Raw genomic sequence first — 91742 nt, forward strand, 5'->3', positions numbered from 1 at the left:
ATGCTGATGCCGATGCCGATGCCGATGCCGATGCTGACGCCGATGCTGATGCAGATGCTGACGCCGATGCGGATGCCGATGCCGACGCCGACGCTGATGCCGATGCTGACGCCGACGCCGATGCCGATGCGGATGCTGACGCCGATGCCGACGCTGATGCTGATGCTGACGCCGATGCGGATGCCGGCATGGGAAGTGCAGGAAATGGTACAGATACGGATCAGAACGGCGACCCAGGAATGGTGCCGATCAACACTTCTGGTGGATCAGGTTCAAATCCACCACAATTACCTTTGCACTATGGTGGGACAAGTCATACAAAACCATTGAATTACCATGACGGCTCAACACTAAAAATGTATCCTAAAACCTCTGATACGGTAAGTTCATCTGTTTCTTGGTTAGGTGGATTAGTATCATTGATTTCGGGAATGGGTATTTGGAAAATGCAAAGAAATAAAAAGAATAACTAATAATTAACGGAGAGGTTATAACTATAGAAATAGATTTAAAAATCATAATGGATGTAGTTATAACCTCTTTATTCTTGATAGGGGTGAGTCTATGCCAGTTCAAACAGATAAAAATGATTTAGCAACCATCCAAGAAGTACTTGAAAAAGTAGTCATTCATACGGAGAAAAAATTATTAATCGTATCCGTAGGAGATTTTAGTAAGCGTGGTAAGACTTATGAATTTTACGGAAACAATCTAAAAACAATTTGGAATAATTTTCTAACAGCTTATCGAACCTATCATTTTGAGACAGAAACGTATCTGAGGTTGGATGTAGTGACGAAAGAAGAGCAAGTTGATTTTCAACAAGTCAAAGAACGGTTAAACAAAATAAAAAGGAATAATTACATCGATTTTAATTTGCGAATAGATGGAATCAGAAAAAGAAGTTTTTTAAAAGAAGAATTAGTAGCAAATGCAATCATTAAACCAAGTAAAGCACATATAGTTGGAAAAAATCATCCTGAGTTACACATTGATTCCCAAAATTACCGTGGCTATGTTAAGCGTAAATATGGACGTGAAGAAAGTGATTTAAGCTACTTAGAGCGTTCAAAGTGTTATTTTTTTGAAACAGCCTCCTTCTATTTTGAAAATGGTGAAGTATTCCCTTTGAAAGATTATGGCAATGGCAATCAAGTCAGAGAAGTGACTACAGAAAATCTTGATGATATTACGGAACTAGTGATTGAACAAGGAACGAATTATTTAACCAAACAGTTGACTCCTACTGGTAAATTCATTTATGGCTATTATCCTTGCTATGATCAGTTACTAAAAGGGTATAATTCGGTTCGCCATTTTTCATCTTTGTACGCATTAGCTGAATCGGCAGAATATTTATCCGACCAGGAATTGATGCAACGAGTCAAAGAAGGATTACTATGGGGATTGGAAAATCTTACTTCTGAAGTCAATGGTCAGCTGTTGATTAAAGATTACTTGAATAAAGAAGTAGAGTATAAGTTAGGAGCCCAGGCGACAGCAATCTTGGCTTTAGCAAAATATTCAGAAGTGACTAAAGAGACCATCTTTCATAGTTCCCTTAGTCGTTTAATCACGACTGTTTCAGAAAAATTTATCACTCCAGATGATCAGACGATCCATGTGTTGAATGCCGAATTAATGACAAAAGAGCATTTTAGAATTATTTATTATGATGGTGAAATTCTGTTTTCCCTCTTAAGAGCACATGCGATTTTAAAACAAATTGAGATTTTTGAGATTTGTGAAGGATTGATGGAACAATTTGTCGCAAATAATTATCAAAAATACCATGATCACTGGTTAAGTTATGCAACGAATGAGATGCTTAAATATCAAGAAAAAGATACTTACTATGAATTTGGTATTAAGAATGCAATGGTCAACATCAACTTTATCGATCAACGAGATACAGCTTATCCAACCATGCTTGAGTTACTAGTAGCAGCCTCAAAAATGATCAGCAAATTAGAAAGAAGTCCTTTAAAAGATAAGCTTTTTCCGATAGAGAAAGAATTTTTTGAAACGAAAGCACGAATCAATACGGTAATGAAAAAAAGAGTGTTACATGAAATCACAACAGGAGTCATGTTTCCAGAGTTTGCACAGTTTTTCAAACAACCGCAAGTGATCAAATATGGTTTTTTTGCGCGTCATGATCGTTTCCGTATGAGAATAGATGATGCAGAGCATTTTCTATCTGGTTTGATCAATTACTTATGCCTTTAAAAAGAGAAGAGGAGTGAAGATAATGGTTGGTTATATTCGATTTGCTGCTTTAGCATTGATTGGTCTTTCCTATTTAGGGTTTCGGCTGAAAAAGAAAAAAGACCATCAATCAGAAACTTTAGAAAATGATTGGAGTCAGTATCAAAAAAATGAAGAGGGGTTGTATCCTTGGGAAGAAGACCAAGATGACTCGCCACAGAGAATTGAAAAAACAGCAACAAGGTATGTGAATCAAGCAAGACCAAGACGAGGAAAATGGTAGAGAGAATCTAGAACAAAGTAGGTGTAAAAGAATGTGGAAGATCCAAGAATTATTGGCTGATATCGATGGTGCGTATTTACAAAAGTACGACCATCTTGATCAAATAATTGACAACTTTGAGTACTTTTCTGGACATTTAAACAAAAGAACCAATTATAATACCACAGCATTTGTTTGTTTGACACCAGAAAGAAGAAGTTACATCAATCGAAAGACAGTGGCTTGGCGAGATGGGAACGAGCAAATCAAAGGAAGGGAAAATGAGTTTGGTTTAATCATTACTGAAATCCCCATTGATGACCCAGCTGTTAGAACGCCTCAATTTATTGTTAAAAATAGTTGGGAATTTTTACTACAAATTTCAGAGAAAATCCGAAGCAATTATGTACAACCAATTGTAGCGATCACTGGTTCGGCAGGAAAAACATCCACACGAATGATGATCTCACATTTATTCCAAAATGAAAAAGTGTTAGAAAATCGTGGGAACCACAATGTTCGTTTTGCGATTCCTCTATATCTAAGCAAGCTAGTAAGTGAGCCAGATATGTTGAACTTAGAAGTCTCTGTCAATGCGTTGAACTCTTATGACACTGGATCAATGTCTAATTTAGTGCAACCAGAGATTGCGATTGTAACCTCAATTGGAGAAGCACACCTTAGTTCATTAAAAGATACTATCGGAGTGGCACGACATAAGGCAAAAATTTTTGAAGGACTGAAGCAAGATGGCACTGCAATCATCAATACAGATATTGGTGAGGAAGAACTAGCGATTCTAATGACAGCAGCCAAAAAAAGAACAGCAGAGATTCTCACGTACTCTTTGTATGATCAAACAAAGGATGTCTTCTTAATTGAAACGAGACAAGAAAGAGAGTATTGTGAAATTTTATTTTCTTTTTTAGGACAAGAATTTTCGATGAACTTGTCAGTTGCTTCTGCAGGTATGATTTCTAATGCTTTTGCTGCTTTATTGACAGTCTGGAAAATAAAAGGCGACATTCGATCGTATCTGCCAGCATTTACTACATTTAAGCCATTGTCTAAGATTCTCGATAAAACGAATTATGCTTCCTTGAATGGAACGAATTTCACATTTATTGACGACACCCATAATGCTTCTTTGCCTGCGATGAAAAATGCTATCGATTATTTTGATGAAGTTCGAACCTTTTATCAAGGAAAAAGTATTTTGGTACTTGGACAGATTGCTGACTTAGGAAGTACTGCACAAGTAATCCATGAATCACTGAAAGATTCGATGGAACATTGTGGAGCAGATCATATCTTAGGTTATGGTGAGCATTTTAAAAAGATTTTTGAGGAAGAACAAATACAAGATCAACGATTCAAATGGTTCGCTACTTTACAAGAGTTAAGTGATTATCTAGAGGAATTACTAATCGAAGACAGTCTAATTTTAGCGAAGGGGTCTGTAACAGGGAGTGATTTTCATGATATAGATCGTTACATCCGTAAAATCGCTAATAAAAAACAGTTAAAAGCTGTATAAAATAGGTGGTATCAATTTGTAAAAAAGAGACAATGTCTGCTGAATGGCATCGTTTCTTTTTTTGCAAATAAAACGACAGATCCAAGATGACCATTGTAATTAAGAAAGAGAACGAGTAAGAGGCATTTCAGTGCTTAAAAATAAAAGCGTTTTGAAATACTTAGATTCAAGCTTTTCTCTGTAATGATGCTATGGTATGATAATTAAGAATTCAAAAAATTACATATTAATTAGTTTTTTATTCACGACTATTTTTTTAAAGTTTTATTATGATTAAATAGGTAGTTTGCTGATTTATTAGTTGTATGAGAAAATATTTTAAGAAAATGTGAGATAGAGGTGCATTATGAAGCGGTGGCAAAAAGTCGTAATAGCTTTACTGGGAATTCTCGTTGTTTTTATTGGCGGAGTCTCAGCTTATGGAATTAAACTCATGGGTGAAGCAAACCAAACAGTCAATCAAATATCCAAGGGATCGAATCGTCAGTCAACAAAGCGTAAAGATAAAGTGAGTATTGACGACAAAGAACCTTTTTCTGTCCTTTTGTTAGGACTGGATACTGGCGGATTAGGTAGAACCGAACAAGGAAGATCGGATACAATGATGGTGGTAACGGTGAATCCCCAACAAAAAAAATCAACGATCGTCAGCTTAGACCGTGATATCTATACCAATATCGTTGGTCATGGTACTGTTGATAAGTTGAATCACGCCTATGCTTTTGGAGGCGTTGAAATGGCCATGGACTCAATCGAACAGTTACTCGATATCCCCATTGACCATTATGTAACCATTAATTTAGATGGAATGGAAGATTTGATCAATGCTGTCGGAGGTGTGGAAGTCAATAATAAAATTGATTTTACATTAGATGGTGTTCATGTTCCTGTAGGTAAACAAGTATTAGATGGTAAGAAAGGCCTTGCTTATTCACGGATGCGTCACGAAGATCCTAAGGGGGATATCGGACGTCAAGCACGACAGCGTGAAGTCGTTACCAAAATTGTTAATAAAGTATTGAGTTTAGATGGTGTCAGCAATTATCGGAAAATTTTAAAAGCGGTCGAAAAAAATGTCACAACTGACCTAGATTGGGATGATATGCTAGATGTAGCAACTAATTACACACCAGCATTTGAAACGATCAAACAAGATCAATTGCAAGGTAAAGATGCAACCATTGATAGTATTTACTATCAAATTTTAGGTGAAAATGATTTATTAAGTATCCAAAACGAATTGAAAAAACAATTAAACATCAAACCAAGTAAGACATTACCTAATTTAAAAAATGACAATGCTTCTATCATGTTCTACAATGACTCGCAATCCGCTGAAGATTCGAACGAGACTGCGACAAGTGAGAATAATTCAACTTATTCAGGAAATTCGCAAACAACAAATCAGTACAACGAGTATAATCAAGAATACAATCAAAGCGCCGATCAAAATTATGATCAGTACGGCAATCAGAACTACAATCAGAATTACAACCAAAACAATGAACAAACTTACCAACAAGAAAATAATGAACAAGGATATAATTATGGAAATGGGTATTAAGTAAAAAAAGCATTCGCAACAGTCATAACCGACTGTGCGGATGCTTTTTTTTACTAGTTTAAAAATAAAATAGAATAGTTGAGAAGCGTAGCAAATAATACCCAGAGATAATATGGTACCAGTAACCACATCACTAAGCGATAGTGGTTCCATAGTTGATAAAGCAGTATGGAGAGAAGGATCACTAATAAAGTAATATCTAGTGCAGCAATTAAGGTGTTTTGCAAGTTGAAAAACAAAGCAGACCAGATAAAATTACATACAAATTGAATAACAAATAATGTAATTAATTTTTGTTTGACCCTTTTGTTTTTCATTACCAATAGTAAATATAACGAAATTCCCATTAAAATATATAGCACTGTCCACATAGGACCAAAGATCCAACTAGGTGGTGCAAAAGGAGGTAGCTCAAGTGAATAATAATAACTACCTGGATTACCACTTAGTATCCCCGATAAGAAACCTAAAATCACTATGCCAACAGTACAAACCCAAAAACGATAATCTTTCAGTATAGCCATATTGTTTTAACTCCTTTCTATAATTCTAGTTTACCATGAACGTTTTAAACATACTTGAATTTGATTTGTAATGTTATATTGTGATTTTAGTTATTTTAAATCACTTGGTTTATTGAGCTTTCAACCCGTATTTCTTATTCATAAAAAGAAAAATACTGGTGTTGTGATGTTGCAACTCCAAACATTATTAGAAAAAGCGATCAATTAGATTAAATAACATTAATGATTGAATCGTATTGTTATTTTTAGTGTTATTTATCTGATAATATAATAAATGTAATCGATTACAAAAACAGACGATAATAACACTGACCATGAGAGGAGAAGAAGATATGGGAAATAAAAGAATCAAAAAAATGTTAGCGGGAGCAGCTCTTTGTAGTTTGATGATTGCGCCATTATTATTAAATATGGAAGAGGCATTTGCGACAGAACAAAGCACGAACAAGCAAGCTGGTTTTGGTGTTGGTCAAGGAATCAAGTGGGCAGATCAAGTAGTAGCACCTTTTGTCGACATGACAGCCTATGTTTCAGGTAACAATCTATCAAATAACGGAGCACTTAATTTAGCTGCAGTGGCAAAAAGCACTGGACAAAAATTCTTCAATTTAGGATTCATGCAATCAAGAGGTATTAAAAATGGTAAAATCGACTGGGCTTGGGGTGGATTTGGAGGCTTAAGCGAAAGTGATAGCGATCAATGGCAATATGAAGGAATCAAAAAATCCATTCGTGAATTAAGAGAAGTTGGTGGCGATGTTGCTGTATCATTTGGTGGTCTAAATTCTGGCGCATTTTGGGAAACAACACAAGATTCAACCATTTTAGCAAATGCTTATAAAGAAATTATTGATGGTTATGGATTAACTCGTGTTGATTTCGACGTAGAAGCTGGGGCAATGAATTATGCGCATAATTTAGCTAATGCTAAAGCGATTAAAAAAGTCCAAGATGAAACAGGTGTTAGTGTGACCCTAACATTACCAGTGATGGACTTTGGATTGGTATCTACAGGTTTATCTGTCTTGCAAGCCTATCTTGAGGCAGGTGTTGATCTAACTACCGTTAATATCATGACGATGTGTTACGGTAGCGTTGTTCCCGATTATGCGCAAGGTTCACTAGATGCAGTGGACAATACGAAAAAACAATTACAAGATTACTACAAACGTTATGCGAACAAAACGTTAACTGATGCTCAAGCTTATGCTAAATTAGGAACAACCCCTTCCGTTGGATTTGAAGGAGACACACATCCATACTTTACAACTGATATGTTCAATAAAATCGTCCAACATGCAAAATCAAGAAAACTCGGGATGGTTTCTTATTGGTCAATGAACCGTGATGCCATGGTCGATGGTGGTCAAGGTCAAGTCAAAAATCAATATGAGTTCTTAACTGTTGCCCAACAATTCACTGATGGAACGACTGGTGGAGAAAATGACCCAGTAGAAACGCTAACTAAACCATCCATTCCGGTAAATTTAACTAGTAGTAATGTTACGCAAAATTCAGTGACTTTAAACTGGACTAATAATGCTTCAAAAGAAAAAGTCACTCATTATGAAGTTTATCGAAACAATATTCGCATCGCTACAAGTGCAACGAATACATTTAAAGATCAAAATTTACAAGCAAATACAACCTACAGCTATAAAGTTAAAGCAGTTAACGCTGCAGGAACCTCTGACTTTAGCCAAGCAATCTCAGTGAAAACCACAAGTGAAAGTACGCAAGGTGATACTTGGGTTATCGGAAAATCATATAAAATAGGCGATATCGTTACCTATAAGGGACATCGTTATCGTTGTATTCAACCACATCCAGCTACTGAGGGATGGGAACCAGATATTACAGAAGCTTTATGGGTAAGAATCTATTAAAAGTTATAAAAGCATAATGTTTGATTCTTTCATTAAAAGCGCTTACAATGAACCTATCAATGAATGGGAGGTTCATCATGAAAAAGGTTAATATCTTAATGTTTGTTGGCGTTGTTATGTTAGGTTTGTTTGGATTTGGTGCATCTGGCTATGCTCATGGCTATATTACCTCACCTGGAAGTCGTGCTTATTTCGGAACTGCAGCAGCTGGTAAATTGAACCAAAATGTTGGACGAGCAGAGTGGGAGCCACAAAGTATTGAAGCACCAAAAAATACCTTTATCGATGGGAAAATAGCAAGTGCTGGGGTTACTGGATTTGAGCCACTAGATGAGCAAACAGCAACTAGATGGCATAAAAATATCATCAATACTGGCAACTTGAATATTACTTGGTTTTTAACTGCGCAGCATAGTACAAGTACTTGGGATTACTATATCACTAAAACTGGTTGGAATCCTAATGCACCATTGAAAATCAGTGATTTTGAATTGATATCAAAAATTGATGACAAAGGTGCAAGACCGCCACAAACTGTCAAACAAACAATCAATATTTCAAAAGATCGTAAAGGCTATCACGTGATCTTGGCTGTATGGAATATTAGTGATACAACCAATGCCTTTTATCAAGTAATTGATGCGAATATTCAATAATAAAGCATAAGAATCTTTTGGGTTCAATTTCAGCGAATCTGTGCTAGAAATACCAATTATTCAAAGACAAGTGTAGGAGACTGAGGCAAAACTTGCTTCAGTCTCTTTATTTCTAAAAATGTGTAAATGGTGTTCAACCATCAGCTCCTCGAAATAAGCCTGAATTTTTCAAAACATGAGAAGCTGTTTCAAAAAATTCTTTCTTATTGTCATCAGAGCTACCCGATGTTTTCACGACCTCTGATTCACGGTGTTCAATCATCAGCTCCTCGAAATAAGCCTGAATTTTTCAAAACAAGAGAAGCTGTTTCAAAAAATTCTTTCTTATTGTTATCAGAGCTACCCGATGTTTTCACGACCTCTGATTCACGGTGTTCAAGAAGCAACTCCTCAGCAATAAGCGATGATTTTCTAAAATATGAGGAGCTATTTTAAAAAATCCTCTCTTATTCGCTCGGAGCTGATCGCTTCTTTCACGACCTCTGATTCACGGCGTTCAAAGAGCTGACCTTCGGCGATAAGTCAAAAAATCTCAAAACATGAGAAGCTGTTTCGAGATTTTCATCTTTAAATTTGAGAAGCAGTTTTCGGAAATTCGTTCTAAATTCTTGATGCTAAACATTGTTGTTTCAACCTTCTTTTGTTCATGAGTGAATGATTTTGGTTAAGGAAAGGTTTAATGTATGATAGAGCTACAACAATGCTTCATTAAATGGAGTATTGGTAGTTTTTAGTAGGGGGAAAAGTATGATGAGATTTTTTAAGAAGAATACGCAAGATACAAGCGATGAAACTAATCATGTTGCACCACTTGCTAAAGAAACACTTGACCAGCAAGAGTTCGACTCTTTCTTTGCTGAAGTGTTAAAAAAAATGCCACAAAAATCAGCTAGAGTGATCCTTAATGCTTATGATCAATCGAAAATCGTAGCAGAAAAAATCCTTGCAAAAAATCAAGCAAAATTTGATCATGTATTTAAAGATTTCTTAAAAGGAGTCGATGAAACGACACGCAAAAAAAGTCATAGGATCATTCACGCGGCTTCGTTAACAGCTGCAATCATCGGTTGCTCTCCGATCCCTTTTTCAGATGCGTTTTTATTAGTTCCAGTTCAATTGACTATGATGGCTCGGCTACATAAACTTTTTGGACAACCTTGGTCAGAAAGTTTAGGGAAAAGTGTTTCTAAAGAACTTGTAGTAGTCAGTTTAGGAAGAAGTACTGTCGGAAATATTGTCAAATTTGTACCAGCGGTTGGAACTGTTACAGGGGCAGCGATCAATGCCACTGTTGCAAGTGCCATCACCGAATCACTAGGGTGGACCACCGTAAAGATGCTGAATGATGGGGAAGATATATTTGAACAAGTCATGTCATTCAAAGGACAATCCCAGACATTGTTTCGTGCATTAAAAAGTATCAAAAAGTAAATATTTAGTGGATAAATTGAATTAGTAAGAGTTAAAAAAGTGGACAATCATGAACTATTGCATAACAAAAACATCCAAAACACAGCTCTGTGTTTTGGATGTTTTTTATTTACTTAGGTTGGGTTAAGTCAGACGAGCAGAAAAAGTACCGAAAAAAGTTCAGCTAGTTTTTGCTGGTAACACTTGATCTTCTAGTCAATTTTACAACGACTTCACATCGAGCCGTTTGGGGAAACATATCCACTGACTGCAAATATTCCACTTTGAATTTCTTACTTAATTGTCCCAGATCTCGTGCTAAGGTTGAGACGTTGCAGGAAATATACACTAATTTCGTTGGCGGATAGTTGAGGATCGATTGAATCAACTGGGGATCAAGCCCTGTACGAGGGGGATCGACAATGATCCCATCTGGTTCAAATCCTTCTTCAAGCCATTTTGGTAATAATTCTTCAGCAGTTCCAACTTCATAATGGGTATTAGTATACCCTAAACGTTGAGCGTTTTTACGTGCATCATCAATAGCCTGAGGAATCACATCCATTCCACGGATTTCTTTCGCTTGTTTTGCTACACTTAAACCAATCGTTCCCACACCACAGTAAGCATCTACGATCGTTTCATTTGGTTGGATCGCGAGTGCTTTGATTCCTTCATTATAAAGGACTTCTGTTTGTTGCGGATTCAACTGGAAAAAAGCTCGTGGTGAGAGATCAAAAGTAACTTCATTGAGATGTTCTTCAATAGCATCTTTTCCCCAAAGGTGGATTGTTTCATCGCCCATTACGAGAGAAGTTTTAGCAGGTTGAACATTTTGCATGATTGAAACAACCTCTGGCAATTGTTGGTTAATGTCACGGATGATTGCATTTTTTTGTGGAAATTTTTGACTGCGAGTAATAAAGACAACTTGTAATTCACCCGTTTTTATTCCAACACGTACCATGATCGTCCGAAAAATGCCGCTGTTGCTCCGTTCATCATAGATAGGAAGGTCATACTTATTCAATAACTCGACGACCGTATTCATCACTTTCTGTGTCTGTGGTTCTTGAACTAAGCAATCGATTAATGGCACAAGTTCATGGGAATTTGCTTGATATAGCCCAGCTTCGATTTGTTGTGTTTTCTTATTTTTTCTTAATTGGAATTGTGCTTTGTTTCGGTAATGCCATGGTTCTTCCATGCCAATCGTTGGACGTAATTCGTAAGAACGAAAGCCAGCCGGTTTGAATTTTTCTAGCGCTTGCATAAGCAAATCTTTTTTGAAATCAAGTTGCGCCTGATATGCTAAATGTTGAAGCTGACAGCCACCACATTCATAATACACTGGACAAGGCGCCACCACTCGATCCTTGCTTTGCTTTTTGACTTTGATTAACTGAGCTTCCGCATAGCGAGGTGTTGCTTTCGTGATCTTGACAAGAACTTCTTCTTTGGGCAGTGCATAAGGGACAAAGATGATCAAACGTTTGAAATAACCGATCCCTTCACCGTTGATACCCAGTCGTTTGATTTTTAAAGGGATGGTTTGGCCGTTTTTGACAATGGTTTCTGTCATAAGTATCTTCCTTTTTTCTAATAGTGTGGTTTTATTCTAACATATTATTAATAGCGATGGGGATTTTCTATGTTATGATAAGAATATACGTTCGAGGAGGTAACTCAATGATAACAGTTACTAGGATCAGTAAAGGCAAAGGTCCATTTTATCAAGTCGAATTATCTGAAGGGGATTCTTTGAAGGTTTCAGAAGATATCTTGGTGCGTTACCGCTTGTTAAAGGGACAAGAATTAACAGAAGAAACAATTGAGGAAATCAAGAAAAGTAGTGGGTTTGACTTTGGTCTCCAACAAGCGCTCAATTATCTAAGTTATCAATTGCGTTCGGAAAAAGAAATTAGAACTTATTTGAAAGAAAAAGAGATTGAACTAGCTGACCGTAATAAGATCGTGGATCGTTTAAAGGAATTAGATTTGATCAATGACCTCGTCTATGGTGAAAGCTACGTGCGGACAAATGTACGACTAAGTGACAAAGGACCAAAAAAAATAGCTCAGCAATTACAACAAAAAGGTTTGAAACCGGAAATCATCGAGCAGGCGCTGTTGCAATATCCAGAAGAAGAACAAATAGCGATAGCATCGCAAACGGCAGAAAAATTATTCAATAAAAATCATGGGAAAAGTCATAAAGAACTTTTTAGAAAAATTCAACAAAACTTGATGACCAAGGGATTCACCCAAGAGGCGATCCAACAAGTCATCGCCCATTTACCACAAGAAACGGATGAAGACGCTGAATATGAAGCATTAGTTTCACAAGGGGACAAGTTATGGCGTAAAAATGAGAGATTTGAACCGAAAAAACGTAATTTAAAAATCAAACAAAGCTTATATCAAAAAGGATTTGATTTAGAAATGATCCAACGATTTATCGTAGAAAAGGAAGAAGCAAGTGAATAAAGAATGGCAAAAATGGACGGAAGAGGAAATCGCACAGTTTCAAACGCAATTTGTTGGCTGGTACGAAAAAGAAAAACGCAATCTACCTTGGCGCTATGATCGTGATCCTTATCGTATCTGGATTTCTGAAATCATGCTTCAACAAACCCGTGTAGATACGGTAATTGCTTATTTTTATCGCTTTATGGAATGGTTTCCGACGATTGAAGCGTTAGCTGCGGCACCAGAAGAAAAACTTTTAAAGGCTTGGGAAGGATTGGGGTATTATTCTCGCGTTCGAAATATCCAAGCTGCTGCCCAACAGATTATGACAGAATTTGATGGACGTATGCCGCAAACACCAGAAGAAATCAGTTCATTGAAAGGGATTGGTCCTTATACTACAGGCGCTATTTCAAGTATTGCTTTTGGTTTGCCAGAACCAGCAATCGACGGGAATGTCATGAGAGTCGTGAGTCGCTTATTTTGTATTGAAGCTGACATCGCCAAAGCTTCTAGTCGGAAAATTTTTGATGAGGCGATGCGTAAGATCATTGATGAAAAGCATCCTGGTGAGTTTAACCAAGCAATGATGGATCTAGGATCGGCCATTTGTACACCTACTTCACCTAATTGTGAATCATGTCCGATCCAATCATTTTGCTTAGCTTACAAAAAAAATGAGCAAACCTCGTTTCCAGTAAAAACAAAGAAAGCCAAACCAAAAGATGTCTATTATGTGTGTGCAGCGATTCAAAATGAGGCGGGAGCCTATTATTTTGAGGAACGACATACGCAAAGGTTATTAGCAAACATGTGGACGTTCCCGATGGTCGAAGTCACAAAAGAGAAATACGAATGGTTGCAAGCTGAATGGGCTCAATCTCATGAACCAAGCTTATTCGATCAAGACAAAGTTGCAGAAGAAGAAACGGATCTACCCTTTCATTTTAAAGAACAATTGATTTGGCAAAAGCGGCATTTGGGAGAGATAACGCATATCTTTAGCCATTTGAAATGGCACGTATTACTATTTTACGGTCGAATACCTTCTCAATCAAATGACAAATTTCCTAAAACTGAAATAACACAATGGTTATTACCAGAAGACTTCGATAACGTGGCTTTTCCAAAAGTACAGGTAAAATTAAATGAACAATTAGAGAAAAATCGAAACAATAGTAATCCTTTCTAGGCAAAGCTCTTTTTTATTGATATAATAATTACGATGTCGGTGTAATGAACACCCAAACACAAAGCATGAGATGCTGCGTAAGGAAGGGTTGCTATGGGAGTCCCAAAAGAAGGTGAGTTTGTAACGATCCAAAGTTACAAACATGACGGCAAATTGCATCGAACGTGGCGTGATACCATGGTATTAAAAACAAGTGAGCATTCGATGATCGGTGTCAATGATCATACTCTAGTTACAGAGTCTGATGGACGTCGTTGGGTGACTCGAGAACCAGCAATTGTGTATTTTCACAAAAAATACTGGTTCAATGTAATAGCAATGATTCGAGAAAAGGGGGTTTCCTATTATTGTAATCTAGCTTCACCTTTTTTGCTGGACGATGAGGCATTGAAGTATATTGATTATGATTTAGATATCAAAGTTTTTCCTGATGGAGAGAAACGATTACTAGATGTCGATGAATATGAGATGCATAGCCAAATGATGAATTATCCGAATGATATCGACTTCATCCTAAAAGAAAACGTGAAGATCTTGGTTGACTGGATCAATAATGGTGAGGGCCCTTTCTCCGAAGGCTATATTGATATTTGGTATAACCGTTACAAGCAATTGTCGCGCAAGTAAACAAAAAAAAGCAGTAAGCGCAAAAGTTTTGCGCTTACTGCTTTTTTGCTATGGGTTCTTCAACATAGACACTGATGATGGAAGAAAAAGGACAAGGGATGATCCTTGCTTTGATAGCCTGTCAATAATTAAAAGACTTTTTTCATTGCGATATGAGCAATACCAGCATCTTCAAATGGTTCTCCATAAGCAGTGAATCCTAATTTTTTATAGAAATTCTCAGCTGTTGCTTGGGCGCCTAGCAAAATCGTATTATATCCTTGACTTTTGGCGAAAGCTTCAGCTTCAGCTACTAAAATTTGACCTAATCCTTGATGACGATAATCTGCAAGAATCGCCATTCGTTGTAACTTCATTTTTCCATTTTCTAATGGTAATAGCCGAACGGTCCCACAAGGTAGATTTTGGTCTGAATAAAGAACAAAGTGGATGCAATGTGCTTCATTTTGATCAATTTCTCTAGTTATAGGAACGCCTTGTTCTTTGACAAAAACTTGGTTTCTAATACGAACGGCATCAAGGTAAATATCACTTAATGTATCTTTTGTTTGAACGACTTTCATCCGAAACCCACCTTTCATTCGTTTAGTATACTGTAAAGAAAATAAAATGAAAAGTGGATAAAAAAACAAATAGCAGTAAGAATAAAAGAAATTTTCACACAAATAATATATACTAGTAAAAAAGACGAAAGGAGGAAGTATATTGTTTGAAAAATTGAAACAATCAAAATTGATGTTTTGGTCTTGCGAATTACTCATTATCGCCACGTTGATCTTGGTTTCTTCAAAAATCAATTTTATCTTTCAACCAATTGGAACGTTTTTCTCAACATTATTCGCACCAGTCTTGATTGCTGGATTTTTGTATTATTTGTTGAATCCTATTGTCAAACTATTGATGAAGATCAAAATCAAACGCATTTGGGCGGTAGCAATCGTATTACTTTTGCTTGTCGCAGCGATCATCTGGATTTTGCTCAGCGTGATTCCTAGCTTGATCCAACAAATTTCATCCATCGCATCGAATATTCCTGACTTTATTAGTCGTGTAGAGACTTGGTTAAATAATATGGCCCAACTACCGATCTTCAAAGAGGTAGATATCAATCATTATTTGAATCAATTAGATATTTCTTATGCTAAGATTATCCAACAGTTCCTCAGCGGGATTTCAAACAGCTTAGGATCGCTTGTCGGTACGATCGCTTCTGCTACAATCGTGATCATCACAGCTCCATTTATTTTGTTTTATATGTTGAAAGATGGAGAAAAAATGGTTCCGACAGTCAAGAAATTCTTTCCTGAAAAGAGAAGAGATCAAATTGTTGAATTACTTGGTCAATTGAACAAAACATTAGCTAACTACATTAGTGGTCAAGCGATTGAATGTCTTTTTGTCGGAACATTTACTTTTTTGGGGTATCTGATTCTAGGGGTCAATTATGCTTTTTTATTTGGCGTCATCGCTGGTTTGACTAATTTGATTCCTTATCTAGGTCCTTACCTAGGCTTAGCTCCAGCATTTTTAGTGACAGTATTCAATGATCCTGTTAAAGCACTGCTTTGTTGTGTCGTTGTCTTGATCGTTCAACAATTGGATGGAAATGTGATTTATCCAAATGTCATCGGAAAATCATTAAAAATCCATCCGCTAACGATCATCATTGTGTTATTAGTAGCAGGAAACATTGCTGGTTTGATCGGGATTTTCTTAGGTGTACCGTTTTATGCCATTTGTAAGACGATTATTTCTTATGTCATCAAAATTGTTAAAGAAGACCAGCAAAATGAAAAAAAGAAAAAAATTGCAACGACATTGGAATAACGTATCAGCAATTCCGACTAATTGCTTCATAGTTGTTTTTATTGCAAAGAAAAATTCTTTGTGATAACATTTTAGCGTGGCTATCTTTATAGTCACGCTTTTTTTCTATCGTAAACAAAAAAATTAAAAAATATAAGGAGAGAATGCGATTATGAATGCTGACCCTGAGAGTCAGTCGCTGTTAGCGCAAATTTTATTACTGATCATTTTAACTTTGATCAATGCTTTTTTAGCTGCTTCCGAGATTGCTGTTGTTTCGATCAACAAAAATCGAGTCGAGCAAAAAGCGGAAGAAGGAGATGTTAAATCTCAAAAGCTTTTAAAAATATTGCAGAACCCAAATAACTTTCTGTCAACGATCCAGGTAGGAATCACGTTAGTCAATATCCTATCCGGTGCTTCGTTAGCCAATACATTATCAGAAAAATTAGCACCATTATTAGGTGGTAGTGTAGCAGCAAGAAATATTGCCAATATTATTGTTTTAGCTATTTTGACCTACGTATCGATTGTTTTTGGTGAATTGTATCCTAAACGAATCGCCTTGAACAAATCAGAAGAAGTAGCCAACTTTACTTCAGGAATCATCCGTCTGATCGGTGTGGTTGCCAAACCTTTCGTCTGGTTATTATCTGCATCGACTAGTTTACTAGCTCGTGTCACACCAATGACTTTTGATGATGAAGATTCAAAAATGACGAGAGATGAAATGCGGTATATGTTGGAAACTGAAGGTGTACTTGATAATGAAGAGTTAGAAATGCTGCAAGGTGTTTTTTCTTTAGATACCAAAGTAGCTAGGGAAGTAATGGTTCCTCGAACAGATGCTTTTATGATCGATATCAATGACTCCGTTGAAGAGAATGTCAATGAAGTTTTATCAGAAAATTATTCAAGGATTCCGGTCTATAATGAAGACAAAGACAAAGTTGTTGGGATTCTTCATACGAAAAACTTATTGAAAGCTGCTCATAAATTTGGCTTTGAAAATTTAAATATTCAAAAAATCATGCAAGAACCTTTATTTGTACCAGAGACAATATTCATTGATGATCTCTTGTACGAAATGAAAAAAACTCAAAACCAGATGGCTATTTTACTGGATGAATATGGTGGAGTCGTTGGTTTAGCGACTTTAGAAGATTTACTAGAAGAAATCGTCGGTGAAATTGATGATGAATCAGATGAAGTCGAAAAATTATATGAAAAGGTTGCTGAACATGAATACGTGATCCAAGGACGAATGTTGATCGATGAGTTCAACGAAGTATTTGACAGTAACTTACACATGAGCGATGTTGACACGATGGCAGGCTATTTAATCACTGCTTTGGGCATGATCCCTGATGAGGGAGAAAAATTATCGTTTGATGTAGATAACATTACTTTGACTTCTGAAGAAATGGAAGGTTCTAGAATTTTAAAAATTCGCGTGGTGTTCCATGATCCTAAAGAAGAAATTGTGGAACCAGATGAGGACCGTCGTTTATTTTATAAAGATTTTGATGAAAATGAGCCGAGAAGATAAGATATGTTTCATCCTTGCACAGAAGAGATTTTGTGCAAGGATGTTTTTTTCTTTTTTTCAAAGTTGATACGTAAATCAGTGTGGTTTCCTAAGTTGAGGGGTAGTCAGAAGCAAGAGAGGCAGAACTTTACCCTTTTGTAAAGATTACTAAAACGATCCTATGCTCCCAGTTAACTTATACATAATATAACCAGTATATTTAAATGTTTTGTTGGTTGACAATAAATTTTTGCTAGAGTATTATGAAAACGCAAACACAAGTTTCATGTGACTAGGTTATACTAGGCATGGAAAACACGTACGGAGTCTTCCGTCGTTTTTTCATGCCTATTTTTTTATATGTTTAAGTGAATCAGTGAGGAGGTGGGGAAAATGTAAAGTAGTGTTTTTAGTAGAAAGACAGATTTTAAATATTTTACGAATAAGCAGATATGAGCGATTCTTCCAATGATTTATCTCAATTGAAACTAAAAAACTAAGAACAAATATTAGGTAGTTCTCTCAAGTAAAAGTAGTATGTACAAAAGTTGCAAAGAATGGATAAAAAATTGATGATTATTCATTTTGCCTCACGACTTAAAATTTTTTATCGACTATTCTATTTAACTAAAGGAGGAATTTTTTAATGAAGAAGGCAATCATTTTTGCTTTAACAGGATTGGCGCTTGTTGTTACATCTTTTTACAGTCCAATCGTTTGTGCTGAAGATACTGAAGATTTTTTGTTTCAAAAGAATGTTACCTACTCAGGAGTAGAAGGTGGGAAACAAGGCGATAATTGGAAATATCCGCAATTTGTAGGTGAAAAAGCGGTTGATGGAGATGTATCGACGAGATGGTCAGCGGATAAAACAGATAATCAGTGGCTGACTGTTGATATTGGAGAAGAAAAAACAATTGGTCAGGTGGTTTTACACTTTCATGCGGAGAGTCCAGAATATGAGGTATTAGTTTCTAACGACAATCAAAATTATCAATCCATCTATAAGGAGGAGCATGGAAGTGGCGGGAAAGAAGAAAAAAAATATATTGAAGTAGCGAATGTAACAGCTCGATATATTAAATACCAACAACTAAAAATGTGGAAGCACACGAATGGTCAATATTATGGTTCGAGCATTATTTCAATGGAAGCTTATCGTCAAGCACGTTTACCTGATGGGATAAAGTTTTCGATTGATTCAGCCGAAATCAGCGAGAAAAGATCCAAACAATTAACTTACATATTAACACCAACAGGCGTCCAAGTTCCTGAAAAACAAATTGAGTGGAGCAGTAGTGATCCTAGTATTGTCAATGTAGACAGTCAAGGAAGAATGAAAGCACTCAAAACCGGAGAAGCAAAGGTGACTGTGAGAATCAAAAATACGGATTTAAGTGATACGATTCCAGTTACGGTTATTCAAGAAAAAGCAGAGTATCGTGAAATGCGTGAGAAATGGAAAGCACGCTTGCTAGGATCTAAAGAAAATCATGAAGAATTTGATCAGGATTCGGACGTAAAAAAATATCGAGCGAGAATAGCCAAAGATAGTTTAGAATTATGGCAAACACTTAATAAGTCAGAAAATAGAACTTATTTGTGGGAGAAAAAAAGTTCAGACACATTATCAGCAGACTATACCACTCAATTTACCAACATCAAAAAATTGACATTAGGTTATTATGATCCTTCGAGTTCATTACATAAGAATCAAGAGGTTTTCACGCAAATTTTGAAAGCAATTGATTTTATGATTGAAACCAAAAACTACAATGGAACTTACTGGAGTGGGAATTGGTGGGATTGGCAAATTGGATCAGCACAGCCATTAACAGACACACTGATTTTATTACATGATGATTTAATCGAAAAAGATGATGCAATCTTAACTAAATTTGTTGAACCTTTAAACCACTATGCGCAAGATCCTAAAGTTCAATGGCCTAGCTATACGGCTACAGGAGCGAACTTAACAGATATATCTATTACCGTCTTAGGAACAGCCATTTTATTAGAAAATGATTCCCGAGTAGAGGCAGTTCAAAGCGCTGTTCCATCCGTTTTAAAAATGGTGACAGGAGGAGATGGCTTATATTCAGACGGCTCATTAATCCAACATAGTCATTTCCCATATAACGGAAGTTATGGAAATGAATTGCTGAAAGGCTTTGGACGGGTTCAAACGATTTTGCAAGGGACACATTGGGAAATCAAAGATGACAATATAAATAACTTGTTTCAAGTAACCGATAAAGGTTATTTACAATTGATGGTAAATGGAAAAATGCCCTCAATGGTATCAGGACGAAGTATTTCTAGAGCTCCTGGGACGAATCCCTTTACCTCTGAATTTGAATCTGGAAAGGAAACAATCGCCAATCTTACATTAGTAGCGAAATTTTCGCCAGAAATTTTACGCAAGAAAATTGATTCGTCTATTAAAGCATGGCTTGAGCATAGTAGTTATTTTTATGATTTTTTTGAAAACCCAAGAGACTTTGAAGCGTTGATTGATCTTAAGAAAATCATGAATGAGCCTTCGATAACTAGTAAAGAAGAGCAAAATCTCGTGAATATTTATGGTTCAATGGATCGAGTGTTTCAAAAAAACGAGAGTTATAGTCTCGGAATAAGTATGTACTCTAGTCGTATTGGAAATTATGAATATGGAAATACTGAAAATAAAAAAGGATGGCATACGGCTGATGGGATGGTTTATCTTTATAACGGTGACCTCGCTCAATTTGATGAAGGTTATTGGGTCACTATTGATTCTTATCGCTTACCAGGTACCACTATAGATACAAAAGTGTTAGCAGAAGGTGCTTCTACTGGTAAAAAGAGTCCTCAGTCTTGGGTGGGAGGATCGAATAATGGCAAAGTAGCTGCAGTCGGAATGTTTTTAGATAAGAAAAATGAAAATATGGATTTGGTAGCAAAGAAATCATGGTTTTTGTTAGAAGATAAATTGATTAATTTAGGCAGTGGAATCAGCGGAACAACGAATGCGACAATTGAGACGATCCTTGATAATCGAATGATGGATTCAAGTAACATGCAAATTATCCAAAAGAAAACAGCTGATTCTACTTGGATCAATCTTACTTCGACAAATCCACTCAATAATTTAGGTTACATTTTTCCAAATACCATGTCGAACGTTGACGTTCAAAAAGAAATTCGATCTGGCAAATATTTGGATATCAACGAATATTTTGTCAATGATCAATCATATACAAAAGAATTTGTAAAAATCATCAAAAATCATGGAAGTAACGCTCAAAATGATACTTATGAGTATTTGACTGTTGCTGGAAAGACAGCAGAAGAAATGGCAGAAATGGCGCAACATAAAAGCTATAATGTATTAGCAAACACACCAGAAATCCAAGCGATTGAGACAAAAGACTATCTCATGTTGAACGCTTGGAGTGGAAATCAACAGGCAGCTTTTGTTCACGTATCTGAACCTGCATCCATTATTGCAGAAAAATTGAGTAATGATACTTATCGACTGTCAATTGCGAATCCTGTTCAAAATAATAAGGTGATTGAATTTTCGATTGAGAAAGAGATCATTGAGGTTATCGAAAAAGAGTCCGAAATTACCATGGATTCAGGAGCATTTCTATTTGATAGCAAAGGGTTAAAAGGAAGTTCGAGATCAATTACTATCAAAGTTCCTTCAGAAGTAGATAAAACGGCATTAGAAAAAATAGTCGAAGAAAACCAAAACCGAAACGAAAGCGACTATACAAAAGAAAGTTGGAAAGTCTTCACTAAGGCAATGGAATTAGCCCAAGCGGTGTTAACAGATCCAAAAGCAACGCAAGCCGAAATAGACGATGCAGTTCAAGCAATAAGAAAAGCCATCGAGCAACTGCAAGAAGTAACTAAAGTAGACAAAACAGCATTAGAAAAATTGGTCGAAGAAAACCAAAACCGAAACGAAAGCGACTATACAAAAGAAAGTTGGAAAGTCTTCACTAAGGCAATGGAATTAGCCCAAGCGGTGTTAACAGATCCAAAAGCAACGAAAAGCGAAGTAGACGAAGCAATCCAAGCAGTGAGTAAAGCCGTCGAGCAACTGCAAGAAGTAACTAAAGTAGACAAAACAGCATTAAAAAAATTGGTCGAAGAAAACCAAAACCGAGTTGCAAGTGGTTATACAGCGGAAAGTTGGCAAGTGTTCCGCAAAGCGCTGGAAGCAGCGCAAGCAGTGTTAGCTGATTCAAATACTACGCAAGCCGAAGTAGACGAAGCAATCCAAGCAGTGAGTAAAGCCATCGAGCAACTGCAAGAAGTAACTAAAGTAGACAAAACAGCATTAAAAAAATTGGTCGAAGAAAATCAAAGCCGAGTTGCAAGTGGTTATACGGCAGAAAGTTGGCAAGTGTTCCGCAAAGCGTTGGAAGCAGCGCAAGCAGTGTTAGCTGATTCAAATACTACGCAAGCTGAAGTAGACGAATCAATCCAAGCAGTGAATAAAGCCATCGAACAACTGCAAGAAGTAACTAAAGTAGACAAAACAGCATTAAAAAAATTGGTCGAAGAAAACCAAAGCCGAGTTGCAAGTAGTTATACAGCGGAAAGTTGGCAAGTGTTCCGTAAAGCTCTGGAAGCAGCACAAGCAGTGTTAACTGATCCAAATACTACGCAAGCCGAAGTCGAACTAGTGATGAACGATTTGGTGCAGGCCATCGAACAATTAGAGAATAAAGAAACTGCATCATCCTCTGAGGAAGATAAAAACATCAATAATAAAGCAGAGCAAGGTAAAAATACACAAGAGGGCAACAATGAAATAGGTAAATCTTCTATTAGTGAAGAGACTGGTAAGGAAGGTTTATTACCAAAAACAGGTGAAAAAAATAACCAAGTTATTCAAAAATTAGGATATACAATTTTATTAGTGGTATTCGTTAGCTTGTTCCTATTTAAAGGTCGAAAGGAATCTAAGAGGAGTCAAAATAAATTAGGCAAGTAATCTGATGAAAAACACAAGGTAAAATAAATAATCGTTTGTCTGTAGATGATTGAAATAGACAGTTGAACTTGGAACAAAAGCCTGTTCCAAGTTCAACTTTTTTCGTTTAATCTGTTTTCAGTTGTTATAGTAGCAGGAAAAGCTTTATTTTCTCTTATTGAAAAAGTCGTTTATATGATATTCAACAGAGAAAGAGAGAAGACTCATAACAAGTGTTTATTTTTTGATAGTTTCCATGATATACTTGGTAAGTTGAGATAGCTAGTTCGATCATTCCCTCGAACAGGATGACGAATAAGATGATAATGATGTAACAGAAATGGAGTAAAACATGAATAACCCTAACTTAAAACAACAAGTAGATAACCGACGCACGTTTGCGATTATTTCCCATCCGGATGCTGGTAAAACAACGATTACTGAACAATTACTTTTATTTGGTGGCGCAATACGTCAGGCAGGAACTGTCAAAGGGAAAAAGACTGGTAACTTTGCAAAATCTGACTGGATGGAAATTGAGAAGCAACGTGGAATCTCAGTTACCAGTTCTGTGATGCAGTTTGATTATCATGGTAAAAGAGTCAATATCTTAGATACCCCAGGGCATGAAGATTTTTCTGAAGATACGTATCGGACATTGATGGCTGTCGATAGTGCGGTTATGGTCATCGATAGTGCCAAAGGGATTGAAGCTCAAACAAAAAAATTATTCCAAGTCGTTAAAAAAAGAGGAATCCCTATTTTTACCTTTATCAATAAATTAGATCGAGATGGTCGCGAACCATTAGAACTTTTAGAAGAATTGGAAGAGTTGCTCGATATCGAGTCTTATCCAATGAATTGGCCGATTGGTATGGGGAAAGGCTTAGAAGGACTCTATGATATCCACCATAATCGTATTGAGTTTTATCGTCCAGAAAACTATAATGATGAGCGCCTTGTTGCCTTGGATGAAGAAGGATTGCTGCCAGAAGGCCATCCTTTGACGGAAAATTCATTGTATGAACAAGTTCTTGAAGAAGTAGAATTGTTGAAAGAAGCAGGAGATTCTTTTAATGAAGAAAAAATTGCTCGGGGAGATCAGACACCGGTCTTCTTTGGTTCAGCGTTAACAAATTTTGGTGTGCAAACATTTTTAGAAACCTTCGTGGAATTAGCCCCTTCACCTTACGGACATCAAACACAATCAGGACAAGAAGTTAGTCCTTATGAAGAAGAATTTTCAGGTTTTGTCTTTAAGATCCAAGCCAATATGAATCCAGCTCACCGAGATCGGATTGCTTTTGTGCGAATCTGTTCTGGAACTTTTGAACGTGGGATGGATGTTCAATTAGAACGAACAGGTAAAAAATTGAAGTTAAGTAATGTGACGCAGTTTATGGCTGACTCAAGAGAGAATGTCGAGAATGCTGTAGCAGGGGATATTATCGGGGTCTATGATACAGGAAATTATCAAATTGGCGATACTCTTTATGAAGGAAAATTGAAGGTGGCGTATGAAGAGTTACCATCCTTTACTCCGGAATTATTTATGAAAGTCACTGCTAAAAATGTGATGAAACAAAAATCATTCCATAAAGGTATCTATCAGTTAGTCCAAGAAGGTGCGATCCAACTCTATAAAACTTATTTGACGGAAGAATACATCATTGGCGCAGTTGGACAACTTCAATTTGAAGTATTCCAATACCGGATGCTAAATGAATACAATGCAGAAGTGATCATGTCACCTATGGGTCATAAGATTGCCCGTTGGATCGAACCAGAAGATTTAGATGAGAAGATGAGTTCTAGTCGTAATATCTTGGCACGTGACCGTTTTGATCAGCCATTATTCTTGTTCGAAAACCAATTTGCTGAACGTTGGTTTGCTGACAAGTACCCAAATGTCAAATTAAAAAGTTTAATGTAAAGCGCTCATCACATGGTGGTGCTTTGGGAGTACTATGAAAATAGCCGGGAGAGAATAACTAAATAATCCGGAGGAATTTAATGATGATTAAAGTAATGTCGATCTTTGGAACACGTCCAGAAGCAATAAAAATGGCACCTTTGATCAAAGCGCTGGAAAAAGATGAGCGCTTTGAATCAATCGTGACGGTTACAGGCCAGCACCGTGAAATGTTAGACCAAGTGTTAGAAGTGTTTGAAATTACTCCTGATCACGATCTAGATGTGATGAGTGTCAATCAAACACTCACCGCTATTACAACGAAAGTTCTTTTATCATTAGAACCAATCTTACAAGCAGAACAGCCTGATATCGTCTTAGTTCATGGAGATACGACCACAACATTTGCTGCAGCGACCGCAGCATTTTATCAACAAATTAAAGTCGGACATGTCGAAGCAGGATTACGAACTTGGAACAAATGGTCACCGTTTCCTGAAGAAATCAATCGGCAAGCCACAGATGTTTTAGCGGATCTCTACTTTGCGCCAACCAATGAAAGTGCTGATAATCTTAGAAGAGAGCACCACGATGAAGCAAACATCTTCGTTACTGGCAATACGGCGATCGATGCGATGAGGTACACGATCGTGGCGGATCAAAAAAGCGATCATCTTTCGAGCAGCTCCACTAAACAATTATTAGTAACAATGCATCGACGTGAGAACCTAGGCGAGCCAATGGCGAACGTTTTTCAAGCATTAGGAAGGATTGCTGAAGAATTTTCTGATGTATCCATTATTTTTCCGATGCATAAAAATCCTAAAGTACGAGAATTAGCTGATACTATTTTAGGACAATATGAGAATGTTCAGCTGATCGAACCATTAGATGTCATTGATTTTCACAATTGTGCAGCCAAAAGTTATCTTATATTAACTGATTCAGGCGGAGTTCAAGAAGAGGCACCTTCTTTAGGTGTTCCGGTTCTTGTCTTACGTGATACCACTGAACGACCGGAAGGTGTAAAAGCCGGAACTTTAAAACTCGTTGGTACAGACGAAAAGACAGTTTATGACGAGACAAAACAATTGTTAACTGATGCAAAGGCTTATGAAAAGATGGCACAAGCAAAAAATCCTTATGGAGATGGTTACGCAAGTCAACGAATCTTAGAGGCAATCGCAGCCTCATTTCATTGATTACAGGTTACCAAAAAAGCAAAAAAAACTTTCCAACAATTTTGGTGGAAAGTTTTTTTTATTTTAAAGAAAAAATTGGTAAATTCTTTGAAATAAAATGAATTAAAATAAAGATGTGTACATATAAAAAGAAAAAAGGGGGAGTTGGATGGAAACACTGGAGCAACGAAAACAACGTAAAGCAAGAAAAAAGTTAGAAATGCAGCGTTTATGCAGGCTGTTAGATGTTGAAGGTTGGGAGCATAATGAATCGATCGTTAACGAAGTAAGAGCAATCGTTCGGCTAGGAAAAACACCAAAAAAAGAAACCAATCAATCTTAGAAGATCCAGCTCTATAAATGAGCTGGATCAAGGATAAAATCAAACATTATCCTTCAATCCTTCTAATAAAGGTTTCTTTTTTTTGTTTATTTGTAATCATCACATTGCAACCTCAGTGTGGGGATGATGTTTCGGAATCGAGATTTCAACTAAGTCATCTAATTCAATTACTTGGATTTCGTTTTCTTGATATAGGGCGTCATGGATTTTATTGAGGAAGTACGTTTTGACTTCTTCAATTTCTTTGGGTTGTATTTTTCGTTTTTCATTAATCAGTAAAATCTCGTTATGTTCCGGTGCTTCAGTGTAAACAATCATTGTATTGCCTGCAGTGTAAACCTTCACCATATGAGCATCTGTATTTTCCAATTGGTTTAAAACCAAACGTGAATGACTATTCGTTACATTGACAAATTTCATGGCGCTCACCTCTTTTATGTAGATTTTAGATACAACTTAATTTCATTATAATTTTTTTCTAATGAAAAGAACAGTATTTTGCTTTTTGTCAAAAAACAATCAAAAATCCGCTTTGAGCAATGAAGCACCCGTGAGAAAAGCTGTCGCTTTTTCATGGGTGCTTCATTTTTTATCAGTCGCAAAGCGAAGTTTTTGTCAGATGTTTAGTTTGTTGGCTCGTTTGTCGTTTCTTTGACTAAACGTTCTGGTTTAGAAGTGATCACAATTTTTTCTTCTTTATCCAATTTTGCTTTTAGTTCATGGATTGAAGGATGGTCTAAATAAAATTCAGCAATTCCATCTTCGATTTGTTCTTGGATCGTTCGACGAAGAGGGCGTGCGCCCATTGTTGGGTCATAGCCTAAGTCAACAAGTTTTTCTTTGACATTTGTCGGCACTTCGATATGCAGTTGTTGTGCTGCTAACATTTCATTGACTTCATCTAGCATCAAGGTAACGATGGTCATTAAGTTTTCTTTTGATAGCGCACTAAATTCGATGATTCCATCGAAACGGTTCAAGAATTCAGGTGTGAAGTAATTGTTTAGTTGGTTTAAAACAGAACGAGTAACCCCTTCACGAGCTGCTCCAAAACCGACATTTGCTTCGACTTTACCTGTACCAGCATTACTTGTCATAATGATGATCGTATCTTTAAAGCTTACTGTCCGACCTTGTGCGTCAGTCAAACGGCCATCATCCAAAATTTGGAGGAACATGTGTAACACATCAGGATGTGCTTTTTCCACTTCATCCAATAAAATCAAGCTATAAGGATTACGACGTACTTTTTCAGTAAGTTGACCTGCCTCTTCATAGCCCACATAGCCAGGAGGAGAACCAATCAATTTAGATACACTGTGTTTTTCCATGTATTCAGACATATCAAAACGAATCATTGAATCTTCGGAACCGAATAATTCAAATGCCAGTTGCTTGGCTAATTCAGTTTTGCCGACACCAGTTGGACCTACGAATAAAAATGATCCGATAGGGCGGTTTTTTTTGCTCAAGCCAACCCGATTACGACGAATAGCTTTTGCCACACGATCTACAGCATCGTCTTGTCCAATCACATGTGCTTTTAGATCAGTCGCAAGATTCTTCAATTGTGTTTGCTCTTTTTCTTTTAGATCGCCAACGGGGATGCCCGTACGTTCTTCCACAATTTTTTCCATATCTTTTTCTGTGATAACAGGCGTTTCTTCATCTGTTAATTGACGTTCTTTCATCTTTTCTAATTTACTGATTTGGTCACGATAATAAGCGGCTTTCTCAAAGTCTTCTTCTTTAGAAGCTTGGATTTTTTGTTCCTGTGCTTCTTCAAGTTTTTTATCGATGGTTTTAGGATCAACGATTTGAATCGTTAAGTTTTTCTTTGAGCCAGTTTCATCAAGCAAGTCAATCGCTTTATCTGGTAAGAAACGATCTTGAACATAACGATTTGAGAGAATAGCTGCAGCTTCGATTGCTTCATCGGTATATTTGACGTGATGGTAGTCTTCGTAGCGTTTTTGCAATCCTTTTAAGATACTGATTGTTTCCTCAACAGAAGGTTCAACGACCCGAACCGGTTGCATCCGTCTTTCTAAAGCTGCATCTTTCTCGATGATGCGGTATTCATTTAATGTAGTGGCACCAACCATTTGTAGTTCGCCACGAGCTAGAGCTGGTTTTAAAATATTTCCCGCATCCATGTTCCCATCACCGGCAGAACCAGCACCGACAATTTCATGGACTTCATCAATGAATAATATGACATTTTCAGCCTGCTTAATTTCTTCGATCAATTTTTGCATCCGTTCTTCAAATTGTCCACGGATACCAGTTCCTTGAACCAAAGAAACCACATCTAAACGAATCACTTCTTTATCCATTAATTTTTGCGGCACATCGCCATCTACGATTTTTTGTGCAAGTCCTTCAACTACGGCAGTTTTACCAACACCAGGCTCACCAATTAATACCGGATTGTTTTTTGTTCGACGGTTTAAAATCTCGATTACACGTTTGATTTCATCATCACGACCGATCACAGGATCAATGTCACCTTGACGAGCTTGTTCGGTGATGTTGATTCCGTATTCTCCTAAAAGACCTTCGGAATTTCCTTGTTGCGGTGGTTGACCGCCGTTAAAGTTGTTGTTACTACCGAATTGGGTTGGAGGAGTTTGTTCATAGTTTCCTTGCTGTTGCATTTGGCGGGACATGGAGCGGAATAAGTCGTCCAAGCTGCCAAAACCAAAAGGATCATTTTGAGCCATACTAGTCAGACCTCCATTTTGTTGATTTTTAATTTTTTGATAGCAACTTTGGCAGTAATCAAGTTGCGTTCTCTGTCCGTTTACTGTTGCATATAAGTGGATCGTTGCTTCATTTTTCCCACAATTTTGACAAAGCATAAATGATTCACGTCCTTTCACATGATTCACATGTTTCCATTCTATTTTACAACGCGTGACTACGAAGGTAAAAGAATAACCCTCATTTACTCAAAAGTTGAAAAGGTAAAAAAATGTTATTGACCATTATTGACCTTTGGCTATAATTATACTAAATTTTAGGACGCGTGCAAGTATTTAGTTTTTCAAAATAAACGAAGAAATGAATAAGTCGTTCTTCGATAAAAATGATAAATAGAAGGAGATATTTCACTTGGCAGAGTCTATTTTTTGTTTGCTTGTTTACTGAGGGATCAGTAAAGAGAATCAAAGCTACTAAAAAAAGAAGTGAGGTAGAATGAATACGGTTGTTATCCTATGTATTCATATTTTTAAAAGTAGTGCTAATTATTTTCCACACTTTTAGTTGAATTTAAATGAAAACTGTTGTATCTATCGGGAAAAAATGGTAATCTTTACAAATGAAAGGGTACTACTTATTAGTGTTCTTAGTAAACTGCTAAAAAAGAAAACCCTCACATAAAAACAACACTCACTTAAAGGAGACCGATTAATATGGAAAAGAAAGAATTTCACGTAGTAGCAGAAACTGGAATCCACGCACGTCCAGCTACATTATTAGTACAAACAGCAAGCAAATTTAACTCTGATGTAAACTTAGAGTATAAAGGTAAATCAGTAAACTTGAAATCTATCATGGGCGTTATGTCTTTAGGTGTAGGTCAAGGTTCTGACGTTACAATCACAGCTGAAGGTGCTGACGAAGCAGACGCAATGGCAGCTATCGTTGATACAATGAAGAAAGAAGGATTATCTGAATAATGGTTGAAATGCTAAAAGGGATTGCCGCTAGTGACGGCGTTGCCGTTGCAAAAGCTTACCTGCTAGTTCAACCGGATTTAACATTCAGTAAGACAACAGTAGAAGATACAGCAGCTGAAGCATCTCGTTTAGATGATGCTTTAGCAAAATCTACTGAAGAATTGCAACAAATTCGTGAAAAAGCAGCGCAAAGCTTAGGTGAAGCAGAAGCGCAAGTATTTGACGCACACTTGATGGTTCTGTCTGATCCAGAAATGGTTGGTCAAATTAAACAAAACATTAATGATAACAGCGTAAACGCTGAATCAGCATTAAAAGAAGTAACTGATATGTATATCAGTATGTTCGAAGCTATGGAAGACAACGCTTATATGCAAGAACGTGCGGCTGATATCCGCGACGTTGCGAAACGTATTTTAGCGCATTTACTAGGTGTGACATTACCAAATCCATCAATGATTAACGAAGAAGTAGTTGTTGTTGCTCATGATTTGACACCAAGTGATACTGCTCAATTAGATCGCAATTTTGTTAAAGCGTTTGTAACTGACATCGGCGGACGTACTTCACACTCAGCGATCATGGCACGTTCTTTAGAAATCCCAGCGATCGTAGGTACAAAAGAAATCACTGCTAAAGTCAAAGAAGGCGACATGTTAGCTGTTAACGGGATTGAAGGCGATGTAATCGTTGATCCTACAGCTGAACAAAAAGCTGAATTTGAAAAAATCGGTGCTGAATACGCTGCTCAAAAAGCAGAATGGGAAAAATTAAAAAATGCTGAAACTGTTACTGCTGATGGCAAACATTTTGAATTAGCAGCAAATATTGGTACACCAAAAGATTTAGTTGGTGTTCATAATAACGGCGGGGAAGCGGTTGGTCTTTACCGTACAGAATTCTTGTACATGGATTCTCCTGATTTCCCAACTGAAGATGACCAATATGAAGCATATAAAGCAGTTCTTGAAGGTATGGAAGGTAAACCAGTTGTCGTGCGTACGATGGATATCGGTGGCGATAAAGAATTACCTTACTTACAATTGCCTCATGAAATGAACCCATTCTTAGGCTATCGTGCATTACGAATCAGCTTGTCAGAACAAGGTGACGAAATGTTCCGTACGCAAATGCGCGCATTATTACGTGCATCTGTTCATGGAAACTTACGTATCATGTTCCCAATGGTAGCGACTCTTAAAGAATTCCGTGCTGCAAAAGCAATCTTTGAAGACGAAAAACAAAAATTATTGAATGAAGGCGTGGAAGTATCTGATACGATCCAAGTCGGCATCATGATCGAAATTCCAGCAGCAGCTGTCTTAGCTGACAAGTTTGCTAAGGAAGTTGACTTCTTCTCAGTAGGAACGAATGACTTGATCCAATACACTATGGCAGCTGACCGTATGAACGAACGTGTTTCATACTTGTATCAACCTTACAACCCATCAATCCTACGTTTGATTAAAAACGTGATCGATGCAGCGCATGCTGAAGGTAAATGGGCTGGTATGTGTGGCGAAATGGCTGGGGATCAAACCGCAGTTCCGCTACTTGTAGGTATGGGATTAGATGAATTCTCAATGAGTGCAACATCAATCTTGAAAACACGTAGTTTAATGAAACGTTTAGATACAACGAAGATGGCTGAACTTGCTGATCGTGCTTTGAAAGAATGCGACACGATGGAAGAAGTCGTTGAACTTGTAAATGAATACGTAAAATAATAATACGAGTAAAAGCTGGTACAGCGATAGTAGCTGTATCAGCTTTTTACAATGGGATTTTTACATATAGGTAAAAATAAGGAATGAAAAATAGAGTTATTTTAAAATAGGGCTTAAGTTTGAGTGACAGGTTCAGCGCTATGTTATACTATATAAATGAAGGAGGACGTAAGGTGAAGGTATTATTATATTTTGAAAGTGAAAAAATACTTGCGAAATCTGGTATTGGACGAGCGCTTGACCACCAAAAACGTGCTCTAAAAGAAATGGGGATTCCCTACACGCTAGATAGTAAAGATGACTATGATATCTTACACATCAATACATATGGTATCAATAGTCACAATATGGTCAATAAAGCAAGAAAAGACGGCAAGAAGATCGTCTATCATGCTCACTCAACAGAGGAAGATTTTCGTAACTCATTTATTGGCTCTAATCAATTATCGCCATTAGTAAAAAAATATTTAGTGGGATTATATCAAAAGGCGGATTATCTCATCACACCTACGCCATATTCTAAACGATTACTGGAAAGTTACGGCATAGATTTACCGATCCAATCGATATCAAATGGGATTGATCTAAAAAAATATCAACCAGATCCAATCAAAGAACAAAAATTTCGCGACTATTTCAAATTATCACCAGATCAGAAAGTGATTATCTGTGTTGGCCTTTTTTTTGCTCGTAAAGGGATCATTGATTTTGTAGAAATTGCAAAAAAACTCCCAGAATATACATTTATTTGGTTTGGACATGTACCTATGTATTCGATCCCAAAAAATATCCGACAGATTGTGAAAGAAGAACACCCAGATAATGTGATCTTTCCAGGATATATTCGGGGAGAAATTATTGAGGGTGCATACTCAGGCGCTGACCTTTTTTTCTTCCCATCTTATGAAGAAACAGAAGGAATTGTAGTATTAGAGGCACTAGCAAGTAAGCAAAATGTTCTTGTACGAGACATTCCAGTCTATGATGGCTGGTTAGAAGATAAAAAAAATTGTTACATGGGTCGCTCTAATGAAGAATTTACCTTATTGATCAAAAAGATCGTGGAAGAAGAAGTTCCTAGTCTAGTGGCAGCTGGATATCAGACTGCCCAAGCACGAAGTATTGAGAAAATTGGTGAGCAACTGAAACGGGTGTATATACAAGTGTTAGAAGAAGCAGATTCTTCCATAAATGAAAGACAAAATAATAAAGGGTAGTTTGGAGGCAAAAAATCATGAAAATTGGCTTTTTTACCGATACCTATTTTCCGCAGGTAAGCGGAGTTGCTACATCGATCAAAACCTTAAAAAATGAACTAGAAAAACATGGACATGAAGTCTATATTTTTACGACAACCGATCCAAATGCTGATAAAATAGAAAAAGATGTCATTCGTATGCCGAGTGTTCCATTCGTTTCCTTTAAAGATCGACGAATAGTGGTACGAGGTATGTGGTACGCTTATTTAGTAGCGAAGGAACTTGAATTAGAACTGATTCATACTCATACAGAATTTGGTGCAGGGATTTTAGGTAAAATGGTTGCTAAAAAGCTGAAAATACCATTGATCCATACGTATCATACGATGTATGAAGATTATCTACACTATATTGCTAAAGGCAAAGTGATACGTCAATCTCATGTCAGATATCTCTCCCGCTTATTTGTTAACCATACAACAGGGGTTGTCTGTCCCAGTGAACGAGTAATTGATACATTAAGAAGTTATGGTGTTGTCGCACCACTTCGAGTGATTCCTACAGGGATCGATATTGAGAAATTTAAAAGGGAAGGAATCACGCAAAAAGCTATCAAAGAAATCAGAGGATCGCTGAATATCAAAGATGATGAGTTAATGATCTTATCTTTAAGTCGTATCTCTTATGAAAAAAATATTCAAGCATTGGTCCAGGGGTTTCCCCAAGTTCTAAAAGCGTATCCCAATGCACGAATGGTGATCGTTGGCAAAGGGCCTTACCTTGAAGAGTTGCAAGAGCTAATCAACGAACTAGCATTGGATGAATTTGTCCAATTTACTGGAGAAGTCGATAACGAAGATGTGGTATTGTATTATAAAGCAGCTGATTACTTTGTTAGTGCCTCAACTTCAGAAACACAAGGTTTAACTTATACGGAAGCAATGGCTTCAGGGACACCTTGTGTAATTGAGGGAAATGCTTATCTTAATCGTTTGTTTGATCATCCCTCCCTTGGGAAAACATTTGAAACCGATGAGGATTTCGCACCAGCACTTATTGATTATATAAAAAGTGAAGTCCCTCGTGACCAAAAAGTATTGGAATCAAAATTATATGATATTTCCTCTACGCACTTTGGCGAAGCGATGATTGAATTTTATGAAGATATGATTATCTATCATGAAAAAGAAATGCAACGAAAAGAAGAAGAGGCATCCATCGAAAGAATAAAAATCAAATTAAACTCATTTAAACGATAAATTTAGGTATTTATCCTAAAAAAATCTTTGTTTCTGGCGTATACTTAGCATAGAGACAAAGATTTTTTGATTTTTAGGAGGTCACGAATATGAAATTAGGTTTTATCGGGACAGGAGTCATGGGACGCGCAATCACTGAGCATCTTATGAACGCAGGACATGAAGTAACTGTTTATAATCGAACAAAAGCAAAAACGGATGAGCTAGTCAAAAAGGGAGCCATTTGGGCTGAAACACCTAAAGATGTCACTAAAAATAGTGAGATCATCTTTTCGATGGTTGGTTATCCCAAAGATGTAGAAGAAATTTACTATGGCGAAAATGGGATCTTTGCAACGGATGTCCAAGATCGAATTTTGGTTGATCTAACAACTAGTACCCCAACGCTTGCAGAAAAAATTGCAAAAACAGCCACAGAAAAAGGCGCAGCTGCTTTAGATGCACCAGTTTCAGGTGGAGATCTGGGTGCGAAGAATGCCACTTTGACAATCATGGTTGGTGGTGAAAAAAGTGTCTATGAAAAAGCTTTACCTTTGTTTCAAGTGATGGGATCTACTTTTACTTTACATGGGACAGCAGGAAAAGGCCAACATGCGAAAATGGCAAATCAAATCATGATTGCAGGGACTATGACAGGCATGACCGAGTTACTTGCTTATGCTTCAAAAGCAGGACTTGACTTTGAAAAAGTCATTGAAACAGTCTCAGGAGGCAGTGCTGCAAACTGGTCATTAAGTAATTATGCTCCTCGTATTTTAAAAGAGGATTATACGCCAGGATTTTTTGTTAAACATTTTATTAAAGATTTGAAAATTGCGTTAGATGAAGCAGATAAAATGGCATTGAAGTTACCAGCGACAACGCAAGCTTTAAAATTATATGAACAATTAGCAGATCAGGGATTTGAAAATGACGGTACTCAAGCATTGATTAAGCTTTGGTGGCCTGAAGGAAAGAACCCAGAAAAAAAATCTTAAAAAACTCGCTTTTTTTGGAGAAAATCAATGCAAGTCGTCTGTGCTTTTGTTACAATATAACAGAAATAAGAAAAGGAGGACCTCCGATGGCACATTCACAATTAGTTGCAATCATTAAACGACTGGAGGCAATGGTCGAATCAGCAGATAATGAACTGCAAGTCCGTCGTTTTGAAAAAGAGGGCGTTGAAAAATGTACAGTTACTTATGACAAAGCAACTGAAACATTTGAATTAACTGAAACAGATTCACATCAACAATATGAATTTGACAATATCGATATCGTTGCAATGGAAATTTATGACTTGATCCAATAAAAGATCATGAAAGAAGCGTTCAGCTCTGAGCAACCAAGAGAGGATTTTTTAGAAAATCTTCTCTTGGTGCTTTAGAGCTGCTTTTTTTATGGCTTAATGGATCAGGCTTCGTTCGTAAGAAGTCTTCTTGAAGTGACCAGGATGGGCGTGTTCTATCCACAAGCGTTCGTATCAGCAAGAGACTGCTCCGATGAACAGAAGAAAAAGTGTGACGCCTATTTTTCCTTAGATTTTTTTCGGCTAGTGAGAAGATTAGGGGAATAATTGGTTAAATGGATAAAACAACGAAAAGAAACCGTGAACTGTAGACCAATGTTTGGTAGTTCAAGGTTTCTTTTTATTTTACAATTCATTTTGGGCGAGAATTTTCTTATGGTAACTCATTAGTATAAGGACGGGGTCAATTTCTTCTTTTTGCAACTGTCGCTTCAAGGACAAACCATCTTTTGCATTTTCATAATAAAAATAAGGAGATTCATCATTAGACGTAATGGCCGTTTCAGCCAGTTGACCGTAACAAATCAAATAATGTTTTTGTTTCGTTTCGTCCGCTGCCAGAGGTAAATGGAAAGTGATTTTAGGCGTCCTTAGAAATAGTTTCTGCGCCTGTATTCTTTTAATGAAAGCTGTGGATAACTCAATATCTTGTTGGATTTGGGCAGCTTTTTCAAAATTCAATTGTTCGATAAAATGATTTTGCCTTTTCTTCAAGTAAGTGATTAGTTTTTTATTGCGCCCTTGCAGCAGGTTTTGAATCTCTTTTTTCTTTTGTTCAAATGACAACTGATTCATTTCCGGTAATTGTGTATTTAAAGCTAAAAGGCTGATTTCAGATAGCCACGGCATCTGATAGGTTTCTTCAATGATGCGTAAAATAGCCGGCATTTTTTTGTAAAGTCGAAAGGGACCGTAAGTACGGGCAAGTGGCATATCCGAAAGGGAAAAACCATTATTTGTAATATGTAAATAATTATAGTTACTAAAATAGTTCATTTGACGGTTGTAAAAAGGGCGGTAGTACTGGATTAATTGACATTCTAACAATAGTGCATCTAATTCAGTATCCACGACGACAAAATCAAAGTCAGCGATATGATGAATCAATCGGCGAACTTTTTTTGAATGTTGTTTACTATGACGAAAATAACTACTTACTCGATTTTTTAATTGTTTCGCTTTTCCAACGTAAATCACAGTTCCGGTATGATCTTTCATCAAGTATACCCCAGGAAGCAAGGGGAGTTTTTTTACTTTTTCTTTCAACGTTCTTTCTCCTTTTTTATCAAAAAATACTATATCAAATTTACGGCAAAGGAACAACCTTTTCGTTTGCTGAGTCTTAAGTAGAAATAGTTTGATAATCAAAATATTTATTTGAGAAATATTTTTAATGTTTAAATGGGTGATTGTTGATTTAATAGGATTTTAAAATGAATTTTTTCTTAGAAAAAGTTCATAATCGAAAAAAATGAGCTTTTTAGGTTGCATTTTGAAAAAAGTTAAGATATAGTTTGAACATCAAATGATTTGATAATCAAACTAATTAGTGGATGGTGGAACATGGAACCAGATTTGAAAACAGTAAATGATTATCTTGTTAGTGTCTTCAATGATATTTTGACAATCGAAGAATCTGAATTAAAAAAATCTCAGTTCAAAGATTTGTCAATTACAGAGATGCATACGATCGAGGCAATCGGTATGTACAAGAAAAAAACGACTTCAGAAGTAGCCAAAGAACTGTCGATTACTGTTGGGACCTTGACCACTGCTATCAATAAGTTAGTAAAGAAAGACTATGTTGAACGCATTCGAAGTGAAGATGATCGACGAGTGGTGAAATTAGGACTGACAAAAAAAGGCAAACTTTTATATCGTGTCCATCAGCACTTTCATCGTGAAATGGTCAAAAATATCTTGGATGGCATGGCTACCGACGAACAGCAAGCTTTACTGGCTGCATTGAAAAACTTGCATGATTTTTTGCGAGATTACAAGTGAGGATTTTTAATGGAACAATTTGGAACGATCACAGCAACAGCTAGTGTCCTTCCCGAAAAAATCATTACCAATGATGATCTTTCCAAAATGATGGACACTTCAGATGAATGGATTTCATCGCGAACAGGTATCAAACAAAGGCGTTGCGTCACAGATCAAGAAACTTCTGATCTTTGCTATTTAGTAGCAGAAAAGCTCATCAAAAAAAAGAACATCGATCCGACAGAACTTGACTTCATTCTTGTAGCAACCATGTCTCCTGATTTTACGACACCCTCTGTGGCTGTCCAGGTTCAAGGTAAACTTGGTGCAACAAATGCAATTGCATTTGATCTTAGTGCAGCATGTTCAGGCTTTGTTTATGCTTTAAGCATGGCAGAGAAAATGATTCGGTGCGGTTCAAATAAAGGATTAGTGATTGGTGGCGAGACATTATCCAAATTAATCGATTGGTCTGATCGTTCAACGGCTGTCCTGTTTGGTGATGGTGCTGGTGGTGTGTTACTTGAAGCTGGTACAGAGCAGAAAATAATTGCAGAACATCTGGAAGCAGATGGCACTCGAGGATCGTCACTCACAGCTGGCTATCATTCGAACGGATCACCGGTGTATGTAAAGGATGCAAGAGGCTCTTTTTATTTATCAATGATAGGAAGAGATATCTTTGATTTTGCTGTAAGAGACGTTGCAAAAAACATTAAAGACATCACTCAAAATGTGTCAGTTGATTATCTGCTTTTACATCAAGCAAATCTTAGAATCATTGAGAAAATTGCACGCAAGGTAAAAATACCGCAAGAAAAATTCTTAACCAATATGGATAAATACGGAAATACCTCTGCTGCAAGTATTCCAATCCTATTAGATGAAGCGGTAGCTAGTGGGCAAATCACTTTAGGAAAAAAACAAAAAGTAGTATTTACAGGTTACGGTGGAGGTTTAACATGGGGAAGTATCCTCATGGAACTGTAAACTGATAAAACATAAAATTGTAAACAATATCGGAGGAATATATATTATGGTATTCGAAAAAATTCAAGAAATTATTGCAGAAGAGTTAGGAAAAGAAACAGAAGAAATCAAATTAACAACAAACATCCAAGAAGACTTAGAAGCTGATAGCTTGGATTTATTCCAAATCATTAATGAAATCGAAGACGAATTTGACGTGAAAATCGAAACAGAAGACGGCATCAAAACAGTTCAAGATTTAGTAACTTATGTTGAAAAACAAACTGCATAATCATTAAGATTAGGTTGGGGGCTGGGACATTTTCCTTAAATAGGAGTGTCTTGGTCCTTTTTAATAAATCAAGACATGAGCATATATCCTAAAAATATTGGAGAAAATACATGAAGACAGCATTTTTATTTAGCGGACAAGGCGCTCAGTATCCAGGCATGGGACAAGATCTCTATCAAGAAACTATCGTCAAAGAAACGTTTGATGAAGCAAGTGATATTCTAGGCTATGATATGGCGGAATTGTGTTTTTCAGAAAATGAACGACTCAATCAAACCGCTTATACGCAACCAGCAATCTTAACGGTCAGCATTGCTTTTTATCGTTTGTTGAAAGAAAGAGGGATTACACCTCAAGCTGCTCTAGGATTAAGTTTAGGCGAATATTCCGCTTTAGTAGCTAGTGGAGCTTTGTCATTTAGTGAAGCAGTCGCTTTAGTGGCAAAACGAGGGGCTTTTATGACTGAAGCTGCACCACTTGGTAGTGGGAAAATGGTAGCTGTTATGAATGCACCTGTAGAAGTTATTGAGGAAAGCTGTTTGGAAGCTCAACGACTAGGAATTGTTTCGCCTGCAAATTATAATACACCCCAACAAATCGTAATTGGCGGTGAAGAACAAGCAGTGGATGAAGCAGTAAGAATCATGCAAGAAAAAGGCATCAAACGAATGATTCCACTTAATGTGAGTGGTCCGTTTCATACAGCAATCTTAGCGCCAGCAGCAAAAAAATTAGCCGTTGAGCTAAAAACGATCACTTTTAATGAGCCAGCAATCCCTGTCATCAGTAATACGACAACTGAAATCATGAACAAAGATCGGATACCGACTCTGCTTGAACAACAAGTGATGAAGCCGGTACATTTTTATGAAAGCATCCATCAATTAAAAGAACTTGGTGTGGAACGCGTGATCGAAGTTGGACCAGGTAAAGTATTAAGTGGCTTTATGAAGAAAATCGATAAAACGATTCCGGTTTTAAGAGTAGAAAATCAACAAACTTTAGAAGAAACAATGACAAGTATCGGAGGCATGTTATGGAGCTAACAGGAAAAAACGTATTTATTACAGGTAGCACAAGAGGAATTGGTGCCGCTGTGGCGCTAGCTTTTGCAAAAGCAGGCGCAAACATCGTTTTAAATGGACGAAAAGCAATTCCAGAAGAAAAAATCAATGAGATCAAAGCTCAAGGTGTGAACTGCATCGGTGTTTCTGGCGATATCTCAGATTATGAAAAAGCTGGTTTGATGGTAGAAGAAGCAGAAAAACAATTAGGATCAATCGATATTCTAATCAATAATGCAGGGATTACGAACGATAAATTATTGATGCGCATGTCAGCAGAAGATTTTAAAGCTTGTTTAGATATCAACCTAACAGGAACATTCAATATGACACAACACGTTTTAAAGAAAATGATGAAAAAACGTGAAGGTGCAATTATCAACTTGTCAAGTGTTTCAGGATTGATTGGTAACGTCGGACAAGCAAATTACGCAGCAAGCAAAGCAGGTGTCGTTGGTTTTACAAAATCTGTTGCTCGTGAGGCAGCTGCACGCGGTGTTACATGTAATGCCATTGCTCCTGGTTTTATCGCTACGGATATGACCGAAGTGTTATCTGATAAAGTCAAAGAGCAAGTAGTAAAACAAATTCCAATGCAACGTTTTGGCAGCGTGGAAGATGTTGCGAATGCTGCGATTTTCTTAGCAGAGAGTCCTTATATCACAGGACAGGTCATCAATGTTGATGGCGGTCTCGTGATGCACGGATAAAAAGGAGGAAAACAATAATGAATCGAGTAGTAATTACAGGCTATGGTGTCACTTCACCAATCGGTAATGATGCTGAAAGCTTTTTAGATAGTTTGCAAAAAGGAACGAATGGGATTGCTCCCATTACTAAATTTGACGCCACAGAAACTGGGATCACACTAGCAGGTGAAGTCAAAGATTTTCCATACGATAAATATTTTGTAAAAAAAGACAGCAAACGGATGGACATGTTCTCGATTTATGGGATCTATGCAGCACTAGAAGCATTAGGGATGAGCGGTCTAGATAAAGAGAAAATCGATCAAGATCGTTTTGGTGTCATTGTTGGTTCCGGTATCGGCGGATTGCCAACGATCGAAAACCAAGTGATCCGATTACACGAAAAAGGCGCGCAACGTGTCTCACCAATGTTTGTTCCAATGGCTATTGCAAATATGGCTGCCGGCAACATTGCACTACGTGTAGGTGCTAAAGGGATTTGTACAGCAATCGTTACTGCTTGTGCGAGCGGAACGAATGCTATTGGTGAAGCTTACCGCAATATCAAACATGGTTATTCAGATGTCATTCTAGCTGGTGGGGCAGAAGCAACAATTTGTGAAATGGGAATTGCTGGCTTTGCTGCACTAACAGCTCTATCGAATGCCGAAGACCCTACTCGTGGTTCGATTCCTTTTGATGAAGAACGTAACGGTTTTGTGATGGGCGAAGGAGCGGGTATCTTAGTGATCGAATCTTTAGAACATGCTCAAGCTCGTGGTGCAAAAATCTATGGAGAAATCGTTGGTTACGGCGCTAATTGTGATGCGTTCCATATGACTGCTCCTACACCAGATGGTTCAGGCGCTGCCAAAGCAATGAAATTAGCCATGGATGAAGCGGGTATTAAGCCAGAAGATGTTGGCTATATCAATGCCCATGGGACAAGTACACCCGCTAATGATCAAGCAGAAGCAAAAGCGATCCAACTGGCATTAGGTGATTCATTCAAAGAAACATATGTCAGCAGTACGAAATCCATGACTGGACACTTATTAGGTGCAGCTGGAGGGATTGAAGCGTTAGCTACTTTAATGGCGCTGGAACATCAATTTATTCCACCAAACATCAATGTCCAAAAACAAGATCCGGAAATTGACTTGAACGTTGTCATCAATGAAAGCAAACCAGCGCAATTGACTTATGCAATGAGCAATTCGTTAGGCTTTGGTGGTCACAATGCGGTCTTGTGTATGAAACGCTGGGAGGAATAATCTTGAATATCAATGAGATCAAGGAATTAGTCAGTCAATTCGATCAATCTACTTTAACTGAATTTGATTTAAGAGAAGGTCAATTTGAATTATATATGAATAAAAATGAATCTAGTCGTGGAATGGGAACAATGGCTCCAATGCCAGTAGCTACAGAAGCGCCTAGAGATACGGTAGTACCTCAAACACCAATCCAACAAACGCCAGTTAGTGAAGCACCTCAAGCATCTGTCGAAGCATCACAAGAAAGTTTCGAAGGTGTCGAGGTAAAATCACCGATTGTTGGAATCGTCTACTTACAACCTGCCCCTAATAAACCACAATTTAAGTCAGTGGGAGATAGTGTCAAAAAAGGTGAAGTGATTTGTATCATTGAAGCAATGAAATTGATGAATGAAATCACAAGCGAAGTCGATGGGAAAATCGTTGAGATTCTTGTTGAAAATGAAGCGGTTGTTGAATACGATCAACCACTATTTAGAATTCAACCAAATTAAGCAAAAGAGGAAAGAGGAGCAATATGAACATTCAAGAAATTAAAGAAATCATACCACATCGTTATCCGCTATTGCTGATTGATCGTGTCGAAGAAATGGTGGAAGGCGAACGAATCATTGCAAAGAAAAATGTGACGATCAACGAACCATTTTTCCAAGGTCACTTTCCAGAAGAACCTGTGATGCCAGGTGTCTTGATCGTTGAAGCGATGGCACAAGCAGGAGCAGTTGCGTTATTATCCTTGGAACAATTTAAAGGAAAGACTGCTTATTTTGGTGGTTTAGACAAAGCAAAATTCCGTCGAAAAGTCACTCCAGGGGATACACTGTATCTTGAAGTAGAAATTACGAAAATCAAATCTTCTGCTGGTATTGGTAAAGGAATTGCAAAAGTGGATGGCAAAAAAGTTGCTGAAGCTGAATTAACTTTTATGATTGGATAGGTGAGTTATGTTTTCAAAAGTTTTGATAGCTAATCGTGGCGAAATCGCCGTACGAATTATTCGCGCTTGTCGTGAGCTTGGTATTCAGACTGTTGCTGTTTACTCACAAGCAGATGCTGACGCATTGCATACTCAATTGGCAGATGAAGCAATTTGTATTGGTCCTGCAAAAGCGACGGACTCCTATTTGAATGTCCAAGCAGTTTTGAGTGCAGCCATCGTGACCAAAGCAGAAGCGATTCACCCAGGTTTTGGGTTCTTATCTGAAAATAGCCGTTTTGCTTCTATGTGTGAAGAATGTAATATTGCTTTTATTGGTCCAAAGAGTCGAACGATCGATGCGATGGGGAATAAAATCAATGCACGTCGCTTGATGCAAGAAGCCAATGTACCTGTTATTCCAGGAAGTGATGGCGTATTATCAACAGTTGAAGAAGCACTAACAGTAGCGGATAAGATTGGTTATCCGGTCATGCTTAAAGCTGCCGCTGGCGGTGGCGGAAAAGGGATTCGTAAAGTTTTATCAAAAGAAGAATTACCGCAACATTTTTCTTCTGCGCAGCAAGAAGCAGCAGCGGCTTTTGGAAATGATGAAATGTATTTAGAAAAAATCATTTATCCAGCAAGACATATTGAAGTACAGATCCTTGGTGATCATTATGGGCATGTCCTTCATTTAGGCGAACGAGATTGTTCTCTTCAACGAAATAATCAAAAAGTATTAGAAGAATCCCCTTCAGTGGTCATCTCTCAGAATAAAAGAGATGAATTAGGAGCTGCGGCAGTTCGTGCAGCCAAAGCGGTTAATTATGAAAATGCTGGAACGATTGAATTTTTAATGGATGAAGCGGGAGAATTTTATTTCATGGAAATGAATACGCGGATCCAAGTCGAACATCCGGTAACTGAGATGGTTACAAACATTGACTTGGTAAAAAAACAAATTGAAATTGCTGCGGGACAACCGTTGGAAATCAAACAAGAAGATGTGCGATTCTCTGGTCACGCTATTGAGTGTCGAATCAATGCAGAAAATCCGGCTTTTCATTTTGCACCATCACCTGGAACAATCAAAAACCTTTTGTTACCAGCAGGAGGCATGGGCGTTCGAGTTGATAGTGCCGTTTATTCTGGCTATACGATTCCACCTTATTATGATTCAATGATCGCTAAGGTGATCGTTCATGCAGACACTCGCTTTGAGGCATTGATGAAAATGCAACGAGCGTTAAGCGAAGTGGTTACCGATGGAGTGATCACGAACGCGGAGTTCCAAATGGATTTAATCAGTCATCCAGCAGTTATCGCAGGGGACTATAGTACCGCCTTTTTACAAGAAGATTTTTTACCGAACTGGACACCTGAAACAGAGATAGGAGAAGAGTAGATGGCTTTATTCAAAAAGAAAAAATACATTCGAATTAATCCTAATCGAGCAGAACAACCAACGAATGCGCCGTCTATTCCAGATAATATGTGGGCTAAATGCCCTAATTGTAAACACATCATTTATACAAAAGATATTGGTGATGAGAAGGTTTGCCCTCATTGTAGTTATAACTTTCGTATTGGTGCTTGGCAACGATTAGCATTGATCATCGATGAAAAAAGTTTAGAAGAATGGGACACGGATTTAGTAACAAAAGATCCCTTGAACTTCCCTGATTATCAAGAAAAGATCCAAACTATGCAAGAAAAAACAGGATTGCATGAAGCGGTATTGACAGGAAAAGCAACGATTCACGGTCTGCCATTTGCGATTGGTGTCATGGATTCTAATTTCATCATGGGCAGTATGGGAACCGTTGTAGGTGAGAAAATCACCCGTTTGTTTGAACGGGCTGAAAAAGCTGGCTTACCCGTTGTCTTGTTCACTGCTTCTGGAGGAGCCAGAATGCAAGAAGGTATTTTTTCTTTGATGCAGATGGCAAAAATCTCAGCAGCTGTCAAACGTCATAGCAATGCCGGTTTGTTTTATCTAACAGTATTGACCGATCCAACTACAGGCGGCGTAACAGCGAGTTTTGCAATGGAAGGCGACGTGATCCTGGCTGAACCCCAAAGCTTGATTGGTTTTGCCGGTAGACGAGTGATCGAACAAACGATCAAACAAGAATTACCGGAAGATTTCCAAAAAGCAGAATTTCTACTTACCCATGGATTTGTTGATCAAATCGTTCCTAGAAAAGAACTAAAAGAAACGATCCATCATTTGTTGGAAATGCATACGCAGAAAGGTTGGATAAATCATGGATAAAACAGCACATGAGATCGTTCAACTGGCGCGTGAAAAGGATCGTTGGACGAGTCTTGATTTTTTTGAAGATATCTTTGAGGGGTTTCAAGAATTTCATGGCGATCGTTTATTTGGAGACGACGAAGCAGTCGTTGGTGGGGTTGCCAAATTAGATGGAAAACCTGTCACAGTTATTGGGATCCAAAAAGGACGAGACCTTCAAGAAAATATTCGCAGAAATTTTGGTTCGCCTCATCCAGAAGGCTATCGTAAAGCACTTCGTCTGATGAAACAGGCAGAAAAATTCCATCGTCCTATTATCACACTGATTAATACTGCTGGTGCCTATTGTGGTGTTGGTGCAGAAGAACGTGGTGAAGGAGAAGCGATTGCCAGAAACCTATTAGAGATGTCTGATCTAGAAGTACCGATCATTGCAATCATCATTGGTGAAGGTGGAAGCGGAGGAGCATTGGCTCTTGGCTTAGCTGATGAAGTTTGGATGCTTGAACAGACGATTTATGCTGTCTTATCTCCTGAAGGTTTTGCGTCGATTTTGTGGAAAGATGGTAGTCGAGCAGCTGAAGCGGCTGAATTAATGAAAGTTGCGGCAGCTGAATTATTAGAATTAGATGTCATCGATCGTGTGATACCGGAAACAGTAAATGGGCAAGCTTTAAGTAAAGAAAAAGTCAGTCGAATGTTACAAAAATCATTGATTGAAAAATTGACCGAACTATGTCAAACTTCCACTGAAGAGTTGCTTGAACGACGTTATCAAAGATTCCGTAAATTTTAAACAGTTATAAAGAATAAGACAAAAAGTTATGCACCAAATTGAATGAATAAAGCAATCGACCTACCCACCGTTTCCTGTTAGATGACAGGATTAGCTTTGGAGGTTGATTGCTTTTTGAATTTTTCGGCTCTTTGTCAATAAGGACTGATGAATGGTGTAAAATCAAATCTGGGTCAGAATGAATCTCATTCTGTCTCAGATTTTTTTGTTATTTCACGTTGATAGTTTTTTATTAGCCTTTCTGCTTTTTAAAAAAACATTGGAATACAAGGATTGGAGATTATCCTCTATCATTCATCAGAGATTTTATAAATGGGAATGCGATAATCGCTCTGTTGAATATAATTATGTGTCTACCATTTGGTGGCATGAATATAAGCTCTATAATTTTTTAAGGAGACTGGGACAGAACTTGTCTCAGTCGCTTCTAGTATCTCTAAAAACGAATAAACATGAGACAAAAGCAGCGTATTCGGAAAATCTGCTGAAATTTACGAAAAATTTGAGAAGCACCAAGTAGGTAACAATCAACAGCAAAAAACTAGTTTTTGTGTTTCTTGTCAATTTTCGGGAATCCCTTCTTATTTCTTGATGCTAACTACTTTTGTCTCCACTTCCTTTTTTGATATATTTAAATCTTTCTCCTGTCTAAAAGGTTGCAGGTTATTCTGCCACTTATGAACCTTTACATAAATCGTAACATGTAGATGAAAAATTTTTTCAGATGATAAGTAGTAGAGAAAGCTTGATTGATTTCCTCAATCAATGAAAAAAATACATACAACAAAACAGTTATGGTAAACGATCAAGATTCAAGAATATTAATTAGTTATATTGAGCGTTTACTCTTGATTAGAACAAGTAAAATAAAAGCTACAGGGGAGATGATCCATACGATTTTGTCAGCTTCGGTAACAAAATGGACATTGGAAAGAGATATCAATTGAAAACAGAGAAAACACCTAAAGCTGATGAAGTGGTATTGACGAGAAAGTAATGATCAAAAATAAGAGAAAAAAAGGAGTAAATATGAGTAAGAAAAAATTAACAGCAAAACGTAAAAAACAGCTATTAACGATGTTTGCGGTGGCTGGTGTGATGGGAAATGCTGGGATCGCACCAACGATGGCATTAGCGGATACTTTGTCACCAACAGCTGAAACTGCTACTGAACAAACACAGGCGAATGAAGCAAAAGAAGTCATCGATCAAACGATACAAAACGTCACAGAGCCGTTAGTAAACCCAACGGATTCAACCACTACAACTAGTGATTCATTAGCACCAACTGATGAAACAACGGATGACACAACGGATGACACTCAAGACCAAGCAACAGCAGCGACTGCCGAAAGTGAAGGGGATGCAACTAATCCAACAGCGGAAGCACCAAAAGTAGCGCAAAAAGCGAATGTGGCAGCAGCTTCTAAGATAACAGGCACGTGGGGTACCAGTCCGTATACTTTTGATGAAAATACAGGGGTATTGACGATCGGAGCAGGTGAGTTAAGTGGCTATAAAGAATCACCATGGAACAGCAAAAAAGTAAATGCTAAAGCAATCAAGAAAATTGTCTTGTCTGGAAAAGTAGTTGCTCCGGAAGATTCTAGACGCCTATTTTCTTATTCGTACCTTACAAATGTAACTGAAATCGAAGGATTGAGTCAACTGGATACCAGTAACGTAACAAATATGGAGTATATGTTTCACGGTATGAGCAGCGTAACAAGTCTAGATTTAAGTGGTTTTGATACCAGTAACGTAACAAATATGGATGCTATGTTTTACAGTATGAGCAACGTAACAAGTCTAGATGTAAGTGGCTTCGATACCAGTAAAGTAACAGAAATGGCGTTTATGTTTGACAGTATGAGTAGATTAACAAGTCTAGATTTAAATAGCTTTGATACCAGTAAAGTAACAGTTATGGACTCTATGTTTTTCGGTATGCAAAGTTTAACCAGTCTAGATATAAGTGGCTTTGATACCAGTAACGTAGCATATATGGGTGATATGTTTCGCCGTATGAGCAGTTTAACTAGTCTAGATTTAAGCAACTTTGACACTAGCAAAGTGACAGATATGGGTGCTATGTTTGCTGATACTCCACTTAAGAAATTAATTCTAGGAGATACCTTTAAATTTGTAGAATCAGGCTCCGAAAATGCAAAACTTACTTCTGCCTGGAAGCGAGCAGATGGTAAAGGGAAGGTTTATACAGCAGCAGATTTCATGAATAACTATGGCACCGGTGACTTGACTGCTGGCACGTACGTTTCTGCTACGGGATGGTGGGGTACCAGTCCGTATAATTTTGATGAAAACACAGGGACATTGACGATCGAAGCAGGTGAGTTAAGTGGCTATGAAAAATCACCATGGAACAGCGGAACAGTGGATTATGAAGCAATCAAAAAAATTGTCTTGTCTGGGAAAGTAGTGGCTCCAAAATATTCTGGCTATTTGTTTAGTTCAACTTACACTGGTAAGCAACTTAAGAATGTAACTGAAATCGAAGGGTTGAGTCAACTAGATACCAGTAACGTAACAGATATGCGTTGTATGTTTTCCGATATGCGTAGCGTAATAAATCTAGATGTAAGTGGGTTTGATACTAGTAACGTAACATCTATGAATTATATGTTTAAAAATATGAGTAGCATAACAAGCCTAGATGTAAGTGGGTTTGATACCAGTAATGTAACAGGTATGTATATGATGTTTCAAGGTTTAAGTCGCGTAACAAGTCTAGATTTAAGCAACTTTGACACTCACAAAGTGACAGATATGCGTGATATGTTTGTTGATACTCCACTTAAGAAATTAATTCTAGGAGATACCTTTAAATTTGTAGAATCAGGCTCCGAAAATGCAAAACTTACTTCTGCCTGGAAGCGAGAAGATGGCACAGGGAAGGTTTATACAGCAGAAGATTTCATGAAAAACTATGGCACCGGTGATCTGACTGCTGGCACGTATGTTTCCGTTGAAACAGGCACGTGGGGCACTAGTCCGTATATGTTTGATGAAAATACAGGGGTATTGACGATCGAAGCAGGTGAATTAAGTGGCTATGAAGAATCACCTTGGAACAGCGACAAAGTAGATAGTGAAGCCATCAAGAAAATTGTCTTGGCTGGAAAAGTAGTGGCGCCAGAAGATTCTAGCAACCTATTTTCTTATTCGTACCTTAAAAATGTAACTGAAATCGATGGGCTGAGTCAGCTGGATACCAGTAACGTAACAGATATGCGTGAAATGTTTCGTGGTATGAACAGCATAACAAGTTTAGATTTAAGTGGGTTTGATACCAGTAACGTGACAAATATGAAGTGGATGTTTGGCGGAGGACTAAGGAGCGTAACAAGTTTAGATTTAAGTGGGTTTGATACCAGTAATGTAACAGATATGTATGCTATGTTTTACGATATGAGTAACTTAACAAGTCTAGATTTAAGCAACTTTGACACCAGCAAAGTAACAGATATGAGTTATATGTTTGAAGGTATGAGTAGCGTAACAAGTTTAGATTTAAGTGGGTTTGATACCAGCAAAGTAACAGATATGAGTGATATGTTTCTTATAGTTCCGCTTAAGAAATTAATTCTAGGTGATCACTTTAAAGCGGTTGAAGACACTAAGTTATCAGCACCGAAAGCACTGAACGATGGAGATCAGCTGACAGGAAATTGGATTCGTGAAGATGGTCAGTCCAAAGGCTATTCACCTGCTGACTTTATGGCAAATTACGGCACTGGGGATTTAACGGCAGGAACTTATGTGGCAGAACTAGTGAAAAGTGAGTTGAAACCACAAGAATATCATGTAGGAGATGTCAATATCACTGGAACCTACACAGGGGATATGTCTCTCGGCCGATTAACCGTTAATGGCAAAGTTGTCAGCTGGGGCGGTAGCTTCAAAGATGGTCAGTTCAGCTATTATGTCGGTGTTGGCAAATTAAAAGTCGGCGACAAAGTCGTATTAGATGGCTACAACAAAGAGAAGGAATTGATAGATTCAAAAGAGATTGAAGTGATTTCCGAATCTTCAGGATCAATTGATCAGGTGGACACTTATAAGCTAGGTGATTCAACCATTACTGGAACTTACACGGGGGATATCCATAAAGGAAAACTAGTAGTGAACGGAGAAGTCGTTAGCTGGGGCGGAACCTATAAAGATGGTCAGTTTAGCTATTATGTGAACTCTCAAATCATCAAAGCAGGGGATCAAGCAACGATTCAAGGCTATGATAAATTCGATACACCACTAGGTGATCCACAACCGGTAACTATAGGAGAACAACTGGGTCAATTAACAGAAGCCCATCGTGTGGGAATCAGTACAGTGATCGAAGGAAGCTACACAGGCGATGTTTACCAAGGAATCTTGTTGGTCAATGGCGAAAAAGTTAGTCAAGGCGGCAGCTTCAAAGATGGCAAGTTCAGTTATTATGTAGGAAACCTTAAAGTATCAGAAGACGATCAGGTAGTCTTGATGGGTGCCAACAATCGAGGACAACAAATTCCAGGATCAGAGATTGATGTCACTATTCAAACACCAACAGCTGAAATCAACGAATTGACTTATAAACTTGGCACACAAACGATCAAAGGAGCCTATGGTTCTGATACTCAAGTTCACCAAGGACACTTGTTTGTCAATGGTAAACTGATCAGTAAAGGTGGGAGCTTTAAGGATGGGGCAATCAGTTATTATGTGAAGCCAGATCTAATCAAAGCTGATGATCAAGTAACAATGAATTTCTATGATGGCAGTGGCAACTTATTGGCTGAAAACCAAACAGTTTCTGTAAACTAAGGAAAAATAAATTCATGTAAGTCTAAAAACTGGGGCATTGATTAGAAAAAATCTGATCAATGTCTCAGTTTTCTTGATTTAAGATACGCTCAAAATTAAAATAGGTTGAGCTAAATGATGAATACCGGAATGTGTACAGAGGTTTATATTTAGTAAAATAAGATCTGTTTAGAAATCATACGATGATTCTAAGATTATTTAGAATTAATCAGTCGCATAATTAGTTGGTCAAACAAACTGATTGAGAATTACTTAGAATAGGAAACTTAGTTGAGCACAGAAGGGGTTGAAACAAACATGTTTAGTATCAAGTAATTCCGACTAATTTTCCGAAGATGCTACTTTTGTCTCCGTTTCTTTTCTTTGGATAAGTGCAAGGTTCTACTAGCATTCCAATAGTGTGAATGAATTTTGCGCAAACAATCCAACTGCAGACTAGAATACACTCAGAGTGAACGGCGGTTATAACGGACTAGATTCCCGCTGTTTTTATTATCAAAATAAGGATTCTAATGTGAGTGTAGATAAAATCTAGAAGACAATAATCTAACTGATTTTAATCCTATTATCAGTAGAACAATGAAAAATACTAGTAATCAGACATGGAATTTGATTCCCAGATCTAATTGAACTCTGATAAATATTATTTGCACATAAAGAGTGTTTCGCATCAAGAAGTAGAATTTCCAAAATTTCCTTCTTGAATGTTTGATGACTTTTGTCTTCTTGCGGGAGATTAACTAATCTTATCTGTGGTTACATCTGTAAAAGAGCTAAGGATGACTTTTTCGTTCTTGGCTCTTTTTCATTTTATTGAAAACTATTCTAAAATAATTATTCTTTTATTTGTTTTATATACAATATATTCGCCTTAAAATACATTTTTTTAAATAAATATACAAAAAATGCTTTTTTTTTGAAAGTTTCATGCTATAATTACTTCACTTAATACAAAAGTTTTAACGTAGGAGGAAAATGACATGAAAAAATTCTTTGGGATGTTAACGGTACTGTTTACACTAGCGACTTTAGGTGCATGTGGCAGCAGCAATACGACTGCTCAAGGTCAGGAAAAGGATCAGTTAGCAGCGATTAAAAAAAGCGGGGTACTAAAAGTAGCTACGTCGGCTGATTACGCGCCGTTTGAGTTTCATACGATGGTTGACGGGAAAGATAAAATCGTAGGATCTGATATTGACTTAGCTAAAGCAATCGCGAAAGAACTAGGAGTAAAAGCTGAAGTATCAGATATGAATTTCAATACCGTTTTAGCTTCCTTAAAAGAAGGGAAAGCAGATCTCGCTATCTCTGCGATTTCTGCCACAGATGAAAGAAAACAACAATTTGACTTCACAGACAATTATTACAACCCACCACAAGTTGTGATCATCAACAAAAAAAATAAAGAAATCTATCGCAATGCGAATGACCTAAAAGATAAAAATGTGGGTGCTCAAAAGGGATCCATTCAAGAGGAATTAGTTAAGACGCAACTGAAAGGTGCGAAGCTTGTGACAATCGACAAAGTTCCCAACATGATCGTTGAAGTTAACCAAGGCTCATTAGCTGCGACAGTCGTTGAAAAAACGATCGCCGAATCATATATCGCCCAAAATCCTGATCTGATGATCGCTGATATTTCACTTGAGCCAGCTCCTGATGAAGCCTTTGCTATTGCGTTACCTAAAGAAAGCAGTCAACTACAAAAAGAATTAAACCAAATTATCAAAAAGTTGAATGATGAAGGGAAAATTGAAGAATTTATTCAACAAAATAACGAATTAGCTGAAAAAACAGCGGCAGAATAGAGGTCAGGCAGAGTGGATTTTTCTTTTTTAGATAAATATTTCCCTTATTTTTTATCAGGTACAGGAATAACAATCATGATTTCGGTCGTCACAGTGATCTTGGGAACGGGTATCGGTTTACTGATGGCGTTACTAAAATTGTCCAAAAAGAAACCGTTGAATGTTTTAGCTAATGTCTATATCGAAGTGTTACGAGGAACACCGATGCTTCTACAAATCATGATCGGTTTTTTATTGCTTCAAGGATTTTTTCCTTCAAAAGATCTAGAAGTAGGTGTTTTAACTGTTGATCTTGGCCGCCTGCTTCCAGGAATGATCGTGTTATCTTTAAATTCCGGTGCCTATGTGGCAGAGATCATCCGTGGGGGGATCCTGGCAGTGAACAACGGTCAAACAGAAGCCTCCTATTCATTAGGGTTGCGTCCAGCACAAACGATGCGTTACGTGATTTTACCACAAGCATTAAGAAATATTTTGCCTCCTTTAGGCAATGAATTTATTACGTTGATTAAAGATTCTTCCCTGTTGACTGCGATCGGAATCAATGAACTGATGGGAGCGGCGCAAATCGTCATATCCAATTCGTATGTTCCATTAGAGCCTTATTTTATAGCAGCAACCGTTTATTTCATCATGACGTTTGCTACTTCTCGGTTACTAAATCGCTGGGAGAAAAAATTAGGTAAAGGATACCAAGGATGAAGGGTGAAAATAAATGGCCAAATCATTGATTAAAATTACACATTTAAATAAAAAATTCGGTGAACAGGAAGTACTGAAAGACGTTTCCGCTGAAATTTATCCAGGAGAAGTCGTGGTACTTTTAGGACCATCAGGCTCGGGAAAAAGCACTTTACTAAGATGCATCAACTTATTAGAGATACCAACTTCTGGTGAAATCAAGTTTGAAGGAATGACAATTACCGACAAGCAAAATGATATTTTTAAAACAAGAGAAAAAATGGGAATGGTTTTCCAACAGTTTAATCTATTCCCTAATATGACGGTTTTAGAAAACATCACTTTGTCACCAATCAAAGTCAAAAAGCAATCAAAAGAAGAAGCAACAAAGATTGCTAGAGATCTGCTAAAGAAAGTAGGTCTGCTAGAAAAAGCCGATACTTATCCTCAGTCTTTATCTGGGGGACAACAACAACGGGTCGCCATTGCGAGAGCTTTAGCCATGCAACCCGACGTCATGCTATTTGATGAGCCGACTTCAGCTCTTGATCCGGAAATGGTCGGAGAAGTGTTAGAAATCATGCTGCAATTAGCTCGTGAAGGGATGACTATGATCATTGTGACTCACGAAATAGGCTTTGCAAAAGAAGTCAGTGATCGAGTTCTATTTATGGATGGAGGAACCATTCTTGAAGAAGGTACACCGACGGCTATTTTTGAACAAACCAGTCATCCACGAACAGTCGCATTTTTATCCAAAATATTATAAAAGTCAGTAACATCCAAAGAATAAAAAATCGAATGAAAACTCTCGAAACAGTTTCTCGTGTTTGGAGAGTTTTTATTTTATCAGTGTAGTCAGACGGATGATTTCTTCTCTTTTAAAAGTGTTTGGTGACTTCGGTCTGTTCATCATTTCAGGTTAATAGTTGTTTATTCAGAAGGATTCAGGTGTAGAGGTAGTTTTTTTGGAAAGAATGAAGTATAATATAGGGCTGAGGAGTACATTTCGTGCTCCTTCATTTTTTGCAGATGAGGAGACAAAATGTTTTCAAAATATAAACCAACATGGATGGTCGATGCCATCTACAAGATAACCCCTGCACAATTAAAAAACTTAGGGATTAAAGCAGTTTTGACTGACTTGGACAATACGTTGATCGCTTGGAACAATCCTGATGGAACAGAGGAATTACTCGACTGGATCTTAGAAATGAGAAATGCTGGTATTCCAGTAGTGGTTGTTTCAAACAATAGCTCTGAACGAGTAGCACGAGCGATCGATAAATTTGAATTAACGTATGTTGCTCGGGCATTAAAACCTTTAGCCGTAGGAATGAATCGAGCAAAAAAAATGTTGAATCTTTCAGATGATGAAATTGTGATGATCGGTGACCAAATCATGACAGATATCCGAGCAGCTAATCGTTCGGGTATCAGAAGTATCTTGGTTAAACCAATTATTGAAACGGATAGTTGGAAAACACGATTCAATCGTTTTTGGGAACGCAAAATCATGGCCTATTTATTAGCACACAATCCTGATATGGGCTGGCGAGGTGGAATTGAATGAACGAAGAACTACAGTGTATTGGGTGTGGAGCAACGATCCAAACCGACCATCCTAATGAATTAGGGTATACACCAAAAGCAGCATTAGAAAAAGGACTAGAATCAGGTGAGGTCTATTGCCAACGTTGTTTCCGGTTAAGACATTATAATGAGATCCAAGATGTTTCACTGACAGATGATGATTTTTTGCGCCTGCTGAATGAACTAGGACAAGAAGATGCCTTGATCGTCAATGTTGTCGATATCTTTGATTTTAATGGTTCTTTGATCCCTGGACTACATCGCTTTGTAGGTAATAACCCGGTGCTCTTGGTCGGAAACAAAGTGGATATTTTACCTAAGTCGCTGAAGAAACCAAAAATGATCCAATGGATGAAAGAGCGTGCACATGAAGCTGGATTGCGTCCGGTTGAAGTATTATTGACAAGCGCAAAAAAAGCGAATGAAATGGAAAATCTACTCAAAAAAATCGAAGAGTATCGTGAAGGTCGTGACGTCTATATCGTTGGTGTGACAAATGTCGGTAAATCGACATTGATCAATCAAATCATCAAGAACACAGCAGGTGTCAAAGATGTGATTACGACTTCACAATTTCCAGGGACAACTTTAGATAAGATCGAGATTCCTTTAGATGATGGGCACTTCTTGATTGATACTCCTGGGATTATCCATCGACATCAAATGGCGCATTATCTTGGGAAAAAAGATTTAAGGATCATTGCACCAACGAAAGAAATCAAGCCTAAAGGATACCAATTGAATGAAGGACAGACACTCTTTCTCGGCGGTTTAGCAAGGTTTGATTTTATCAGTGGGCAACGAGGTTCATTTATTGCTTATGTTTCAAATGATGTCACTATTCATCGAACGAAATTAGCAAAAGCTGATGAATTTTATGTGAAACACGTCGGTGGATTATTACAACCACCTCGTCCCGATGAAGTAAATGAATTTCCCGAATTGGTTCGTTTTGAATTTTCGGTAAAAGAAAAAACAGATATCGTATTTGCTGGCTTAGGATGGATCACAGTGACACAACCGGCAGTCGTAGCAGGTTGGGCGCCAAAAGGTGTGAATGTGATGAAACGAAAGGCCTTGATTTAAGGAAGAAGGAAGAATATGACTTTAAGAGGAAAACAAAAAAGATTTTTACGAAGCCAGGCACACCACCTACAACCGATTTTTCAAATTGGTAAAGGTGGAATCAATTCTGCCATGATGGTTCAGATTGAAGAAGCGCTGGAAAAACGTGAATTAATCAAAGTAACGTTATTACAAAATACCGATGAGATTCCTGAAGAGGTAGCTGGTATTTTAGAAGAAACAGTCAGATGTCAAGTTGTTCAAATCATTGGACGAGTTCTTGTATTATACAAACCCTCTTCAAAGGAAAAATATCAACGTATCTCTAAAGAAGTAAACGCAATTTAAGGAGTGGTTAATATGAAATCGCAAGCGGAAGCTTTTGTCGAATCTCAAGTATTTCCTCAAGAGATGCCTCAAATTTTTGAAAAACGCAAACAGGTGGGGATTTTAGGTGGTACTTTTAATCCAGTTCACCTGGCACACTTAGTTATGGCAGAACAGGCAGGGAAAAATTTAGGGTTGGATGAGGTCTATTTAATGCCTTCTTATCAACCACCACATGTGGATGAAAAAACGACAATCGCTGCCAATCATCGCTTAAACATGCTTGAACTTGCGATAGCAGATAATCCTTTTTTAGCTATTGAACCGATCGAGTTATCTCGAAAAGGCAAAAGCTATACTTATGATACGATGAAAGCTCTGACACAAAACAACCCTAATACCGATTACTATTTTATTATCGGTGGCGACATGGTAGAATATCTACCAAAATGGTATAAAATCGATGAACTAGTGACAATGGTCAATTTTGTTGGTATTCGTCGAGCAGGTTACTCAACCGAAACGCCTTACCCAGTGATTTGGGTCGATGTGCCCACTATTGATATCAGCTCAACTAAAATACGGCAGAAGATCCAGCAAGGTTGTTCCGTTCGTTATCTAGTACCTGATAAGGTCATTGAGTATATCGAGAAAGAAGGGCTATATCAAGATGGACTATAGTAATAAATACACAACTTACTCAAGAGAAGAGTTGATGCAAAAAGTCCAAATGCGAATGAGTGAACGACGTTTCAAGCATGTTCTTGGTGTGGAAGAGACGGCGATTGCCCTTGCCGGCAAATACGGCTGTTCATTAGAAAAAGCTAGTATTGCTGCTTTGACACATGATTATGCGAAAGAACGGCCTGATGATGAATTTATTTTAGTTATCAAGCGAGATGGCTATGACCCAGCGCTTCTTCATTATGGAAATGCGATTTGGCATGGTTTAGTTGGCGCCTCTTTTGTTGAAAGAGAGCTTGGTATCACAGATGAAGAGATCCTTCATGCCATTCGGGTTCATACCACTGGTGCGGCTGAAATGTCTTTATTAGATAAAATCATCTATGTAGCAGATTATATTGAACCTGGTCGCTCGTTTCCTGGAGTCCAAGATGCCCGTGAAATAGCGTTAATCGATTTAGACGAAGCGGTAGCTTTTGAGACAAAGCACACATTAGCTCACTTGATTGAACAAGAACAACAGATTTATCCAAAAACAATTGAAACATATAATCATTGGGTAGCTAAAAAATAATCTCTACCCATTAGGAGGAAATTACTATAAATAGCAAAGAACAACTACAAATTGCAGTGCAAGCTGCCGATTCAAAACGTGCAGAAGATATCGTTGCTTTAGATGTGAGAGAAGTATCTTTACTAGCAGATTACTTCATGATTTGTTCGGCAAACAGTGAACGACAACTAAATGCAATTACAGAAGAAATCATTGAAAAAGAAGAAGAAAACAATTACGAAGTAAAACGTATCGAAGGAAAAGAAGGCGGAAAATGGATCCTGATCGACTTAGGAGATCTGATCATCCATGTTTTCCATGCACCAGAAAGAAGTTTCTATAATTTAGAAAAATTATGGTCAGATGCACCACTTGTTGACCTAAATGAATGGATCGATTAATATGGCTTACGAAACATTTGCTTTCGTTTATGATGAGGTAATGGATGAAACCTTATATCAACAATGGTTAGATTTCTCAAAACGACACTTACCAAGTGAAACATGTAATATTTTAGAATTAGCTTGCGGAACAGGTGCTCTAGCTGTTGCCTTTGCTAAAGCTGGATACCATGTCACAGGGTTAGATCTTTCAGAAGAGATGTTGATGATTGCTAGCCAACGTGCCTTTGAAGAGGAAACACCAATCCAATTTGTTGAAGGAAACATGCTTGATCTGTCAGAAATTGGTCAATACCAAGCAATCACATGTTTCTCAGATTCTTTGTGCTATATGAAGAATGAACAAGAAGTGCAGCAAGTATTTGATGAAGTGTATCAAGCGCTGGAAGAAAATGGACGATTTATATTCGATGTTCATTCTATCTATCAAATCGACACGGTTTTTCCTGAATATAGTTACCATTATCAAAATGATCAGTTTGCCTTTTTATGGGATAGCTACCCAGGCAAGGAAAAGCACAGTATTGAACATTTCTTGACTTTCTTTGTGGAAGATCCCGAAGAAGCAGGTAAGTTTATTCGAGAAGACGAACTGCATCAAGAACAAACTTATTCTTTGGATAATTATTTAAGAATGTTAGAAAATAGTGGTTTTTCTAAGGTAGAAGCATTTGGTGATTTCACCGACGAACAACCAAAGGAAGATACAAAACGTCTCTTTTTTGTGGCATATAAGGAATAGGACACGAAAAAAGTCTTTTGTTAAATACGAAACATTACCTTATCGCGAGGTGTAATCGCAAAAAAAAACTGTCGTGAATCGCGTTGTTTCAGATAGTATTATAATAGTATAAAAGTAACGAATAATGGCCAAGACGAGTAAATCATCAACAAAGTCTGCGCCAAATAGTGACGTTTTTCTGCTAAAAAATGAAAAAAATACTTTAGAAATATCTTGATGAAAAATAAGCTGAAGCGTCATTTGAAAAGCAGGAGAAACGATTTTTCGATTTCTCCTGCTTATTTTTTTACAGTTAAAAACCAAATTGATCATTTTAGGATTGACCGAAAGAATGAACTGTTTGTTTTATTCCTATTAAGAAACGGAGGAAATGCGATGAAAATTTGTGGCATTATTGTTGAATATAATCCTTTCCATAATGGGCATCGCTACCATGCGGAAATGGCTCGTGAACAAACGGGCGCAGATATCGTGATAGCAGTGATGAGTGGAAATTTTTTACAGCGTGGTGAGCCTGCAATTATCGACAAATGGTCCAGAGCAACTGCTGCCCTCCAAAACGGAGTGGATTTGGTCATTGAACTACCGATAGAATGGTCTGTGCAATCAGCAGATTACTTTGCCAAAGGAGCTGTGCGATTATTACAGATGCTCGGCTGTACACATCTTTGTTTTGGTACAGAAGAAGAGTCGACATTTAATTACGAAGCTTTTGGGAAATTTGTACAGCAAAACCAATTAAGGATTGACCGTGAATTTCAATGTTTATCTGACCAAGGAATGAGCTATCCGCAGAAGATGACAGCAGTGTTCAACACACTTTATCCAGAAATCGCTCTCGATTTTTCTTCTCCTAATCACATTTTAGGGTTAAGCTATGCGAAAGAAAATGCCCAGTATGCCCAACCAATGAAATTAGTACCGATTACCAGAAAAAGTGCTGGTTATCACGATGAAGAATGGAGCAGTTCCTCCATCGCAAGTGCGACCGCTATTCGCAAAGCGCTCAGTGAACAACGCTCCGTAACGGATTTTATACCTGCTGCCACCGCAGCGATGATCGAAGCAGGTTCGCAACAAACATGGGCGAATTACTGGCCCTTGTTACGTTATCGTTTGCTTTCTACGGAGCTAGCCAATTTGAAAACTATCTATCAGATGACGGAAGGACTTGAGGTGAGAATGCAATCGGCTGCGAAGAAAGCCAGATCTTTCGAGGAATTTGTCACTTTAGTCAAGACGAAAAGATATACTTGGACGAGAATCCAACGTTTAGCTTGTTACGTATTATTGAACATCCATCATGAGGAAATCCATGACCAACAAGCCAAATGTTACTTGAATATTTTAGGATTCACCAAGGCAGGACAACAGTTTTTAAAAGAAAAGAAAGAGATACCCTTGATCTCAAAAATTGGCAAAAAAGAAGCAGAATTGGCACACCTTTTGGTTCGGAGTGATCAAATCTATCAACTCGGTGGGGCGATACCTGAACAAAATTTTGGAAGAAGACCTTATGTTTCGAAATAAACCTGGTTGGTGGGAACAAATTGAAATGACTAATCTGAATGAAAGTTTAGTTCAATATTTTGAATATGTCGCTTTGTAAAAAATTCTTTGTCTAGCTTGTTGAGTAGCTATTCCAAGAGACGACTATAATCGATCATACAAGGAAACACCTCCCTAAAAAATGACTAGATTTAGAAAAAATACTTCACAGAATCCAGATTCACAAGTATAATGGAACAGGACGTTTTTGTGCTTAACCACTATCAGAAATGAACGATCAAAATTAGAAAGCGAAGTGAGAATATGGGACGTAAATGGGCAAACATCGTAGCGAAAAAAACCGCAAAAGATGCAAATAATAGCCGAGTTTATGCAAAATTCGGGATTGAAATCTATGCAGCAGCAAAATCAGGTGATCCAGACCCACACGCTAACCAAAAACTACGTTTCGTCATTGAACGCGCGAAAACTTATAATGTACCTAAACATATTATTGACCGTGCAATTGAAAAAGCAAAAGGTGCGGGAGATGAAACTTATTCTGAATTACGTTATGAGGGATTCGGACCAAATGGCTCAATGGTCATCGTTGATACCTTAACAAACAACGTGAACCGTACAGCTGCTGATGTACGTGCTGCTTTTGGTAAAAACGGCGGAAATATGGGTGTTTCTGGAGCTGTTTCTTACATGTTCGACAATACAGCGATTTTTGGTTTTGCCGGCGAAGATGCAGATGAGATCCTTGAATATTTGATGGATAAAGAGATTGATGTACGTGATGTCATGGAAGAAGATGGACAAATCATCGTTTATGGTGAAGTTGCTGATTTCCATAGTATCCAAGAAGCATTGAAAGAAAAAGGAATCACTGATTTTTCAATTGCTGAGATCCAAATGATTCCTCAAAATGAAGTGACACTTTCACCAGAAGACCAAGAAACATTTGAAAAAATGATTGATGCGTTGGAAGAGTTGGAAGATGTTCAACATGTTTTCCATAATGTAGCATTGGAAGACTAAACGATAAAAACGAATGAAGGTTGTGAAAGCATTGGATAGCTTTCGACTTGCGATTTATCCGTTTTTCGTTTTTACACCTGCTAAATAGTCTGGGACAATTCGTCTCTCAGACTATTTTTTTACGCTTAAAAGAAGATCATTCGTTCTGAAAAAACAGTAGTTTATGACGAATCAATGATTTTATCTTTTTTTCGTATGTTTTATTTTTTATTCTGTTTCGTCCTGTGTTATTATTGATATAGACGTATTATTGGAAAAATGATACATAGGAATGTGGATGTAGGCGGGGAAATTTTATGGAAGCAAAAATTAGTTTAGAGCCTTTTGAACGTATTTTAAGCGGTTACCAAAAGATCGAAGAGTTAGCTGTGAATATCACGGACTGTTCAAAATTAGCAAAAAAATATGCCCATTATGGTGTAGAAGGTTATCGTTTAGGAAATTACGTAGGTACTGGTTACCTTAATCGCTATTTGGAATGTATGGTTGATCGCGTCCCCATGTTGATTTACAAAAGAAATTATTTAATCCCTTTACTTTTTAGACGTTCAGATTCAACCTTTCGATTATTTGAAGAAAATTATCGTATGGAAGCTTTCTTTCGTTTGTTAGAATGGAGCTTAAAACATCAACCAACAAAAATCTTAATTGAAAAAAATGAAAAATATGATTCTAAAAAAGTAAAAGTGATCGACAGTGCTTATCTAGCTTTTCGTTTATCAGAGATCCTTGATAGTGGAGGCTATCCGATCAGTAACTTCCGATCAATCGAACAGTTTATTGATTGGAATCGAATTTATCGGCTGATAGATAACGGGGGGATTGGGCGTCATAGTAAAGTCTTTGATCCTGAGTATCCTGAAAATATAGAAGAATTGCGAATGATTATTTCATTAGTTAAATTAAAGTATCCAGATACTGAATCATTTGTTTAAAAGGCGAGGTTGTGACTAAGTGGTTAGCTTCTTATTCTTGAAGCTACTTCTTTAACACCGTTTATTAAGAATAAAGGGCTGTGACAAAAATTTTGTCACAACCCTTTATTTTTATATATTGATAGTGGTATATAATGCTGGGTCCATGGATTCAATCAAAGGACTTTCAGATTCAGAAGTAACTAAAACGAGTTCGTGCATGGCTCTTGTACACATGGTGTAAAGAACTAATTGATCTTGGTTAGTGGCAAAGTTTGTATCATCGATTCCCCATAAGAAAACGCGATCAAACTCGAGCCCTTTTGCCAAGAATGCTGGTAGTAGGACGATTTGTCGTTTCATAAAATCTGTTTCATCAGAAATCAATTGGACACGATCTTTTAAGTATTCGGGCAACTGTTCATAGAGTTGTTCACACTCAGTCTGTGTTTTACCAATGATTGCGGTACGCCAGTAACGGGTATTTTCTTGAGTCGTTTCAAGCGTAGTTTTTAACCAATTTAATCGTTCTTCTAAGGAGGAACCTTTCACGATAGAAGGAAGCGTACCTTTGCGAGCCGTCGTTTCTACTTGATTTTCCTCAGTAAGAAAATGATTCGCAAAATCCGTGATCTCTTTTGTTGAACGATAGCTGGTCGTTAACTGGAAGTGTGTGATTTCTTGGTCTTTAAATAGTTGATCCAAAGAGCCAGTAATCGTTTCATTGCCGAAAACATTTTGATTTAGATCGCCACAAAAAGTGAGATTAGCTTTTGGATAGATCGCTTGTAAAAGAGCTACCTGAGCGGGAGCGAAATCTTGCATTTCATCGATAAAGATATAGCGAGCTTTTTGCATCACAGACACTGGATGGATGCGACGCATCAGCAAGAAGAATAATACTGCATCTTCTTGTCGTAGTTCTCGTTGACGAAGCTTCTCTTTTAATAAGGCTGAATGATCGTTCCACATCGTTGCGCTAATGTCATTTTTAGCCAACAGCGCCTGAGGTACGGTTTGTAAAAAGTGAAGGTATTGTTTGGTCAAATTGACAAATTGAAACTGATTGATTCCGCGGTAGATTCGACGGAATCTTTTCTTCACGATTTGATTCGCTAGTTTTTTCCGTAAAGACTGTTCTTTTTGCTCCGTATACTCAAGGTTCGGATCATTCGCATATAAGTCTTGCAATTGTTCTTCTGCTAATTCTTTGACCCATTTTTGACGCATTTCATCTTTTTGGAGTCCACCCAATTTTTTTAATAATTTTGTTTGCAACAAGGAGAGACGTTGATGTAACGGTAAGAGTTCATTGGTTTCTTGATACCATTTGCGGATCGATTCTTTTGCTAAAATCGTCCGACCGTTAATTTTCATATCTCTAAACAAGGGACCAAAACCAGTAATATGATCGATATAACGATCAATCTGATGGATTAGTTGAAGACCGCTTTTGAAGGTTTGGATCGGGTCCTTGTCTCCAGATAAAAAACCAACTTCTTGTTGCTCTTCTTCTAACAATGAAAATTCAGGTAATAACTGTTCCAAATAAGACTTGAAGGTTTGCGTAGGTACACCACTTTCACCTAAAGAAGGCAAAACAGTCGAAATATAGTCAGAGAAAAGATGATTAGGAGAAAAAAGTAAAACGTTCTCGGCATCTAACCATTTTCGATTGTGATAAAGTAAAAAGGCGATCCGTTGTAATAAAGCGGATGTTTTTCCACTACCAGCGATTCCTTCGATCAACATCACTTGACTTGTTGTATCACGAATAATGGCATTTTGGGCTTTTTGGATCGTAGAGACGATATTTTTCATATGCGCACTTGAGGCATCGTCTAGGATCTCTAGTAAGAAATCATCGTTGATCACTTCAGAAGTATCCACCATCGAAATAATTTTTCCATCTAAGATTTTAAACTGACGTTTCAGCAGTAATTCAACATTGATTTTTTCAGTATCTGTTTCATAGAAGGCTGGTCCAATTTCCCCTTCGTAATAAAGGTTAGCAATTGGGGCACGCCAGTCGATTACGATTGTTTCTTCAGAGAGATCTCTTAAAGAAGCGATTCCTAGATAAAGTGTCTCTGCATCTGTTTCTTCTTTAAAATCGATTCGGGCAAAGTAAGGGTTGTCTTCCATAACTGTTAACGTTTGGAGCCTTTTTTGCTGCGATTCAAGCGTATGGTATTTTAAAAGCAATTCTTGCTCATGTTGGCGGTATTCGACAGCTGATTCATAAAAGGATTCATTAGACCCACCTCTGATTTTATGGCTGGCGGTGTCTTTCGTAGAATCTTGCATCTCTTGGGTAAGAGATTGTTGTTTAGTGTTTAATAGCTTTTGTTCAAGCTGGATCAACTGAATGGTTTCATCCACGTGTTGTTGTTCTAGTTGTCTTTCATTCATTGCGTATATTACTCCTTCCGCCGTAAATAACGAATTAAAAGTATAGCACAAAAAGTGAGAAAAAGGTATCTTTGACTATTCGTTTGAAGGAAAGTGAAAGAAGAAAATCAATGAGAGTGAGAGTTGTTTTCAGTTAAGTGTAAATAGTTTTCATTCTAGTTCTAAGTCAGTATCCTAAAATTGTAGGGAGTGAACAATATGACACATTTTAAAAAATTTTCAATCACCGTTTTGATTGGAATGACGGCACTTATTTGCGAATTTATTTTTAAACGACCCACACTTGCATTTCTGATTATCGCGATCACGGGTGGTATTTTGGCTTTCTTTATGTTTATTGAGATGATTAAAACATTACGTTCAGGTAAATATGGTGTGGACATTCTTGCTATCACAGCGATTGTTGCGACATTAGTGGTAGGAGAGTACTGGGCCAGTTTGATGATCCTGATCATGTTGACTGGCGGAGACAGTTTGGAAGACTATGCCAATAAAAAAGCTAGTCGAGAATTGCAAACGTTATTGGACAATACACCACGCACAGCGCATCAATTGATGAATGACCAATTGAAAGATATTCCAGTAGAAGCTGTTGAGATCAATGATTTGTTAGTGGTGAAACCAGGAGAATTAGTGCCCGTTGACGGAAAAGTAGTGAAAGGTGAGTCGCAATTTGATGAGTCTTCATTAACGGGTGAAGCCAAACTTGTATTAAAAAAAGCAGGCGATGAACTGATGTCTGGCTCAGTCAATGGGGACGGTTCCGTTCAAATGATCGTTGAAAGAAGAGCAGCTGATAGTCAATACCAACAAATTATTAAATTGGTCGAAGAATCAAAAGAAAAACCAGCTCATTTTGTTCGCTTAGCGGATCGCTATGCGGTGCCTTTTACATTGATCGCTTATTTGATCGGAGGTATTTCCTGGTGGGTCACGAAGAATCCTGTTCGTTTCGCAGAAGTTCTCGTTGTTGCTTCACCTTGTCCTTTGATTTTAGCTGCACCGATTGCCTTAGTGGCAGGAATGAGTCGTTCAAGTAAAAACGGAATCGTCATCAAAACAGGAACTGCTGTGGAAAAATTAGCACGAACCAAGACAGTTGCATTTGATAAAACGGGTACCATCACTAAAGGGGTCCTCGAAGTAGCAAGTATTCATCCAGAAGCTGGTGTAACATCAGAAACGCTCTTGGTCTATGCGGCAAGTGCCGAACAAGAATCAAGTCATATCTTAGCCCGATCACTAGTCCATGAAGTCGATAACGAAAAGTTATTGCCAGTGAATGAATTAAAAGAGATCACGGGGCAAGGAATACAAGCTAGAGTAGATGGACATTTCGTTAAAGTTGGCAGAGCTTCATTTGTCGGTGCCAAAGAAAGCCAATCTACTAAAACAGCTATCTATGTTGCAATTGATGACCATTTTTCGGGTACGATCTTATTTTCAGACGTGCTGCGTCCAGAAGCACAAGCAACGATTGAACAATTGAAAACAATGGGTGTAGCGGATTTGATGATGATCACAGGGGATGGACCGGCTATCGCTGAATCAATTGCAAAGGAGGTTGGGCTCACGGCTGTTCATGCTCGTTGTTTGCCGCAGGACAAATTGAATATCCTTGAGAGTATTCCCGAAAGTGAACGTCCCGTAACGATGGTGGGCGATGGGGTCAACGATGCTCCAGCTTTGACGATCGCAGATGTTGGAATAGCCATGGGCGCACACGGATCAACGGCAGCTAGCGAAAGTGCTGATGCGGTGATACTAAAAGATGATTTGACAAAAGTTGCTACTGCTATAACGATTTCCAGAGATACGATGAAAGTAGCGAAACAATCTGTTTTAATCGGTATTTTTATTTGTGTTTTTTTAATGCTGGTTGCTAGTACGGGTGTAATCCCCGCTTTGTTTGGAGCGGTTCTCCAAGAAGTGGTAGACACTGTTTCGATTTTAAGTGCGTTGCGGGCTAAAAATGAGCGATCCCACACGTAACATCAGAAAAGACCTTTTCTCTTTGCTTTTTTTGCGGTATGATCATAGCATAGAAGAAGGGTTGAAAAGACCACTTACATTTAAGATAGCAATTATTAAAAGGAGACGAGACAATGCCATTTGTACACGTAGAACTAGTTGAAGGACGTAGTCCAGAACAATTAGAAAATATGATGAAAGATATTACAGAAGCTGTTCATAAAAATACCCAAGCACCAAAAGAACATATCCATGTGATTATCAATGAAATGAAAAAAGGCACTTATGGTGTAAATGGTGAATGGAAAAAATAAGTCACACCCACACTTGATTTTTCTTTTTATTAGTGGTTAAATAAACACATAGTTGATTGATGAGAAAGACAACTGAATTTGAGAGTCTTCGATAAGAGAGGAAAAGCCAGGCTGAAACTTTTCCAGAAGAAAACCAAAGGATGACCACTTTCGAAACCTTTGTTGAAACAAAGGCGGTCGTACCGTTATAACGCTCAAGGAACGTGTAAACGTTCGAAATTAGGTGGAACCACGAATCTTTCGTCCTAGTATCTCTTTTATGAGGTGCTGGGACTTTTTTATTGGTGTCAACTCATTCAATCAAAAAATCAAAGGAGGCTATTTTAATGATAAAAATTACTTTTCCAGATGGCGCAGTGAAAGAGTTTGATGCGGGAATCACGACTGCTGAGATTGCTGCAGGTATTTCTAAAAGTTTAGCTAAAAAAGCATTAGCCGGTAAAGTGAACGGTCAATTGATTGACTTGAATCGTGGCATCGAAGAAGATGCATCAATCGAGATCGTTACACCTGACCACGAAGATGCATTAGCATTGGTACGTCACTCAACCGCACACTTGATGGCACAAGCTATGAGACGCTTGTACCCAAATATCCATTTCGGTGTCGGACCAGCAATCGATTCAGGATTTTACTATGACACAGACAACGGTGAAAACCAAATCAGTGCCGAAGATCTTCCAGCAATCGAAGCAGAAATGATGAAAATCGTGAAAGAAAACTTACCGATCGAACGTAAAGTTCTTTCTAAAGAAGAAGCTCTGGAAATCTTTGCAAGTGATCCTTATAAAGTAGAATTGATCAGTGAATTACCAGATGAGGAAGTAATCACTGCTTATCAACAAGGAGAATTTATTGATTTATGCCGTGGACCACATGTCCCATCAACCGGTCGTATCCAAGTCTTCAAACTATTATCTGTAGCTGGAGCTTACTGGCGTGGAAATTCAAACAATCAAATGATGCAACGTGTCTATGGGACAGCATTCTTTGATAAAAAAGACTTAAAAGAATTTATTCGTCTACGTGAAGAAGCAAAAGAAAGAGACCACCGTAAATTAGGAAAAGAACTAGATCTATTTATGGTATCACCACAAGTTGGCTCAGGCTTACCATTCTGGTTACCTAAAGGTGCAACGATTCGTCGAACAATTGAACGTTATATCGTTGATAAAGAAATCAGCTTAGGTTACCAACATGTCTACACACCAATCATGGGAGATGTAGAATTGTATAAAACATCAGGTCACTGGGATCATTACCAAGAAGACATGTTCCCACCAATGGATATGGGTGATGGTGAAATGTTAGTTCTTCGTCCGATGAACTGTCCGCATCATATGATGGTCTATAAAAATGCGATCCATTCCTACCGTGAATTACCAATCCGTATCGCTGAACTAGGCATGATGCACCGTTACGAAAAATCAGGTGCGCTATCAGGTTTACAGCGTGTTCGTGAAATGACATTGAACGATGGGCATACCTTTGTACGTCCTGATCAAATCAAAGATGAGTTCAAACGTACGTTGGAATTGATGGTCGCAGTTTACGCTGACTTCAATATTACAGACTATCGTTTCCGTTTGAGCTATCGCGATCCGAATAACACGGATAAATATTTTGATGATGATGCTATGTGGGAAAAAGCGCAAGTGATGTTAAAAGCCGCAATGGATGAATTGGAATTGGATTACTTCGAAGCAGAAGGAGAAGCTGCTTTCTATGGTCCAAAATTGGATGTTCAGGTCAAAACAGCTTTAGGAACAGAAGAAACATTATCAACGATCCAATTAGACTTCTTGCTTCCAGAACGCTTTGATTTAACTTATGTTGGTGAAGATGGCGAAAATACACATCGTCCAGTAGTTATCCACCGTGGGATCGTTTCAACGATGGAACGTTTTGTTGCTTATTTAACTGAAGTTTACAAAGGAGCTTTCCCAACTTGGTTAGCACCGATCCAAGCAACGATCATTCCTGTTTCAGTTGAAGCGCATAGTGACTATGCTTATGAAATCAAGGAACGTCTACAAATGAAAGGTCTACGTGTCGAAGTAGATGACCGCAATGAAAAAATGGGTTATAAGATTCGTGCATCACAAACACAAAAAATACCATATCAACTAGTCGTTGGTGATAAAGAAGTGGCTGATGCAACGGTCAATATTCGCCGATATGGTAGCAAAGAAACTTCGGTAGAAGATCTCAACATGTTCGTTGATGCGATGGTTGCTGAAGTCCAAAATTATAGTAGACAAGGTTAATTTCAATAGTTGGAAAAGTGACCTGACTACCCTAGAATGTAAGATCAAACCGATGGTGTCGAAAATCGAAAACGATTTTTGATACCATCGGTTTTTTACTAAGCGAATTGTTACGCTTCTCCCATATCTTTTTAAGAGTTAAAGCTAAAGCGTGCAATTTGAAACAACAAAGCGATAATGAGAATCTTTTTTTCTGAAATTACGAAAAGATGAATAAGCAAGCCTTTCATCTTATGCTATTATTAGGTTGAAAAGGAAAAAAGGAGGGCTGAAAATGAAAACTTTTTTTACAAATAAAAGGCTAAATAAAAAAGGAAATAACGTAGCTCAAAATGAGTTAAGCGAGCAAACAAACGAAATGCAGTCAAAACAAGCCAATCGTAAAAAAAAGAACTTAGCAGTAAATTTAATCGTAAAAATTGAACATGCGATTAAACAAAGGAGTCAACATAAATCCACGAATCAAAAAAATTCGAAGTCCGTTGGTCCCGCTAAACGAATGTTGGAATTGATTAGGCGAGATTTTTCTATGCTTGAGAAAGTACTAAATAATACTTACCAAGAAATCCATAAGCTTGACCGCTCTTTCAGAACAAAAATGATCAGTTACATAAGAAACGATCGGAAAAGAATGGCAACAAAAATTCGTGCGTTCAAAACAACTTTGATTCCTCATAAAAGTAATTTTACGAATCAAATCGAAATAGCTCCTCGTGCTAAGACTGAAATGGAGAATATTTTACCTATAACGAAAATCAAAATGAAACAAAGGAATGAAGAGCAGACTAAACTTGGTCTCAGAAAAAATTTGTTTAAGCAGTTTTTCAACCGACTGTTATATTCCAATAGCCAAAAAATGCGGAATCAAGACCTAAACAAAATAGTAGTAGAAAAAATACAGCAAGAAAAATATGAACAAAAACAAGTGTTGTTAACAATGAAACAAATATTAGCAAGATCGACAAATAGAAATGATATGCCAGAACAACTTTTCAGTCGATCAATACAACCATTCGAGAATACTAAAGAAGAAAGACTAGCACACATAAGTGAGAAAATCCAAAATGCTATGAACTTCTCAACTTCTAGGAATCAATTAGGAACAGCACATGCGGAACACCAACTCTAAAAGTTCTGTCATGACATCATTTATAAATTAGAGTTAAATACTCGTGACTTCTATCAAGAGTATTCAACGTGAGACAACAAAATTTTCATGATAAAGGGTGCAACTATCATATGAATGATAGGATAACCAGGAGCTGCAATCGTCCATTCTTCTTGAAAAATTAATCTTTTATCTAAGAGTCCAAGGCTTGCCTTGGGCTCTATTGCTGTAGCCGAACCTCATCAATTATTTTTTAGCCTCATACTTTTTCTCCAACATTTATTTACAGATGATGACAAAATTTTCTTGTCAGACGTCACGATCTTATTAGTGGGATATGGTATACTTAGCTAGACTGGAAGAGAAAAAGGAAGTGAGACAAATGAGCGTTATTAGCCGTATTGAGAGCATGATGGAGGAGTATTCTTCAACTGAAAAAAAGCTCGCTGATTATATCATCAAAAATGTAGAAAAAATTCCCACGATGACTGCGAACGAGTTAGCAGAAGCTGCTGGGTTAAGTGCGCCCACAGTTGTCCGATTTTCCAAAAAAATTGGGTTTCAAAGTTTGACTGACTTCAAAATAAATATTTCGACCGAGTTACAAACCGGTATCGTTGAAGGCTTCAGTGATATTCATCCAAACGAATCATTTTATTCGATCAAACACATTTTGGGAAATAATGCGCAAGTGGCAATCAAAGAAACGGTGGACATTTTAAATGAAGAAAAAATTCAAGAAGTGGTTGAGACCCTGGAAAGTGCTGAAACAGTCTTTTTATATGGCGTGGGCGCTTCATCTTTAGTGGTGGAAGACATTTTGCAAAAATGGTCTAGAGTAGGCAAACCCATTATTTTTGAAAAAGATATCCATGTTTTACTTCCTCAATTAGTAAGCAATGAAACCAAAAAAGTATTATGGTTAGTCTCCAATTCTGGTAGTAGCGCGGATGTCGTAGCAGTTGGAGAAATCGCAAAAGATTTAGGCATTGAGGTAATTGCTTTAACGCAATTTGGAAATAATCCTTTAAGTAAGTTGGCGGATGTTGTTGTACAAACCTCACGTCCAAAGGAAATAACCAATCGAAGCGCTGCTACAAATTCTTTGCTGGCTCAGTTTGTTACTATCGATATTATTTTTTATTTATATATGACAAAGAATGAACAGTTGAAGGAAAAAGTTCGTGAAACCAGACAAGTAATTAAAGGATACTTTGGTTCAAAACGGTAAGAGCATTATAAAAAGTTTTCCACAGTAAAAATATCATTTGTTGTGTTTCACGATAAGAAAATGATAAATTAAATAAAAAACTTTATTTTTTAAAGGTTTGAATTGTTTGGAAACTTGACACGATTTTATCCTGTGAAACAAAAAAAGAATATCAACTTGAAATAAGTTAAAGAATTTATTAGTGATTTTCGTTTCTTCTTTTTTATTTCAAGAAATTTAGGTACAATGAAACATAACAGTAAGTAGGAAAAAGATAGGAATGATGAGAGAGTTTATGAAAAAACTATTAAACAATTCATGGATGGATAAATTGAAAAAAGGTGCACAAGAGCCGAAAAACAAAACATTTCGACGTTCACATGTCCCTTTTCGGTTGAATTTTCTTTTTTTCATCATATTTACATTATTCGTCGCATTGATTGCACGATTAGGTTATCTACAAATCGTTAATGGCGAAGCAATGGAAGCCAAAGTGAAATCATCATCGACACTAACGATCCAAACCAGTTCTCCGAGGGGGATGATTTACGATTCGACAGGTAAACCATTGGTGACGAACCAAGCGAATCAAGCAATTACTTTCACCAGAGGAACAAAAATGACGGCAGAGGATCTGCTTAAAGTAGCGACAAGACTAAATCAATTAATCAATGTGCCAGTTGATGAAAATTTAACTGAACGAGATAAAAAAGACTTTTGGTTAGCTGATCCTAAGCATTTGAAAGAAGCAACGGAACGCTTAACAGCAAAGGAAAAACAACTTGATTCCAGCGATCAATACAAAGCGTTAGTTGATAAAGTAACCGATAGTGAAATCAACTTCAATGAAGAACAATTAAAAATCGCGACGATTTTTAAACGCATGAATAGTGCGTATGAGTTGAACACGGTATTTATCAAAAATTCAGGTGTGACTGATCAAGAATTAGCGGTTGTTTCCGAACATGCTTCAGAACTACCTGGAGTATCCACAGGAACCGACTGGACACGTCAATACACGGCTGCTGACTCAATCAAAAGTATTTTAGGTAGTGTGACAACAGAAAAACAAGGTTTACCAGCTGATGAAGTAGATGAATACTTAGCTAAAGGCTATTCTCGTAATGATCGTGTGGGACAAAGTTACCTTGAAAAGCAATATGAAGATGTTTTACAAGGAACAAAAACCCAATATGAAGTAACCCTCGATAGTAATGGGAATGTAACGAATCAAAAAGAAATCTTTGCTGGTGAAAAAGGGTCCAACCTCATGTTGTCTCTTAACGCTGATTTCCAAGCCAAAGTCGAAAATATCTTAAAGACAAACTACCAAAAATTAGTGGATAGTGGAAAAGCAACTTATTCGCCAGGGGCGTATGCAGTAGCGATGAATCCACAAACCGGTGAGATATTGGCTATGACAGGATTTAGCCACCAAGAAGGGTCCAAAGAGTTGACAGAAAATGCTTTGGGGAATATTACTAGCGCCTTTACTCCAGGGTCAGTAGTCAAAGCAGGTACGTTAACTGCTGGTTGGCAAACGAATGTGATCTCAGGTAACCAAGTGTTAGTCGATGAGCCAATCAAATTACAAGGCTCTTCTGAAAAGAGTTCGGTCTTTAATCGAAGCGGGCGTATTGCAATCAATGCAGTCAAAGCACTTGAACTATCATCGAATACGTATATGATCAAAGTTGCGTTGAAAATGCTGGGATTGGAATATACACCAAATATGGGACTTCCTTCACTAAATGAAGAGTCAAAAGCCTATGAAGAATTACGTAAAGCGTTCAAACAGTTTGGTTTAGGAACAAAAACTGGGATTGATCTACCAAATGAATCACCAGGGATTTCTCGTTCTGTTGATTTTATGAAGAAATTTAATGCAGATAATGGTGCTCAATGGTACACACCAGGTAACTTTACTGACTTAGCTTTTGGTCAGTTTGATACCTATACACCGATCCAATTAGCGCAATACGCTTCAACTGTAGCCAATGGTGGTAAGAGAATCCAACCTCGTTTAGTCAAGGGAATCTATGGAAATGATGAAAATGGGAACCTTGGTCCGGTGAAAAAAGAGCTGGAAACAAAAGTCGAAGATACCGTTGATATTTCTCCAGCTGATATGTCGATCCTTCGTGAAGGATTCCATCAAGTTGTTCATGGAACAGATGCGTATACGACAGCTAAACCTTTAGCTAGTGCAAAAATGGATTTGTCTGCTAAGACTGGTACAGCCGAAACTGTAGCTGAAGGTCATCCAGATATTACCACAGTAAATAGTAATATCGTGGCCTATGGTCCGAGTGATAACCCACAAATTGCAATTAGTGTCGTTCTACCGAACTTATTAGATGAAAAAGATCATATGAATCTAGTCATTGCAAAAGAAATCATGGACACTTACTACGATATGTTCATGGCAAAATAAAAAGACCAACAACTAAAAAGACCGTTCCAGAGAAATACAATTTGTTTTCTCTGGAACGGTCTTTTTTGATTTTAAAGGGCTAATAAGTCTTCTAAATACGTAGCTAAGCCATCTTCTTGGTTGGTGTGTTCAGTGACATCGTTAGCAACGCCTTTTAATTGATCGGTACCATTTTTCATTGCAACTCCCCAGCCAGCATATTCTAATAGTTCCAAATCGTTATGTTCGTCACCAAAAGCAATGACATCTTTTTGATCGATATCAAGGTAATTGGCAATGCGATGAACGCCTTTGGCTTTTTCAATTCCTTTAGAAACGATTTCTAAAATGGCCATTGGTCCTCCCCAAGTACGAACATCAACAAAATTACCGAATTGACGGGTTAATTCAGCTGAAACTTGTTCAGCATAGCATTTTTCTGTTCGAACCAGTAAAGAGGTTGGATCAGTTGTCAGATTTTTAGGCGATAATAAATTTTGAGGGCTAGGATTTGATGCAGCAAAAATTTTTTCATCAAAAAAATCAAAGCTGTCAATAAAATAAGTTTCACGATTTTCTGCAGCAATGAAATCTAAATTCAATTGGCGTTTTTGAGCTAAAATCTCGAATACGATGCGTTTATCGATCGAGGTTTCTTTTTCATGAGCCCAATATTGATTAGGGATATGTACTAAAGCACCGTTAAAGTTGACCATCGGTGTAGACAATCCTAATTGCTGATAATAATGATAACTCATTCGGAAGGGGCGCCCAGTAGCAATACTGACATGGTGACCAGCGTTAATCGCTTTTTTTAATGTTTCTTCAGTTTTTGAAGTAATGATTGAATCCGGATTTAAAGTTGTTCCGTCTAAATCAATGGCAATGAGCTTTCTATTCAAAAATGTCATTCCTTTCAATGCTAGTATGTGTTTCAGTCTAGCACATATATTTTTTTTAACAAGGTGCAAATGTAAGGGAAAAAGAAGTCTTTTTTAAATTAAAGAGAACGGATACATTTTGTTCAATAACCATTTATAAGGTAAAACACGAACATTAAGCATTTTTTTATTGCTTTTTTTAATGATTTTATTGAAAAGCGAACGAACTATAATTATAATCAATAATTGTTCGACGTAAACGGAATAATTGACTTATTTTATTTTATTATTTGATTTTACGTCAAAAAAATTCAGGGAGTGGAAATTTTTTATGGAAAAGTTTTTCCAATTAAAGAAAAATAAGACAAATGTACCAACAGAAATCATGGCTGGGGTTACGACATTCTTTGCAATGAGTTATATCTTATTTGTAAATCCAACCATTTTGTCAGCATCAGGGATGCCTTTTCAGGCAGTGTTCTTAGCAACAATCATCGCTTCGATCATTGGTACTTTGGTAATGGGGTTGTTTGCAAATGTACCGTATGCGCAAGCACCTGGAATGGGATTAAATGCCTTTTTTACTTTTACAGTAGTTTTTGGATTAGGTTATTCTTGGCAACAAGCTTTAGCGATGGTCTTTATTTGTGGGATGGTCAACATTTTTATTACTGTGACCAAAATACGAAAATTGATCATTCATTCCATTCCTGAAAGTCTACAACATGCGATTGGAGGCGGGATCGGGATCTTTGTCGCTTATGTTGGGATCAAAAATGCAGGATTTCTCTCTTTTTCAGCTGATCAGGCAGCAATCACTAGTTCGGTGGTTGACGGAGGCAAGGCAACGAATGTCACAATCAATGGTGGGATCGTTCCAGCTTTAGCCAACTTCAATAATGCACCGATTTTATTAGCTGTAATCGGTTTGATTTTAACAGCGATCCTGGTGGTAAAAAATGTTCGTGGTGCGATGTTGATCGGGATCGTGGCAACCACTGTCTTAGGGATTATGATGGGGGTTGTTGATTTAAGTACGATTGATTGGCAAGCCAATTCATTAGGAAGTTCATTCAAAGAATTAGGCACGACTTTTGGTGCTGCTTTTGGACCAGAGGGGATGCAATCATTATTTAGTGATTCTTCAAAGATTCCACAAGTAATCATGACGATCATTGCGTTTAGTTTATCGGATACATTTGATACGATTGGGACGTTCATCGGAACAGGTCGCCGTACGGGGATCTTCTCAAAAGAAGATGAAGAAGCATTAGAAGATGGCAAAGGTTTCAAGACAAAAATGGATAAAGCGCTCTTTGCCGATGCCATTGCGACATCTGTAGGAGCAATCTTTGGGACATCAAATACGACGACTTATGTAGAATCTGCTGCAGGTATCGGTGCTGGTGGACGAACAGGTTTGACCTCAGTAGTGGTTGCAGTCTTATTTGCATTAAGTAGTTTCTTTTCACCATTGATTTCTATCGTTCCAACTCAAGCAACTGCACCTGCATTGATTTTAGTTGGTGTGATGATGATGGCTTCATTCACAGATATCAATTGGCTTGACCTGGAAGAAGCACTACCAGCATTCTTTGCTTCAATCTTTATGGGATTATGTTATAGCATCTCTTATGGGATTGCTGTCGGCTTCATTTTTTACACGATCGTCAAAGTAATCAAAGGGAAATTCAAAGAAATTTCAATCCCATTATGGATCGTTGTGGTCTTGTTTATCCTTAACTTTATTATTTTAGCAACGATGTAAACCAGCCCAACTGGTAGCTGAACTATTTTCTTAAAGAACCAGCTAAAAAGTCAGGAAACAGCAACATGAGTAAGTTTACAATAAAAAGTAGCACAAATTTAATAAGAAAAAACGCTTTTTGCCATCACCATTTGAATGATTCGAAAAAAGTAGTATTTGCACTCTTAACGATTTTATATAGTTGTTAAGAGTGTTTTTTTGTAACATAAGATTTTCACTGTTAAGATAGTAAATAAGTAGAAGATAGTACTGCTCGGAACAAAACCTTTCCTCTATATAGTAACAATACATAATTTATGCTGTTTCAAAAAGAAATTTTTTGCAAAGAAACATAAAGAAATGAGGATGATCAATGAAGATACAATGGAAGAAAAATTTATTCGTGGCTTGGATCGGCTGCTTTTTTACAGGGGCTAGTTTTAGTTTAGTTATGCCATTTATTCCTGTATATGTAGAACAATTGGGTACACCAAGTGATCAAGTTGAGTTGTTTTCCGGTCTAGCGATATCTGTTACTGCCTTTGCTTCAGCTATCGTAGCGCCAATATGGGGGAATTTGGCAGATCGTAAAGGACGAAAGCTCATGATGATCCGAGCTGCCGCAGGGATGACGGTAACGATGGGATCGTTGGCCTTTGTTCCCAATGCGTATTGGTTACTGGTCATGCGTTTTTTAAATGGCATTTTATCAGGTTATATTCCTAACGCGACTGCGATGATTGCTTCACAAGCGCCAAAAGAAAAAAGTGGTTGGGCATTAGGAACTTTATCGACTGGAGCGATTGCCGGCAGTTTGATCGGGCCATCTATGGGAGGTGCGCTGGCACAGTGGTTTGGTATGGAGAATGTTTTCTTGATTACTGGGGTATTATTACTTGTAACAACACTTTTAACCATTTTCTTGGTAAAAGAAGATTTTCAACCAGTAGAAAAAAATGATATGATCAGTACAAAAGAAATCTTTGCCAAAATGGATCATTTATCCATTCTGATCGGATTATTTGTGACCACTTTGATTCTTCAAATTGGTATCACAACTATCAGTCCTATTTTGACCTTATATATTCGTGAGCTAAGCGGGAATTCAGGAAATATTTTATTTGTTAGTGGGTTAATCGTTTCGGTTTCAGGTGTGTCTGCAGTTTTTTCATCTCCTAAACTAGGGAAATTAGGGGATAAAATAGGGAACCAAAAAGTACTGCTTGCAGGGCTAACCTTATCTTTTTGTTGCTACTTTCCCATGGCTATTGTAGCGACCCCTTTACAGTTGGGGATCTTACGGTTTATTCTTGGTTTTTCAACGGGAGCGTTAATGCCATCCATCAATACACTCATCAGTAAGATCACGCCGCCAGAAGGAGTGAGTCGAATCTATAGTTACAATCAAATGTGTAGTAATTTTGGACAAGTCTTTGGACCGATGGTGGGCTCGACGGTTGCGCATGCCTTTAACTATCGCGCAGTGTTCATTGCTACAAGCCTCTTTGTTTTATCTAATATCTTATTATCTTTATTTAACTTCAGAAAAGTTCTTCGACAACGCTTCTGATCAGATGATGAAAAGATCGTGTGTCGCTTTCGTTAAAACCTCGCAACTCCGATGACACTAGGGAAGAATTTGTTGAAATAACCGCTCATGTTTTGAGAAATTCAGGCTTATTTCAAGGAACAACAATTATTCATTTTTGCGCATGATAAAGAGCCCGGGACGACCTTTTGTCCCAGGCTTAACTTTTCCACTCCAAAAAGTTAATGGAAAGCGAAATGATTTTATCAAAATACATAAAAAGGATGAGACTGCGTCCCACCCTCATTTGGCTTTTATGAATGTGATGAGGCTTCTTTTCTAGGAGTTGCCAATGCACCAAGTAAAATGACAACAACGCCTGCAACCAATGAAATAATCGTTGTTAAAGTAAAATCATAGCCACCGCTTGTAAGAGCCCCACCAATGTAACCTACGACTTGACCTAAGACAAATGACCAAAATAATGTGACGATATATCGCATAAAGAACACCTCTTTTCTAAGCTTAGTTTACCAGAATTTTGCTGAATGTAAAGAAAGCTAGTTGTAAAAAAACAAGTTTTATGATTTAACCAGTCCATGTGATAAAATAATAAAAATGCAAATCAAAGAGAATGATTACAAATGCGTTGTCGTTTATCCTATATTCATAGTAGATAAATGAACGCATTGATTAATTGTCTAACTATACAAAAGGTGGAATGACCATGTTTTTCCCACAATTATATACAAAAACCTCCTATTCGCTGTTGCAAAGCACGATCAGGATCCAAGATTATGTCCAAAAGGCAAAAGCACTAGGTTATACAGTCCTAGGAATAACTGATCAAGATGTACTGTATGGGATACCTGAGTTTTATCAAACATGTATCAAAGAAGGAATAAAGCCAATTGTCGGCATGCTCCTTACTTATACTTATGAGTCCCAAGCTTTTGATTTATTGGTATATGCGAAAGATGGCGTTGGCTACCAGCAATTGATGAAGCTGTCGAGTAAAAAAATGATTCAAGAAAGTCTCGCATTATCAGAATTTACGGAATCAGATCATTTGATTTTCGTCGTTCCTCCCCAACATTCTGTGGTAGCTGAATTTAATCAAACGGAGACCTTTACTGCCCATTGGCAAGCACTCAAAGAAAAAGTAGGTCGACAAGATTTTTATGTTGGAATCACTGAAAGTTTCTCAGAACTACCAAGTGGTTGGGTAACGTTCCTAGCAGAAAACAATTATTCCTTATGTGCATTACAACCTATTGCCAGCTTAAGACAAGAAGAACTGTTTGCGCTTGAGACGATGAAACATCTTCGAGCTGGGAGCCAACTTTCTGTGGAAGCAATCAACCAACAAAAAATAGAAACGAAAACAGGTTTTTTACTTGCTGAAAATGAAATGATCCAACGGTTTAATGAAGCACAGTTGGTTGATGCGCTAGAGGGTGCGCAACGTTTAGTTCAATCGGTTTCCTTTGAATTTCAATTTCATCAAAAGCTGCTGCCTCATTACCCAGTACCAGAACCGAAAAATGCTGGTCAGTACCTTGATGAATTGTGCCACGCAAAATTAGCAGAGCGAGTCGAAGAAATCACTCCTGAATATCAAGAGCGTCTAGCATATGAGTTGTCGATTATCCATCAAATGGGCTTTGATGATTATTTCTTGATCGTGTGGGACGTCATGGCGTTTGCTCATCGAGAAAAAATCGTGACTGGCGCTGGACGAGGATCAGCGGCTGGTTCATTAGTTGCATATATCTTGGAGATCACCGATGTCGATCCGTTGCAATATGATTTGCTTTTTGAGCGTTTCTTAAACCCAGAACGTTATACGATGCCAGATATCGATTTGGATATCCCTGATAATCGTAGAGAAGAAGTCTTGAATTATGTCAGAGAAAAATATGGACAATACCATATGGCGCAAATTGCAACGTTTGGGACGATGGCGGCTAAGATGGTGTTAAGGGACGTGGCTCGTGTCTTTGGTTTATCACAAAGCGAAGCCAATCGATGGTCCAAGGCGATCCCTAATCAGTTGAAAATTACCTTACCCGAAGCATATCGGACATCGAAACCCTTAGTGGAGTTAGTTCAGTTAAGTGAAAAAAATCAATTACTATTTAAAACAGCTTCGATTTTAGAAGGATTGCCTCGACATGTCTCGACTCACGCAGCGGGTGTTGTGATCAGTGATAAGAATCTATTAGATCTGGTTCCATTACAAAAAGGATCAGATGAAGCATTTTTAACTCAATATACGATGAATGACGTGGAAGCAATCGGACTACTCAAAATGGATTTTTTAGGATTGCGAAATCTTTCGATCATTGATTACGCATTGAAAGCTATTAAAAAAGTAGAAAAGAAAGAAATTCAATTGAAACAAATTCCTTTAAATGATCCTAAGACACTTTTTCTCTTTCAACAAGGAGACACTACAGGGGTTTTCCAATTTGAATCGGCAGGTATTCGCAATGTTTTACGCCGATTAGGACCAGAAACAATTGAAGATATTGCGGCGGTCAATGCGTTATATCGTCCAGGACCAATGCAAAATATCGATACGTTTATTTCCCGCAAAAAAGGAAAAGAAACGATCCATTATCCTGATGATTCCTTAATGCCTATTTTAAAAAACACATATGGTGTCATCGTGTATCAGGAACAGATTATGCAAATCGCTGCAAAGATGGCTGGTTTTTCTTTGGGCCAATCGGATATTTTGCGTCGAGCAATCAGTAAAAAGAAAAAAGAAGTCATTGACAAAGAGCGGGAACACTTTGTCAGTGGGGCAGTAAGTCAGGGCTATTCGAAAGAAAAAGCGGTCGAAGTCTATGACTATATCGAACGTTTTGCCAATTATGGTTTCAATCGCTCGCATGCGTTTGCTTATTCATTTGTTGGGTTTCAAATGGCGTACCTCAAAGCCCACCATCCAGGCGCATTTTTTGTTAGTTTACTAAATTCGGTTCGACACAATACGACCAAATTAAAAGAATACATCGCTGAGGCAAGAAAGAAAAAATTAAAACTAGCAGCACCTTCCATTAATCAGAGCTATTATGGCTTTGAGCTGATTAATCCAGAAGAGATTCGTTTTGGTCTAACTGCGATCAAAGGTGTCCGAAAAGACTTCATTGAGGATATCTTAAAAGATCGAAAAGAAAATGGCGCTTATCAATCAGTAGATCAATTCTTGATTCGCTTAGATAAACGCTGGCTAAAATTAGAGTTGATCCAGTCATTAGTAGCAGTGGGCGTATTTGATGAATTGGCACCGAATCGAAAACAATTGATGCTCGATTTAGAAGGAAAAATACAAAACATTATTTATAGTGGTGGAAGCTTAGATCTCCTAGGGATCATGGCTTTAAAAGAAGAAGAAGTGGCTGACTATTCTTTAGAAGAAAAGCTGCAATTAGAAGAGGAATATTTAGGCATTTATCTTTCAGGGCACCCAACAGAAGGCTATGAACGCTTGAAATTAGCTAAAAAAATCCGGTTAATTACTGAAGTTATTCCGAAACAAACAGTCAGTGTATTAGTGATGATTAAAAATATCCGTGAAATCAGAACTAAAAAAGGGGAGTTGATGGCTTTTGTTGAAGGAACAGATATCAGTGGAGAAATCACGATCACTGTATTCCCCAAATCCTATCGACAATTTCGTTCATTGTTTGAGTTGAATAAAGTGATCTTTGTTCAAGGACGAACAGAAACGAGTAAATACAACCAAGAGTTGCAATTGATTGGCGAAAATTTTGCTGATCCTGTAGAATTAGAAGAACAATATCAAGATCAGACTTGCTACTTACGAATCAAAGAAGAATTTGATGATCCGCAAACGATGAAACAATTGCAAACTATTTTTCAGAAACATTCTGGGTACATTCCAGTCGTGATGTACCATGAAAAGAATCAGCGGAAAGTAGTGCTGGCAGAAGCTTATTGGGTCGATGGAAGTAAGAGCTTGAAGAGTCAATTAGCTTACTTGCTCCAACCAGAAAATGTTGTTTTCAAATAACTTACGGTAAAATATACTATTTGCTTTCATTTTTTTTCATTTTTTTATCAGTAAATCAAGACAATTGCTAAAAATAATGTTAGAATGTTAGTCGTGGTTAACGCAAAGAAGGTTATTAACCTAAGCATTGCTTAGGATAAAGTATTTTAATGAGGTGAATGATTATTATGAAACGCATTGGAATTTTGACCAGTGGCGGAGACGCACCTGGAATGAATGCTGCTATTCGTGCCGTTGTTCGTAAAGGGATTTATGAAGGGCTCGAAGTATATGGAATCAACTATGGATTTGCTGGATTAGTTGCAGGAGATATTCGTCGTCTAGATGTTGCAGATGTGGGTGATAAAATCCAACGTGGTGGGACATTCTTGTACTCTGCACGTTACCCTGAATTTGCGACTGAAGAAGGTCAATTAAAAGGGATCGAACAATTGAAAAAATTCGGTATCGAAGGTTTAGTTGTTATCGGTGGAGATGGCTCTTACCATGGAGCAATGGCATTGACAAGACGTGGATTTCCAGCTGTTGGTGTTCCAGGAACGATTGACAACGATATTCCAGGAACTGATTTCACAATCGGTTTTGATACAGCAATCAACACAGTTTTAGAATCAATCGACCGTATTCGTGATACAGCAACTTCACACGTTCGTACGTTTGTTATTGAAGTAATGGGACGTAACGCTGGCGATATCGCATTATGGTCAGGTGTTGCCGGTGGCGCAGATGAAATTATCATTCCTGAACATGATTTTGATATGGCATCTGTGGCTAAAAAAATCCAAGAAGGTCGCGATCGTGGTAAAAAACATTGCTTGATCATCTTAGCAGAAGGCGTAATGGGCGGAAATGAATTTGCCGAAAAACTTTCTGAATATGGTGATTACCATACACGTGTATCCATTTTAGGACACGTAGTACGTGGCGGCTCACCTAGCGCACGTGACCGTGTGTTAGCAAGCAAATTTGGTGCTTATGCTGTTGACTTGCTTCGTGCAGGTAAAGGTGGTCTATGTGTGGGTATCCGCGACAATGAAATGGTCGCTGCAGATATCATCGAAACACTAGAAAGCAACAAACACAAACCAGACTTATCACTTTATGACTTAAATAACTCACTTTCATTCTAAGATTGAAAGCCTGTTATTTGAAATTTAAGCTATAGTTAAAAATAGGTATAGCTTGTTATCTTTGTATTTAGGCTTTAACCAGCTTTAAATAAACAAAATTGAATGGGAGAGTTTTGTAAAATGAAAAAAACCAAAATCGTTAGTACATTAGGACCAGCAAGTAATTCAGTAGAAACTATTTCTAAATTGATTGAATCTGGGGCAAATGTCTTCCGCTTTAACTTTTCACATGGTGATCATGAAGAACAATTATCACGTATGACAATGGTCCGTGAAGCAGTTAAAAAAACAGGTAAAGATGTAGGTATCCTTTTAGATACAAAAGGTGCTGAAATTCGTACAACTGTTCAAGGCACAACTGAAGCTGATTTTGGTCGTGCAGGATACATCAAATTTGAAGTAGGAGATAAAACTCGTATCTCAATGGATCCTGAACATGTAGGTTCAAAAGAAAAAATCGCTGTTACTTACCCTGGACTATTTGAAGACGTTCATGTAGGTGGACACATTTTATTCGATGATGGCTTGATCGATATGGAAATCATTGAAAAAGACGAAGCAACTCGTGAATTAGTTGTAGAAGTGAAAAATGCTGGAATGCTAGGATCTCGTAAAGGGGTTAATGCACCAGGCGTTTCAATCAGCTTACCAGGGATTACTCCTAAAGATGCAGATGATATTCGTTTTGGTCTAGATAACGATATCGACTTTATCGCTGCAAGTTTTGTACGTAAAGCGCAAGACGTTTTAGATATTCGTGAAATTTTAGAAGAAAAAGATATGACACACGTTCAAATCTTCCCTAAAATCGAATCACAAGAAGGAATCGACAACATCGACGAAATCATCAAAGTTTCTGATGGTGTAATGATCGCTCGTGGTGACATGGGTGTTGAAATTCCTGCCGAATTAGTTCCAATGGTTCAAAAACGTATCATCAAAAAATGTAATGCAGCTGGTATCCCAGTAATCACAGCAACACAAATGTTGGAATCAATGCAAGAAAACCCACGTCCAACACGTGCAGAAGCTTCTGACGTTGCCAATGCCGTATTTGACGGAACTGATGCAACAATGTTATCAGGAGAATCAGCAAACGGTGACTACCCTGTAGAAGCTGTTGCAACAATGGCTCGTATTGACCAACAAGCTGAAAATGCATTATCAGAATTAGGTACTTTCCAATTAAACGAATTTGATAAAACTGATGTGACTGAAACAATCGGTCTATCTGTAGCACGCGCTGCTAAAAACTTAGGCGTTAAAACAATCGTAGCTGCAACTGAATCTGGTTATACAGCTAAAATGATCTCAAAATACCGTCCAGATGCTGACATCTTGGCTGTTACTTTTGACGAACGTACAAAACGTGGTTTGATGCTTAACTGGGGTGTTTACCCAACAGTTGCTGAAAAACCAACAACAACTGACGAAATGTTTGAATTAGCTGCTCAAAAAGCAGTTGACTTAGGCTTTGCTTCAGAAGGCGATTTGATCTTGATCACTGCTGGTGTACCAGTTGGTGAACGTGGAACAACTAACGTAATGAAAATTCAAATGATTGGTTCAAAATTATTAGAAGCTCAAGGCGTTGGTCAAAAATCAGTCGTTGCAAATGCAGTTGTTGCTTCATCAGCTGAAGAAGCAATCAAAAAAGCAAAAGACGGCATGGTTTTAGTTGTTCCAACAACTGATAAAGAATATATGCCTGCAATTGAAAAAGCAGCAGCAGTTATCGTTGAAGAAGGCGGATTGACTTCACACGCAGCAGTTGTAGGAATTGCACAAGACATTCCTGTAATCGTTGGTGCACAAGATGCAACTTCAACAATCACTGATGGCGAGTTAGTAACTGTAGACTCACGTCGTGGTATTGTATACCGTGGCGAAACAACAGCAATCTAATTGACTTCGCTGATCATCAAAAAAGGATAAGACCTAGTCTTATCCTTTTTTTTCGTTGTTTTTTAGATGAATCATGCGTCAGCCTTCATTTTAACAGAATGATCGTTGTGGTGTTTAAGCTACGTTTTTAAAACGACCTTTTTCTAATGTTACTTAAAGTGTCAATTAGAGAGGAACAAGCAGACTACCGTACAATCATTATTTATTGTTTATTCAAAAGTGTTAATTATTATTCATTTCTATTAATAGCCATTCAATTAAGATTTGTTCTTCTTTTGAGTTTTCATAAATTGTTGGATGACCTCAACCACATTTTCTTGTAAAGGAGTCGGGATTTGCTGAGTACGCTTAGCGAGTGAAATCAGAAAGTGCGGCTGAAGCTGATCGGAAAGTGGGATCGATACGAGATGATCTTCAGGGTGAATAGCAATTTCAGTTAAAAAACCAATCCCGATATTTTCTCGAATCATGCTTTTCAATATGGCTAAGTCATTGCTTTGGTAAACAACTTTAGGTTCAATATGTGCCTGTTTAGCTAACTTTTTAAAAGCTGCAGGATGAACGTAATGCTCGTTCAATAAAACGAATTGTTCAGCTGTTAGGTCGCTAAAAGAAATCGTTTGTCGGTCAGCGAAAGGATGAGTAGGAGCAACAACAATCATGAATCGCTTGTCTAAAAGTAATTCGATCTCTAATTTTTGATCGATAATTGGTTGGGTGGAGCCTAGGATCGCTAAATCGATTCTTCCTTGGTGGATCATGCCATACAAATCTCTCGAGCCACCATCTGTAATCTCAATTTGGTCCATTAGCTGAGATTTGATAAAATAACTGGATAATTTCGGGAAATATTCATTGCCAATGATTGGTGGCATTCCAAATCGTAATTTCTTTTTCTGTAATTGCGTAATCTCTGCTTTTGCCATCTTGATCTCTTGCAAGATAGATTGTGCATGGATAAATAACTGTTTGCCAGCAGGGGTAATCACTAATTCGTGGTGTGAACGATCTCTCGTGATAAGAACTGCGTCAAGTTCTTTTTCCAGGCGCTTAAGTGCGTAAGTGATCGTCGGTTGACTAACTTGAAAGTACTTGGCTACCTTGGTAAAATTCTTTTGCTTGACGATTTGAACATAATATTCGATATCTCGTGTGTTCATAACAAGCGTCTGCTCCTTTTTCTTATAAATATTGTTTATTCTAGTTCATCTTGAATACTTGAGCAAATAAAAACCATCAAGTATGTACGCCACAGAACAACTTGTAGAAGAATTTAGCCGGATAAACGATCAAAACTGCTGTTTTTATACCGTTAGTTATCATTCTTGGTTAGTAAAAATCGTTCTTCTGTAAGAATGATCGAATGTTATTCTAAAAATCATCAGTTAATTTTGGGGTAAACATATAGTTTACGAAACAATAAGGAGAAAAAGTCAAAATTTACAGAGAGTCTTTCACGTAATAGAGAAAAAGTTTAGTTAAAAAAATGGATTCTCTATTTGTTGCGAGTTGCCATGGAAATTTGTTCGTAAATAAAAATAAGACAACATAACGAATAAATAAAAAAATGTTTTTTAATGAAGTGTAAGGTGTCAAGAAAATTTCATTGACAAGGACCTTTTTGCCCTGTATAATTGCTTTTGTTGCTTAGGAGTGATGAAAAATGAAATGGTCCTTACTCGAATTGAGAAAATACCAAGAGACACCGTTAACATTTCATGAGACCCTTGATCTTAAAGCGGAACTCATGGAGCGAGACAATTTAATACTAGATGTTGCGCCTGTTGCAGTCCAAGGGTTAGTCTCAGTTGATAAAAAAGGCTATCTGGTTCATTACACTGTGCAGACGACTCTGACTGTTCCATCTACGCGTTCTTTAGAACCGGTTGAATTACCGATGGACTTTGCTGTTGACGAATTGTTTATGACAAAAGAACAATATCAACTCAGAGATGACCAATTGTCTGCAGAAGAGATTTTGTTAATCGAAGATGCAAAACTTGACCTGACAGAATCAATTGAAGACAACATTTTATTGGCAATTCCGATGCGCGTATTAACAGAGGAAGAAGAACTCGCAACTGACCTACCGAAAGGAACAGATTGGGAAGTCGTTTCCGAAGAAGAATATGAGCGTAGAAAATCAGAAGATGCCAAGACAAAAGTAGATCCTCGTCTTGCAAAATTATCGGAACTTTTTGATGAACCATCAAATGAAGATGATAAAGCGTAAGATTGGAATATATTGCATCAATTAAGGTGCAAGACTTTACAAGGAGGTGTAGCAAAATGGCAGTACCAGCTAGAAGAACATCAAAAGCTAAAAAAGCAAAACGTCGTACACACTACAAATTGACAATCAAAGGTTTAAACGAATGTGCAAACTGTGGTGAAATGAAAAAAAGCCATCACGTATGTGCAAATTGTGGTTACTACGATGGTAAGGACGTAATGTCTAAAGAAGCTTAATACATTTTAATTAGAAAATGTAAAAACCTCAAGGCTAACCATGGAGCCTTGAGGTTTATTTTTTTGTGATACTTTAAAACTTTCCTAGCTCGTCCATTAATATTGAAACAACGTCATAAAAATATATGCTTCTTTGGTTTGCAATAGCGCCATGTTAAGCTATAATGATAGAGATTAGGGAGAACATCCCATATGTAGGAGGAGTTCATATGTCAAAACAACAAATCGGCGTTGTCGGTATGGCCGTAATGGGTAAAAACTTAGCCCTTAATATTGAAAGTCGTGGGTATTCAGTTGCCCTCTTTAACCGTACTGGATCAAAGACAACTGCTGTGGTGGAAGAACACCCAGACAAAAAATTTAAAGCAACTTATTCAATCGAAGAATTTGTCGATTCGATCGAAAAACCACGTCGAATCCTTCTAATGGTAAAGGCTGGTCCGGCAACGGATGCAACCATCCAAGAATTACTTCCGCATTTAGATAAAGGAGATATTTTAATCGATGGAGGAAATACTTTCTTCAAAGACACGATTCGTCGGAATGAAGAACTAGCTAACTCTGGTATCAACTTTATCGGCACAGGTGTATCAGGTGGGGAAGAAGGAGCCTTAAAAGGACCTTCAATCATGCCTGGTGGGCAAAAAGAAGCCTATGAATTGGTTGCGCCAATCTTAGAGCAAATCTCTGCTAAAGCAGAAGACGGGGCCCCTTGTGTGACTTACATCGGTCCTAATGGTGCTGGTCATTATGTCAAAATGGTTCATAACGGCATCGAATATGGCGATATGCAATTGATTGCAGAGTCTTATGACTTGATGAAAAACATCTTAGGCTTATCAGTTGAAGAAATGGCTGACATCTTTAAAGAATGGAATCAAGGTGAGTTAGACAGTTACTTGATTGAGATCACTGCAGATATCCTAACAAGAAAAGATGATGAAGGAACTGGGAAACCAATCGTTGATGTCATCATGGACGCTGCTGGTAACAAAGGAACAGGAAAATGGACGAGCCAAAGTGCGTTAGACCTAGGTGTTCCTTTACCATTGATCACAGAATCTGTTTTTGCTCGTTACATTTCAGCGTACAAAGACGAACGTGTCCAAGCAAGCAAAGTGCTAACCCGCACGAATGAGTTTTCATTTACTGGAGATAAAAAAGAGTTAATCGAAAAAATCCGTGAAGCATTGTACTTCAGCAAAATTATGAGTTATGCACAAGGTTTTGCTCAATTACGTGTTGCTTCTAAAGAATATGGTTGGGATCTGCCATTTGGTGAAATTGCTAAGATCTGGCGCGCTGGGTGTATCATTCGTGCTCGTTTCTTACAAAAAATCACTGATGCGTATGACAAGGATTCTGATATCGAAAATCTTTTATTAGATGATTATTTTGTCGACATCACCAATAAATACCAACAAGCAGTAAGAGATGTAGTCGCACTAGCTGTCCAAGCAGGCGTTCCAGTACCAACTTTTTCTTCTGCGATTGCTTATTTCGATTCTTATAGAGCAGAACGCTTACCGGCAAATATTATCCAAGCGCAACGTGATTATTTTGGTGCGCACACCTATGAACGGGTAGATAAAGAAGGAATCTTCCATTATTCATGGTATCATGAAGAGTAATCTTTTCGCTTCATGAAGATGAAGAAAAATAAAAGATGACATGAGAGCTGGAGTCAACTGAAAAGAGAAGACTTCAGCTCTTTTTAAAAATTGTTATCCATGATAAAATGGTTATAGATTTTTAAGTAGATTATCGGTATAATAATAGAGTTTTGAAAAGCCCGTAGAATAGAAAGGAAAAAAATTGATGAGTAATATTCTAATCATTGAAGATGAGAAAAACTTAGCTCGGTTTGTCGAGTTAGAATTAAAGCATGAAGGCTACAATGCAGAAGTACATTACAATGGCCGTACAGGATTAGATGCAGCGTTAAACAATGAATGGGATGCTATTTTATTAGACTTGATGTTACCAGAATTAAATGGACTAGAAGTATGCCGTCGTGTCCGTCAAGTAAAAAATACACCAATCATTATGATGACTGCTAGAGACTCAGTAATTGATCGTGTCTCAGGATTAGATCATGGTGCAGATGACTATATCGTTAAACCTTTTGCGATTGAAGAATTATTAGCTCGTTTACGTGCCTTATTACGTCGTATCGACATTGAAGGAGACAAGAATGTAGCGAAACAAACAACGATCACCTATCGTGACCTAACGATCGAAAAAGAAAATCGTGTCGTACGACGTGGCAGTGAAGTCATTGAGTTAACAAAACGTGAATATGAATTGTTACTTACTTTGATGGAAAATGTAAATGTTGTATTAGCCCGTGATGTTTTACTAAACAAAGTATGGGGATACGAAACAGAAGTCGAAACGAATGTTGTGGATGTCTATATTCGTTATCTTCGTAATAAAATTGATGTTCCTGGAGAAGAAAGTTATATCCAAACTGTCCGTGGAACAGGCTATGTGATGCGCTCGTGATAAAACCGAAAAATTCTGAAAAAAGAGAACTTAAAGGTCCCTCCTTGACAATCAAGTGGGCCTTTGCAAGTTCTTTCTTTATATTCGTTGTTTTTACCATTTTTGCGGTCATTACGTATAAGTCTTCAATCAATCTAATCGTGGCAAAAGAGCGAAACAATGACGAACGAACGATCTCAGAAGTCGCTTCACGATTAGCCAATGCAAATGAAGAGCTGACATTAGTCAACACTTACCGCAACTTAACAAATGCAGAAAATAATACGAGCATCAGTGACACATCAATCATTGAAGGTAATTTGATGAAAATCGATTCGTTCATTTCTGAATTAGGACAATCTTCAATGGATCTATATGTCTATAACTTAGATGAAAAATTAATTTTTAAAACGCATGAAAAAGATCGTTCATTGATCCAAACAACTAGAAAAGTGCCAACGATCGTTACGTTAGATGGCAAAACTGGTTTTCTTTCTGTCCAGCCGATCTATTCTAAAGAAACGAGAGAAAAGATTGGTTATGCTCAAAGTTTTTATGAACTTTCATCTTTTTATGATATTCGGAACAAGTTATTATTGACACTCATCGTATTAGAAGTTGTTTCCTTGATTTTAAGTAGTATACTCGGGTTTTTCTTATCCTCTTATTTCTTAAAACCATTAAAGGTCTTACGAGACACGATGGATACGATTCGTAAAGACCCACAATCAGATATTCATATGCCGGAAATCGATACGAATGATGAACTAGCTGATCTTGCTGAAATCTTCAATGAGATGCTTGATCGCATGCGTCTTTATATTGAACAGCAAGAACAATTTGTGGAAGACGTTTCTCATGAATTAAGAACTCCAGTAGCAATCATTGAGGGACACTTGAGTTTATTGAATCGTTGGGGGAAAGATGATCCTGAAATCTTAGAAGAATCACTAGCTGCAAGCATGCAGGAAATTAGCCGAATGAAGAGTTTGGTTCAGGAAATGCTTGATCTTTCCAGAGCAGAACAAGTGGATATGCATTATGCGAATGAAACGACATTAGCGAAAGAAGTCACTTACCAGGTTTACAATAACTTCAAAATACTATATCCAGATTATGTCATTACTTTAGATGACGATTTAGCAAAAGAAGTGACTCTGCAAATTTATCGTAACCACTTTGAACAGCTAATCATTATTATTTTGGATAATGCAGTGAAGTATTCAACCAATCGAAAAGAAGTGCATATTTCGATTTCTTCTACATTGAGCGAATTTGAAATTGCGATTCAAGACTTTGGAGAAGGCATACCACAAGAAGACCTTAATAAGATTTTCAATCGCTTTTATCGTGTCGACAAAGCCAGAGCACGAACAAAAGGTGGTAATGGGTTAGGCTTATCCATCGCTAAGCAATTGGTTGAAAATTATAAAGGAAGAATCAATGCAGAAAGTGTCGTTGGGCAGGGTACCATTTTTAGGATCTTTATTCCGATTGTAAAAGAAGAAAACAAGTAAAGGGGGTTAACTTTACTTGTTTTTTTTATTCAAAAAACAAACAATATAGGGAAGTGCTCGAATTTATAAAAAACGTAAATACGCGGAACCGAACTTTTGTATCTAAATTGGTGTTAAACGCGCTGAAAAAACTATAAAAAAACGTCAAAATACTAATTATCGAGAGGAATATTCGCTTTTAAAAATTATAGTGAAAAATATGTTTTTTTCTATTGCATTTTTCGACAGTCCTTGATATATTATTATTTGTTCTGATAAAGCGTGATGAATTTCACTTTAAAATTTGTTGAAAAAACATATTGACGATGAAAAATCACCATGTTATAATAACGAAGTCGCTTGATTAAGAAGTGACGAAAAGATTGAAATATCAATGAAAAAAGTTGTTGACAAATAACAATTTAAATGATATGATAATCAAGTCGTTAAGAACGCGGCAAACAACTCAGTCAAAAAAACTTGAAAAAAGTTATTGACAAAACCTTAAGAAAATGTTAAGATATAAGAGTTGTTGAAAGAAAAATGTAGACCTTTGAAAACTGAACAAAGCAAAGACAAACCAAATGTGTAGGGCGTCTTGATTGATTCAAGACAACAAACATTTTTAACAAGCAAGCAATATGCTAGCAAACAATTGAGCTTAACAATCGTAAGATTGTACGAACTTTTTATGAGAGTTTGATCCTGGCTCAGGACGAACGCTGGCGGCGTGCCTAATACATGCAAGTCGAACGCTTT

74 protein-coding genes and 1 rRNA gene (1 of these 75 only partly in view) are annotated in these 91742 nt (G+C 37.5%); 65 read left to right on the top strand and 10 right to left on the bottom strand.

Going from position 1 to position 91742, the window contains the following annotated elements; all coding sequences use genetic code 11:
• The 5 genes from AB5M32_RS01575 to AB5M32_RS01595 form a co-directional block, all read left to right on the top strand.
• On the top strand, positions 1-473 hold the 3' portion of the coding sequence (locus AB5M32_RS01575; RefSeq protein WP_368024251.1) for an adhesive domain-containing protein. 2596 nt of this gene lie to the left of the window's left edge; only the last 473 of its 3069 coding nucleotides appear in the window; the start codon falls outside the window, past its left edge; it ends in the stop codon at positions 471-473.
• 91 nt (positions 474-564) lie between these two features.
• Positions 565-2229: a hypothetical protein gene (locus AB5M32_RS01580; RefSeq protein ID WP_368024252.1), complete on the top strand. Its 1665-nt coding sequence runs from the start codon at positions 565-567 to the stop codon at positions 2227-2229.
• A 22-nt stretch (positions 2230-2251) separates the two neighbouring features.
• Entirely contained in the window at positions 2252-2491 is a 240-nt protein-coding gene (locus tag AB5M32_RS01585) for a hypothetical protein (protein WP_034698894.1), read from the top strand.
• 31 nt (positions 2492-2522) lie between these two features.
• Complete coding sequence (locus AB5M32_RS01590; RefSeq protein ID WP_034698897.1) at positions 2523-4007, top strand: Mur ligase family protein; 1485 nt, start codon at positions 2523-2525, stop codon at positions 4005-4007.
• Positions 4008-4353: 346 nt separating this feature from the next.
• On the top strand, positions 4354-5571 hold the full coding sequence (locus AB5M32_RS01595) for an LCP family protein (RefSeq protein ID WP_010738153.1): 1218 nt from the start codon (positions 4354-4356) through the stop codon (positions 5569-5571).
• A gap of 53 nt (positions 5572-5624) precedes the next feature.
• On the opposite strand, the gene AB5M32_RS01600 is transcribed toward AB5M32_RS01595, so the two are convergent.
• Complete coding sequence (locus AB5M32_RS01600; protein ID WP_010719703.1) at positions 5625-6095, bottom strand: TspO/MBR family protein; 471 nt, start codon at positions 6093-6095, stop codon at positions 5625-5627.
• A gap of 332 nt (positions 6096-6427) precedes the next feature.
• On the opposite strand from AB5M32_RS01600, the gene AB5M32_RS01605 reads away from it, so the two are divergent.
• From AB5M32_RS01605 to AB5M32_RS01615, 3 genes are all read left to right on the top strand, one after another.
• Positions 6428-7981 (top strand): carbohydrate-binding protein, encoded by a 1554-nt coding sequence (locus AB5M32_RS01605; RefSeq protein WP_368024253.1) that lies wholly within the window; start codon positions 6428-6430, stop codon positions 7979-7981.
• A gap of 77 nt (positions 7982-8058) precedes the next feature.
• Positions 8059-8637, top strand: a complete 579-nt coding sequence (locus tag AB5M32_RS01610; RefSeq protein WP_368024254.1) for a lytic polysaccharide monooxygenase — start codon at positions 8059-8061, stop codon at positions 8635-8637.
• 750 nt (positions 8638-9387) lie between these two features.
• Positions 9388-10068: a YcjF family protein gene (locus tag AB5M32_RS01615; RefSeq protein WP_034698910.1), complete on the top strand. Its 681-nt coding sequence runs from the start codon at positions 9388-9390 to the stop codon at positions 10066-10068.
• Between the two features lie 163 nt (positions 10069-10231).
• On the opposite strand, the gene rlmD is transcribed toward AB5M32_RS01615, so the two are convergent.
• On the bottom strand, positions 10232-11629 hold the full coding sequence (gene rlmD / locus AB5M32_RS01620) for a 23S rRNA (uracil(1939)-C(5))-methyltransferase RlmD (protein WP_010719699.1): 1398 nt from the start codon (positions 11627-11629) through the stop codon (positions 10232-10234).
• A gap of 107 nt (positions 11630-11736) precedes the next feature.
• Between rlmD and recX the strand changes: the two genes are divergently transcribed.
• The 3 genes from recX to AB5M32_RS01635 all read left to right on the top strand — a co-directional run bounded on the left by recX (position 11737) and on the right by AB5M32_RS01635 (position 14335).
• The gene (recX, locus tag AB5M32_RS01625; RefSeq protein ID WP_178286512.1) at positions 11737-12534 is read left to right on the top strand and encodes a recombination regulator RecX; all 798 of its coding nucleotides are present in this window, start codon (positions 11737-11739) and stop codon (positions 12532-12534) included.
• Positions 12527-13708 (top strand): A/G-specific adenine glycosylase, encoded by a 1182-nt coding sequence (mutY, locus tag AB5M32_RS01630; RefSeq protein WP_368024255.1) that lies wholly within the window; start codon positions 12527-12529, stop codon positions 13706-13708. Before recX ends, mutY begins: the two co-directional genes overlap by 8 nt.
• A gap of 93 nt (positions 13709-13801) precedes the next feature.
• On the top strand, positions 13802-14335 hold the full coding sequence (locus AB5M32_RS01635; RefSeq protein ID WP_010719696.1) for a DUF402 domain-containing protein: 534 nt from the start codon (positions 13802-13804) through the stop codon (positions 14333-14335).
• A 128-nt stretch (positions 14336-14463) separates the two neighbouring features.
• Here the strand turns inward: AB5M32_RS01635 and AB5M32_RS01640 are convergent, their stop codons facing one another.
• A complete protein-coding gene (locus tag AB5M32_RS01640) occupies positions 14464-14898 on the bottom strand; it encodes a GNAT family N-acetyltransferase (protein ID WP_010719695.1) in 435 nt (144 codons plus the stop codon).
• 172 nt (positions 14899-15070) lie between these two features.
• On the opposite strand from AB5M32_RS01640, the gene AB5M32_RS01645 reads away from it, so the two are divergent.
• The 6 genes from AB5M32_RS01645 (at position 15071) to AB5M32_RS01670 (ending at position 26074) form a co-directional block, all read left to right on the top strand.
• A complete protein-coding gene (locus AB5M32_RS01645; RefSeq protein WP_223603381.1) occupies positions 15071-16162 on the top strand; it encodes an AI-2E family transporter in 1092 nt (363 codons plus the stop codon).
• A 151-nt stretch (positions 16163-16313) separates the two neighbouring features.
• Positions 16314-17690: a hemolysin family protein gene (locus AB5M32_RS01650; protein ID WP_063626815.1), complete on the top strand. Its 1377-nt coding sequence runs from the start codon at positions 16314-16316 to the stop codon at positions 17688-17690.
• A 625-nt stretch (positions 17691-18315) separates the two neighbouring features.
• Positions 18316-22659: a polysaccharide lyase family 8 super-sandwich domain-containing protein gene (locus AB5M32_RS01655; protein WP_368024256.1), complete on the top strand. Its 4344-nt coding sequence runs from the start codon at positions 18316-18318 to the stop codon at positions 22657-22659.
• A gap of 331 nt (positions 22660-22990) precedes the next feature.
• A complete protein-coding gene (locus tag AB5M32_RS01660; RefSeq protein ID WP_010738143.1) occupies positions 22991-24571 on the top strand; it encodes a peptide chain release factor 3 in 1581 nt (526 codons plus the stop codon).
• 80 nt (positions 24572-24651) lie between these two features.
• Entirely contained in the window at positions 24652-25752 is a 1101-nt protein-coding gene (wecB, locus tag AB5M32_RS01665) for a non-hydrolyzing UDP-N-acetylglucosamine 2-epimerase (RefSeq protein ID WP_178286506.1), read from the top strand.
• A gap of 148 nt (positions 25753-25900) precedes the next feature.
• Positions 25901-26074, top strand: a complete 174-nt coding sequence (locus AB5M32_RS01670; RefSeq protein WP_010719688.1) for a hypothetical protein — start codon at positions 25901-25903, stop codon at positions 26072-26074.
• 99 nt (positions 26075-26173) lie between these two features.
• Here AB5M32_RS01670 and AB5M32_RS01675 read toward each other — a convergent pair whose 3' ends face one another.
• Together AB5M32_RS01675 and AB5M32_RS01680 are read right to left on the bottom strand one after the other, a co-directional pair.
• Complete coding sequence (locus tag AB5M32_RS01675) at positions 26174-26494, bottom strand: DUF1827 family protein (RefSeq protein WP_010719687.1); 321 nt, start codon at positions 26492-26494, stop codon at positions 26174-26176.
• Positions 26495-26697: 203 nt separating this feature from the next.
• Entirely contained in the window at positions 26698-28935 is a 2238-nt protein-coding gene (locus tag AB5M32_RS01680; RefSeq protein WP_368024262.1) for an AAA family ATPase, read from the bottom strand.
• Positions 28936-29490: 555 nt separating this feature from the next.
• Here AB5M32_RS01680 and AB5M32_RS01685 point away from each other — a divergent pair.
• The 6 genes from AB5M32_RS01685 to AB5M32_RS01710 all read left to right on the top strand — a co-directional run bounded on the left by AB5M32_RS01685 (position 29491) and on the right by AB5M32_RS01710 (position 35236).
• Positions 29491-29757, top strand: coding sequence for a phosphocarrier protein HPr (locus AB5M32_RS01685; RefSeq protein WP_010719685.1), 267 nt, complete (start codon positions 29491-29493; stop codon positions 29755-29757).
• Entirely contained in the window at positions 29757-31484 is a 1728-nt protein-coding gene (gene ptsP / locus AB5M32_RS01690) for a phosphoenolpyruvate--protein phosphotransferase (RefSeq protein WP_010719684.1), read from the top strand. Before AB5M32_RS01685 ends, ptsP begins: the two co-directional genes overlap by 1 nt.
• 173 nt (positions 31485-31657) lie before the next feature.
• On the top strand, positions 31658-32701 hold the full coding sequence (locus tag AB5M32_RS01695) for a glycosyltransferase family 4 protein (RefSeq protein ID WP_368024257.1): 1044 nt from the start codon (positions 31658-31660) through the stop codon (positions 32699-32701).
• Between the two features lie 17 nt (positions 32702-32718).
• Positions 32719-33942 carry a glycosyltransferase family 4 protein gene (locus AB5M32_RS01700; RefSeq protein WP_178286502.1) on the top strand — a complete coding sequence of 408 codons (1224 nt, stop codon included), beginning with the start codon at positions 32719-32721 and terminating at the stop codon, positions 33940-33942.
• Positions 33943-34031: 89 nt separating this feature from the next.
• Positions 34032-34919, top strand: a complete 888-nt coding sequence (locus AB5M32_RS01705; protein ID WP_178286500.1) for an NAD(P)-dependent oxidoreductase — start codon at positions 34032-34034, stop codon at positions 34917-34919.
• An 86-nt stretch (positions 34920-35005) separates the two neighbouring features.
• The gene (locus AB5M32_RS01710) at positions 35006-35236 is read left to right on the top strand and encodes a YkuJ family protein (RefSeq protein ID WP_010719680.1); all 231 of its coding nucleotides are present in this window, start codon (positions 35006-35008) and stop codon (positions 35234-35236) included.
• Positions 35237-35578: 342 nt separating this feature from the next.
• Here the strand turns inward: AB5M32_RS01710 and AB5M32_RS01715 are convergent, their stop codons facing one another.
• Positions 35579-36451: a GIY-YIG nuclease family protein gene (locus AB5M32_RS01715; RefSeq protein WP_178287289.1), complete on the bottom strand. Its 873-nt coding sequence runs from the start codon at positions 36449-36451 to the stop codon at positions 35579-35581.
• Between the two features lie 345 nt (positions 36452-36796).
• On the opposite strand from AB5M32_RS01715, the gene AB5M32_RS01720 reads away from it, so the two are divergent.
• From AB5M32_RS01720 to AB5M32_RS01840, 25 genes are all read left to right on the top strand, one after another.
• Positions 36797-37237, top strand: a complete 441-nt coding sequence (locus tag AB5M32_RS01720; RefSeq protein ID WP_010719678.1) for a MarR family winged helix-turn-helix transcriptional regulator — start codon at positions 36797-36799, stop codon at positions 37235-37237.
• Positions 37238-37246: 9 nt separating this feature from the next.
• Positions 37247-38209 (top strand): beta-ketoacyl-ACP synthase III, encoded by a 963-nt coding sequence (locus AB5M32_RS01725; RefSeq protein WP_063626826.1) that lies wholly within the window; start codon positions 37247-37249, stop codon positions 38207-38209.
• Between the two features lie 46 nt (positions 38210-38255).
• On the top strand, positions 38256-38480 hold the full coding sequence (locus tag AB5M32_RS01730; protein ID WP_005876288.1) for an acyl carrier protein: 225 nt from the start codon (positions 38256-38258) through the stop codon (positions 38478-38480).
• Positions 38481-38590: 110 nt separating this feature from the next.
• Positions 38591-39526 carry an ACP S-malonyltransferase gene (gene fabD, locus AB5M32_RS01735; protein WP_053765627.1) on the top strand — a complete coding sequence of 312 codons (936 nt, stop codon included), beginning with the start codon at positions 38591-38593 and terminating at the stop codon, positions 39524-39526.
• Positions 39517-40254, top strand: coding sequence for a 3-oxoacyl-[acyl-carrier-protein] reductase (gene fabG / locus AB5M32_RS01740; protein ID WP_010719675.1), 738 nt, complete (start codon positions 39517-39519; stop codon positions 40252-40254). Before fabD ends, fabG begins: the two co-directional genes overlap by 10 nt.
• Before the next feature lie 17 nt (positions 40255-40271).
• Positions 40272-41507: a beta-ketoacyl-ACP synthase II gene (gene fabF / locus AB5M32_RS01745; protein ID WP_010719674.1), complete on the top strand. Its 1236-nt coding sequence runs from the start codon at positions 40272-40274 to the stop codon at positions 41505-41507.
• 2 nt (positions 41508-41509) lie between these two features.
• On the top strand, positions 41510-42004 hold the full coding sequence (gene accB, locus AB5M32_RS01750; protein WP_178286498.1) for an acetyl-CoA carboxylase biotin carboxyl carrier protein: 495 nt from the start codon (positions 41510-41512) through the stop codon (positions 42002-42004).
• Positions 42005-42027: 23 nt separating this feature from the next.
• The gene (fabZ, locus tag AB5M32_RS01755) at positions 42028-42447 is read left to right on the top strand and encodes a 3-hydroxyacyl-ACP dehydratase FabZ (RefSeq protein ID WP_010719672.1); all 420 of its coding nucleotides are present in this window, start codon (positions 42028-42030) and stop codon (positions 42445-42447) included.
• A 7-nt stretch (positions 42448-42454) separates the two neighbouring features.
• Entirely contained in the window at positions 42455-43834 is a 1380-nt protein-coding gene (locus AB5M32_RS01760; RefSeq protein ID WP_094940947.1) for an acetyl-CoA carboxylase biotin carboxylase subunit, read from the top strand.
• Positions 43835-44704 carry an acetyl-CoA carboxylase, carboxyltransferase subunit beta gene (gene accD, locus AB5M32_RS01765; protein ID WP_010719670.1) on the top strand — a complete coding sequence of 290 codons (870 nt, stop codon included), beginning with the start codon at positions 43835-43837 and terminating at the stop codon, positions 44702-44704. It begins immediately after the preceding gene.
• A complete protein-coding gene (locus tag AB5M32_RS01770; protein WP_063626830.1) occupies positions 44697-45482 on the top strand; it encodes an acetyl-CoA carboxylase carboxyl transferase subunit alpha in 786 nt (261 codons plus the stop codon). The genes accD and AB5M32_RS01770 overlap by 8 nt, the downstream gene beginning before the upstream one ends.
• A 1029-nt stretch (positions 45483-46511) precedes the next feature.
• Positions 46512-50306, top strand: coding sequence for a BspA family leucine-rich repeat surface protein (locus AB5M32_RS01775; protein WP_368024258.1), 3795 nt, complete (start codon positions 46512-46514; stop codon positions 50304-50306).
• A 980-nt stretch (positions 50307-51286) separates the two neighbouring features.
• A complete protein-coding gene (locus tag AB5M32_RS01780) occupies positions 51287-52114 on the top strand; it encodes a transporter substrate-binding domain-containing protein (protein WP_161651818.1) in 828 nt (275 codons plus the stop codon).
• Positions 52115-52126: 12 nt separating this feature from the next.
• Positions 52127-52816 (top strand): amino acid ABC transporter permease, encoded by a 690-nt coding sequence (locus tag AB5M32_RS01785; RefSeq protein ID WP_368024259.1) that lies wholly within the window; start codon positions 52127-52129, stop codon positions 52814-52816.
• Between the two features lie 13 nt (positions 52817-52829).
• The gene (locus tag AB5M32_RS01790) at positions 52830-53564 is read left to right on the top strand and encodes an amino acid ABC transporter ATP-binding protein (RefSeq protein ID WP_010738129.1); all 735 of its coding nucleotides are present in this window, start codon (positions 52830-52832) and stop codon (positions 53562-53564) included.
• A 276-nt stretch (positions 53565-53840) separates the two neighbouring features.
• Complete coding sequence (locus AB5M32_RS01795; RefSeq protein ID WP_010719662.1) at positions 53841-54368, top strand: YqeG family HAD IIIA-type phosphatase; 528 nt, start codon at positions 53841-53843, stop codon at positions 54366-54368.
• Positions 54365-55474 (top strand): ribosome biogenesis GTPase YqeH, encoded by a 1110-nt coding sequence (gene yqeH, locus AB5M32_RS01800; protein ID WP_010738128.1) that lies wholly within the window; start codon positions 54365-54367, stop codon positions 55472-55474. Before AB5M32_RS01795 ends, yqeH begins: the two co-directional genes overlap by 4 nt.
• A 15-nt stretch (positions 55475-55489) precedes the next feature.
• Complete coding sequence (yhbY, locus tag AB5M32_RS01805) at positions 55490-55801, top strand: ribosome assembly RNA-binding protein YhbY (RefSeq protein ID WP_010719660.1); 312 nt, start codon at positions 55490-55492, stop codon at positions 55799-55801.
• Between the two features lie 12 nt (positions 55802-55813).
• Positions 55814-56461 carry a nicotinate-nucleotide adenylyltransferase gene (locus tag AB5M32_RS01810; RefSeq protein ID WP_010738127.1) on the top strand — a complete coding sequence of 216 codons (648 nt, stop codon included), beginning with the start codon at positions 55814-55816 and terminating at the stop codon, positions 56459-56461.
• The gene (yqeK, locus tag AB5M32_RS01815) at positions 56451-57038 is read left to right on the top strand and encodes a bis(5'-nucleosyl)-tetraphosphatase (symmetrical) YqeK (protein ID WP_096709466.1); all 588 of its coding nucleotides are present in this window, start codon (positions 56451-56453) and stop codon (positions 57036-57038) included. Before AB5M32_RS01810 ends, yqeK begins: the two co-directional genes overlap by 11 nt.
• 56 nt (positions 57039-57094) lie before the next feature.
• A complete protein-coding gene (gene rsfS, locus AB5M32_RS01820) occupies positions 57095-57418 on the top strand; it encodes a ribosome silencing factor (protein ID WP_010719657.1) in 324 nt (107 codons plus the stop codon).
• Between the two features lies 1 nt (position 57419).
• A complete protein-coding gene (locus tag AB5M32_RS01825) occupies positions 57420-58160 on the top strand; it encodes a class I SAM-dependent methyltransferase (RefSeq protein WP_010719656.1) in 741 nt (246 codons plus the stop codon).
• Between the two features lie 375 nt (positions 58161-58535).
• Positions 58536-59690, top strand: a complete 1155-nt coding sequence (locus tag AB5M32_RS01830; RefSeq protein WP_368024260.1) for a nucleotidyltransferase — start codon at positions 58536-58538, stop codon at positions 59688-59690.
• Between the two features lie 282 nt (positions 59691-59972).
• Complete coding sequence (locus AB5M32_RS01835; RefSeq protein WP_063626840.1) at positions 59973-60692, top strand: YebC/PmpR family DNA-binding transcriptional regulator; 720 nt, start codon at positions 59973-59975, stop codon at positions 60690-60692.
• A gap of 296 nt (positions 60693-60988) precedes the next feature.
• Positions 60989-61627, top strand: coding sequence for a hypothetical protein (locus tag AB5M32_RS01840; protein ID WP_010719653.1), 639 nt, complete (start codon positions 60989-60991; stop codon positions 61625-61627).
• Positions 61628-61738: 111 nt separating this feature from the next.
• On the opposite strand, the gene helD is transcribed toward AB5M32_RS01840, so the two are convergent.
• Positions 61739-64018, bottom strand: a complete 2280-nt coding sequence (gene helD / locus AB5M32_RS01845; protein WP_368024261.1) for an RNA polymerase recycling motor HelD — start codon at positions 64016-64018, stop codon at positions 61739-61741.
• 198 nt (positions 64019-64216) lie between these two features.
• Between helD and AB5M32_RS01850 the strand changes: the two genes are divergently transcribed.
• The 6 genes from AB5M32_RS01850 to AB5M32_RS01875 all read left to right on the top strand — a co-directional run bounded on the left by AB5M32_RS01850 (position 64217) and on the right by AB5M32_RS01875 (position 73322).
• Positions 64217-66010, top strand: a complete 1794-nt coding sequence (locus AB5M32_RS01850) for a heavy metal translocating P-type ATPase (protein ID WP_010719651.1) — start codon at positions 64217-64219, stop codon at positions 66008-66010.
• A 113-nt stretch (positions 66011-66123) separates the two neighbouring features.
• The gene (locus AB5M32_RS01855; protein ID WP_002287649.1) at positions 66124-66303 is read left to right on the top strand and encodes a 2-hydroxymuconate tautomerase; all 180 of its coding nucleotides are present in this window, start codon (positions 66124-66126) and stop codon (positions 66301-66303) included.
• 326 nt (positions 66304-66629) lie between these two features.
• Positions 66630-68570, top strand: coding sequence for a threonine--tRNA ligase (thrS, locus tag AB5M32_RS01860; protein ID WP_034700539.1), 1941 nt, complete (start codon positions 66630-66632; stop codon positions 68568-68570).
• Positions 68571-68844: 274 nt separating this feature from the next.
• A complete protein-coding gene (locus AB5M32_RS01865; protein WP_178286491.1) occupies positions 68845-69699 on the top strand; it encodes a hypothetical protein in 855 nt (284 codons plus the stop codon).
• Positions 69700-70060: 361 nt separating this feature from the next.
• Positions 70061-70909, top strand: coding sequence for a MurR/RpiR family transcriptional regulator (locus AB5M32_RS01870; protein WP_010719648.1), 849 nt, complete (start codon positions 70061-70063; stop codon positions 70907-70909).
• Positions 70910-71168: 259 nt separating this feature from the next.
• A complete protein-coding gene (locus AB5M32_RS01875; RefSeq protein WP_010738122.1) occupies positions 71169-73322 on the top strand; it encodes a penicillin-binding protein 2 in 2154 nt (717 codons plus the stop codon).
• Positions 73323-73393: 71 nt separating this feature from the next.
• Here AB5M32_RS01875 and AB5M32_RS01880 read toward each other — a convergent pair whose 3' ends face one another.
• The gene (locus AB5M32_RS01880; RefSeq protein ID WP_010738121.1) at positions 73394-74203 is read right to left on the bottom strand and encodes a Cof-type HAD-IIB family hydrolase; all 810 of its coding nucleotides are present in this window, start codon (positions 74201-74203) and stop codon (positions 73394-73396) included.
• A gap of 310 nt (positions 74204-74513) precedes the next feature.
• Between AB5M32_RS01880 and AB5M32_RS01885 the strand changes: the two genes are divergently transcribed.
• Both AB5M32_RS01885 and AB5M32_RS01890 read left to right on the top strand, forming a co-directional pair.
• Positions 74514-75950, top strand: a complete 1437-nt coding sequence (locus AB5M32_RS01885; RefSeq protein WP_178286489.1) for an NCS2 family permease — start codon at positions 74514-74516, stop codon at positions 75948-75950.
• Positions 75951-76302: 352 nt separating this feature from the next.
• Positions 76303-77499, top strand: a complete 1197-nt coding sequence (locus AB5M32_RS01890; RefSeq protein ID WP_178286487.1) for a multidrug efflux MFS transporter — start codon at positions 76303-76305, stop codon at positions 77497-77499.
• Positions 77500-77771: 272 nt separating this feature from the next.
• Here the strand turns inward: AB5M32_RS01890 and AB5M32_RS01895 are convergent, their stop codons facing one another.
• Positions 77772-77960: a YjzD family protein gene (locus AB5M32_RS01895; RefSeq protein WP_010719643.1), complete on the bottom strand. Its 189-nt coding sequence runs from the start codon at positions 77958-77960 to the stop codon at positions 77772-77774.
• A 224-nt stretch (positions 77961-78184) separates the two neighbouring features.
• On the opposite strand from AB5M32_RS01895, the gene dnaE reads away from it, so the two are divergent.
• The 3 genes from dnaE (at position 78185) to pyk (ending at position 84534) form a co-directional block, all read left to right on the top strand.
• Positions 78185-81499: a DNA polymerase III subunit alpha gene (dnaE, locus tag AB5M32_RS01900; protein ID WP_178286485.1), complete on the top strand. Its 3315-nt coding sequence runs from the start codon at positions 78185-78187 to the stop codon at positions 81497-81499.
• Positions 81500-81666: 167 nt separating this feature from the next.
• Positions 81667-82629: a 6-phosphofructokinase gene (gene pfkA / locus AB5M32_RS01905; protein WP_010719641.1), complete on the top strand. Its 963-nt coding sequence runs from the start codon at positions 81667-81669 to the stop codon at positions 82627-82629.
• Between the two features lie 120 nt (positions 82630-82749).
• On the top strand, positions 82750-84534 hold the full coding sequence (gene pyk / locus AB5M32_RS01910) for a pyruvate kinase (RefSeq protein ID WP_010719640.1): 1785 nt from the start codon (positions 82750-82752) through the stop codon (positions 84532-84534).
• Between the two features lie 257 nt (positions 84535-84791).
• Here pyk and AB5M32_RS01915 read toward each other — a convergent pair whose 3' ends face one another.
• Complete coding sequence (locus AB5M32_RS01915) at positions 84792-85694, bottom strand: LysR family transcriptional regulator (RefSeq protein ID WP_053765615.1); 903 nt, start codon at positions 85692-85694, stop codon at positions 84792-84794.
• Positions 85695-86197: 503 nt separating this feature from the next.
• On the opposite strand from AB5M32_RS01915, the gene AB5M32_RS01920 reads away from it, so the two are divergent.
• From AB5M32_RS01920 to AB5M32_RS01945, 6 genes are all read left to right on the top strand, one after another.
• Positions 86198-86767 (top strand): DUF177 domain-containing protein, encoded by a 570-nt coding sequence (locus tag AB5M32_RS01920; protein WP_010719638.1) that lies wholly within the window; start codon positions 86198-86200, stop codon positions 86765-86767.
• 56 nt (positions 86768-86823) lie between these two features.
• The gene (rpmF, locus tag AB5M32_RS01925) at positions 86824-87003 is read left to right on the top strand and encodes a 50S ribosomal protein L32 (RefSeq protein WP_010719637.1); all 180 of its coding nucleotides are present in this window, start codon (positions 86824-86826) and stop codon (positions 87001-87003) included.
• Between the two features lie 209 nt (positions 87004-87212).
• Positions 87213-88634, top strand: coding sequence for an NADP-dependent phosphogluconate dehydrogenase (gene gndA, locus AB5M32_RS01930; protein WP_063626846.1), 1422 nt, complete (start codon positions 87213-87215; stop codon positions 88632-88634).
• A gap of 187 nt (positions 88635-88821) precedes the next feature.
• Entirely contained in the window at positions 88822-89508 is a 687-nt protein-coding gene (locus AB5M32_RS01935; protein ID WP_005875038.1) for a response regulator transcription factor, read from the top strand.
• Positions 89505-91004, top strand: a complete 1500-nt coding sequence (locus AB5M32_RS01940; protein ID WP_010719635.1) for a HAMP domain-containing histidine kinase — start codon at positions 89505-89507, stop codon at positions 91002-91004. Before AB5M32_RS01935 ends, AB5M32_RS01940 begins: the two co-directional genes overlap by 4 nt.
• A 666-nt stretch (positions 91005-91670) precedes the next feature.
• Positions 91671-91742 (top strand): 16S ribosomal RNA (locus tag AB5M32_RS01945); the annotation flags it as partial.

The sequence above is a fragment of the Enterococcus sp. C57 genome (assembly GCF_040887305.1).
GTDB classification, from domain to species: domain Bacteria; phylum Bacillota; class Bacilli; order Lactobacillales; family Enterococcaceae; genus Enterococcus_B; species Enterococcus_B hirae.

Bases quoted from the DNA above. Each gene is read 5' to 3' on its own strand.
- AB5M32_RS01890 (WP_178286487.1), top strand. From the start codon at position 76,303: ATGAAGATACAATGGAAGAAAAATTTATTCGTGGCTTGGATCGGCTGC.
- AB5M32_RS01875 (WP_010738122.1), top strand. From the start codon at position 71,169: ATGATGAGAGAGTTTATGAAAAAACTATTAAACAATTCATGGATGGAT.
- AB5M32_RS01885 (WP_178286489.1), top strand. From the start codon at position 74,514: ATGGAAAAGTTTTTCCAATTAAAGAAAAATAAGACAAATGTACCAACA.
- AB5M32_RS01650 (WP_063626815.1), top strand. From the start codon at position 16,314: ATGAATGCTGACCCTGAGAGTCAGTCGCTGTTAGCGCAAATTTTATTA.
- AB5M32_RS01790 (WP_010738129.1), top strand. From the start codon at position 52,830: ATGGCCAAATCATTGATTAAAATTACACATTTAAATAAAAAATTCGGT.
- ptsP (WP_010719684.1), top strand. From the start codon at position 29,757: ATGGTTGAAATGCTAAAAGGGATTGCCGCTAGTGACGGCGTTGCCGTT.
- yhbY (WP_010719660.1), top strand. From the start codon at position 55,490: ATGACTTTAAGAGGAAAACAAAAAAGATTTTTACGAAGCCAGGCACAC.
- AB5M32_RS01770 (WP_063626830.1), top strand. From the start codon at position 44,697: ATGGATAAAACAGCACATGAGATCGTTCAACTGGCGCGTGAAAAGGAT.
- AB5M32_RS01720 (WP_010719678.1), top strand. From the start codon at position 36,797: ATGGAACCAGATTTGAAAACAGTAAATGATTATCTTGTTAGTGTCTTC.
- AB5M32_RS01675 (WP_010719687.1), bottom strand. From the start codon at position 26,494: ATGAAATTTGTCAATGTAACGAATAGTCATTCACGTTTGGTTTTAAAC.
- AB5M32_RS01590 (WP_034698897.1), top strand. From the start codon at position 2,523: ATGTGGAAGATCCAAGAATTATTGGCTGATATCGATGGTGCGTATTTA.
- pyk (WP_010719640.1), top strand. From the start codon at position 82,750: ATGAAAAAAACCAAAATCGTTAGTACATTAGGACCAGCAAGTAATTCA.
- fabF (WP_010719674.1), top strand. From the start codon at position 40,272: ATGAATCGAGTAGTAATTACAGGCTATGGTGTCACTTCACCAATCGGT.
- yqeH (WP_010738128.1), top strand. From the start codon at position 54,365: ATGAACGAAGAACTACAGTGTATTGGGTGTGGAGCAACGATCCAAACC.
- AB5M32_RS01775 (WP_368024258.1), top strand. From the start codon at position 46,512: ATGAGTAAGAAAAAATTAACAGCAAAACGTAAAAAACAGCTATTAACG.
- AB5M32_RS01670 (WP_010719688.1), top strand. From the start codon at position 25,901: ATGGAAACACTGGAGCAACGAAAACAACGTAAAGCAAGAAAAAAGTTA.
- AB5M32_RS01660 (WP_010738143.1), top strand. From the start codon at position 22,991: ATGAATAACCCTAACTTAAAACAACAAGTAGATAACCGACGCACGTTT.
- AB5M32_RS01600 (WP_010719703.1), bottom strand. From the start codon at position 6,095: ATGGCTATACTGAAAGATTATCGTTTTTGGGTTTGTACTGTTGGCATA.
- AB5M32_RS01645 (WP_223603381.1), top strand. From the start codon at position 15,071: ATGTTTTGGTCTTGCGAATTACTCATTATCGCCACGTTGATCTTGGTT.
- AB5M32_RS01610 (WP_368024254.1), top strand. From the start codon at position 8,059: ATGAAAAAGGTTAATATCTTAATGTTTGTTGGCGTTGTTATGTTAGGT.
- AB5M32_RS01760 (WP_094940947.1), top strand. From the start codon at position 42,455: ATGTTTTCAAAAGTTTTGATAGCTAATCGTGGCGAAATCGCCGTACGA.
- AB5M32_RS01780 (WP_161651818.1), top strand. From the start codon at position 51,287: ATGAAAAAATTCTTTGGGATGTTAACGGTACTGTTTACACTAGCGACT.
- AB5M32_RS01850 (WP_010719651.1), top strand. From the start codon at position 64,217: ATGACACATTTTAAAAAATTTTCAATCACCGTTTTGATTGGAATGACG.
- AB5M32_RS01715 (WP_178287289.1), bottom strand. From the start codon at position 36,451: ATGAAAGATCATACCGGAACTGTGATTTACGTTGGAAAAGCGAAACAA.
- dnaE (WP_178286485.1), top strand. From the start codon at position 78,185: ATGTTTTTCCCACAATTATATACAAAAACCTCCTATTCGCTGTTGCAA.
- AB5M32_RS01685 (WP_010719685.1), top strand. From the start codon at position 29,491: ATGGAAAAGAAAGAATTTCACGTAGTAGCAGAAACTGGAATCCACGCA.
- AB5M32_RS01700 (WP_178286502.1), top strand. From the start codon at position 32,719: ATGAAAATTGGCTTTTTTACCGATACCTATTTTCCGCAGGTAAGCGGA.
- recX (WP_178286512.1), top strand. From the start codon at position 11,737: ATGATAACAGTTACTAGGATCAGTAAAGGCAAAGGTCCATTTTATCAA.
- AB5M32_RS01680 (WP_368024262.1), bottom strand. From the start codon at position 28,935: ATGCTTTGTCAAAATTGTGGGAAAAATGAAGCAACGATCCACTTATAT.
- AB5M32_RS01795 (WP_010719662.1), top strand. From the start codon at position 53,841: ATGTTTTCAAAATATAAACCAACATGGATGGTCGATGCCATCTACAAG.
- AB5M32_RS01935 (WP_005875038.1), top strand. From the start codon at position 88,822: ATGAGTAATATTCTAATCATTGAAGATGAGAAAAACTTAGCTCGGTTT.
- AB5M32_RS01635 (WP_010719696.1), top strand. From the start codon at position 13,802: ATGGGAGTCCCAAAAGAAGGTGAGTTTGTAACGATCCAAAGTTACAAA.
- AB5M32_RS01865 (WP_178286491.1), top strand. From the start codon at position 68,845: ATGAAAACTTTTTTTACAAATAAAAGGCTAAATAAAAAAGGAAATAAC.
- helD (WP_368024261.1), bottom strand. From the start codon at position 64,018: ATGAATGAAAGACAACTAGAACAACAACACGTGGATGAAACCATTCAG.
- gndA (WP_063626846.1), top strand. From the start codon at position 87,213: ATGTCAAAACAACAAATCGGCGTTGTCGGTATGGCCGTAATGGGTAAA.
- AB5M32_RS01730 (WP_005876288.1), top strand. From the start codon at position 38,256: ATGGTATTCGAAAAAATTCAAGAAATTATTGCAGAAGAGTTAGGAAAA.
- wecB (WP_178286506.1), top strand. From the start codon at position 24,652: ATGATGATTAAAGTAATGTCGATCTTTGGAACACGTCCAGAAGCAATA.
- AB5M32_RS01605 (WP_368024253.1), top strand. From the start codon at position 6,428: ATGGGAAATAAAAGAATCAAAAAAATGTTAGCGGGAGCAGCTCTTTGT.
- thrS (WP_034700539.1), top strand. From the start codon at position 66,630: ATGATAAAAATTACTTTTCCAGATGGCGCAGTGAAAGAGTTTGATGCG.
- AB5M32_RS01585 (WP_034698894.1), top strand. From the start codon at position 2,252: ATGGTTGGTTATATTCGATTTGCTGCTTTAGCATTGATTGGTCTTTCC.
- AB5M32_RS01615 (WP_034698910.1), top strand. From the start codon at position 9,388: ATGAGATTTTTTAAGAAGAATACGCAAGATACAAGCGATGAAACTAAT.
- AB5M32_RS01705 (WP_178286500.1), top strand. From the start codon at position 34,032: ATGAAATTAGGTTTTATCGGGACAGGAGTCATGGGACGCGCAATCACT.
- pfkA (WP_010719641.1), top strand. From the start codon at position 81,667: ATGAAACGCATTGGAATTTTGACCAGTGGCGGAGACGCACCTGGAATG.
- AB5M32_RS01595 (WP_010738153.1), top strand. From the start codon at position 4,354: ATGAAGCGGTGGCAAAAAGTCGTAATAGCTTTACTGGGAATTCTCGTT.
- AB5M32_RS01870 (WP_010719648.1), top strand. From the start codon at position 70,061: ATGAGCGTTATTAGCCGTATTGAGAGCATGATGGAGGAGTATTCTTCA.
- accD (WP_010719670.1), top strand. From the start codon at position 43,835: ATGGCTTTATTCAAAAAGAAAAAATACATTCGAATTAATCCTAATCGA.
- AB5M32_RS01810 (WP_010738127.1), top strand. From the start codon at position 55,814: ATGAAATCGCAAGCGGAAGCTTTTGTCGAATCTCAAGTATTTCCTCAA.
- AB5M32_RS01835 (WP_063626840.1), top strand. From the start codon at position 59,973: ATGGGACGTAAATGGGCAAACATCGTAGCGAAAAAAACCGCAAAAGAT.
- rlmD (WP_010719699.1), bottom strand. From the start codon at position 11,629: ATGACAGAAACCATTGTCAAAAACGGCCAAACCATCCCTTTAAAAATC.
- AB5M32_RS01840 (WP_010719653.1), top strand. From the start codon at position 60,989: ATGGAAGCAAAAATTAGTTTAGAGCCTTTTGAACGTATTTTAAGCGGT.
- fabZ (WP_010719672.1), top strand. From the start codon at position 42,028: ATGAACATTCAAGAAATTAAAGAAATCATACCACATCGTTATCCGCTA.
- AB5M32_RS01915 (WP_053765615.1), bottom strand. From the start codon at position 85,694: ATGAACACACGAGATATCGAATATTATGTTCAAATCGTCAAGCAAAAG.
- AB5M32_RS01640 (WP_010719695.1), bottom strand. From the start codon at position 14,898: ATGAAAGTCGTTCAAACAAAAGATACATTAAGTGATATTTACCTTGAT.
- rpmF (WP_010719637.1), top strand. From the start codon at position 86,824: ATGGCAGTACCAGCTAGAAGAACATCAAAAGCTAAAAAAGCAAAACGT.
- AB5M32_RS01895 (WP_010719643.1), bottom strand. From the start codon at position 77,960: ATGCGATATATCGTCACATTATTTTGGTCATTTGTCTTAGGTCAAGTC.
- fabG (WP_010719675.1), top strand. From the start codon at position 39,517: ATGGAGCTAACAGGAAAAAACGTATTTATTACAGGTAGCACAAGAGGA.
- AB5M32_RS01855 (WP_002287649.1), top strand. From the start codon at position 66,124: ATGCCATTTGTACACGTAGAACTAGTTGAAGGACGTAGTCCAGAACAA.
- AB5M32_RS01830 (WP_368024260.1), top strand. From the start codon at position 58,536: ATGAAAATTTGTGGCATTATTGTTGAATATAATCCTTTCCATAATGGG.
- AB5M32_RS01825 (WP_010719656.1), top strand. From the start codon at position 57,420: ATGGCTTACGAAACATTTGCTTTCGTTTATGATGAGGTAATGGATGAA.
- fabD (WP_053765627.1), top strand. From the start codon at position 38,591: ATGAAGACAGCATTTTTATTTAGCGGACAAGGCGCTCAGTATCCAGGC.
- AB5M32_RS01655 (WP_368024256.1), top strand. From the start codon at position 18,316: ATGAAGAAGGCAATCATTTTTGCTTTAACAGGATTGGCGCTTGTTGTT.
- yqeK (WP_096709466.1), top strand. From the start codon at position 56,451: ATGGACTATAGTAATAAATACACAACTTACTCAAGAGAAGAGTTGATG.
- AB5M32_RS01580 (WP_368024252.1), top strand. From the start codon at position 565: ATGCCAGTTCAAACAGATAAAAATGATTTAGCAACCATCCAAGAAGTA.
- AB5M32_RS01710 (WP_010719680.1), top strand. From the start codon at position 35,006: ATGGCACATTCACAATTAGTTGCAATCATTAAACGACTGGAGGCAATG.
- AB5M32_RS01725 (WP_063626826.1), top strand. From the start codon at position 37,247: ATGGAACAATTTGGAACGATCACAGCAACAGCTAGTGTCCTTCCCGAA.
- AB5M32_RS01920 (WP_010719638.1), top strand. From the start codon at position 86,198: ATGAAATGGTCCTTACTCGAATTGAGAAAATACCAAGAGACACCGTTA.